We start from the raw sequence: 115,343 nt of genomic DNA, 5'->3' as shown, positions 1-115,343 counted from the left end.
GAGCCCCGTGGCACGATGGCGGGAGCCGATGACGGCGAGCCGGACGAGGGAGCAGTACCCGGCCACACGACAAGACTGACTCGCTGGAGTGGATCGTCATGTCCTGGATCGTTCTCGTCGTGTCCGGAGTCCTCGAGGCCGTCTGGGCCACCGCCCTCGGCAAGTCGGAGGGCTTCACCCGCCTCGGCCCCTCGATCGTCTTCGGCGTCGCGGTGGTCGCGAGCATGGCGGGACTCGCCTTCTCGATGCGCGAGCTGCCCACCGGCACCGCCTACGCGGTCTGGGTCGGGATCGGCGCCTCCCTCACCGTGCTCTACGGCATGTTCTTCGGCGGCGACGGCTTCTCGGTGGTGCGGACGCTGCTCGTGCTCGGCATCGTCGCCTGCGTGATCGGGCTGAAGATCCTGCACTGACCGCGCGAGCGGCATTGCGAGAGAACGCTCGTTCCCCTAGGCTCGGATCATCCGGAGAGAACGCTCGTTCTACGACGCGCGTCCTCCGTCCCGAAGGAGGAACCATGCCCACTCGTTCTGCACGCACCGCCTGGAACGGCTCGCTCGAGACCGGCGAGGGCCAGGTCGAGCTCTCGAGCTCGAAGCTCGGCACCTACGACGTCTCGTTCCCCAAGCGCGCCGCTGACGACGCCAACGGGGCCACCAGCCCCGAGGAGCTCCTCGGCGCCGCCCACTCCGCCTGCTACGCCATGCAGTTCTCGGCCGTCCTCGGCCAGGCCGGCGGCACCGTCGAGGCGCTCGACGTGCGCGCCGACGTCTCGCTCGGCCCGGACTCGGCCGGAGGCTTCAAGCTGACCGGCATCAAGCTCGTCGTCAGCGGCGAGGTCAGCGGCATCGACGAGGCGGCCTTCCTGAAGGCGGCCGAAGAGGCCAAGGCCACCTGCCCCGTCAGCAAGGCGCTGACCGGAGTCGAGATCACCCTCGACGCGACTTTCGAGAGCTGACCCTGCGGTTCTCGGACATACAGAGGCACCCCGTCGCGCACTGCGGCGGGGTGCCTCTGTGTTCGGGGTCAGTCCTGCGCGCGGTAGCGGAACCCGGCGCCCAGGTGCTCCTCCGGGAGCCTGTCGCCGCGGCCGTGCAGCTTGTGGCGGAGGCTGCCCTCGACGTACTCCTCGGGGTACGCGCCGCGGCGGCGCAGCTCGGGGACGATGTACTCGACCACGTCCTCGAAGGTGCCCGGAGTGATCGCGTAGGCGAGGTTGAAGCCGTCGACGTCGGTGTCCTCGACCCACTCCTGCAGGTGGTCGGCCACCTCCGACGGTGAGCCGACGATGAACGGCCCGAGCCCGCCGATGGCGCCGAGCTTGGCGATGTCGCGCACCTTCCACTCCGAGCCGTCCTCGTTCGCCTCCTGGAAGTTCGCGACCGTCGACTGGATCGCGTTGCTCTTCACGTTGCCGATCGGCTCGTCGAGGTCGTACTGCGACAGGTCGATGCCCATCCAGCCCGACATGAAGACCAGGGCGCCCTCCTCGCTCGCGTACGAGAGGTAGTCGCGGTGCTTGGCGTGCGCCTTCTCGCTGGTCTCGTCGGTGATGATCGTGAGCAGCGTGTAGATCTTCGCCGAGTACCGGTCTCGGCCCGCGGCCTCCAGGGCGTCGCGGATGCGCGAGACGGTGGCCGCGAGGCCCGCCTTCGTCGAGGAGGCGACGAAGATCGCCTCGGCGTTGCCCGCCGCGAAGCGGATGCCGCGGGGCGACGCGCCGGCCTGGTAGATCACGGGTGTGCGCTGCACCGACGGCTCAGAGAGGTGGATGCCGGGCACCGTGAAGTTCTTGCCGCTGTGGCCGATCTCGTGCACCTTCGCCGGGTCGGTGAAGACGCCGGAGTCGCGGTCGCGGATCACGGCGTCGTCCTCCCACGACCCCTCCCACAGCTTGTAGAGCACCTCGAGGTACTCGTCGGCGACGTCGTAGCGGTCATCGTGCTCGAGCTGGTCCTCGTGGCCCATGTTGCGGGCGGCGCTCGGCAGGTAGCCGGTGACCACGTTCCAGCCGACGCGCCCCTTCGTCAGGTGGTCGAGCGTCGACATCCGGCGGGCGAAGGGGTACGGGTGCTCGTAGGCGGTGCCGGCGGTGATGCCGAAGCCGAGGTTCTCGGTCGCGGCGGCCATCGCCGAGACGAGGAGGATCGGGTCGTTGACGGGGACCTGCGCGCCGTGGCGGATCGCGGCCTCGTTGGAGCCTCCGTAGACGTCGTAGGTGCCCAGCACGTCGGCGATGAAGACGCCGTCGAAGGTGCCTCGTTCGAGCAGCTTCGCGAGGTCGGTCCAGTACGAGAGGTCCTTGTAGCGCCAGGACTGGTCCTGGGGGTGGCGCCACATGCCGGAGGACTGATGGGCGACGCAGTTCATGTCGAAGGCGTTGAAGCGGATCTGGCGGGTCATGCGTCGATGGTGGCGAGTGCACCTGCGAGCCGGCGATGACGCGCGACTCGCGGCGTCACAAAGCGACGGCCGTCGTGCTGACCGCACAACCCGAATCACGACGTGCGATAATTCGGGTTGAGCCCATAACCCGAATTGACGATGCCGCTGATTCGGGTTCTCGAAAGGAGCCGCATGACCTTCGAGTGGACGGCGCACGAGTACGAGACGCGCCCGTGGAGGCAGGTGTCCCGTGCCGGCTCCCGGGCCGACCGAATGCTCAGCGAGGTCGTCGTCTCGCTGCCTCCCCTGATCGCGGCGTCCTCATGGGTGGCGCCCCCGTCCTCCCGGCCGGCCCTCGACGCCGCCGCGCGGGCGATCATCACTCTGGATGCCGGATCCGGAAGCCGGCTCGGAGCACTCGGCCGGCTCCTCATCCGGACCGAGGCCGTCTCCTCCTCGAAGATCGAGGACGAGAACGCGAGCCTCGACGACTACGCCCGCGCCACGGTCGGCATCAGGGCGAATGCGAGTGCCACGTCGATGGTCGCGGCAGCCGAGGCGCTGACCGGCATGGTCGACGCAGCCGGCAGCACGGGCCTGATCGACGAGGTCTCGATCTTCGCTGCCCATCGAGTCCTGATGGCCGACGACCCGGTGGACGACCGGTATGCCGGGGCCTACCGGTCGATGCAGAACTGGATCGGGGGAAGCGACCACTCGCCACGCGATGCAGTGCACGTCCCGCCCCCAGCAGAGATCGTCCCGGCGCTCATGGCCGATCTGATCGCATTCTCGAACCGGAGCGACCTCGACCCGATAGTGCAGGCGGCGATCGCGCACGCGCAGTTCGAGTCCATCCATCCCTTCACCGATGGCAACGGCAGGATCGGTCGAGCGCTGATCAATGCGATCCTCCGGCGCCGGGGTCTGACGACGACGACGGTGGTGCCGGTGGCGTCGGCGCTGGTCGCCGATCGCGAACGCTACTTCTCTCTCGTGAACGGCTATCGGGAGGGGGCGCTCGCGCCGTTCGTCGACGAGCTCGCCCGCGCCTGCGTCGTGGCGGCGCCGGAGGCCATGCGGACGGCCGCCTCGCTCGAGGAGCTCCCGGCCGCCTGGGCGGCTGCGGTCCGGCCCCGTGCGGGCAGTGCCGCGGACCTCCTGCTCCGGGGCCTCCTCGACCATCCGATCCTCACGACCGCCCGGGCGCTCGAGATCACCGGACGCGTGCCCTCGAGCGTCGGTGCGGCTCTGCGCCAGCTGGTCGATGCGCAGGTGCTCGCTCCTCTGACCGAGCGGAGGAGGGACCAGGTCTGGGTCGCCGCCGACATTCTGGACGAGCTGGCCGATCTGGAGGACCGCATCGGCACCGCGATGCTCGCGGCATCGGACGCCTGACCGAGACCGACGCCGGCACCTCCGGCTCGTCGGATCACCTTCGGCTCGTCGAAGTCGTCCGATCCTGCGAGCCGAACGCGATTCTGCGAGCCGGAGGTCGGCCGGGCGCGCGCTACGCCAGCGCGCGCGCCAGGAAGCGCACGTGCTCGGCCGACTGGAACGCCTCGCCGTTCTCGTGCCCGTTGAAGGGGTAGACGCGGATCTCGCGCGGCCCGGAGTAGCGGTTGTAGGACGCGTACACCGTCGACGGCGGGCAGATGTCGTCGAGCAGTCCGACCGAGAACATCGCCGGCACCTCGGCGTACGGGGCGAACGAGGTCCCGTCGAAGTAGGCGAGGGTGTCGAACACGAACGACTCGGAGCCGCGGTGGGTGCGCAGGTAGCGCCCGACCTCGCCGTAGGGCATCGTGTCGATGATCCGCACCGCGTGGCTCATGTGGCTGAGGAACGGCACATCGATGATCGCCGCCCGCGCCGACGACGACTCGCCCAGCAGCCCGAGGATGCCGGCGACGGCGAGGCAGATCCCGCCGCCCTGGCTGCCGCCCGAGATCGCGACGCGCGAGGGATCGACGGCCGGGTGCGCGCGGAGCACGTCTAGCGCGCGGACCGCGTCGGTGAAGACGCGGCGGTAGTAGTAGTCGTCGGGCGACTCGATGCCCTGCGTCATGAACCCGGTGGCCCGCGGACCGCTGCCGACCGGGTCGGGCGTGACTCCGGTGCGGTGGCCGGAGCCCTGACCGCGGGTGTCCATCACGAGGTGCGCGTAGCCCGCGGCGCTCAGGGCCGTCCACTCGTCGAGGAGGCCGCGCCCGCCGCCGTAGCCGATGTAGGTGACCACGGCGGGGAGGGGGCCCTCGATGCCGCGCGGCAGGATCAGCCAGCCGCGGATCGGGTGGCCGCCGAACCCGGAGTAGGTCACGTCGTAGGTGTCGAGCAGTGCGTAGCCCGCGTCGACCGCTTCGAAGCGCGGCTCGGTCGCGCTCGCGCGCGCCTCGGCGACCGTCGACCGCCAGAACTCGGCGAAGCCCTCGGGCGCGGGCAGGTCCGGGACGTACTGCTCGAGGAGCTCGAGGGGGAGGTCGAACTGCGGCATCAGGTCTCCTTCTGGCGGGGCGGCGACGGTGCGCGCCCTCTGTCGACGTCGAACGCTCGAAACTACCGCAGAAAGCGCTATCCCGGATCGCCGCAGCGGGCGAGCCTGGACGCGCCGTGGGAAAAGGCGGGGAGCCGGAATGCCTCGCCGGCACACGCGTTGGCCTCGGTATGACGACGTACGGAATCATCGGAGCAGGACACATCGGCAGCCAGATCGCGCGCGCGGTCATCGGCCTCGGGGACGAGGTCGTGATCGCCAACTCGCGCGGTCCCGAGACGCTCGCCGACCTCATCGCGGAGCTCGGCCCGAAGGCGCGCGCGGCGACGGCGCAGGAGGCGGCGGAGGCCGCCGAGATCGCGGTCGTGACGGTGCCGCTGAAGGCGCTCGACGCGATCCCGGTCGAGCCGCTCGCCGGCAAGATCGTGCTCGACACGAACAACTACTACTTCGAGCGGGACGGGCGGATCGAGGCGCTCGACAAGGGCGAGACCACCGTCAACGAGATGCTGCAGGAGCGGCTCCCCGAGTCGAAGGTGGTGAAGGCCTTCAACCACATCACGGCGGCCGACATCACGACCACCGGGACGCCGGCGGGCACCCCCGACCGCCGCGCGCTGGCGACCTCCAGCGACTACCCCGAGGCGATCCACTTCGTGACCGACCTCTACGACCGCCTCGGCTTCGACACCGTCGCGATCACTCCGCTGAACGAGTCGTGGCGCGTCGAGCGCGACCGCCCGGCCTACGGGGTGCGCCAGAACCACGACGAGCTCGTCGCGAACCTCGCGAAGGCTCCGCGCACGGTCTGACGAACGACGACGAGGGGGCGGTGCCGGGAGGCGCCGCCCCCTCTCTCGTGCCGGGCTCGGGGCATCGCTGTCGGAGGCGGCTGCGATAGTGGAGGGAGACCACCGAACACCGCGAGCCCGCCGGCTCCGAGAGGAGAGGTCTGCTCCATGGCTTCAGAATCCCGCTCCACCGCGTCACGACGCGCACCATCACGCCCGGCCCTGTCCCGACGCAGTGTCGTCGTGGGGCTGTCGGTCCTGCCGCTGCTGAGCGGCTGCACCTTCGACGCGCCCGAGCCTGCGGCGTCGTCGGACGCGCCGCGCACCCGCACCGCCGCGCCGGGCGGGCCCGTGGCGCTCGCCGCCGATTCCGTCGCCGCGAGCGCACTGCTCTTCACCGAGGCGCCGCTCGTCGTGGTCGTCGAGGACGTGCCCGCGTCGGTGCTCCTCGCCGCGCAGCTCGGGATCGCGTGGGGCGTGCCGCTGCTCGTCGAGACCGCGGGCCCGACCCTCGCCGATGAGCTCGCGCGGCTCGGAACGCGCCGCATCGTCGCGGTCGGGGCCGTCGCCGACCCGGGCGAGGGCGTCGAGGTCGTGCGCTCGGCCGCCGATCCCGCGGCCCTCGAGGAGGCGACCGGCATCGTCGTCGCCGATCTCGACCTCGACGCCCTCGCCTCCTTCTCGCCGGGAACGCCCGGCGAGCCGCCGTTCGGCGAGCTGCCCGGCCGGGCCGACGCGCTCGTGGGAGTGGCGGCTCTCGCGCAGCCCGTCGACTCGGATGTCGCCGCTCTCGCCACTGCGCGGGCCGCGGGCGTGCCCGTGACGCTCGTCGAGGCCGCCGACCTGCTCGCCTCGGGAGCCGCGGTGACCGCGATCGCCGGCGCGCGCGCCTCCTGCACCCTGCTGCTCGGCCCGGGGCTCGCGACGCAGCCCGCGCCCGAGTGGTCGGTGCGCGCCGCCGCGACCGGCTGGCAGCTGCCGGGCGGCGGTCAGCGCCTCTTCGGCGGCCACCTGTTCGTCGCGATCTACGGCACCCCGGGCGCTCCGGTGCTCGGGGTCCTCGGTGAGCAGGGACTCGCCGCGACGATCGAGCGCGCCGCCGCCGTCGCCGAGCCGTACCGGTCGCTCACCGAGCTGCAGGTGGTGCCGAGCCTCGAGATCATCACCACGGTGGCGGCGGGCAGCGCGGGCGACGACGGCGACTACTCCAACGAGCTCTCCGCGGACGGGATCCGCCCCTACATCGACGCCGCGGCCGAGGCCGGGATGTACGTGGTGCTCGATCTGCAGCCGGGTCGCTCCGACTTCCTGACCCAGGCGAAGGCCTACGAGGAGCTGCTGCGACTGCCGAACGTCGGGCTCGCGCTCGATCCCGAGTGGCGACTGCTGCCCGACCAGGTTCCGCTCGCGCAGATCGGCCGGGTCGAGGCCGCCGAGGTCGACAGCGTGTCGGAGTGGCTCGCCGACCTCGTGCAGGCCGAGGGGCTGCCGCCGAAGATGTTCGTGCTGCACCAGTTCCGCTCGTCGATGCTGCAGGACCGCGCGAGCATCCGCCGCGACCGGCCGGAGCTCGAGTTCCTGATCCACGTCGACGGGCAGGGCGGGCAGCCCGACAAGCAGGCGACGTGGGAGGCGCTGCACGAGGGGGCTCCGGAGGGCATCGCCTGGGGATGGAAGAACTTCTACGACGAGGACCTGCCGATGCTGACCCCGGCCGAGACGATGGCCGAGGTCGCACCGCTGCCGGATCTGATCACCTACCAGTAGCGGTCGTCAGCCCCGGACGACCAGGGCGTCGAGGAGGAGGGTCTTCCCTCTCGCCGCGGGGTTGCGGTCGGCGGTGCCCCGGAGTGAGACGGTGTGCACTCCGGCGGGCAGCACGCCGCTGCTCCACACCGTCTGGGCGTACCGGGTGCTGCTGCTGTACCGGTCGATCCGGGCGACCCGGACGCCGTCGAGGTACACCTCGTTGATGCCGCCGGACGGCGAGAGCCGGCTGATCCACTCCACCGAGGTGCCGGTGAACGTCAGCGTCGCGGAGGCGGTGGCGTTCGAGCTGTAGGTCGAACCGCCTCCGTCGTCGGACTTGGCCGCCACGGAGGTCCAGGTGCCGGAGAGCGTGACGGCGGGGGAGCCGTCCTGGTACCGACCGGCTCCGACAGCGGCGGGCGTCGGCGAGGTGCTGGGCCGCGGGGTCGCGGTGGGGGTCGGGGTCCTGGTGGGAGTCGGGGTCGCGGTGGGAGTCGGGGTCCGGGTCGGCGTCGGCGTCGCGGTGGGTCGCGGGGTCGCGGTCGGGGTCGTCACCGGACCCGAGTTGTCGATGGTGATGCTGTAGGTCCGGCTGACTCCGGTGTTGCGGGCGGGGTCCTTCGCCTTCGCGGTCACCTGGTAGGCGCCGTCGGCGTACGCCGACGAGTCGAAGGCGTACGTGTAGGTGTCGTCCGGCCCAGGGACGCCGCGTCCCAGCACCGAGGATCCCAGGTAGAAGTTCATGCTGTAGATGCCCGAGGCGTCCGCGGCCGTCGCGACGAAGGTGATGGTTCCCGAGACCCTCGCGTTCGCGGTCGGGGTGAGCAGGACGACCTTCGGCTTGACGGTGTCCGGCACGGTGGGCGTCGGGGTGACGGTCGGGGTGGCGGAGGCCGTCGGGGTGCGTGTCGGAGTGGCGGTGGGAGTCGCGGTCGGCGTGCGCGTGGGCGTCGGTGTCGCGGTGGGCGTCGGCGTCGGTGTCCCGGGCGAGCTCAGCGCCGCGATCGCGCTCCCCGCGAGCAGGAACGCGCCGACGCAGAACGGCGGCGAATCGGCGATCAGCGTGCCGGCCGACGACGCCGTCGGCGCCGTCCGGGGCGCCGCGGCGGTGTAGCTCTTGGCGGGCTGGAAGCCGACCGCCTGGCATCCGGTCACGAAACCGCTCGGCTGGAGCGACACGGAGGCGAGCCCGTCCCACGCTCGGCTGACCGAGGGCAGGTAGGTCGCGCGGTCGAGAGTGCCCGACGAGATCCCGGAGGCGAGTGCGTACGCGATCAGGGCGGTGGCGCTCGTCTCGGGCGCGGGGAAGAGGCTGCTGTTCAGGAGGCTCGAGCGCCAGAATCCGTCGGAGCCCTGCAGCTCGACCAGTCGGGCGGCCATCGTCCGCAGCATGTCCCGGTAAGGGACGGCGCGCGCGTCTCCGGCCGGCAGCGCGGTGACGACATCGGCCATCGCCGCGATCGCCCAGCCGTTGCCGCGCCCCCAGAAGATCTTGTTCCCGCCGGCGTCCGTCGTCCCGACGTAGCGGCAGTCGCGGTACCACAGCCCCTCGGCGGCGTCGAAGAGACCGGACTGGGGCTTCGCCGCTCCCGCGCACCGGTCGCTCAGGGCACCCTCGTCGCGGGACCACTCGTACAGGGCGTCCATCTTTGCGAGGTAGGCGGTGTCGCCGGTGCGCTCCGACCACGAGGCCCAGTTGGGAAGCCCCATGAAGAGCGCGTCCGACCAGTCGTACTGGTCGAGCGGGAGGGTCGCCAGTCCCTGCGCCATCCGGGCGTCCATCGATGTCAGGGAGGCTCGCGGGTCGGACTCGTTCAGCGAGTGGTAGACCTGCCCGGCCTTGAGGTCGTCGGGGTCGAGGCCTGACGTCGAGACCTTCCACGAGGTCAGGCCTCCCCATGTCATCCCGTCGGCGAGGTAGGCGGGGTCGCCCGATTCGGCGAAGAGCGCGTTCTCGCCCTGGGCGAAGGTCGCCCAGGACCAGCCGTTGAGCGACGGCTGCGGTGCGAGCGGGATCATCGGCCGGTAGTAGTCGGCCGCCAGGGACGTCTTCGACAGGATCGCCGAGGACGACGGCAGCGCCGAGGGTGCCGCGGAGTCGGTCGCGGAGACGGTGCCCGCCGTCAGGAGGGGGACGAGGACGAGGGCGAGAGCCGCTCGGACAGCTGACATGGTCGCTCCAGACGTCGCGCGCACAGAAGGGGAGGATCGGTGAAGGATTCGCCCGGACACAGGAGCTGCATGTGTGTGGATCCCCGGTTCAGCGCGCGATGGTCAGCGGCAGCGAGGCCGACACTAGACCTCGGCCGCTCGCGCCCGCGTCCCAGTTCCGGTGATATTCGCGAACTCGTCCGGCGCCGTCCGTGCGGTGCGCCGAGGCTCAGTAGTGGTAGCGCGCCTGGAGGATCGTGACCCGCTCGGCGTCGGCGACGGAGACCAGCCGGCGCCGAGTCACGGCTCCAGGAGGTCCCGCTCGACATCAGGATCGCGGAGCCGCGCCCGTCAGCGGGCGTCCGCGCCCTCGCGCAGGCCCTCCTCGCGGGCCTGGGCGACCAGCTGCGCGATGCGGCGGCGCGAGCGCGAGCGGCCGGCGAGCAGGGCGGCCAGGATCAGCGCGACTCCGAGCAGCACGAGCAGCTGGGGGAGCGGCACCGCGAGCACGGTGGCGGAGGCGGTCACCGGCGCGATCGACGCGGGGTCGACTCCGTCGGGCGTCACCACGGTCGGCGAGACGGTCACGTCGGTGCCGATCGCGAACAGCGGCCAGACGCCGTCGAGGGCGACCGAGATCGTGCGGCGGTCGCCGGGCAGCAGCTCCTGGGCCGCGGCGTCCTCGGCCACCAGGGGAGTGTCGGCGCCCTGCGCGGTGACCGCCCCGTCGAGCAGCAGGCGCACGTTGCCGGTGTTGACGATCTCGGCGTCGACCGAGAGCGATCCCGGCGCGAAGGGGTTCCACGAGAGGCGGTAGTCGGTGTCGATGCTCTCGACGGCGAGGGAGGGGGCGACGTCGCCGGTCACGCGGGTCATCACGCGGAAGCCGATGCGGCTCTCGACCCCGACCGACGAGCCGCCGGCATCGGCGCCGACCGAGACGAGGGAGGCGGCGAGACCGGCCGCGTGGTCGCCGGGCTCGGCGTTGTCGGGGACGGTCACCGTGAACGGGACGACGGCGACCGCTCCCGGCTCGACGGTCACGGTCTCGGGGGCCTGGATCCAGGTGCCGGCGTCGACCGACTCCTGGTCCGAGGGGAGCATGTTGAAGCGGCCCTTGTCGGTGAAGTAGCCGTCGGCGGCGTCGATCCGGAAGGTGACGGTCTGGTCGCTGAGGTTGGTGACGGCGGCCTCCTCCGAGGCCACGGCGCCGGGATCGAGGTCGAGCTCGATCCAGGAGCGGTTGTCGGGAGCGCCGTCGGTGGCGGGGCTCACCGCCCACGAGATCCGGTCGGCTGCGGCGGCCGGGGGAGCGGCACTGAGCGCCAGCACGCCGACGAGGAGCGCGAGCAGGGCGCTGACGGGACGGACGGGGGATCGACGCTGATCGGTCATGGCACCCTCAGGATCTCACGGAGGACGCACGATGCGGCCGGGCGGAGGGCTCGGCCGCATCGTGCGCGGAGGGGGGCGTTCCCGCCCGGGGGGTCACTCGAAGAGCGACAGGGTGAGCGTCGAGCTGTACTGGCCGGCGTCGACGGTGGGCTCGGTGCGGAGGAACAGCTCGGCGTCCGCGGTCCAGGAGCCCTCCTGGGCGATCGCCGCGGAGTCGTTGGTGATCGCGAGGAGCTCCTGGTCGACGAGGCCGACGTTGTCCGGCCCGGGGTCGACGGCGGTGTCGACGACATCGCCCTCGGCGACGAGGCCGCTGTCGCCGCCGTCGATCAGGTTCGGGGCCCAGCCGAAGTTCTCGGCGCCGATGACGCCGCCGTCGGTGGAGGTGAAGTCGCTGGCGGTGCCGAGCACGTACCAGCCGGCGCCGGCGGGGATGTCGGCGGGGTCGCGGGTGTCGGTGACCGTCACCGTGGGCAGGGTGCCGGTGAACTGGCGGATGACGCTGGTGGAGCCCTCCTCGGTCAGGGCGGTGGAGGTGCCGGCGACCGACATCGAGAGGGAGCCGGGGGTGGTCAGCGGCGCGATGTCGACATTGACGTCGACGTCATCGTTGCCGACCTCGATCTCGGCGGCCATGGCGGTCCCGGCGACGCCGAGCAGGAGGAGTCCTCCGGCGAGGCCTGCGGCTCCGCGGGTCATGAGGGAGCGAGTGTTCATTGCGGGTGTTCTCCGTTCTCCGGCCGGCTGCGTCGCCGGCTCGATGGTGGGGTGTTCCGGGTCGGGGCCGTCGTCAGCCGCAGCTGGCAGCGGAGTAGGGGGCGGTGGCCGAGGCCGTGGCCGGCTTCCCCGCGACGAACGCGGTCGCCGTCGCGGTCGCCTGGCCGGCGGGGATGCTCGCCTCACGCGTGGTGAAGGAGTGCGTGGCCGACTTGCCCGCGGCGACCTCGGCGATCGTCTTCGAGCCGTACGTCGATCCGATGACCACCTTCACGGGGAAGGCGTTCGGGTTCGTGACGAGGACCGAGAGGACGACCTTGCCCGAGATGCAGCGGGTGCTCGCCGAGGCGGTCACCGCGATCGCGGGGGCGGCCACCGGGACCTTCTGCGGGGCGACGCTCTCGAGGGTCGGGATGACCTTCTGCATCAGACCGGTCGTCTCGTCGAGGGAGTAGCGGAGGATCAGATCGTCGGCCGGCGCCGCCGCCGCAGACTGCGCCGTGAGCAGCGGGACAGCGAGCGCGAGTGTCGTCGCGAGGACGAGCGGTCGCAGGAAGGGCTTCATCGCACTTGCTCCTAGTTCGGCACCATTGCTGAAGTGAGGGGGTCCGACACGAGTCGGCAATGTTCACGGTAACACGATGTTGACGTCAACGCGACGGGTGATCCGAGACCTTCTTCAGGCCACGGGCAGGCTGCTCACGCCTCAGGAGGCGAGCTGCTGGACGCGCTGCTTCGACAGTCCGAGGACGACGCCGGCTTCGGCCTGGCTCATGTGCGTCTGGCTGAGGAGGCCTCGAACCGCCTCTCGACGCAGCAGCGCCGCGCGGGATTCGGCCTCCTCCGCCTGCGTACGGAGCGACTCGGCCTCGCGCCAGGCGGCGGCCACCTCGGCGGGCAGCTCGTAGGCGAGGTGGATGGTCAGGTCGTCCTCATCGACATCGAGGAGTGCGGAAACGACTCCCGTCGCCGTCGCGGGAACGTCGCGGAGGGATCGCGCCTGGGTCACTGCGTCGAGCGCGTCGACGCGAATCATCCACCAGCGCCCTTCCCGGGTCACCACTGCCTCGAAGGTCCGCTCTGTCGTGCTGAGTCGCTCCGTGCTCGTCACGATGTCCTCCTCCTTCGATGCTCCGCGGTGGTAATCGCCACCTCGCGGGGCTCCCCGGCTGTGCCTTGATGACCTGTCTCACGACTCCTGGTGACACGGTGCCGTGGCGCGGGATCGCGATCACCTGCGTGCCGTCCGGAGAGCCCCAGACGTTGTGCGGGCCCTTCTCGCGCAGCGGGCGCCATCCGGACGCCTCGAGGAACCGCTCGACCTCGCGCTGCTTCACTTCTTTGACCACGGTAGTGGACAATGCCCCCTTGTCAACTAAGACAAGGGGGCATTGTCGCCCTCTGCGACGCAGATGGCGCGGGGCGTCGTCAGGTCTTGTTGCGGGCCATCACCGCGCGCTGCAGGAGCACGAAGACGAGCAGGATGCCGCCGGTGATGATGGTCGTCGCCTCGGGCGGGATGCCGCCGTCGCGGGTGATCAGGACGTTCATCAGACCCAGCACCAGCGCGCCGATGACCGAGCCGAGGACGAAGCCGACGCCGCCGGTGAGCAGCGTGCCTCCGATGACGGTCGCCGCGATCGCGTCGAGCTCCCAGCCGTTGCCCGTGATGTTCTGGGCGCTGCCGAGCCGGGCGGTGTAGACGACGCCGGCCAGGCCCGCCAGGGTGCCGCTGATCACGTAGATGAGCAGCTTGGTCCGCAGCACCGGGAGGCCCATCAGGGCCGCCGACTGCTCGGATCCGCCCATCGCGTAGACCGTACGGCCGAGGCGCGTGCGGTGCAGCACGAAGAACGCTGCAGCGACGACCAGCAGCGCGATGATCACGCCGGGGCTGATCACGAAGTCGTTGACCTTCGGGCCGTCGATCAGCTTGATCGGAGTGGCGAGGCTCAGCACGGGCGAGTCCTCGGGGAGGCGCTCCGGCACGGTGCTCAGCATCGAGGCGAGACCCCGGGCGAGGAACATCATCGCCAGCGTGGCGATGAACGGCTGCACGTTGAAGTACTGGATCAGCACGCCCGACACGAGGCCGAAGCCCGAGCCGATCAGCACCATCAGCACCATCACGAGCCAGGGGTTCCAGCCCGCGTTGATGAGCAGCACGCCGCTCACGCTGCTGAAGGCGATGATCGCGCCGACCGAGAGGTCGATGCCTCCGGTCAGGATCACGAAGGTGAGCCCGACGGCCAGGATGATCAGGTGCGCGTTGTTGATCAGCAGGTTCGACACGGTGCTCGCCTGCAGGATGCGGCCGTAGGCGGCCTCTCCGTAGACGATCATCGCGAGGAAGATGATCAGCGCCGCGAGGGTCGGCAGCTTGTCGAGGTGCTGGGTCAGCCACGACCGCGCCGAGGAGCGCGCGGGGCTCGTCGGAGGGGCGGATCGGGTCATCACGGCGCTCATGCGGGGATCGCCTCTTTCTGCGGAGCGCTGCGGCGCGCCTCGCGACGTTGAGTGAAGGCCGAGCGGACGCGCTCCGACTGCAGCAGGCAGAGCGCGACGATGACGATCGCCTTGAAGGCGGGCGTCGCCGACGACGAGACGCCGAGGAAGACGACCGTCTTGTCGAGCGTGGCGATCAGGAGGGCGCCGACGGCGGCTCCGGTGATGTTGAACTTGCCGCCCGCGAGCGAGGTGCCGCCGACCACGACGGCGAGGATCGCGTCGAGCTCGAGCTGGTAGCCCGTCCGCGACACGTCCACGGTCATCACACTGGCGGTGGCGAAGACGCCGGCGACTCCGGCGAGCAGGCCGCTGCCGATGTAGGCGGTCATCAGGAGGCCGCGGCGGTTGATGCCGGCGAGCCGGGCCGCCTTCGGGTCCATGCCGATCGCCTCGATCATCAGGCCGAGGGCGGTGCGGCGCACCAGCACCCCGACGACGACGACGATCGCGATGGCGAGGAGGAAGACGACGGGGAGTCCGAGGACGTAGCCGTTCGCGATCCAGCGGAAGGGCTCGTTCGTCGCGGCGGTGTTCTGGCCGCCGGTGATCACCTTGGCGAGACCGCGGCCGGCGAGCATCACCACGAGGGTGCTGATGAAGGGCTGGAGCCCCACGACCGAGACCAGGATGCCGTTCACCGCCCCGAGGACCCCGGCGACGAGCAGCGCGACGGCGAAGGCCGCGGCGGCGGCTCCGAGCGAGTCGGGAGCGCCGTTCGCGTTGAGGAACTCCATCGACACGGCACCGGCGACGACCATGATCGAGCCGACCGAGAGGTCGATGCCCCCGGTCGCGACCACGAGGCACATGCCGACCGCGATCATCAGGATCGGCGCTGCCGCCCTCGCGATGTCGATCACGTTGCCGACCAGGTAGCCCGTGCTCGGGCTGACCGAGACGGCCAGATAGCTCGGGTCCTTGACGACGTTGACGAGCAGCAGCAGCAGGATCGCCACCGCTCCCCAGAAGTACTGACGGCGGATCAGCCCGGAGAGGAAGGAACCCCGGCCGGGTCTGGTGTCGCTGCTCATGATGCGGCCTCCTGCGTGGCGCCCTGGAGAACGACGACGTCCTCGTCGACGACTCCCTCTGCGGCGATGGTAGTGACGATCGACTCCGCGGTGACAGCCGGGCCGTTGAGGATCTCCGCGATCACGCGGTGATCCTTCAGCACGATGATGCGGTCGCTGAGCCGGACGACCTCGTCGAGCTCGGACGAGATGAACACGACGGCGACGCCCTCGCCCGCGAGAGCGACGACCTTCTCCTGGATCTCGGCCTTGGCTCCCACGTCGATGCCGCGGGTGGGCTCGTCGAGGATGAGGATCTCGGGGGCGGTCGCCAGCCAGCGTCCGAGGAGGACCTTCTGCTGGTTGCCGCCGGACAGCTTGCTGATGGGGCGGTCGGGGTCGGCCGGTCGCACGTTCAGCTCGACCAGGTACTTGCCGACGATCTCGTCCTTCTCCTTCTTGGAGAGGGGGCGGGCCCAGCCGCGCTTGGCCTGCACCGCGAGGATGAGGTTCTCGCGGACCGAGAGGTCGCGGATGATGCCCTCGTCGCGGCGGTTCTCGCTCGAGAAGGCGATCTTGTGCGCGAGGCCGGCGGTCGGCGTCGGGATGTCGGCCTTCTTGCCGTGCAGCGTGATCTCGCCGGTGTCGGGCTTGTCGACGCCGTAGACGAGGCGCGCGAGCTCGGTGCGGCCGGAGCCGAGGAGGCCGGCGAGTCCGACGACCTCTCCGCGGTGCAGGGTGAGGTTCGTCGGCTCGATCGAGCCCTTCTTGCCGATGCCCTGGGCGGAGTAGAGCGGCGCCTCGCGGTAGAGGTGGTCGCTGTTCTCGCGCTCCGAGTCGAGCGAGCGGAGGGCGGCGATGTCCTTGCCGATCATCTTCGAGATGAGCGAGGTGCGATCGAGCTCCGGAGTCAGGTACTCGCCGACGTACTGGCCGTTGCGCAGCACCGTCAGGCGGTCGCTGATCGCGTAGACCTGGTCGAGGAAGTGCGAGACGAAGAGGATCGCCACGCCCTCCGCGCGGAGGCGGCGGATGACGACGAACAGGTTCTCGACCTCGTTCGCGTCGAGGCTCGAGGTCGGCTCGTCGAGGATCAGGACCCGGGAGTCGCTGACGGTCGAGCGGCTGATGGCGACGAGCTGCTGCATCGCGATCGACAGCGAGGCGAGCGGCCGGCGCGGGTCGAGGTGGCCGAGGCCGAGCTTCTCGAGGGCGGTGCGCGCGGCCTCGTGGGTCGCGCGCCAGTTGATGCCGAAGGGGCCCCGCACCTCGTAGCCGAGCATGACGTTCTCGCCGATGCTCAGGTTGGTGCAGAGGTTGACCTCCTGGTACACGGTCGAGATGCCGGCGGCCTGCGCATCGGCCGTGCCGTTGAGGCGCCGCGTCTCGCCGCCGACGACGATGTCGCCGCTGTCGATCCGGTAGACGCCCGTGAGCGCCTTGATGAGGGTGGACTTGCCGGCGCCGTTCTCGCCCATGAGGGTGTGGACCTCGCCCGGGAACAGGCGGAAGTCGACTCCGTCGAGGGCTTTCACGCCGGGGAAGCTGATCGAGATGTTCTTCATCTCGACGATCGGAGGCGAACCTGTCATGCCGCGTCGTTCCGTTCTCGAGTGGCGCTTCGCTGCGCCGGAGGCCGGAGAGACCGGGACCCGCTGGGGCCCCGGTCGCTCCGCGTGGAGTGGTGCTGACTAGAACTTGCGGTCGGGCAGGGCGGCCGAGGCGGCCTCGGGCGAGTCGAAGGTCTCGCTCGGGACGACGATCGAGGACTCGACCGTCTCGCCGGCGAGGGTCGCCTCGACGGCCTCGAGGGCGGTCTCGCCGAACAGCGGGTTGTACTCGGCGACGAAGCTGAGCTTGCTGTCGGCGAGGGCCTGCAGGGCGTTCTTGGTGCCGTCGATCGTCGCGATCTTGACGTCGACGCCCGGGGTGAGTCCGGCCTCCTCGACGGCCTGGACCGCACCGAGACCCATCTCGTCGTTCTGGGCGAAGACCATCTGCACGTCGTTGTTGTTCGACTTCAGGACGGTCTCGAAGACGCTCTTCGCCTCTTCGGTCGACCAGTTGGCGGTCTGCGCGCCGACCTTGGTGAAGGCGGAGTCGGCGCCGATGACCTCGTCCCAGCCCTCGTTGCGCTCGTTGACGACCGAGACGCCCGCGGGGCCCTCGAGCGTGAAGTACTTGGCGCCGTCGGGGAACGCGGTCTTCGCCCAGTCGGCGACCGAGGTGCTGACCGCGATGTTGTCGGGCGCGATGCGGGTGACGTAGAGGTCGGTGTCGTCGGGCTCGATGCCGCGGTCGATCAGGATGACCGGGATCTCGGCCTCCTGAGCGCGCTCGAGCGAGTCCTCCCAGCCGGAGCCCTCGGTCGCCGACAGCAGGATCACGTCGACGCCCTCGTCCACGAAGGAGGTGAAGGAGTCGATCTGCGACTTCTGGTCTCCGTTGGTGGCGGGGGCGTACTTGAGCTCGTAGCCGGCGTCCTCGGTGAACGTCTCCTCGATGTTGGTCTCGTTGGCCTGGCGCCAGGCGCCCTCGGGGCCGACGGCGACGAAGCCGATGGTGGTCAGGTCTCCGCCGGAGCCCGCGTCGGATCCTGAGTCGGACCCGCCGGAGCAGCCGGCGAGGCCGAGCGCCAGGGCGCCGACTGCTGCGAATCCGAAGAACTGGCCGAAACGCCTCGTGTTGTACATGGATCTCCTCCTTGAGATCACGGGCGCGCAGGAGCGCCCGTGCGGGTGCGGGCCCGAGGGCCCCGATGTAGTGCGGGCCTGGCGGCCCGAGGTGCAGTGAGTGCAGGATGTGCAGTGGGCAGCGACTGAGCGCGTCCTCGTTCGGAATGTTACCGTGAACAATTCTTGTGACGCAACAGCGTCGTCGACGGGTCGTGTAACGGTTGGGTACGTCGTGCCGGGTGGTGCGTCTCAGCCCCGCGTCACCGGCTGACGGAGGATCGTCCGGAGCTTCTCGGGAGCGGCCCGTCTCGGGTCGCCGAGGTAGATCTCGTGGTGCTTCCCCGTCATCCGGAGCCCGCTGGCCGGGAGGAAGTCGTCGTGCATCGCCGCGAGGACGGGGCCCTCGGCGTCGTAAGGGCCGAGGTGGAGGGTCTGCACGGCGAGGCCCTCGTCGAGGGTGGCCGTGCGGAGGCGGTCGAGCGCGGGCACCTTGTGGCGGACGGCGCCGACCGACTCCGCGACGTGCTCGTCGGTGAGCCAATCGGGAGTCAGGATCATGGCCGTCCAGCTCCACCGGGCCTTGTCGCGGGCGCTGGTGAAAGCGCTCATGTCGTCCGACCACCACAGCGCCTCGAGCGGCATCACCGTGTAGTCGCGGCCGAGGTCGTTCTTGCTGAGGAACTTGAGCGCGTAGGCCACGGGGTAGAGCGTGGCGACGGCGTCGGAGTAGGCGGTCGCGGTGTTCGGATCGCCGTGTCCGTCGATCATGAGGAAGCGGGCGGGCACGACCTCGACGACCTCGAACCGGCCGTGCGGCGCGCGGTAGGTCGCGATCCGCTTCTTGAGGTCGAGCGTCGCCATCGTGTCCTCCGGAACACCATGATGCCGCCGCGATCGATGCGGCGTCAGACGAGGATGCCGCCCGCGGCGACGACGCGGCCGCGGTGCACCACGAGGCGGTCGGGGTCGCGGTCCATCACGGCGGCGGTCGGGGTGTCGCCGCGGAGGACGACGAGCTCGGACGGGTCGCCGACGGCGAGGCCCGGGCGGTCGTCGACGGAGGCGAGGCGGTGCAGCCCGCCGTCGATGACGGAGGCTCCTCCCCAGGTCGCGACGGCGAGCGCGTGCTCGATGTCGACGTCGTCGTCGAAGCCCTGGCCGTGCGAGAGCAGGAACGCGCGCTCGAGCATGTCGCCGTTGCCCCACGGCGACCAGTAGTCGCGCTGGCCGTCCATGCCGAGGCCGACGCGGACGCCTGCGGCGAGCAGATCGAGCAGGGGGAGCTCGGCGCCGTGGCCGGGGGCGATCGTGGTGAGCGCGACGTCGAGGGAGGCGAGCGTCTCGATCGCGGCGGCGACGCCGCGATCGGGTGAGGACAGGGCGAAGGCGTGCGAGATCGAGACGCGGCCCTGCAGGCCGTGGGCGCGGATCCGCTCGGCGATCAGGTCCATCGAGAACAGGCCGAGCGAGCCGCGCTCGTGCAGGTGGATGTCGAGACCGACGCCGTGCTTCTCGGCGAGGGCGAAGACGGCGTCGAGGTGGCGCACCGGATCGCGGTCGATCTCGCACGGGTCGATGCCGCCGATCAGGTCGCCGCCGAGCGAGAGGGCCTCGTCGAGCAGCTCGACGACTCCGGGCTCGACGAAGACGCCGACCTGGGGGAACACGACGATCTCGACGTCGGCGCGATCGCGGTGCGCCTCGCGGGCGGCGAGCACGCCCTCGAACTTCTCGAGCCCGGAGTCGGCATCGACCTGCGCGTGACTGCGGACGCGGGTCGCGCCCTTCTCGATCATGGTGCGGAGGGTCGCGGTCGCGCGGTCGGCGACCGGGGCCTCGGCGCTGCGCCAGTGCGCGCGGTCGTTCATGATGCGACCCCAGCGCCCCTCCTCTCCGGTGCGCGGACGGAAGGGCAGGCCGAGCCGGGTGGAGTCGAGGTGCACGTGGACGTCCGAGAAGGAGGGGACCAGGATGCCGCCGCGGCCGTCGACGACCGAGTCGGCGCTGCCCTCGCCGACCGGGGCGATCGCGAGGATGCCGGTCTCGTCGACAACGACGTCGCGCGCCTCGCCTCCCCAGGGGCGGACGTCGCGGAGGAGCGTGGTGTTCGGCATGGGGTGGAGCCTTTCAGATCGAGGAGGAGTCGGCGGCAAGCGGTCAGTCGGTGAACGACACGTCGCTCAGGACGTACTCGCCGTCGGCGCGGGGGGTCCACTCGATGCCGGGGGCGACCGCGTAGTCGGCGTCGGGCGTGAACAGCGGGTCGATGAAGGCGTTGTCGATGTTGGTCTGCGCGATCTCGCCGAAGACGGCGTCGCGCTCGTCGCCGGTCACGGTGCGCTGCTTCTCGACGAGGGCCGCGAGCTCGGGCGACTTCGCGTAGTCGTTCTGACCGCCCGCGAAGAGGTTCGTGGCGGGCATGTCGCCGTCCATCGTCGACGGCGCCCAGGTGTTGAGGTAGAGGCCCTCGACCGAGACGGTGCCGTAGATGATGTTCGAGAGGCTCGCCTGGTCGGTCCCCTTGAGCTCGACCGTCATGCCGGCCGCCTCGAGATAGCCGCCGATCGCCTGCGCGATCTCGGACGAGAGCGGGATGCGCCCCTCCGTCGCGTACTGGAGCGGGATGGTCTCGCCGCTGTAGCCCGCCTCGGCGAGGAGCGCCTTCGCGGCGTCGGGGTCGTACTCGGTGGCGTCGATGTCGGCGTAGCCCGTCACATCCGGAGCCACGATCTGGTCGTTCGCCACCGCGCGGCCGCTGAGCACGCCGTCGACCAGGGACTGCTTGTCGATGGCGAGCCGGATCGCCTGGCGGATGCGCGCGTCGGCGAGCACTCCGGTGCTCGAGTTCATGCCGAGGAAGGTCACGCCGTTGGCGGTGCGCGAGGCGACCTCGACGCCGCTCCCGCTCAGCGAGTCGACCTGGTTCGGCGAGATGAGGGCGATGTCGAGGCTGCCGGAGGACACTCCGTTCAGCCGCGCGTCGGAGTCGCCGACCGTCTGGAAGGTCACCTTCTCGACCTCGGGCTCCTCGCCCCAGTAATCGGGGTTCTTCTCGATGACGTACTCGACTCCGCGGGTGTAGCTGACGAAGCGGAACGGGCCGCTGCCCACGGGGGCTGCCGCGAAGCCCTCCGAGCCGAGCTCGGTGTAGACCGTCTCGGGAACGATCGAGATCGCGGTCGTGATCGAGGGCCACGGCGAGAACGGCGCGTTCAGGGTGAAGACGACGGTCGTGTCGTCGGTCGCCTCCACCGACTGCAGCACGCCCATGTAGCCGAGGTTGTCGGAGTCGGGCGAGGCCAGGATCGTGCTGTAGGTGAAGGCGACGTCGCCCGCCGTGACGGGGTCGCCGTTCGAGAAGGCCGCGTCCTCGCGCAGGGTGAACGTCCACGTCGTGAGGTCCGCGCTCGGCGTCCACTCGGTGGCGAGCGACGGCTCGATCGCGCCGTCGGCGTCGAGCTTCGTGAGCTGGTCGAACACGTTGTAGTAGTAGTTGTAGCCCGCCAGAGACCCGTCCATGATCGGATCGGGCGCGCTCTCCGGCTCCGCCACCTGGCCGATGACGATGTCGCGGTCGGCCGAGGCTCCGCTCGAGGCGCCCGAGCAGCCGGTGAGGGCCGCGATCGTGAGCGCGAGGGTCGTGAGGGCGATGACGGGCGTGGCGCGGTTCCTGGTCATGAGAGGTTCCTTCGGTCAGAGGTGAGCGGGCGCGTCGGGGCGCTGCCGGGGGTCGGAGAGGGGGATCGAGTCGAGGAGCGAGCGCGTGTAGGGGTGCGCGGGGGAGTCGAAGACCTGGTCGCGGGTGCCGGCCTCGACGAACTCGCCTCGGTTCATCACCGCGACGCGATCGGAGAGGTAGCGCACCACGGCCAGGTCGTGGGCGATGAAGAGGTACGAGAGCCCGCGGGCGGCCTGCAGGTCCTTCAGCAGGTTGATGACCTGCGCCTGCACCGACACGTCGAGGGCCGAGACCGGCTCGTCGAGCACCAGCACGTCGGGCTCGAGCGCGAGGGCGCGGGCGATGCCGATCCGCTGACGCTGGCCGCCCGAGAACTGACCGGGCCTCCGCTCGAGCGCATCCGCTCCGAGGCCGACGTCGTCGAGGAGCGAGACCACGCGCTCGCGGGAGTAGCGGCCGGCGATGCGCAGCGGCTCCGCGACGATCTCGTGCGCCGTCAGCCGGGGGTTCAGAGCCGAGTACGGATCCTGGAACACCAGCTGCATCCGGTTCTGCACGCTCCGCCGCTCGCGGCTCGAGAGGGAGTCGAGCCGGCGCCCGAGCACCTCGATGGAGCCGCTCGCGACGGGGTTGAGACCGAAGATCGTGCGGACGAGGGTCGACTTGCCGCAGCCGGACTCGCCGACGAGCCCGAGGGTCTCGCCCCGCCCGAGTTCGAACGAGACGCCCTTGACGGCCTCGATGACGCGGCGCGAGCGGAGGCCGGTCCGCTGGCGGAACCGCACGTGCAGGTCGTCGACCCTGAGCACCGGCGCGCTCACGCGGTCACCTCGGCGGCGAACCGCGGGGTCTGCTGCGCGAAGTGGCAGGCGGCCCACTGGTGGTCTCCGACGTCCTCGAGAAGCGGCTCGAGCTGAGTGCAGAGCTCCGACTTGGCCGGGAGCTCGCAGCGCGGCGCGAACGGGCAGCCGCGCGGGCGGTTCTGCGGCGACGGAGGCGACCCCGGGATCGCGTAGACCCGTTCGCCGCTGTGCTCGGCCGAGAGCAGGCTGCCCAGCAGCCCCGCCGTGTAGGGGTGCGTCGGGTGGGCGAACACGTCCCAGACCGAGCCGCGCTCGACGACGCGCCCGGAGTAGAGGATGCAGACCACGTCGGCGACCTCGGCCACGAGCCCCAGATCGTGCGTGATCAGCACCATCGCGGCGTCGGTCTTCGCGCGCACCGTGCCGAGGACCGTCATGATCTGCGCCTGGATGGTGACATCGAGGGCGGTCGTCGGCTCGTCGGCGATGAGCACCGACGGCTCGTTCGCCATCGCCATCGCGATGACGGCGCGCTGCCGCATGCCTCCCGACCACTGGTGCGGGTACGCCTTGGCACGCTGCTCCGGATCGGGGACCCCGACGTCGGTCAGGAGTCCGGTGACCTTCTCGCGCACCTCGGCCCGGCCGAGCGAGCGGTCGTGCACCTTCAGGGCGCGGCCGATCTGGCCGCCGACCCGCTTGACCGGGTTGAGCGCGGTCATCGGGTCCTGGAAGATCATCGCCAGCTCGCTGCCGCGCAGGCCCCGCAGCTCCGGCTCGGGCATCCCGAGAACGTCGCGGCCGCGGTAGTGCACGGTGCCGCCGAGCACCTCGAGCCCCGCGGGGAGCAGGCCCAGCACGGCGAGCATCGTGACGCTCTTGCCCGAGCCCGACTCGCCGACGAGGCAGAGCACCTCGCGCTCGTGCAGGGTGAACGAGACGCGGTCGACGAGGGTGACGGTGTCGCCGTGCTCGTCGGTGTAGCCGACGCTGAGGCTCTGCACATCGAGAAGGACTGCGCGGTCTGGAGTGGTCGTGTCGTCGGGGGTGGTCATCGGAGGCTCCGCTTCACGGATCGTCGAGACGTGCGTCGGACAGTGGTCGCCGAGCCCTCGGCGGTGAAGCGCTGGCTCAGCAGATTGGTGCCGGCGACCGTGAGGAAGATCGCGACGCCGGGGATGATCGCGAGGTGCGGTGCCTGGCGGACGTAGTCCTGCCCCTCGCTGATCATCAGTCCCCAGCTGGGTGTCGGCGCCTGCACGCCGAGGCCGAGGAAGTCGAAGGAGGAGGTGAGCAGCATGACCGCGCCGATGTCGCTGGAGGCGAGGATCATCATCTGCACCGCCACGTTCGGGACGATGTGGCGCCGCACCGTCCACAGCCCGCCCGCGCCCTGGATCCGCGGAGCGAGCACGAAGTCGCGGTCCCGCAGCGCCATCGCGGTGCTGCGGGCGACCCGGGCGTAGCCGACCCAGTACGTCGCGGCGAGCACGCCGATCATCAGCCAGACGCTCGGGCCGAGCGAGGCCGCGAGGGCGATCAGCACCAGGATGACGGGCATCGCGAGCTGGATGTCGGCGAGCCCCATCAGCACGTTGTCGGTCTTCCCGCCCACGTAGCCCGACCAGGTGCCGATCGCCATGCCGACGAGGCTGTTGACCACGACGATCAGCAGGACGATCCCCAGCGTGACCCGGCCGGCGAGGGCGAGGCGGCTGGCCTCGTCGCGACCCAGCGCATCCGTGCCCAGCCAGTGCTCGGCGAACGTGCCCGGTGCCGCGAGGACCTTCGAGAGGTCCTGCGCGAAGGGGTCGTAGCCGGGCAGGAGCGGGTAGACGAGCGAGAAGAGGACGATCGAGCCGACCATGACGGCGCCGAGGGCCTGCAGGGCGGGCACCCGGCGCCCGCGGGTGAAGGCGGTGGTGATGCCGGCGCGCAGGGCGCCGGTGCGGATGATCTCGGTGGTGGTCATGCGAGCCTCACTCGGGGATCGATGAGCCCGGACACGAGGTCGACGAGCAGGTTGGCGAGGATGAACAGCAGGGCGACCACGATCAGCCCCGACTGCACCACCGGGAAGTCGCGCGAGTAGACCGCGCCGAGCATCAGCTGCCCCATCCCGGGCCAGGCGAAGACGTTCTCGACGATCACGAGGCCGCCGAGGAACGAGCCGAGGCTGATGCCGGCGACGGTCAGCACGGGCAGGAACGCGTTGGGCAGCAGCTCGCCGACCACCACGCGGAGGCGGTTCTCGCCGCGGGCGAAGGCGGTGCGGGCGTAGTCCTGCGTCGACTGCTCGGTCAGCGCGTTGTCGAGCAGTCGCGTGTAGAGCACGAACTGGCCTGTCGCGATGGTGAGCGCCGGCATGATGATCGCCAGCGGATCGCGGTTGCCGAGCGAGGGCAGCAGGCCCAGCCAGACCGAGAGGATCAGCACCAGCAGCAGGCCGAAGAAGAAGTCGGGGATCGCCTGGCGGGTCGAGCCGAGGCCGAGCGAGAGGGCGCGGAGCCCGCGGGACCGGGTGAGCTGGATGACGACTCCGGCCACGAGCGCGAGCGCCAGGCCGAGCACGAGGCCGACGGCGCCGAGCGAGAGCGACGCGGGGAGCCGCTCGAGGACCAGCTGCATCGACGAGACGCCGACTTGGCGGTACGAGTCGCCGAAGTCGCCGGTGACGAGCCCGCCGAGGTACTGCAGGTACTGCTGCCAGAGCGGCAGGTCGAAGCCGAGGCGGTGGTTCAGATCGGCGATCTGCTCGGGCGACGCGTTCTCGGTGAGCAGGAGCGCGGCGGGGCTGCCGCTGAGACGACCCAGCGCGAAGGCGATCGTGACGACGGCGAAGATCGTCGCGAGACCCTGCGCGAGTCGTCTGGCGATGTAGGGGCCCATGGCGCCGCCTCCGTTCGTGTGGGTGCCGGTCGTGCTGTCGGTATACAGAATTGCGGGTTCTCTGTTTCGTGCGCATCAACGGAGGTTTCGACGGTGTAAACACTTCGGCGCCGGTTTGTATCCGAAAGTGGCCCGTGCACCCCGTAAATCCGCGTGTTCTCACGAGAGGTCGCCTCTATTGCATACCGATGAGAGTCGAGTTCGCGAGCCGAGCCGGGATGCGATCTTCCTCGTACTGCATACAGAATGAGCGAAGGAGGACGACATGTCGACACGCATCATCACGTCGGAGGAGTGCGAGGCGCTCACCGAGTGGCCCGGGCTCATCGCCGCGCTCGCCGACGCACACCGGGCGCTCGCCGAGGGAGGGGCGGTGCAGCCGGTCCCCGAGGCCCTGCGCATCCCGGGGGACTCCAGCGCCGACGGCCCCGCCGCTGTGCCCATGAGCGCCTTCGCGCCCTACCTCGGTCTCGCCTCGGTCAAGCTGCTGATCGACGCGCCGCGCAACCGCGCGAGCGGGCTGCCTCCGCAGCGCTCGACGGTCTCCCTCTACTCCGCCGAGACCGCCGAGTGCCTCGCGCTGATCGACGGACGGGCGCTGACCCGGCTGCGGACGGCCGCGGTGTCGGCCCTCGCGACGTCGGTGCTCGCCCGCCCCGACTCCCGAGTCCTCACCCTCGTCGGCGCCGGCCCGCTCGCCCGCGAGCACGCGCTCGCCGTCGGCTCGGTCCTCGAGCTCGACGAGGTGCGCGTGTGGTCGCCGTCGGGATCCTCGGCGCAGGTGCTCGCCGCCGAGCTCGTCGCGAACGGCGTCCCGGCGACGGCGCGCGGCGACCTGGAGGACGCGGTGCGCGACTCCGACGTCGTGTGCACCCTGACGCCGTCGGTCGAGCCCGTGCTCGACGCGGGATGGTTCGCCGATGGTCTGCACGTCAACGCCGTCGGGTCGCCGCCGCGGCACGGCTACCGCGAGCTCGGCGCCGACGCCCTCGCCCGGGCCGACCGGGTGGTGGTCGACACTCGTGGCATCGCCTTCTCGGAGTCGGACAACATCCGCCTCTCGGGGCTCCGGCCCGCCGACGTGGTCGAGCTCGGCGAGGTGCTGGCCGGCCGCGCGACCGGGCGCCGCTCGGCTGCCGACGTGACGGTCTTCAACTCCGTCGGCATCGGACTGCAGGATCTCGCCGCGGGCGCGTACGTGCTCGCCCGGGCCGAGCGGGCGGCGCTCGGCATCGAGGTCGAGACGCGGGCGGCGCGGTGACCGCGAGCGCGCCGACCCGCTTGAATAGGAGGAGTCGAGCGAAGGAGGCCCGCGTGACGAGCATCGCCCCCGAGGAGTCGCTGACCGCTCAGACCTATCGCACGCTCCGGCGCGAGATCATCCTCGGCCGCTACCCGCAGGGGTCGCGGCTGGTCGAGTCGACGCTGGCGAGCGAGCTGAACGTGTCACGCCTGCCGATCCGCGAGGCGGTGCCGCAGCTCGAGAACGAGGGCTTCGTGCGCACCCTGCCGCGGCGCAGCTCCCGGGTGACCGAGTGGACCGCGGCCGATGTGACGGAGCTGTTCGACGTGCGGCTGAGCCTCGAGACGCTCGCCGCCCGGCTCGCGGCCCGACGCGTCGCCGAGGGCGTCTCGCCCGATCCGCTGCACGAGGCGATCGCCGCCGAGCACCGCGCCCTCGACAGCGAGGACTGGCTGCTGGTCGCCGAGACGAGCACCGTCGTGCACGAGGCGATCGTCGACATCGCCGGCAGCGCGCTGCTCGGCTCGCTCATGCGGGCGGTGAGCGGGCGGATGACGTGGCTGTTCTACCTGACGTCCGCGCGCGACCAGCACCAGCAGTCCGACGAGCACCAGGGCCTGCTCGAGGCGATCCTCGCCGGCAACGACCGGCTCGCCGAGTCGATCGCCTTCACCCACATCGAGAAGGGGCGCGCCCCGTCGCTGCAGCTGCTCGGCGCGGGGCCGCGCGACGCCTGACGGCAGTGGGTCTCGACACGCCCCTGCGGGGCTGCTCGACCAGCAGCCAGGCGGGGGAGTCCTCTTGCCGCCTGCCTGCTGATCGAGTAGCCCGCGCAGCGGGCGTATCGAGATCCCCCTCCGTCAGCGGGTGATGCTCACGCGCCGTGGCGCAGGCGGCGACGGAGGAGCATCATCCCGCCTCCGAGCAGGAGCGCGAGAGCGCCCGCCGGGAGGAGCGACAGGTCGGCGCCCGTCGCGGCGAGGGCGTCGTGCGTGCCCGGCTTCTGAGCGACGGGCGTGGCCGTCGGAGTCGTCACGGGGACGACGACCGCGGTCGGCTCGGGCGACGGAGCGGGAGCGGGCGTCACCGCGGGCTCCGTCGGCACGGGCGTCGGCGCCGGCGTCGGCACCGTGCCCTCCTGGGCGAGCACGGGCACGGTCGACCAGTCGATGTCGCTCGCCAGGCCGTACGAGGTGTACGAGGGCTGGTTGTAGGCCGTGTTCTGGCGCGCGACCTCGACCCGGTACTGCGGGTCGTGCATCAGCGTCGTCAGCTTGCGGTCGGTGACCTCGGTGCTCGAGTAGATCCGGATCGCGCTCGAGTCGGCCGTCGGCAGCAGGAGCTCCTCGCGCCAGTCGCCGAGCACGTCGGCGACGAGCGACGGGTTGCCCTTGGTGCCGTTGTTCGTGACGGTCCCGTCGGCCGAGAGCAGCACCGTGCCGTCGCCGGTGACGATCGTCGGAGTGACGGGGGTCGCGTCCTGCATCGTGGTGCTCGCGACGATCTGCGTCGTCATGTCGGCGGCCCAGCGGATGCTCTGGTTGGTGCCGGGCTGCGTGTCCGAGATCGGCGCGCCGGCGGCCGAGAGCTCGCCGATCGCCCACACCTCCTGGCCCGGGATCGCCGGGTCGATGTCGCCGATCATCCCGCGGCCGGTGTCCTTGCCGGAGTAGGCGCCGAAGAGCACCTCGCCGGTCGCGGCGTCGCGCAGTGCGTAGCCGTAGGGGGCTCCGACGCCTCCCTCGTGCACGGTGAAGGTCTCGAGACCGGGGTTCGCCGGGTCGATGTCGGTCACGTGCATCGCGTCGCCGTGGCCGAGCTTCGCCGAGGTGCCGGGAGCCGAGCTGCCCTCGGGGAGGGTGTCGTACGAGCTGTAGAGCAGGCTGCCGTCGTCGTCGAGGGTCGCGGAGCCGTAGACGATCTCCTGGCGGCCGTCGCCGTCGACGTCCGCCGCGCTGAGCGAGTGGAAGCCCTGGGTGGTGAGCGTCGCCCACTCGGGGCTGGTCCCCTCCCGGCCGTGCGGGGTGTCGTTGAAGGGGTTCGTCATCGGGACGTGACCGCTGTCGGCCGTCCAGCGCTTCGTGAGCGAGGTGCCGTCCCAGTCGTAGGCGACGACGACCGCGCGGGTGTAGTAGCCGCGGGCGAAGACGGCCGACTGCGTCTCGCCGTCGAACGACGCGACTCCGGCGAGGAAGCGGTCGTTGCGGTTGCCCGGCTCGATCCGCGAGTAGGCGTAGTCGCCCCAGAGCAGGCCGTCGTCGCCGCGGGCGGGCTCGTAGGCGACGGTCTCGAGCTCGGCACCCGACTCGCCGTCGAAGACGGTGAGGTACTCGGGGCCGGTGAGGATGAAGCCCTCGAAGGTGGTGAGGTCGTTGCGGTCGCTGCGGCTGGGCGCGTAGACGTCGATGAAGTAGTCGACGAGCTCCTCCGCGCCCGTGCGATCGAGGGGGTACGAGTGGGTCGGAGCGGTGCCGAACGCCTCCTCGAGGGTCGCGGGCCACTGGCCGCTCGTCACCTCCTCGCGGGTGCTCCAGCCCTCGAACACCCCGATCAGGTGCTCGCGGTAGTCGGCGGCCGACATCCGGTAGTCGTCGGCGGGAGTGACGCCGGCGGCGACGTCCTCGGGGAGCAGCGTGATCGACTCCGCGCGCGAGGGGTCGCCGCCCGGGATCGTCACCGTGCCCGGGGCGGTCTTCGTCATGATCTCCGAGCGGCCGTCGCCGTCGAAGTCCGACACCATGAACTGCGTGTAGTGGGCCCCCGAGCGGATGTTCACGCCCAGGTCGATGCGGTGCAGCAGCGTGCCGTCGGCCTCGTAGGTGTCGAGGTAGGTGCTGCCGGTGTAGCCCTTCTGCGAGACGTCCTTCGCGTTCGAGGGGTACCACTTCACGACGTACTCGTAGTCGCCGTCGCCGTCCATGTCGCCGACGCTCATGTCATTGGCGCTGTAGGTGTACGCCTCGCCGGCGGGAGTGACTCCGTCGGCCGGCTTCTGCAGCGTGAGCGTCTCGAAGGCGTCGGCGGAGGCGGTGGCGGGCGCGCTGGGCTCGCCCGGCTCGCCGTCGACGACCGGCACCACGCGGTACTCGTCGCCGGGGGCGCCGGCGGGGTCGTGCAGGTTGGTGCTGTCGGTGACGACTCCGACGCGCTCCGCACCGCGGTAGACGGCGAAGTCGGCGCCGACCATCCCGGTGTCGGAGGATCCGGTGACCTCGGTCGCGAGCAGTCGCCAGCTGACGAAGACGCCGCCGTCGGGCGAGGCGAGGGCGACGACGCCGCGGTCGAGGTCCTCGAGCTGCGCGGTGAGCGCGGGGTTCGCGGAGGCGGTCGGCGCGGTGGTCTGCGCGACGGCCGGGCCTGCGGCGGCGAGCGCGACGCCCGCCACCAGCGCGAGGCCCAGTCCGGAGCGGAGGGCGGAGTGCCTCGGCGGGCGCCCGCCTCGGAGTGTCGGGGCAGGAGTGAACGGACGTGAATTCGGCATTGAATCCCTCGGCATCGATGGTGCCGGGCTGCAGGAATGCGCTTTCCCCGGCCGTGCCACCCTATGTGAAACCTTTCAAAGAGGTCAACATCCGCCGAGTCGGCCGGCTTGCGGGCTGATGACCCGCACAACTGAGGCCAGGAGGCTCAGATCAGCCGATTCTCGAGTTTCTCGTCAAGCTGGCCTTAGTTGTGCGGCTGGTCACGCGACGACGGGTGGTCGAGGCGTCGACGATCCGGGCCTCGTCGGGCAGCGCGGCCTGGGCGTCCTCGGAGAACTCGCAGCAGCTTCCCGCTCGTGCAGCCGGGTCTCGATCTGGTGCGCGAGGACGGGCCGACTCCACCCGTGAACCACGTCCTCCGCGGCGTACCACTCACGCAGATCCTGGTCGTCGAGCTTGTCGAGCAGCTCGAGGACGTGGCCCCAAGGCAGTTGTCCAACGGGTCGTTGGACTACTGCGTCCTCGTCGGGCCCTGCCGTGGCCGGCGCATGGAGAACCTGCTGGTCGAGCCCGCAGCCCCGCAGGGGCGTATCGGGACCCGCCACCATCAGCAGATCAGGGCCTTGACCCGGCATTCTGACGCTGGTGGATCTCGATACGCCCGCTGCGCGGGCTACTCGATCAGCAAGACTGAGGCGATACCGGTGAGGTGAATCCTGACTCGGCCTTCGGACGCTGGTGGATCTATTTGGAGGAGATCATCCGCAAGCCTGTTGGTCGAGTAGCCCCGGAGGGGCGTATCGAGACCCACCACCGTCAGCAGATCGGAACGCCGATCCGCAGGTCTGAAGCTGGTGGATCTCGATACGCCCGCTGCGCGGGCTACTCGATCAGCGAGGGGCGCTGCTCACCAGCCGTCGTCGGAGTCGGCCTCGTCGGAGGTGTCGGCGGCGATCATCTCGACGATGGTGTCGACGGTCAGCCACGGGCCGTTGCTGACCTCGCCGATCTTCTCGCGGTCCTTGAAGACGACGATGCGGTCGCTGAGGCGCACCACCTCCTCGAGCTCGGAGGAGATGTAGACGACCGACACGCCCTCCTTCGCGAGCTGCGCGATGTGCGCCTGGATCTCGACCTTCGACGCGACGTCGATGCCGCGCGCGGGCTCGTCGAGCACGAGCAGGCGCGGCCGGGTGGCGAGCCAGCGCGCGAGGACCACCTTCTGCTGGTTGCCTCCGGAGAGGTACTTGACCGGCAGGTCCGGGTCGGCCGGAGTGATGTTGAGCGCCTCGACGTAGGTCGCGACGAGCGTGTCCGTCTCGGCCGCCGACAGCGGGTGCGCCCAGCCGCGCAGCGCCTGCAGGCCCAGCACGAGGTTCTCGCGGAGGGAGAGGTCGCCGATGATGCCGTCCTCGCGGCGGTTCTCGCTCGAGTGGGCGATGCGGTGGCGCAGGCCCGACACCGGGTCGGTGATCTGCGCGGGCTCGCCGTCGATCAGCACCCGGCCGCTGTCGGCCTTCTCCACTCCGCTGAGGAGGGAGGCGAGCTCGGTGCGCCCGGAGCCGCGCAGCCCCGCGAAGCCCACGATCTCGCCGCGGTGCAGCTCCAGATCGGTCGGCGCGACCGCTCCGCGCCGGCCGATGCCGTACGCGCGGTAGATCGCAGGCCCGGTCGGCTGCCGGCGGTGCTCGCGGCGGTCGGAGCCGATCTGCCGCAGCGCCTCGATGTCCTCGCCGATCATCTTCGCGATCAGCTCCGCGCGGTCCATCGCGCGCGCCGGGTACTCGCCGACGGTGCGGCCGTCGCGCAGCACCGTCACCCGGTCGGACAGCGTGAGGACCTGCTCGAGGAAGTGCGACACGAACACGATCGCGACGCCCTGGTCGCGCAGCCTCCGCAGCACGGCGAACAGGCGTGCCACGTCGCCGAGGTCGAGGCTCGACGTCGGCTCGTCGAGGATCAGCACGCGGGGCCGGTCGACCATGGCGCGGCCGATGGCGACCAGCTGGCGGATGGCGGGGGAGAGGGAGCGCAGCGGCAGGTGCGAGTCGAGGTCGCCGAGGCCGAGCTCGGCGAGCATCTCGGCCGCTCTGGCGTGGGTGCGCGACCACGAGATGCCGAGGCGGCCGCGGATCTCGTGGCCGATCATCACGTTCTCGCCGATGCTGAGGTTGTCGGTCAGCCGCTCGTCCTGGAAGACGGCGGTGATGCCGGCCGCCTTCGCATCGGCGGGCCCGGAGAAGCGGCGCGCGACTCCGTCGAGCACGATCGAGCCGGCATCGGGCTGGTGGATGCCGGTGAGGGTCTTGATCAGCGTCGACTTGCCGGCGCCGTTCTCGCCCATCAGCCCGTGGATCTCGCCCGGGACCAGCCGCAGACTCGCCCCCGCGAGCGCCGGGCCCGAGGAGAAGGCGACGCTGATGCCCGACATCTCGACCACGGGGTCGGCGCATCTCGGAGTCGTCCTCGACTGGAATGCCACGTGCCGTCCTCGGTTCGTGTCGGGCGCGCCGTCGGGAACGGAACGCCAGGGTGCCGCCGATGATACGCGAGCGCGGCCCCGCGGATCACCCCCTCCCGCGTCAGGCGCGCGGGGGAGCCGTCGACTCGCGGACGACGAGCTCGGTGGGGATGCGGGTGCGCTGCGGGATCTCCTGGCCGCGGATCCGCGCGTGGATCACCTCGGCGACAGTGGTGCCGAGCCGGTCGAAGTCCTGCCGCACCGTCGTGAGGGGAGGCAGGAAGTGCCGCGCGGTCGGCAGGTCGTCGAAGCCGACGATGCTGACGTCCTCGGGCACCCGGATGCCGCGCTCGACGAGTCCGTGGATCACTCCGAGCGCCATCTCGTCGTTCGCGACGACCATGGCGGTGAAGTCGGGGACCGAGCGCAGGCTCTTCGCGAAGTCGTAGCCGGAGTCGGGGGTCCAGTCGCCGACGACGATCGGGCGCTCGTGCATCCCCCACTCCTTCGCGCGGGTGTGGAAGGCGCGCTCGCGGGCGCGCGCGTCGAGCCAGTCGAGGGGGCCCGAGAGGTGCAGCACGTCGCGGTGCCCGAGCGAGGCGAGGTGGTCGACGGCCTGGCTCATGCCGCCCTGCTGATCGACCGAGACGGTGAGGAAGCTCGGGTCCTTGTCGGACTTGACGACCAGGGTCGGCACGCCGATCTCGACGGTGCGCAGCGTCGCGACGGAGGAGGAGCGCGGCGCGATCACGCACAGCGCGTCGATCCCGAGGCCCGACAGGTGGTTGATGGCGTCGACCGGCGACATGTCCTGGTCGTCGCGGAGGGCGACGGAGGTGACCGAGTAGCCCTTCTCGCGGGCGGCCCGCTCGATCGCGCGCAGGGTGCTCGAGGGGCCGAACTCGGCTCCGCTCTCGATCATCACGCCGATGCGGTCGGTGCGCTGGGTGACGAGCGAGCGGGCGGCGATGTTGGGCCGGTAGTTGAGCTCGTCGACGGCCTCGAGGACCTTCTGCCGGGTCGACTCCTTGATGTTCGGGTGCCCGCTGAGCACCCGCGACACCGTCATGTGCGAGACGCCCGCGACCGCGGCGACATGGCGGAGGTTCGGCCGATCGGCCATGAGAGGACCTCCTCCGCTCCCCGGGCGGGTGAGCCGCGCACCCCCGGTGCGGGCGAGGTCGGGTGCCGGCGCCGTCGAGAGTGCGTCCAGCATAGTCAAGCAGGGTTGCGCGGCCGCGGCCTGCATGCTGGTCGAGTAGCCCGCAGGGGCGTATCGAGCGACGAGAAGTCGGCCCCTGTCGCCGCCCATGCTGGTCGAGCAGCCCCGCAGGGGCGTATCGAGACCCGCGAGCTTCAGGAGACCAAGCGCCTGACCGGGTCTTCTGAAGGACGTGGATCTCGATACGCCGCGTTCCGCGGCTACTCGATCAGCGAGGAGGGGCCACACGCAGGAGGCCACTCTTCTCAACAGACCCACCAGCTTCAGCGGATCATACTTCTGACCTGGACTTCTGAAGCTGGTGGATCTCGATACGCCCGCTGCGCGGGCTACTCGATCAGCGAGGAGTGGGCGGCCTCAGCTGACAGCGGGCCGCTGCGAGGGGTCAGCCGCAGCTGCGCGCGGAGTACGGCGCCGTGGTCGTCGCGGTGACGGCCTTGCCGCCGACGGTCGCCGTCGCGGTGACCGCGGCCTCGCCCGCGGCGAGCTGCGCCGCGCGGACGGTGTACGCGGCCGAGGCGCTCGAGCCCGGCTCCACGGCGGTGAACGTCTTCACGCCCTCCGCCGTCCGCACGGTCACGTCCATCGGCACGGTGTCGCCGTTCTTCGCGACGACCGTCAGCACCGGCTTGCCCGCGACGCAGCGCGAGGAGGCGGTGGCCGTGACCTTCAGCGACGCCTGCACGGTGACCGTGGCGGTCACCGGCATCCGCGACGCGTCCTGCGCGACTCCCGAGACCGTGAAGGTCCCGGCTGCGGCGTAGGAGCTCGGCGCGACGGCGTCCCACGTGACTCCGACCGACTGCCTCGCACCGGTCTTCGTCGTGATCTCGGCGCCGGGGAGCACGGGCGCGGTGCCCGCCTTGGTCGTCACCGCGATCGGAGCGACCGAGGCCACCGCGATCGAGGGCGCGAAGCCCTCGAGCACCTTCTGGTACTCGGCGCGGGTCACCGGGATGACCGTGCCGTGGCGGGGCGTCCCTCCGTCGGAGTTCTGCGGGAGGTTCGTCCGCAGCTTCGCTCCGAGCGGCTGCCACGAGTCGCCGTCCGCCAGGTCGTCGGAGCCGAACGGGATGTAGTGGTTCGGGCCGGCGTGGTAGTCGGGCTGGTCGATGAACAGGAACCAGTCGAGTCCGTTCACGTCGCCCTCGTTCGCCGGGAACACGTTGGGGCCCTCACCGCTCGTGAAGGTGCCGCCGGGCTCGCCGTTGGGCAGGCCCGAGGCGACGCGCTCCTTGACCAGGGTCCACTCGTCCGCGGGCCCCGTGGTGCCGGGCAGCGTGCCGCTCACGGTGGCGAGCAGATCCGTGCTCTTCTCCTCGCGCAGCGTCATCGACGCCTCGTCCTTGGTGAAGCGGTAGTAGGTGTCGCCGTCCTTCGCGATCGTCGAGTCGATGGTGCCGCGCCCGGTGCCGCGCTTGACGTCGATCCACGGCTTCGCCTCCGAGAAGGTGACGAAGTCGTCGGTCGTCGCGTACATCATCTGGTTGTAGGTGACCGCGGTGCGGTCGGCCGCGTTCGTCGTCGGGTACATGTTCGAGGCCCAGAACACCACGTAGGTGTCGAGCTCGTCGTCCCAGTACGCCTCCGGGGCCCAGGTGTTGCCGGCGAAGTCGGTCGAGACCTTCACGTGGCGCTGCGCCGACCAGTCGACGAGGTCGGTCGACTCCCACACCTCGATGTACTTCGAGCCCGACTTCTGGGCCGTGTCGAAGCCGCCGGCGAGGCCGTCGATCTTGAGGTCGGTGGCGAGCATGAAGAACGTGTCGCCCTCGGGGGAGCGGACGATGAACGGGTCGCGCAGGCCCTGAGTGCCCTGCGTCGAGGTGAACACCGGCTGGCCGCTGTTGAGCGTGTTCCAGCTCAGCGCGTCGTCGCCCTTCGAGGCGGCGAGGCTGACGCGCTCGGCGCCGGCGCCCTCACCGGTGAAGAAGGCCCACACGTAGGCCTCGGTGTCCTCGGTGCCGGTGGGGAGCGGCTGGAGGCGCAGCGTGAAGTCGCGCGTCTTCACGACGGATCCGCTGGTCGCCGTCGCTCGGACCACGACGTCGGTCGCCGGGGAGCCCGCCTGCGGCCGGTCGACGACGATCGTGCGGCTGTCGGCGGTGCTGCCGGCGCGCACGGTGGTGGTGCTCGATCCGACGACGCTCCACTCGATGCTGGAGCCGAGCGCGCCGCGCGCGGGCACCGAGACGTTCGTGCGGACGTCGGAGGCGTTCGGGATGCTGATCGCGTCGAGGTCGCGCTGGGCCTTGTCGGCGTCGGCGACGTCGGCGACGACCTTCACGAGGTAGTCGACCGAGCGGGTGTCGGTGCCCGAGGTGTAGGTCGCGGTGAGCACGACGGAGGCGTCGGGGGAGCCGGCCGCGGGGCGGGTGACCGCGGCGGTCGCTCCGCTCACCGCGATCGCCGGGCTGTTCGAGCGCCAGGTGATGGCGACCCCGGAGGAGCTGGCGGGCAGCGCGAAGTCGGCCGTCGCCTCCGTCGGGATCGTCACCGAGGCGACGGCGCGGTCGAGGGCCTCGGAGGAGTAGAGCGCCTTCACGGCGTCGGCGCTGAGCGCGCTGCCGTAGACGGCGAAGTCGTCCACGTCGCCGCTCCAGCCGGGGTCGTTGTAGGTGGAGCGCGCGAGGTAGGCGACGAGGGAGGTGCCGAACGAGGCGACATCGCGCGCGATCGCGTTCTGGCTGATGCGGGTGCCGTTGAGGTAGACCGACAGGGTGCCGGTGGTGCCGTCGATGACGGTCGTGTAGAGCGAGAGGCCCGACGGGGTGCGGGCTCCCGTGGTGCCGGCGTTGGTCGATCCGGGCCCGACCTCGGTGCCCCACGGCGCGCCCGCGTTCACGGAGTTCGTGACGACCGACTTCACGTAGCCCGACGGGTTGCTCGGGTTGAGCAGCCAGTAGCCGGACGAGTTCGAGGCGCCGGAGGCGACGGGCGCGCCCACGAAGGCCGCTGCGACGTTGCCGGGGCCCGAGCGGGGCGAGAGCCAGGTCGAGAAGGTCAGGTCCTTCTTGCCGACGAGGCCCGCCGTGGGGATGTCGAGGTAGGGGGCGGCCGAGGCGGAGCCGCCGGGAAGGCTGATCAGCCCGTCGCGGAACGTGGCGCCGGTGCGACGCAGCGTCGCGTCGTAGCCGTTGCCGCTCGAGTCGGCGACCGTCGTGCCGGTCGGCGCGGTGTCGAAGGTGTAGTGCAGGAGGGGCTGCTCCGTCGCTCCGGAGGCGGGAACCGTGGCGCCGAGCAGCGCCGTGGTGGCGACGGTGGCGACCGCCAGAGCGGTCCTCACCGCCGATCGTGATCGTGTCATCAAGAACGTCCTCGTGGTCGATGCGGCGACGGAGGCGCGATCCACGACGGACCTGTGCGCCCTCGCACGGATTGTTAACGTGAACACCATAGGTCCGCGGGACTCTCCTCGACCAGCCCCCGAGGGCCGCGAAGCGGGACGCCTCTCGACGATTGACCGCGTCCACGGGCGCTGTTACCGTGAACAAAATTCTGACGATGGAGTCACCATGAGCACTCGACCGACCGACCGCGCTCTCCAGCCACCGGCGGTGCGCCGGCGTTCCACGGCCTGGCTGCTGATCCTCCTGGCGGCGATCGTCGCCCTGCCGCTCGCCGCCGCGAGCCCCGCGGTCGCGCTCGGTGAGCCGACCTTCACCAACCCGATCGAGCCGGACACCGCCGACCCGACCATCGAGTTCCACGACGGCAACTACTACCTGGTCGCCACCACGTGGGACAACCGCGTGGTGATGCGGAAGGCGCCGACCCTCGCGGCGCTCGGCACCGCGACTCCGACGACCGTCTACTCCGACACGAACCCCGGCCGGAACGCCAACATGTGGGCGCCCGAGCTGCAGCGCCTCAACGGCCCGAACGGCTGGCGCTGGTACCTGATGTACACGATGGGCACGGCCGGGAACTTCGACCGCCAGCACCTCCAGGTGATCGAGAGCGCGGGCGACGACCCGATGGGTCCGTACACCTACAAGGGGCGGCCGATCCCGACCGACGACTGGAACATCGACGGCTCCTACCTCGAGCTCAACGGCGAGCTCTTCATCACCTGGTCGGCGTTCTCGGCCGGGCCGAACCGTCTGCAGAACAACTACATCGCCCGGATGTCCGACCCGTGGACCGCCACCGGGCCGCTGAACGTGCTCTCGCAGCCGGTCGAGTCGTGGGAGACCATCGGCGCACCGGTGAACGAGGGCCCGGTCCCGCTCCAGAAGGACGGCCGCACCTGGATCGTCTACTCGGCCAGCTTCTGCGGCACCGAGGACTACCAGCTCGCCACCCTCGAGTACGGCGGGGGCGACCCCGTGCTCGCCTCCTCGTGGACGAAGAGCGACGGCCCGGTCTTCTCGAAGGCCAACGGCGAGTACGGCACCGGCCACAACGACTTCTTCGACTCGCCCGACGGCACCGAGACGTGGAACCTCTACCACGCCAACGCCCGCCCCGACGGGGGCTGCGGCCGTGAGCGCTCGGCCCGCGCGCACCTCGTCGAGTGGGCCGCCGACGGCGAGCCCGAGTTCGGCACCCCGCTCGGCACCTCGGCGCAGATCCCCGTGCCCAGCGGAGAGAACGCGCCGATCACCGCCCGCATCGACGGCGCCCCGTGGCAGCTCGTCAGCCGCAGCACCGGCCTCTGCGCGACGGTCTCGTCGGCCCAGAGCGGCGACGGCGCCTCCGTGGTGCAGGGACCGTGCTCGACTCCGCGCGCGAACTGGACGCTCGACCCCACCGGCGACGGCTACCTCCGGATCGTGAACGCCAGCAGCGGCAAGTCCCTCGGACCGGTCGGCTGCTCCACCGCCTCCGGAACGGCGCTGCAGCAGTCGGCGTGGCTCGCGGGCGGCTGCCAGCAGTGGACGGTGGCGCCCGGCGCGGGCGGGTACTCGACGCTGACCAGCCGCACGGGCGGCACGGTGCTCGATGCTGTCGGAGGCGCCGTCCGGCAGTCGACCCCGACCGCCGCCGCCTCGCAGGAGTGGGCGCTGCGCCCCTCCGGAGCGGTCGCCGTGACCTCGTTCGTCACCGGCAAGTCGTTCGATCTGCCGAACTGCTCCACCGCCGACGGCGCGGTGCTGCAGCAGCAGGAGTGGCTCGGCTCGCCGTGCCAGCGCGTCACCTTCACCGCCGCGGCGAACGGCGCCGTCGAGATCCACCCGGTCTCGGCCGCCGCCAAGTGCCTGTCGGTGACCGGAGGCTCCACCGCCGACGGAGCGACCGTCACCCAGGGCGCGTGCGGCATCACCGGGAGCGCCTGGCGCCTCCAGCCGCGCACCGACGGCACGATCGAGCTGCGCGCCGTGCACAGCGGCAAGGCTCTCGACCTCTCGAACTGCTCGGCCGAGAACGGCACGCGGATCGGCCAGTGGAGCGTGCTGAACAACGACTGCCAGCGCTTCCGCGTCTCGCTCGGTGCTCCGGCGCCGACCGTCGCGCTGCAGGTCGCCGCCACCTCGACGGTGCGCTGCGTGGCGGGCAAGCCGGTCATCACGACGACGGTGAAGAACACCGACGACCTGCCGGCCGACATCACGATCACCACCGCGGCCGGCACGAAGACGTTCCCGGCGGTCGCCGGCGGCAAGAACGCCACGGCGAGCTCGACGGTGCGGCAGGCGACGCTCGTCGCGGGGTCCGCCACCGTGTCGGGCGCCGGAGTCGACGACCAGGGGCGCGCGGTCACCACGACGGCGGCGTATCCGGCGATCACCTGCGGCTGAGCTTCTGACTGACGTAGGTCTCGATACGCCGCTGCGCGGCTACTCGACCAGCAGGCACTGCCCCGCCGACAGGCACTCTGCTGAATCCGCAGGCCCCGCGTTTCTTGCTGATCGAGTAGCCCGCGCAGCGGGCGTATCGAGATCCACCAGCGTCAGACATCACCCCTCCAGCACTGTGCGAAGGAGCACCATGCCCACCACCTCCAGGCGCGCGCCCCTGCGCGCCGTCCTCGCCGCCCTCGGGATCGGGGCGGTGCTCGCCTCGGGTCTCGTCGCGCCCGCCGCCACCGCCGCCGAGGCGCAGATCCCGTCCTCCGGGCTCCTCGCCGACTACCGCTTCACGCAGACGAGCGGGGCGAGCGTCCCGAACACCGCGGGAGGCGCCGTGGGACCCGCCCGTGTCGTGAACGGGACCGACGCGCTCTGGACCGGCACGTCACTCCGTCTCACCGGCGGCGCCAAGACCAGCGCCGCGCCCTGGGTCGAGCTGCCGGACGACCTGTTGAAGGGGAAGTCCTCGGCGACGGTCACCGTCGAGACGCGCGCCGACGCGTCGATGCTCTCGACCTTCCACTTCCTCTGGAACCTCGGCAGCGACAGCACCTCGCAGTACTGGTTCGCGTCGGTGCGCGACAGGGTGCGCACCGCGATCACGACCGGCGGAGGCGGCGCCGAGAACAACGCGCGCAGCGCCTCGGGCATCGCGGCCGACCGCTGGTACAGCCTCACCTCGGTGATCGACGGCACGGCCGGCACGATCTCGTTCTTCGTCGACGGCGTGCGCGTGGCGTCGGCGCCGACCGCGCTGCGCCCCTCCTCCGTGACCGACCAGTCGCTGAACACGATCGGCCGCGCGCCCTACCCCGACCCGTTCTACAAGGGGGAGGTCTCGGCGTTCCGCGTGTACGACCGGGCGCTGAGCGCCCAGGAGATCGTCGACGTCTCGACCGTGGACGCGAAGCCCCACGCGGCGACCTTCGCGCCGCTCGTCGCAGGGGTGCTCGACTCCGTCGCGGTTCCGGTGACAGTCGACGACTCGACCACGACCCTGCCTGACTACGGTGGAGCCGTGACCTGGGCCTCGAGCGACCCGGCCCTCCGCGTGACCGACGGCCGGACCCTTCAGGCGGACCGGCCCGCCGCGGGACAGGCCGCCCGGGCCTCGACGCTCACCGCCACCGCCTCGATCCGCGGAGTCGCGCAGACCCGGCAGATCGCCGTGACGGTCGAGCCGCAGGTCGGCGTCGACACCCCCTACGGATATCTGATGGTGCACTTCATCGAGGACGCGGCGGGCTACGCCGAGAAGATCTACCTCGACGTCTCGCGCGGCGACGACCCCGAGAAGTGGGACCCGCTGAACGGCGGGAAGCCGATCCTCGCCTCCGACCTCGGCACGACCGGCGTGCGCGACCCGTACCTCACCTACAACCCCGAGACGAAGAAGTACTACATCATCGCCACCGATCTGCGGGTCTTCGGCGGCGACCAGGGCGCCGGCTCGTGCACCACGTGGTGCTACTGGACCACGCAGGGCAGCACGAGGATGAACGTCTGGGAGTCGACCGACCTGGTGTCGTGGAGCGACCTGCGCCAGTTCGACGTGGCGCTCGACGGCGCGGGCGCGAAGGCGCTCGAGGCCGGCATGATGTGGGCGCCCGAGGCGACCTGGGTGCCCGACTACTACGCGGCGGGCAGGGGCGCGTTCGTCGTCTACTGGTCCTCCACCGTCTACGGCAGCGCCGCGCACACGCCGGGCACCGGCTCGTCGCGCGTTCTCTGGGGCGTGACCACCGACTTCACCCAGGCGACGTACTCGTACGGGGGCACGTTCATCGACACCGGGGCGGATGTCATCGACACGACCCTCATCCAGGACGACGGCACGACCTACCGGATCTCGAAGGACAACGGCACCGGCCGCGGCATCTACATGGAGTCGACGACGGCTCCGAAGTGGTGGCTGCCGGCGACGACGTGGACGCCGCTGCAGGACCGCATCGGCGCGGTCTGGGCGGGAGGGAACGCCGGGGGAGTGGAAGGGCCGGCCGTGTTCAAGGATCACGACACCGACCGCTGGTACCTCTACGCCGACGTGATCCCCTCCACCGGCTACCGGCCGATGGTGACCACCGACCTCGACGCGGGCTGGACGCAGCTGAACGACCCCGGCTTCTCGATGGCGCCGTCGACCAAGCACGGCGGAATCGTCTCGCTCACCGCGGGGCAGTACGCCGAGGTGCGCGCGGCGGATGCGGCGTCGGCCGTGCGCTCCGATCTCGGCGAGGTGGGCTCGGTCGCGGCGCTGCCGTCTCGCACCGACGTGGTGCTCGCCTACGGCCGCGGCACCGCGTCGCAGCCGGTGACGTGGGACGTCTCGTCGGTGGGCGCCGCTCCCGGCCGCTACGCGGTGACCGGCGTCGTGCGCACTCTGGGCGCGAACGACAACCAGTGGGTGGGGGCCGGCGGATCGACGGCCTACAACGCTCCCGGCCGCGTGCTCTCGAGCTCGACGGCCGTCCGCGTGACCGCCACGGTCGTGGTGACCGCGACGACGGCGACGCTCACCGCGTCGACCCGGTGCGTCGCGGGCAGGGTCGTGGTGACCGGAGTCGTGAAGAACACGGGCGCCTCCGCGGTCCCGGTCGTGATCCGCTCGGCGTGGGGCTCCTCGCCGGCGCTGACCGCGCCTGCGGGCGCGAACGCGACGCACGCCTTCACGACGCGGGCGGTGTCGGTGGCGGCCGGCACCCTGACAGCGACGGCCGGCGGCGCGACGCTCACGGCGCCGTACGCGGCCCGCAGCTGCGGCTGACGGGCGGCAGCGATCCGCCTGCCTGCTGATGCTGGTGGGTCTCGATACGCCGCCTGCGGCGGCTACTCGACCAGCGGGCTGGAGGGCGGGCGTCTCGCCCCCCCCCCCCCCGTCGCTGATCGAGTAGCCCGCGCAGCGGGCGTATCGAGATCCACGTCCTCCGGAGCGCGCGGCTCAGGGTGCGCGCCACTCGCGGAGGAACTCCTCCTCGTCCACGCGGACACTGCAGCGACCGGGCTCCGTCTGCTGGACTGTGCCGCATGATCCGATCCGGCCGCGAGCCGCTCGCCGTGCTGGTGCAGCCGGTCCTGACCGGCGCCGCCGCGCTGACCATCAGCCGACGGGCGCGACCGCTCGAGAACCGGCTGTTCACGGTGGGTCCCCGCGAGCCGGCGATCCTCCGGGCGCTGGGGGTCGGACGCTTCGGGCGGATGCTCGACCGGACGGGCTGGAACCGGCGGATCACGCGCCTGCGCGCCTACGACGGCACCCGCGCGGGTCTCGCGTCGCTCGATCAGCACACCCGGCGGTCGGAGCTCGTGCACCTCGCCGGTACCGCGGGCGGTGTCGCCGTCGCCGCCGCCGTCCTCCTCCGGGGTGCGCCTCGCGGGGCGGCGGGGCTCCTGGCCTCGACGATCGTGCTGCAGCTCTACCCGGCGCTGCTGCAGCGGCACGTCCGCGCGCGCATCCAGCGGGTCCGGCGTCGGGAGCCCGCCTCCGGACACGGCAAGCTGGAGGGATGACTGTGCCGACGACACCGCCCACCAGCCTCGACCGGGTCCGCGTCAGGGGCGCCCGGGAGAACAACCTCCGGAGCGTCGACGTCGACATCCCCCGCGACGCCCTCGTGGCTTTCACCGGCGTGTCCGGCTCGGGCAAGAGCTCGCTCGCCTTCGGCACGCTCTACGCGGAGGCGCAGCGGCGCTACTTCGAGTCGGTCGCGCCCTACGCACGGCGGCTCATCGACCAGGTGGGCGTGCCCGACGTCGACGCGATCGAGGGGCTGCCGCCCGCGGTCGCCCTGCCGCAGCGGCGCTCGAGCGGATCGGCGCGGTCGACGGTCGGCAGCGCCACAACCCTCTCGAGCGTGGTGCGCATGGTGTTCTCGCGGGTCGGCCGGTATCCGGAGGGGGCGCCGATGCTCTTCGCGGAGGACTTCTCGGCCAACACCGTCCAGGGCGCGTGCCCGACCTGTCACGGCATCGGGCGCGTCTACGACGTTCCCGACGAGCTGATGGTGCCCGACGAGTCGCTCACCATCCGCGACGGCGCCCTCGCCGCCTGGCCGACCGCGTGGCACGGCAAGCAGCTGCGCGACAGCCTGATCTCGCTCGGCTACGACATCGACGTGCCCTGGCGCGATCTGCCGGCCCACGAGCGCGACTGGATCCTGCACACGCCCGAGTCGCCCCAGGTGCCCGTCTGGACCGACCGCTCGCCCGCCGAGGTGCGCGAGGCCGTCGCCGCCGGGGTCGAGCCGAGGTACATGAGCACGTTCCTCGGGGTGCGCCGCTACGTCCTCGACACCTTCGCCGGCTCGAAGAGCGCCCGGATGCGCGAGCGCGCGGCGACGTTCCTGGTGAGCGTGGCGTGCGGCACCTGCGGTGGCAGGAGGCTGAAGCCCGAGGCGCTCGCCGTCACGTTCGAGGGCCGGGACATCACCGAGCTCTCCGCCCTCCCGCTCGAGGATCTCGTGGTCGTCATGAAGCGCGTGCTGGAGCCCGACTGGGCCGCGGCCGACGGCGCACCGCAGACCCGCCTGGCCGCGCAGCGCCTCGTCGAGGACCTGGTCGGGCGCATGTCGCCGATCATCGACCTCGGGCTCGGCTACCTCTCCCTCGACCGCTCGACGCCCACGCTCTCCTCCGGCGAGCTGCAGCGGATGCGCCTCGCCACCCAGGTCCTGTCGCGCCTGTTCGGCGTCGTCTTCGTCCTCGACGAGCCGTCCACCGGTCTGCACCCGGCCGACACGGAGGCGCTCCTCGGCATCCTGCGGACGCTCAAGGAGACGGGCAACACGGTCTTCTTCGTCGAGCACTCCCTCGAGGTCATCCGCCAGGCCGACTGGATCGTCGACATCGGCCCGGGCGCGGGGTCGGGTGGCGGGACCGTCGTCTACTCGGGCGAGCTCGCCGGCCTCACGGGCGCCCGCGACTCCGTCACGCGGCGCTACCTCTTCCCCGAGGGCGATCCCGTGCCGCTGCGCACCCGGCGCACGGCCGACGCGCGGATCGAGCTCGCCGGAGTCGCGCGCAACAACCTCCGCGACCTGGCGGTCTCGTTCCCGGTCGGCGTGCTGACGGCCGTCACCGGCGTCTCCGGATCGGGCAAGTCGACGCTGGTGAACCAGGCGCTCCCGGACCTGCTGCGGGCGAGCCTGCGCGCCGACGTCGCCGAGGACGCTCCCGCCGCGGAGGAGCGCTCCTCCGACGACCCGCTGCTCGACTCGACCGCCGACGCCACGCTCGGGAGCGCCTCGGGGCCGGCCGACCGCCTCCGCCGGGTCGTGCAGGTCAGCCAGACGCCCATCGGCCGCACCTCGCGCTCGAACGTGGCGACCTACACCGGCCTGTTCGACCGGGTGCGGGCCCTGTTCGCGGCGACTCCGGAGGCGAAGCGCCGCCGCTTCGGCGCGAGCCGCTTCTCGTTCAACCTGCCGAGCGGACGCTGCCCCGTCTGCAAGGGCGAGGGGTCGATCGAGGTCGAGCTGCTGTTCCTGCCGACCGTCGAGGCGCCCTGCGCGACCTGCGGAGGGACCCGCTACAACCCCGAGACGCTCGAGGTGACGCTGAACGGGCAGACGATCGCCGACGTCCTCGCACTCAGCGTCAGCGCGGCCCGCGACGTCTTCGCCGACGAGCCCGAGGTCGTCCGGCACCTCGACGCGCTGCTCGACGTCGGGCTCGGCTACGTCTCGCTCGGCCAGCCGGCCCCCGAGCTCTCGGGAGGCGAGGCGCAGCGGGTGAAGCTCGCCTCGGAGCTGCGTCGCGCCCAGCGCGGCGACACCCTCTACCTGCTCGACGAGCCGACCTCGGGCCTGCACCCCGCCGACGCCGACCGCCTGCTCGGCCACCTGCAGCACCTGGTCGACGCGGGCAACACCGTGATCGTCGTCGAGCACGACATGCGGATCGTCGCGGACGCCGACTGGGTCATCGACCTCGGCCCCGGAGCGGGCCAGGCGGGCGGCTCGATCGTCGCGACGGGCACTCCGGAGGAGGTCGCGCGGTCCTCCGCGAGCCGCACCGCGCCCTACCTGCTGGAGGCCCTCGCTCAGCGCCGGTGAGGGCGGGGGCGGGGCTTCGCAGTCGCTCGGTTCCCGCACCGAAACCTCACCGAAACGCGTTTGTTCACGGTAACATTTCGCGAATTCGGTGAGGACGTTCCGCTCTCTCGCCGTCCCCTGACGTTCTCAATGACGAGAGGCTCCACGAATGACGACGAGACGACGGACACCGATCGCGGCGGCGGCGGTGATGGCACTGACGGCGGGACTGCTCGCGGTCGGGCCGACCGCGCAGGCCGCCCCCGCCACCTCCCTCGACAGCAGCAAGGTGCTCGAGCTGCCGTTCGACGGCAGCATCGCCGACACGAGCGGGCGCGGCACCACGGTCGGGATGCAGAAGGGCACGGCCGCCTACGGCACCGGCCTCGCCGGCCAGGCCTTCGAGTTCACCGGCTCCAACGCCGTGTCGCTCGGCACGGATGCGCGCCTGCAGCCCGCGAACCTGACCGTGTCGTTCTGGTACAGGCCGACCGCGGCGATGACCGGCGAGCAGGTCTTCACCTGGAACAAGACGGCCTACAACTCCGACGGCTGGTACCTCACCTCCGAGGGCGACGGCACGCCCCTCGCTCTCTCGATCGGCCCGTCGTCCGGCCAGCCCTACAAGGTCGCGATCGACGCCCCGCGCGCCGGCTTCTTCCCGGTCGGGGAGTGGACCCACGTGGTCGCGACCTACGACAAGACCACGAAGGACGTCGCCTTCTACCGCAACGGCGTGAAGCAGCCGAGCACGGTGAAGTACGCCGCGACCGGCGCGGCCACCGGCGTCCTCGGCTCCGAGGGCACGTCGACCAAGACCATCGGCTTCAACGGCCCCCAGTACAACGGCGCGCACCTGCGCGGCCTGCTCGACGACTACGTCCTCTACGACGCCGTCGCCACGACCTCCGACATCGTCGCGCTGACGAAGGCGCACAACGCGGCGTTCGACGCGAAGGCGGTCGCCCAGTCCGACCTCGACGCGATCACGCTCCCCGCCGGCACGAGCACCGGATTCTCGGTACCGCTGAAGGGCGCGAAGGGCTCCGACATCACCTGGTCCTCCTCCGACACCGCCACGATCGCGATCGACGGAGGCACCGCGACGGTCACCCCCGGCACCGCGGCGACGACGGTCACCGTCACCGGCTCCGCGACCTACGGAGGCAGCGCCGCCGCTACGAGGGCGTACACGATCCAGGTGCAGCCGAAGGGCGTGAAGAGCTCGGTCCACCTGCAGGAGGCGGGTCTCTCCGACGTCACCGTCCAGGATCCGTACCTCGACAACGGCGAGCAGCAGACCGTCGAGTACCTGCTCAGCCTCGACCCCGAGATGTTCCTCTACTCCTTCTACCGCGAGGCGGGCCTGACCCCGACGACCGCGGGCGGCTACGGCGGCTGGGAGCGCGCGAACGGCACGAGGTTCCAGGGCCACTTCTTCGGCCACTACCTCTCCGGCCTCTCCCAGGCCTACGCGACCGAGCAGGACGCGACCACCAAGGCCGCTCTGCTCGCGAAGCTGACCGCCTCCGTCGACGGCCTGAAGAAGGTGCAGGACGCCTACGCGGCGAAGGACCCGGCGAACGCGGGCTACGTCTCGCCGTTCCCGGTGAGCTACCTGCCGAGCGGAGCCGACGGCCTGCTCGTGCCCTTCTACAACCTGCACAAGGTGCTCGCGGGCCTGCTCGACGCGCACCAGTACGCTCCCAGCGCCGTCTCGTCGAAGGCCCTCGTGGTCGCCGACGGCTTCGGCTCCTGGATCACGAACTGGGCCGGCCGCCAGGCCAACCCGGCGCAGCTGCTGAACACCGAGTACGGCGGGATGAACGAGGCGCTCTACCGCCTCTACGAGGTCACCGAGAAGCCGGCGCACAAGCGCGCGGCCGAGTACTTCGACGAGACCGCGCTGTTCCAGCGCCTCGCGAACAACGAGGACGTCCTGAACGGCCTGCACGCGAACACGACGATCCCCAAGCTGATCGGCGCGCTCAAGCGCTACACCGTCTTCACCGACAATCCCTCGCTCTACGCCACGCTGACCGCCGCCGAGAAGGCGGACCTCGACATGTACCGCCGGGCCGCCGAGAACTTCTTCCGGATGGTCGACGAATCGCACACCTACGCGAACGGCGGCAACAGCCAGTCCGAGCACTTCCACGCCCCCGACACCCTCTACCAGTACGCCACCACGGGCCAGACCACCGGATACGGCGAGAACTCCACGTCCGAGGGCTGCAACATCTACAACATGCTCAAGCTCGCCCGGGCGCTGTTCCAGGTGACGAAGGACGTGAAGTACGCCGACTTCTACGAGGACGCGTTCATCAACGGCGTCCTGTCGGTGCAGAACCCCGAGTCCGGGATGGTGACGTACTTCCAGCCGCAGACCGCGGGCTACGCGAAGGTCTTCGGCAAGGAGCTCGACGAGTTCTGGTGCGACCACGGCACCGGCGTCGAGAGCTTCACCAAGCTGGGCGACTCGATCTACTTCGAGGGCGACAGGACGGTCTACGTGAACCAGTTCCGCTCCTCCGTGCTCAGCTCGGCGGGCAGCAACCTGAAGCTCACGCAGACGGCCGACATCCCGAACACCGACACGGCGAGCTTCACGGTCGCCGCTCTGGGTGCCGGAGCGGTCGCCGACGGAATGACGCTGCGCCTCCGCATCCCCTCGTGGGTCGACGGAGCGCCGACGCTCACCGTCAACGGCGCCGCGCGAGCCGTCACGGCCGAGGGCGGCTACGCCGTCGTCGCGGTGAAGGCGGGCGACACGCTCACCTGGAAGCTGCCCGCCGCGGTCGCCGCCGTCGCGGACACCGAGAACGCGAACTGGACGGCCTTCACGTACGGACCCGTGCTGCTCGCGACCGAGCTCAACCGGAACAACGTCGCCGCCTCGTACCCCGCGGGCGTGCTCGTCCAGATGAGCGTCGCCGACAAGTCGGTGAACTCGAACGTCGTCGTCGCGAACGCTGCCCAGTGGACCTCCGCGGTGAAGCAGAACCTGCTGCGCCTCCCCAACGGCGTGAACGCCAACGGGATGCAGACGATGCGCTTCGGCATGACGAACGTCGACGCCGCGTCCGAGGCCCGCGTGTTCCAGCCGTACTACAGCCTGTACAACGCGCGCTACGCGACGTACATGACGCTGATCGCCCCCGACTCCGCCGAGGCGCAGGCGCTGATCCTCAAGCAGAAGCAGCAGCTGCGGGTCGACGAGACGACGATCGACTCGCTCACCTCGTTCGACAACAACAACAGCGAGGCCGACAAGAACTACAAGTACAACCGGTCGGCCGTCGGGACGTGGCGCGGCGAGGGCTACCGCGACGGCGAGAGGGCGGCGGATGCGTACTTCCAGTACGACATGATCGTCGACCCGACCCTGCCTGCGAACTACCTCGGCGTCCGCTACTACGCGGGTGACGCGGGCCGCACGTTCGACGTGTACGTCAACGACGTGAAGCTCAAGACCGAGGTGATCTCGGGGGCCGCCGGCTCGACGAACTGGTACGTGCAGTACGACGAGATCCCGCGCGCGGTGCTCGACGGCATCGCCGCGAAGGACAGCTACAAGCGCAACCAGGCGGGCGCGTACGTGCTCGACGCCCAGGGGAACAGGGTGCCCAAGGTCACCGTGCGCTTCCAGGGCACCGGGACCGCGAGCAACGTCGGCGGCGTCTACGGCGTCTACACGACGGAGTCGACCGGCTACGCGACGAGCGCCGAGCTGACGAAGCTCGCCTCCGACGTCGGGACCCTGTCTCCGGCGCTGGCGACCGGCGTCCGCGACTACACGCTGACCGTGCCGGTCCCGACGACGAGCGTCGCGCTCGACCTCGACCCGGCCGTGGCGAGCGGACTGGTGAGGGTCGACGGCGTGCTGATCGACGACACCGCAGCGCGCACGGTGACCCTGGCGGCCTCGGGGACCACGGACGTCGTGATCACCTCCTCCGCTCAGGACCACACGACGATCGCGACCTACCGGCTGGCGATCGTGAAGGCGGCCCCCGCAGCGGTCGTCGACATGACGGTCACCGCCACGACGCGCTGCGTCGCGGGCAAGGTCGTGCTGACGGTGACGGCTCGCAACGACGCGACGGCGGCCGCCGCGATCACGCTCACCTCCCCCTTCGGCTCGAAGGCCTTCACCGGAGTGAAGCCGGGCGCGAGCGCGACGCACGCGTTCACGACGCGCGCGGTCTCGATCCCGGCGGCCACCGCCTCGGCGACGGCCACCGCCACGATCGACGGCAAGGCCGTCACGACGACGAAGGAGGCGCCCTACTCGGCCCGCTCCTGCGGCTGACCCGCGACCGGACCGACGGCGGCCGCCGGGGGGAGCTCCTCCGGCGGCCGCCGTCGTTACCGAACCGTTACCGAATGTCGTCGGTGCGGACCAAACCACCAGCACCCTGCGAACGGGCAGGTCAAGAGCGAATCATGACTCCCATGAAACAGACAGCAGGAGCCGCGCGCGTCCACCAGTGGCGCTTCCTCGCGCTCGCCGCCTTCGCCGGCATCGTCGTCGCCGGAGTCCTGCTCGCGGTCGCCGAGCTCGTCGCCCTCCTCGTCGCGCGGACCGCGAGCCCCGTGCTCGCGCTCGGCTCCTTCGTCATCGACATCGTGCCGCGCCCCCTCAAGGAGTTCGCGATCACGACCTTCGGTGAGAACGACAAGGTCTTCCTGCTGATCGGCGTCGGCGTCGCCGTGCTGGTGGCCGCCGCCGTCGCCGGAGTGCTGCAGCTGATCCGCCCGCCGCTCGGTCAGATCCTGCTGGTCGTCGCGGGCGGCCTCTCGATCGCCGCGATCGTCACCCGCGCCGGGGCCGGCGCGCTCTCGGCCGTGCCCACCCTGGTCGGGCTCGTCGTGGCCGTCGTCGTGATGCACCTGATCTTCTCCCGGCTGCGCCGCTGGCGCGCTGAACGGGCCTCGGAGGCGAGGGGAACAGCCTCCGAGGCTCGCGGCCTCGAGCGCCGCGGCTTCCTCCGCATCACCCTGATCGCCGCTGTCGGCGCGGCCGTGGTCGGCACCGGAGCCCGCCTGGTGAACGCCGCGACCTCGTCGCTGGCGAGCGTCCGCGAGGCGCTGCGCCTCCCGAGCCCCCGCACCACTGTCACGGTGCCCGCCGGCGCCGACCTCGGCATCGACGGACTCTCGCCGCTCTACACGCCCAACGCCGATTTCTACCGCGTCGACACCGCGCTGACGGTCCCCACCGTCGACCCGTCGACCTGGACCCTGAAGGTCTCGGGGATGGTCGACCAGGAGGTGACGCTCACCTTCCAGCAGCTGCTCGACATGGGCCTCGACGAGTACGGCGTCACCCTCACCTGCGTCTCGAACGAGGTCGGCGGCGGTCTCGTCGGCAATGCGAAGTGGCTCGGAGTCCCGATCCGCGACGTGCTCGCGATGGCCGGCGTGCAGGGCGGCGCCGACATGGTGCTCTCGACCAGCGCCGACGGCTACACCGCCAGCACCCCGCTCGGTGCGCTGACCGACGACGGTCTCGACGCGATCCTCGCCGTCGGCATGAACGGCGAGCCGCTGCCCCTCGAGCACGGGTTCCCGGTGCGGATGGTCGTGCCCGGCCTCTACGGCTACGTCTCGGCCACCAAGTGGCTGACCGAGCTGAAGGTCACCACCTTCGCGGCCGACGAGGCCTACTGGACCCCGCGCGGCTACTCCGCCGAGGCCCCGATCAAGATGTCGTCGCGCATCGACACCCCGCGCATCGACGCCGCGATCCCCGCCGGCCCGACCAAGATCGCGGGCATGGCCTGGGCGCAGTCGATCGGCATCGACAAGGTCGAGGTCAGCATCGACGACGGCGACTGGCAGGCCGCGACCCTGTCGACTCCCGTGAACCTCGACACCTGGGTGCAGTGGTACGTCGACTGGGAGGCCGAGAGCGGATCGCACTACGTCGCCGTCCGGGCCACCGACGCGAACGGCACCCTGCAGATCGAGGACCGCGCCCCCATCGCCCCGAACGGCTCGAGCGGCTGGCAGCGCACCCTCGTCCGCGTGAGCTGACGCGGGTCCACTCGACGAAGCCGCTTCGCGTCTCGATGGAGAGGTAGAAGTGGCCGCAGCCGCCAGCCCGCTGGTCGAGTAGCCGCCGCAGGCGGCGTATCGAGACCCACCTCGTTCAGCGGGCCGGGGGCGAGGGCGTGTCCTCAGGCTTCGGGAAGGTCTTCTTCGAGGCGCGGCGGAGGGCCGTGTAGTCGCCGCGCATGAGGGCTTCGCGCTTCGCGCGGCTCCAGTTCTGGATGCGCTTCTCCCACCAGAAGGCCTCGGCGATGCTCTCGAACTCCTGGTGCCAGAGCAGGGTGACCGGCAGACGTCTGCTCGTGTACTCGGCGCCCTTGCCCATCATGTGCGCGTCGACGCGTCGGTGGAGCGAGCGTGTGCTGCCGACGTAGTAGCTGCCGTCGCTGCAGCGGAGGATGTAGACGAAGGCCATGAAGACGAGCGTTGCGGTCGCAGCCGGAGGTTGCCGGTGTCGTCTCCGGTTCTGGGGAGAAGGCGGACGCCGTGGTGCCTGTTGCGGCATCGCCGCCGTTCGTCCGGCCGCCCGCCTGCTGGTCGAGTAGCCGCCGCAGGTGGCGTATCGAGACCCCCGTCCGTCAGTAGGCGAGGCGTGCAGGCCGGACGTGTTGATGAAGGTGGATCTCGATACGCCCGCTGCGCGGGCTACTCGATCAGCATGCAGGGGGGGGGGGCAGGGTCGGCGCTGGCTGGTCGAGTAGCCGCTGCAGGTGCCGTATCGAGACCACCGTCCGCCAGCAGGCGAGGCCTGCAGACCGGACCTGTCGATGGTGGTGGATCTCGATACGCCCGCTGCGCGGGCTACTCGATCAGCGAGGAGGGGGCAGCAGGCGGCGGGCAGGAGCCGATCAGTCGGCGCGAGGGCGGCGGAACGTCGCCGCGTGGTGCTCGGGGGCGATGTGCGGGCCGCCGCCGAGCATGCGCTCGCGGAACGTGCTGCCGGTCGACGGCGGGTCGAGGCGGCCGCGGCGGCGCAGCTCGGGCTGCACGAGGGCGATGAAGTCCTCGAGAGAGGCGATGCCGAAGACGGCCTCGAGCATGATGCCGTCGAGGTCTGTCTCGTCCATCATCCGCTCGAGCTCGTCGGCGACCTCGACCGGGTCGCCCGTGATCGCGAAGCCGCGGGTGCCCTTGCCCTTGAGCTCGTCGAGGATCTCGCGGACGGTGGGCGCCGTCCCGTCGGGCCGGGTCAGGAAGCGCTCGATGTTGCTCGTGCCCATCTGGCCTGCCTGGTCGTCGAGCACGAGCTGCTCGGCGAGCGTGCGGTCGAGGTCGTACTCGAGCAGGTCGACGCCCGTGTTGCCGGCGTAGTAGTGCGCGGCCAGCTCGTCGCTCTGAAGGGTGTCGAACTCGGCGCGGAGGCGGGCCGCTTCCTCCGAGGTCTCGCCGACCACGATCGTCACTCCGACCATGACCTTGATCGCGGAGCCGTCGCGCCCGTTCTCGTCGGCTCGGCGGCGGATGTCGGCGATGTCCGAGGCGACCTTCGCGTACGTCGAGCCCTGCACGAACACGCACTCGGCGTTCTTCGCCGCGAAGGCCCGGCCGACGGGCGAGGTGCCCGCCTGGAACAGCAGCGGCGAGCGCTGCGGCGACGGCGGCAGCGTGTGGTACCCGTGCGAGCGGTAGAACTCGCCCTCGTACGCGACCGGGTGGATCCTCTCGGGGTCGGCGAACACGTTCGCCTCGTGGTCGAGCACGATCGCGTCGTCGTCGTTGCCGCCCTCCCAGAACGAGAAGGCGACGTCGACGTACTCCTGCGCGGCGCGGTAGCGCTCGTCGTGCGGCACCATGGCCTGCTGCCCGAGCATGGCGGCCATCGTGTTCTGGGAGGCGCCGGTGACGATGTTCCAGCCGATCCGCCCGTTCGTCACGTGGTCGAGGGTCGAGAACTTGCGGACGGCGTGCAGCGGGTGGTCGGCCCCGGTCGTCGAGGTGACGACGAAGTTGAGCCGCTCGGTGCCGACCGCCAGCGCGGGGATCAGGTAGGCGCCGTCGAGCGAGAAGGTCATGCCGGCCTTCACCAGCACGTCCGAGAGCTCGCCGCGGCGCGAGGAGTAGCCGAATGATCCGCCCGCGAAGAAGAGGAAGTCGAAGTCGGCGGCCTCGAGCACCTGCGCCATCCGCACCCAGTAGCCGATGTCGCGGAAGTCCCCGCCGTCGCGGCTGCGCGGGTGCGACCAGCTGATCGTGCCGCCGACGTGGGCGGTGCCCGCTTCGAACACTCCGAGGACGATCTTCTTCATGCGCTGCTGCAGTCCGTTCCCGGCCCGGGCGGGCCGCTGAGGGCCCCCGCACCTTGACAGCGGTGAACCATGTGGTTCACGATAGCCCAGAAAGCCAGACAGGACGGAGCCGTCCTTCCGAGTCCCCCTCCCTGAACGACACTCCGACGAACGGCGCCCCATGACCACACTCGCCCTCACCCGCATCGAGGACGCCCTCGCGCACGTCCCCTCCGCCGTCGCCGCGGTCGCCGCGATGGTCGACGGCGCCCCCGAGGGCATGATCGCCACCTCGCTGAGCGTCGGCGCCTCCTTCGACCCGCCGCTGGTGATGTTCGCGGTCCGGGAGGCGTCCACGACCTGGCCGCTCCTGCGCACCTCCGCCCGCGTGGGCGTCTCGATGCTGTCGGCGTCGCAGGCTGCGGCGACCCACCGCCTCGCCTCCCGCACGCGCCACAGCCGGTTCGACGGCCTCGCCCAGGAGGAGCGCGAGGGCGGAGCCGTCCTCCTCGGCGGGTCGTCGCTCCGCTTCGAGTGCTCGGTGCACGCCGAGACGCCGGCGGGCGATCACCGCGTCGTCCTGCTCCGGGTGCACTCGCTCGAGGTCGATCCCGCCGTCGAGCCGCTCGTCTACCACCGCTCCGGCTTCCGCGAGCTGCGGGACGCGAGCTGACGGGCAGCTCGCGTCCCGGCTGATCAGCGGCCCGTCACTCCCGCCAGCCCGAAGCGGAAGACGAGCCGCCCGTCGCGCGGCCGCACCAGGTACTCCGGATGCGGCCGCGCGCCCCAGGAGTCGTCCCCGGCGACTCCGCGCCGCCGGAGCGCCGGACGGAGGACCGTCCGCTGCACCGGCGGCAGCTCGTTCGGGTGCTGCGCGTTCTCGATCTCGTACGGCGTCCACGGCAGTGCCGAGAACTCCATCCCGTCATCGCTGTCGAGGCGCAGCCCCCAGCCGTCGTCGTCGGTGACCTCGGCCCAGCGCACTCCCGTGCGGCTGCCCGACTCCTGAGGCTTGAGGTACGGAGGCAGCTCGCGCGCGACCTCGCTCTGCCAGACGTCGAGGCGCGCCCCGAGCCGACGGTCGGAGTAGCACTCGTCGGGTCCGTCGCCGTACCAGCGGAGCCGGTGGGCGTCGGCAGTCGTGGTGAGCTGCATGCCGAACTCGGGCAGGTCGGGCAGGGCGTCGGGGACGTCCATCGCGACCGTGACCTCGATCCGCCCGTCGCCGGTCACCCGGTAGTCGACGTCGCAGGTCGTGCGCGGGGTGGTCGGCAGCTCGTAGGTGAAGCCGACGGTGACGGCGGTGTCGTCGGAGGAGACGCGCGCGGTCCGCAGCGCGTCGCCGGCGACCCGCGCGTAGCGGCTCGCCAGCAGCCACTGGCCGTCCTCGAACGGCCCGCCCCAGCCCCGCTCGTTCGACGTCGGGGCGTGCCAGAACGACGGCATCGGGATGGACGTGAGCATCTCCCGCCCGCCCTCGGCGCCTCCGCCCCACCGGTACGACATCAGACCGCCGTGCAGGCGCGAGAAGAGGACGCTGAAGCCCTCGCCCCGCACGCCCACGTTGTGCGTGCCGTCGATGATCTCGGGGAGCGGCGCCCTGGCGACGGACGGTCGGCCCGCCACCCGGAGGACGTGCTGACCACGGGCGACGACGTGACCGGGCTCGGCCCAGCGGGTCCCGACCGCGAGCCGCAGCTCGACGTCGACGGTGTACTCGCCCGGCAGCTCCGGCACGGGCACCGGAGTCGCGCAGCGCTCCGTCGATCCGGGAGCGACCGCCGTCTCGAGCGGCCGGACGGCGAGCTCCCTGCCCTCCCGCCGCAGGGTGACGACGGCGTCGTACTCGGAGGACGGGGTCGACAGCAGCCGGTTCTCGATCACGATCCCGTCGGCCGACACCTCGACGCGGAACGGCTGGTAGAGGTGCGCCACCTCCTGCAGCTTGGGCGTAGGAGTGCGATCGGCGAAGAGGATCCCGTTGCCGCTGAAGTCGCCGTCGTGCGGCGCCTCTCCGCTGTCGCCGCCGTAGCCGAGGTAGGACCGCCCGTGCCGGTCGACCATCGGGATCGCCTGGTCGGCGAAGTCCCAGATGAACCCGCCCTGGAACAGCGGCTCGCGGTACGCCAGGTCGAGGTAGCGGTCGACCGCGCCGAACGAGTTGCCCATCGCGTGCGCGTACTCGCAGAGGATGAGCGGCTTGTCGCGGTGCTCGGCGAGGTAGCCCTCGACCTCGGCGGCCGAGGTGTACATCTGGCTGACGACGTCGGTCGTGTCGGGGTAGCGGGAGTCCCAGTGCACGCCCTCGTAGTGCACGGGCCGGTCGTCGACCTCGCGGAACCAGTCCGAGAGATCGCGCAGGACGCTGCCGCCGAACGACTCGTTGCCGAGCGACCACATCACCACGCTCGGGTGGTTCTTGTCGCGCTCGACGAGGCTCCGCGCGCGGTCGCGCAGCGCGGGGATCCAGCGGCCGTCGTCGCCGGGCACCGCCTCCGCGACGGGGGCGCCGAGGTAGCGGACGCGGTCCCACAGCCCGTGCGTCTCGAGGTTCATCTCGTCGATCACGAGGAAGCCGTACTCGTCGGCGAGCTCGTAGAAGAACGAGTTGTTGGGGTAGTGGCTGGTGCGGATGGCGTTCACGCCCGTCCGCTTGAGGATCCGCAGATCCTCCTCCGTCTGCTCGCGGGTGACGACGCGGCCCTCGAGGCCGAACTCGTGCCGGTTCACGCCGAAGAAGACGACGCGACGGCCGTTCAGGCGCAGCACTCCCTCCTCGATCGCGAAGCGGCGGAGTCCGACCGCCTGCGGGATCACCTCGGTGATCTCGCCGTCGGCGTCCTGCACGCGCACGACGAGCCGGTGCAGGTAGGGGTCCTCCGGGCTCCAGAGGCGCGGCGCGTCGAGACGGATGCTGTGCAGCCCGTCGCCGTCGCGGCGCAGCTCGCCGACCCCCTCGAGCTCGATGCTCGCCGAGCCGTCGCCGTCGAGGCGCAGCTCGACGACGATCTCGGCGGAGCCCTCCTCGACGACGGTGGTGACGCGGAGGTCCTCGACGTGCACCCGCGGTCGGCGCAGCAGCACCACGTCGCGGAAGATCCCCGAGAAGCGGAAGAAGTCCTGGTCCTCGAGCCACGAGCCGCTCGACCACTTGACCACCTGCGCGGCCAGCGTGTTGCGGCCGGGCACGAGGGCGTCGGTCAGGTCGAACTCGGCGGGCGAGAAGCTGTCGGCCGAGAAGCCGAGGTACGTGCCGTTCAGCCACAGCGCGATGGCGCTCTCGGCGCCGCGCACGTCGAGCGCGATCCGCTCGCCGGGCGCGACGGGTGCGTCGAGCTCGAACACCGTCAGGTAGGACGCGACCGGGTTGAAGCGCTCGGGGGCCTGCCCGGGCCCGATCGCCTCCCGCCCGTCCCACGGGTACTGCGTGTTCACGTACTGCGGGCGGTCGTAGCCGTGCAGCTGGATGTGCGCGGGCACGGGGATCAGGTCCCAGTCGCTCGCGTCGAACCCCGGCTGCTCGAAGCCGGGGATCGTGCCGGAGGGATCGGTCGCGTAGTGGATCCGCCACAGCCCGTTCAGCGACTGCTCGAACGAGCTGACGCCGCTCCGGGCCTCCGCCTCGGAGCGGAACCAGCGGTGGTCGGAGTGGGCGGGCCGGCGGTTCTCGGCGAAGAAGCCGGGGTCGGACAGGCGCGCGGGGTCGAATCCGGAGCCGCGTGCCGAGCCCTGCTCCGGGACCTGCGCGAGGCTCACTTGATCGCTCCGGTGATGCCCTCGGCGAACGAGCGCTGCAGGATCATGAAGACGATCACGGTGGGCACCGAGGCCAGGAACACGGCGAGCATGAGGATGCCGTAGTCGACCACGTAGCCGGCGCTGAGGTTCGAGATCAGCATCGGCATGGTCTGGAAGTCGTTGTTCACCAGGATCACCTTGGGCCAGAGGAAGTTGTTCCACGCGGTCATGAACGTGATGACCGCGGCCGCCGCGTAGGTCGACTTCATCGACGGCAGGTAGATCTTCGCGAAGATGCCCAGCTCGCTCACTCCGTCGATCCGCGCGGCCTCGATGATCTCGTGCGGGAACGACCGCGACGCCTGGCGGAACAGCAGGATGAGGAACGGCGTCGAGACGGCGGGGATGACGACCGCGGCCAGCGAGTTGATCATCCCGAGCTCGGCGAAGACCTGGAAGAGCGGGATCATGGTCGCCGCGAACGGGATCATGATGGCGATGAGGAGGACCGCCATCACGAAGTCCTTCGCCCGCGAGTGGAAGACCTCGAAGCCGTAGCCGGCGATCGAGCAGACGATGAGCGCGAGCGCCGTGGTGCCCACCGCCACCGTCAGCGAGTTCCACATCGCCGCGCCCACGTCCTGCAGCTCGAGCAGCCCCACGAGGTTGTCGATCAGCGCGGTGCCGGGGATGAGGCGGGAGTCGAGCACGTCCTGGCTGGTGTTCGTCGCCGAGACGGCCATGAAGTACAGCGGGAAGATCGAGAAGACGGCGAAGATCCCCAGGAACACGTACTTCGGCAGGCCTCGCAGTCGAGCCACGGCCGAGACGGAGCGGACCGGTGCGGTCGGCGGCCGGTTGTCGGGGGACTCCGTCTCGGGGAGGGCGAGGACGGGATCGGTCACGGGCAGGGTGCGGACGGGATCAGTCACGCTTGTCACCGACTTTCAGCTGGGCGAACGCGAGGATCGCGACGAGGATGAGGATCACGTACGACAGCGCGGACGCGTAGCCGAAGTTCGGGTTCTTCAGGAACGAGACCTCGTAGAGGTAGTGCGACATCGACATCGTCGTGTACGCCGGGCCTCCCCTGGTCAGGGCCCACGATTCATCGAAGAGCTGCAGAGTGCCGTTGGTCGACATGATCGCCGTGAGCAGGATGATCGGCTTGAGCTGCGGGATCGTGACGTGCCAGAAGGTCTGGAGCGCGTTCGCGCCGTCCATCTTCGCCGCCTCGATGCTCGAGTAGTCGACGTTCTGCAGGGCGGCCAGGTAGAAGACCATGTTGTAGCCGGTCCAGCGCCAGAGCAGCCCCAGGATGATGACGAACCGCGCGGTGTCGGGGTTGCCGAGCCAGTTGACGGGCGAGTCGAGGATGCCGATGCCCGTCAGCACGTCGTTGACGAAGCCGTCGTTGGCGAAGAGCGTGCGGAAGACGAGCGAGTAGGCGACCAGCGAGACCGCGCACGGCAGGAAGATCGCGGTGCGCCAGAAGGTCTTGTACTTCAGCGTGCGGCTGTTGAGCAGGTTGGCCAGCACCAGTGCGAGGACCAGCATCACCGGCACCTGGATGAGCAGGTAGACGAAGGTGTTCTGCAGCGTCAGGAGGAAGATCTCGTCCTGCAGCAGCCGCTCGTAGTTGAGCCAGAACGGCTCGGCGAACGAGAGGTTCGCCCCGCGCCCGGTCTGCAGGGAGAGCAGGAACGCCTGCGCCATCGGCAGGAAGCTGACCAGCAGGATCAGCAGCGACGCGGGCAGGAGGAAGGCCCAGCCGGTGAGGCTGCGCCGGCGCGCGCCGGTCATCCGGGGCGCGCGGTGCAGATCGCGCTGCCGCTGAGGGGGGACGCGCGGCTTGGGACGCGGTGGGGCGGAGGTGGTCACGGGCGACTCGCATTCTCGGAGAGAGGGAAGAGGAGGGACCGGGCCGGGGAGGTGGCGGCCTCCCCGGCCCGGAGACGCGGTCAGCTCATCGCGAACTCGACGTTGGCCTGCGCATCCTCGAGCGCCGTGGCAGGGTCGGCGCCTCCGATGATCTGCGTGATCGCCGCGCTGACGGCGTCGCGACCCTCGTAGTAGTACGCACCGGTGTTGTTGCTGGGCACCTCGGCGCCGAACTCGGCGACCTCCGCGAAGATCGGCTGGCCGGCGAAGAACTCGTTCGGCTGCTCGTAGGCCGCGGAGGAGCCGGCGGGGAGCCAGTTCGCGACGGCGCCCGACTTGGGGAGGATCGTGTCGTAGAGCTCGGTGGAGCCGGCGAAGGTCGCGGCGAGGAAGTCGGTCGCGAGCTCGGTGTCGGCGTTCGAGCTGATCGCCCACGACGATCCGCCGCTGGCCGTGTAGTTCGTCGCGCCCGAGATGCCGTCGAGCGAGGGCACGTTCGTGATCGCCCACTTGCCGGCCTGGTCCTCGGCGGTCTGGATGGAGCCGACGATCCAGATGCCCTGCATCGTGCCGCCGACGGAGCCGTTCACGAAGGTGCCGAGGTACTCGTCCCACGAGTTGACCTCGACGTAGACGCCCGACGTGACGAGCTCCTTGTAGACGTCGATCGCCGCGAGCAGCGCGTCGTTGTCGGTGATGGTGGGGTTGCCCTCGTCGTCGAAGAGGCTGGCGCCGGCGCTCTGCAGCATCATCATGATCGTGTCGGAGGATCCGGCCTGACCGGACATCAGCGGCGAACCGGTCTTCGCCAGGACGTCCTTGCCCTTGGTGATGAACTCGTCCCAGGTGATGTCGGTGAAGTCGTCGATCGTGTAGCCGGCCGCCTCGAGGACGTCGGTGCGCAGCGCCGTGACGGCGGTGCCCGAGTCGAACGGCACGCCGTAGTTGACGTCGTCGAGCGTCGAGTAGGCGGTGACCGCTTCCGGGAACTCCGAGAAGTCGACCGCGTCGGCGGACACCTCGGTGAACACCTCGGGGTAGTTGACGAGGTTCTTCTGGAACGCGTTGTTCTGCATCAGGAAGATGTCGGGCAGCTCCTCGTACTGCTGCGACTGCGCGAGCGTCGTGAGCTTGGGCTGGAGGTCGTCCCACGGCGTCTCGACGATGTCGAGCTCGAAGTCGGGGTTGTCCTTCTGGTAGATCTTCTCGGCCTCTTCGAGCGCCGCGATGTTGAACGTGGGGTCCCAGGCCCAGACGGTGAGCTTCTGGTCGCCGTCTCCCTCTCCGCCTCCGGAGGAGGACGAGCCACCGCCGCCGGCCGCGCAGGCGCTCAGGGCGAGGGTGAGGGGCAGGGCGATGGCCACGGCTGTCGTGACCTTCTTCGTGAATGTGCGCAAAGTGATCTGTTCCTTCTGTGGTTGCAGGGTGGATGGGTGCAGGTGGGGATGGGTCGGGGACGCGCCCGGTCACCGGGCGCGAGCGGGAAGGCGGGTCAGCCGAGCGGCTTCCAGGGGCCGTAGGGATCGCCGGGCGCCTGGTTGCGGGTCCACCACTTGGCCTGGAACCGCTTCCCCTGGTGGACGACGATCTCGCCGGTGTCGAAGATCCGCGAGGCCGTCCAGACGGCGGTGCCGTCGGGCGCGGTCGTGATCTGCTGCCAGGGTCCGTTGACGTCGCCCGGGGTCTGGTTCTTCGAGTACCAGGAGGCGCGCCACTCGGAGCCGGTGAAGAGGACGCTGTCGCCCTTCTGGTAGACCGCGGTGGCGCTCCAGGCGGCGAGGACCCTCACGTCCAGACGCGCCTGGACTCCCGCACTGCCGGTGGCGAGGAGGCGGGGGACGACGGCCACGGTGGCCGTCTTCCCTCCGGCGGTCCTCGTGTCGAACCCGCTGACCTGGTAGTCGGCGGCGGCCAGGACCCGCGTCGTGCCGTCGGCGAGCGTCGCGGTGACGACGATCGATGCGGGATCGAACGCCGCTCCCACCGGCGCCAGGATCGTCGACGGAGCGACGACGATCGAGCGGACCGCCGAGACCAGCGCGGCGCGAGCCGCCTCCAGCCGCGAGACGGCCTCGTCGACCGCGGCCTGAGGAGCGGGGCCGGCGAGCACCGCCTCTGCGTTCGCGCGGGCCGCGGCGAAGGGCGCCCAGCTGTCGGCCGTGACGCTGTCGGCAATGATCCCGGCCGTGTCGGCGACGAGCGCGCTCAGCGCGGCGGTGTCGACGCTCCGCTGACGCAGCGCGAGCGCATCGACGGTGACGTTCCGACCGCCGGCGCCGGTCGCGAGGATCGCGACCCGGGCCGTGCCCGCCGGGAGGGCGAACTCGCTCGAGGTGACGTCGGCCCATCCGCTGGTCGCGGGCAGGTCGGTGACGTGCTCGATCCCGTCGGCCCCGGTGACGACGATCCGCGCCGACGAGAGCCCGCCCGGGTTGTCCACCCGAGCCGAGAGGCCGTAGACGCCGGCCGGCACCTCGTTCCCCTGCTGCACGCCGCCCGAGAAGGCCTGCGCCGCACCGAGGCGGAGGGCGAAGCGCGACCCGTCCGCCCCGGGGGAGGGGTTCGAGACGAAGCCGGTGGTCGAGGAGGACGGGTCGGTGACCTGCGTCCAGCCGGTGACCGTGCTGACGGCGATCCGGTCGGCGGCGAAGTCGGGGTTCAGGATCCAGTTGTTGCCGGCTCCCACCTCCCACTCGCCGGTGCGGGCGTTCAGCTCCCACTCGCTGAGGGAGTTGAAGCGCACGTCGGCGCCCGTCCCGCTGAGCGGCACCCACTGGTTGTAGCCGAGGCCGTTCCAGGCGAAGTCGGCCCAGCGGTCGCCGGCGTAGATCACCGTGTCCTGCTCGGTGCCCTGCACGGTGAGGAAGAAGCCGCTCTGGGTGACGTGGCTGTAGTCCTTCTCGGTGCCGGGGAGCACGTACATGCTCGAGTAGGGCCCCTGGATCCGCCCCTCGAGCGAGCGCACGAGGTAGGTCTGCGAGGTGTTCCAGCCGTGCAGGTCGGAGCTGGCGACGTAGTACTGGCCGTCCAGCTTGAACATCGCGTTGCCCTCGCGGCCCGCGCCGCGGTAGACCTCGACGGCGGTCTCGACCGACAGGGAGTCGGCGTCGCTGATCTTCCCGACGTAGGTGCGGCTGCGTCCGTCGCGGTACGAGAAGACGAGGTAGTCGGAGCCGTCGTCGTCGGTGAAGACGGTCTGGTCGCCGGTGCCCTGGTTCCAGCCGGGCTTGTTCGGGTTCTCGTAGACGCCGGGGATGTGCGTCTGCAGGTTCGCGTACTCGAAGTCGGCGGTGGGCGAGTCGCCGCTGAGGAAGAGGACTCCCGCGTTGCTGACCCGGGCGGGGTCGGGGCTCTCGAACTGCGTGAGCAGCACGTAGCGTCCGGTGCTCTCGTTGTAGGCGACGCCGAGGCGGCCGATCCAGACGGCGTCGGCGAGGGTCTCCATGTCCGAGAAGTAGCTGCCGGTGACGTCCTTCGACGTCGGGATGTGCAGCGCGGTGTCCCTCGTCGCGACGTCGTTCTCGAAGGTCCAGTTCACGAGGTCGTCGGAGGAGTAGGCGGTGACCGCGACGAAGTCGACCTCGCCGGCCCGCGTGTAGGTGCGGGTGGGGTTGTCGTAGTAGAGCTGCGAGCCCGTGTACTCGACGCCGTACCAGTAGTAGCGGTCGCCGAAGCGGAAGATGCCGCCGCCCTGCGAGAAGATCGGGTCGCCCGCGGTGTCGAGCCAGAAGCGGTTGTTCTCGATGGTCTCGAGGCTGCCGTTCGACAGGGGCTCGAGCGCGGCGGCGGTGGCCTGGAGTCCGTTCTTCGCGGCGACCACGGCCGCGGCGGTGGCGCTCGGGTCGTCGAGGACCTCTCCGGCGGTCACGGTCGCCGCGGCGAACGGCGCCCACGAGGCGGCCGTGTAGGCGGAGGGGACGCGGGTCCGGTACTGGTCGAGCATCTCGCGCAGGCCCGAGATCCGCACCAGGGCGTCCTCGGCCGCCTCGAGCTCGGCCAGGGCGGCGGTCAGCTCGGCGTCGGTGGAGGCGGCGGCGTCGCGCACGGCGGTCGCGCGGGCGACGACGCTCGAGAAGCCGGCCCAGGAGTCGGCGGTGACGTCGTCGGCGCCGACGGCGCTCACCCGGTCGAGCGCCGCGGTGAGCCGTGCGCGCTCGTCGACCGGCACGGTGGCCGTGAACTCGGCGGAGGCGTGGTTGATGTAGCCGACGGTGACCACGCGGAGGACGTGGTCGCCGGGCTCGAGGCCCGTGTGGCTGAAGATCGGCACCGTCGTGGTCGACCGGGCGCCGCGGTAGTCGGCCGAGCCGACCTTGACGCCGTCGACGAAGACGTCGGCGGTGCCGTTGGTCGTGGCCTTGCGTCCCGAGAGCGAGACGGTCTCTCCCGTGAAGGGGATCTCGAACGCGGCGCCGCCCGTCGCCCACGTGTGCGTGCTGTTCTTCGCCCAGTCGCCCTCGTAGAAGGTCTTCAGGGCGGTGCCGCGCACGGTGGTCATGTCCGAGAAGGCGACCGTGGTGGTCTGCACCTCGGCGGCCGCTGCCGGCGCCGTCTGTCCGGCGAGCACGAGCAGTCCTGCGAGCAGTGCGGCCATCAGGCCGTGCAGTCGCCTCGGCGCCGTCGTGGGTCGAGTCATGGAGATCCTCCGTCATCGCAGGTTCACAGTGATACAGCGCTGTACCACGGAGGTGAATCTAGACCCGGCGACGCCGACTTGGCAAGAAGGGCTTTCCCGCCTCAGCGCGTCGTGCCGCGCGCGATGACCCGCGAGCGGGCGAACAGCGTTGTCGGCGCGGTGTCGACCCGATCGATGCGGGCGACCAGCCGCTCGAGCGCGGTGCGGGCGATCCAGTCGATCCGCGAGTCCATCGAGGTGAGCGGCGGCGTCAGGAACGCCGACTCCTCGATGTTGTCGAAGCCGACCACCTGCACGTCCTCCGGGAGGCGGAGCCCGCCCTCGCGCAGCGCCGAGACCGCGCCCGTGGCGAGGACGTCGTTGAAGCAGACCAGCCCGTCGAAGCGGACGCCGCCCTGGACGAGATCGCGGGCGACGCGGAAGCCCGAGCCGATCGTCCAGTCGTAGCCGGTGACGCCGATCAGGCGGGGATCGAGCGTCCGCCCCGCCGCCGCCAGCTCCTCGATGACTCCGCGCAGCCGCAGCTCGGCGTTCCCCTCCGTGGCCGAGCCGATCACTCGGGCGTCGAAGGGCGCGTGCGCCCCGAGCACCGCGATCGACGTGCTGCCCCGCTCGAGCAGGTGCGCGGTGGCGGCCCGCGCGTCGGCGACGTCGTCGGTCGTCACCCGGTCGGCGAGGTCGAAGGTGCTCCGCGTGCCCAGGCAGACCAGCGGGTACGCGACGTCGAGGGCCGAGCGGTCGAGGGTCTCGTGCTCCGAGAGCGAGAGCAGCAGGCCGTCGGTGAGCTGCGCGTTGAAGCGCTGCAGCAGCCGCCGCGAGCCGTCGCCGCCGTCGTCGGGGTAGGTGGTCACGTAGACGGCGAGGTCCATGTCGCGCGCGGTCTCGATGACCGCCTCCGCGAGCTCGGCCAGGTACACCGCCTTCAGCGTCGGCACCGCCAGCGAGATCGCGTCCGTCCGGCCCCGGGTCAGATTGCGCGCGGCGACGTTGACCGTGTAGCCGAGCTCGTCGACCGAGGCGCGCACCCGCGTCCGCGTCTCCTCGGCCATCCGGCCCGTGCCGTTGACGGCGTTGGAAGCGGTCTTCAGCGACACTCCGGCGTGCGCCGCCACCGATTCGAGGGTGACCTTCCTGCGCGCCTGACCCATGTCGTCCCGTCCTCGATGCGGCGGAGGCTCTCGACCGCCCTCACCCGACATGGATACACCAGGTTCGTCGAATCCCCGCGCAGCGGTTACGCTGGCGCCCGGCTCAGCAGGCCCGAGGGGACGAGGAGCATGACCACCGAACCGACGAGGCGCACGCAGCTCCTCGAGCGCATCGTCGACCACGTCCTCGAGAACGGGGTCGCGACGGTCTCCCTGCGCAGCCTCGCCCGGGCCGCCGACTCGAACAACCGGATGCTGCTCTACTACTTCGGCTCGCGCGCCGCCCTGCTGTCCGAGGCGATGGTCGTCGCGGCCCGCCGGTTCCCGGACATGCAGCGCGCTGCCGACGAGCTGCTGGTGGCCGACCGGACCCTGGGGGAGCGGCTGGACCACTCGTGGGAGGCGCTCGCCTCCTCGGCGAACCGCCCCTTCCTCCGCCTGTTCTTCCAGGTCTTCGGACTCGCGGCGTTCGAGCAGGCCGAGGAGTGGCGGGAGATGCGCGCGCGGTTCGACGAGTTCCTGCAGCCCGAGCTGCGCCGGGCGCTCGCCGAGTCGGGGGTGCCCGACGACGAGGTGCAGCTCGCCGCGCGCGAGATCGTCGCGCTGTGGCGCGGGCTCGAGATCCTGCTGATCTCGATCGAGGACGACGCGGGCGTCGACGCGGTGCGCCGGCGCGGGCACGCCGACCTGCTGGCGCGGCTGGCGGAGGCGCAGAAGTAAGGCTGAGCGGGCGGATCCGCTCGGAACTCGGGTATTCGCCCGTATCGGCCTTAGTTGCGCGGCTCCTTCGACCTCAGCTCAGCGATCGCCGCCTCGAACTCCGCGCGCAGCCGCGCCTTCTGCTCCGGCGGGCAGAACGCGGCCTCCACGCCGTTCAGCGCGATCGTGCAGGCGTCGTCGACGCTCAGCCCGAGCGCGGGCAGCGCCTCGCGGTACTCGCGCCCGATGTCGGTGCGGAAGAACACCGCGTCGTCGGTCGAGACCGTCACCCGCAGGCCCGCGCGCACCATCGCGGCGATGCGGTGCGAGGGGTCGAGCGTCCAGCCCGAGCAGATCGTGGTCGAGATCGGAGTCGTGGTGAAGCCGATCCCGGAGTCGCGGGCCCGCGCGACGAGGTCGGGGTCGTCGAGGATCCGGTAGCCGTGATCGATCCGGTCGACCCGCAGTTCGTCCAGGGCGATGCGGACGGAGTCGGGCTCGGAGCGGTCGGTCTCGCCGACGTGAGCCGTCAGCGCCAGACCCGAGCGGCGGGCGAGCGCGAACGCCTCCGCGAACCGCGCGGGATCCTCCGTGCCCTCGGGCGTCAGATCGTCCATGCCGAGCGCGAGCACCTCGCCGCGGGGGTGCGCGCGGATCTGCTCGACGAGCTCGACGGCGCTCGCCGCCGAGTCGCGGCGGTTGACGGCGACGACGATCCCGAAGCCGACGCCCAGGTCGGTCTCGGCCGCGCGCAGCCCGTCGAGGATCGGGTCGAGCAGCTCCGCGTAGCCGAGCCCGCTCCAGCCCAGGAATTGCCGGTCCGCGAAGTACTGCGGATCGATCGCGTACTCCCGGTAGCGCAGGCCCTGCGCGGCGGCCGAGCGCACGCCGTCGTAGGCGACGGTCGCGAGATCGGCCGGGGTCCGCAGCACGCGGTGCGCGGCGCGGAAGGCGACCAGGAACTCCCGCAGATCGGCGAAGTCGAACAGCGTCGCGGGGTCGGTGGAGGGGAGGGCGACGCCGTACCGCTCGGCCGCCGTGATCAGGTGCGCCGCGGACATCGTCGACGCGAAGTGGCAGTGCAGCTCGGTCTTGGGCAGCCGGAGCAGCAGCTCGTCGTCGTTCATGCGCGTCGCTCGTGCGCGAGGACCGACATCAGCACCTCGTCGTGGAACGCGCCCGCGTGGAAGACCGCCTCCCGCCGCCGCCCCTCCTCGGTGAAGCCCGCCCGCCGGTACGCGGCCCGCGCGCGGGTGTTGAACGCCGCGGTGCCGAGCTCGATCCGGTGCAGACCCAGCTCGCCGAAGCCGTAGTCGACGGTCGTCGCCACCGCGTCCGGCCCGAGTCCGCGGCCGACCGCGTGCGGCCCGAGGATGATCGCGAGGGTCGCGCAGCGCTGCGGGAGGGCGCCTCCGTAGAGCGTCACGTGACCGGCGAGCGACTCGTCGGCGAGCTCGACGATCGCGAAGCCGACCGCGCCGGCCGTCGCGTTCGCGCTCCAGCCGCGCAGCGCCTCCGCCGCGACCCCGGCCGGTCGCGGCAGCACCGTCGTGTGCTGCAGCACGGCCTGCTCGGGGTCGTTCCACCAGGCGTCGATCGCGGCGAGGTCGTGCTCGGTGGCGGGGCGGAGGCGAGTCCGCTCGCCGCGCAGCAGACCGGCCCCGTAGGCGGTCGCCGCGTCCTGGTCGGGGAAGGCGCTCATGCCCTCCAGCCTGCCAGGCTCACGCGCGCGGCGGCCCGCCGAGGTCGAGGCGGTGGCGAGGGGCGGTGAGCAGGTGCGCGGAGTCGATGCTCGCCCGGCCGGGGACGCGCCGATCGCGGACGCGGGCGTCGAGGAAGACGCCGGAGTCCTCGCGCCACGGCAGGATCCGCACCCGCACGACCGACGAGGCGAGGGCCTCGCGCCAGGGCGCCAGGTCGATCTCCCAGCTCCGGCCCGACCAGAACTGGTCGGCGACGAGCACGCCGTCGATCTCGAGGCGCGCGACGTCGCCGCTCCACTCGAGCACCAGCACCGTCGCGGCGTCCGGGTCGAGATCCGCGATCGGGATCTCGACGACGGCCGCGTCCTCGAAGTCGCTGTCCAGCGGTGCCGAGAGGCGCCCCATCGAGCCGCCCCGTCGCTCCGGAGCGGGGGAGGAGTCGGCCCGGACGACCGTGACGGGCAGCTCGCGGATCGGGTCGTATGCGGGGAGCTCGAGGGTCTCGAAGGCGAGCTCCGCCGCGCGCAGGATCGAGACCTCCGCCCAGGCGCTCCAGCGCTCGAGCACGATCCGTTGCCCGTCCACCGTCACTCCGCCTTCGAACAGCACGAGCACCGGCTCGCCGGCGACCTCGACGCGCCAGAGCCGGGAGGCGGAGGCGTCGTCGAGGATCACGAAGCGGGTGCCGCCGACGGTGACGACGCAGTCGATCCCAGGCGCGCGGTCGGGCCGCCAGCGCCCGCCCGCGGTGCTGCGGGAGGCGCCCTCGACGACCGCGGTCGTCTCGAGCTCGAGCTCGACCGGGATGCCCTCGGTCGCCGCGAGGACCACGACGGTCTGCGCGCCGTCGCCGATCTCGGTGATCGGCTGCGCGGTGGCCGAGACGGCGGCCACCGAGCCGAAGGGCCGCCGCACGGGCCAGACGAAGAACGCGCCCGCCGGCACGGCCACAGGCTCCGTGGGCAGCAGCGTCACGTCGTCGCCGATCGCGACCGGGAGGCGCACGCCCTCCGCCGTCGGCAGCGGCGCGGCGGCCGGCTGGCGGTTCGTCACGAAGACGTAGCCGCCGCGCGCGTCCGCCCGCGTCGCCCAGCGGACGCCCGTCTCCTCCGGATCGCCGACCGTCACCGGCAGGCCGGTCAGCTCGGCGCCCCAGCGCTCGAGGAACAGGTGCTGCCGCCGCAGCAGGTGGTAGTGCGGGCGCAGCGTCCCGGCCGCCCCGATCGGCGCGAAGAAGTCGTAGTCCTTGCGCGGCATGTCGTTGGGGTAGTCGCTGTCGTGCGACTCCTGGGTGCCCGCGCCGCCCGCCCCCGTGACCTGGGTGGTGCCGTGGTAGAGGTAGTAGCCCTGCCACGCCGAGCCGCTGCCCAGCTTGGTCAGCGCGAGCGCGGCGACGTCCTCGCCGTCGACCAGCGGGCGGCGGTGGTAGGCGGTCGTCATGCCGCCGCCGAGCTCGCAGGTCAGGAACGGGTAGCGGTGGTCCTCCGCGACCGGCTCGACCGGCGCCGAGTCGCCGCGGACGTCGGCGCCGACGGACAGGTCGTCGCGCACCGTCGAGTACTCGAAGTGCATCCGCCCGAAGGCGGGCCACTCCACGTCCGCCTCCTCCCAGAAGCCGTCCGAGTAGCCCGCATAGACCGGCGCGACCCGGTCCAGCGGCAGCTGCGCGCCTCCCCAGCCCGTCGCGACCCAGAGCGGGGCCGCCATGCCGACGCCCTCGGCCAGGTCGCGCAGGCGCGCGAGGTGCTCGGGCTGGTCGTAGAGCTCGTTGTCGACCTGGATGCCCACGATCGGCGCCGAGGGGTGGTCGGAGTCGCGGAACAGGCCGCTCAGCTGCTGCGCGATGCCGCGGAACCAGCCCTCGACCAGGTCGAGGTACGCGGGGTCGTTGGTGCGGTGCCGGATCGGCAGGCTCTGCAGCCAGTCGGGGAACCCGCCGTGGCGCGCCTCGCCGTGGGCCCAGGGCCCGATCCGGAGCATCACCGAGAGGCCGGCGCGCCGCGCCTCCTCGACGAATCGGCGCAGATCGAGGTGGCCGTCGAAGCGGCGCTCGCCGCGGGTCTCCTCGTGCAGCATCCAGAGCACGTAGGTCGCGACCACATCGATCCCGCCGGCGCGGATCTTCCGGAGCTCGTGCGGCCAGCGCTCGGACCGGTCGCGGCTGAAGTGGTACTCGCCCATCACGGGGAACCACGGCTGCCCGTCGCGCCTGACCGACGTCGAGTCGATGGTGATGGATCCGGAGGTCTGCTCTGCTCTCGACACCCCTCGACCGTACGGCCGGACGGCGTCGCTCCCCAGCAGGGCGACCACGGTCCTCCTGGAGGATCCTCTGGTCGTCCTGCTCCTCGGCCGGCCCGGGGCCGCGGGCGTCAGTGCTGCAGAGCCTCCTCGATCGCCGCGAGGTCCGCGTCCTCGAGGGGAGCCGCGTCGAGGGCGCCGACGTTCTGCTCGAGCTGCTGCACGCTCGACGCTCCGATGATCGCCGAGGTGACGGCCGTCGAGCGCAGGACCCAGCTCAGCGCGAGCTGGGCGATGCTCTGGCCGCGCCCGTCGGCGACGTCCTTGAGGCGCGTGATCATCCGGTGGTAGTCGCCCTCGATCGCTCCGGGCTTCAGGAAGTGCCCGACCGCGGCGCGCGAGTCCGGCGGGATGTCGCCCGAGAGGTAGCGGTCGGTGAGCAGCCCCTGCTCGAGGGGGGAGAAGACGATGGCGCCGACGCCCTCCCGCTCGACGAGGTCGAGCAGGCCCGACTCCTCGGGCCGGCGGTCGAGCATCGAGTAGCGGGGCTGGTGGATCAGGAGGGGCACCCCGTGCGCGGCCAGGGCGTCGCGCGCGGGGAGGGTCTGCTCCGGGGAGTAGTTCGAGACTCCCGCGTACAGAGCCTTCCCCTGCTGGATCGCGCTCGCGAGCGCGCCCATGGTCTCCTCGATCGGGGTCTCCGGGTCGGGACGGTGCGAGTAGAAGACGTCGACGTACTCGACGCCGAGGCGCCCGAGGCTCTGGTCGAGGGAGGAGAGCAGGTACTTCCGGGAGCCGAAGTCTCCGTAGGGGCCGGGCCACATGTCGTAGCCGGCCTTGGTCGAGATCAGGATCTCGTCGCGGTACGGCCGCAGGTCCTCGGCGAGGACGCGTCCGAAGGACGACTCGGCGGAGCCGTACGGCGGCCCGTAGTTGTTGGCGAGGTCGAAGTGCGTGATGCCGAGGTCGAACGCGCGCCGCACGATCTCCCGCTGGCCCTCGAGGGGCTTCGTGGCCCCGAAGTTGTGCCAGAGGCCGAGCGAGAGGGCGGGCAGCTTGAGACCGCTGCGGCCGGTGGGGTGGTAGGTCATGCGGTCGTAGCGGTCGGCGGAGGGGATGTAGGTCATGCGTCTTCTCCAGGTGGCGTCGTTCGGGGCAGGGACGAGGGAAGTGAGCGGCGGGGCGCCGGAGCCGTGCTCACCGGGAGACCGCGCGGCGCGTCCGGTCCAGAGCCGCTCGGACCGCCGCGACCGAGTCTGCGAGCCCGAGCTCTCCGCCCGCGATCTTCGTGATGACCCGGATGTCCGGGTCCACTCCGAGGAACCTCTCCAGCACGTCGGCCTCCAGGAGGCTCGCGCTGGAGACCGCCCGCCCGGCGCGCGCGATCCGGACGGGAGCGTGGTTGTCGCTGAACGCGGGTCCGAGAGTCGTCGCCACGTCACTGACTCCCGACACCCCGAGTACGGCGAGCGTGCCGGTCTGGCGGGCGCGACGCGCGTGCTCAGCAGGGCCGTCGAGGCTCCGCGTCTCGAGATAGGAGCGCGCCCAGTTGATCGCGGTTCCGAACCCGTGCCGCTGGGCGAGATCGATCTCGGTCGGCAGGTCGAGGAACCCCTTCACCGGGTCCGGCCCCTCGAAGGAGTCGCAGTGCTCGACGACGATCCGCACGCCGGGGAGGTCCCGTCTCGCGATCTCGGAGAGACTCCGCGCGAACGCTGCTCGGGCGGACGCGGCTGTCGCTCGCGTCGCCCGCGGGGCCGAGTGGATCAGGACGGTGTCGATCACCGCCCGCTGCTCCCGGTCGTTCAGCGCCAGTGCGGCATCGCCGGCCCGCCGCGTCAGGGCGACCGCGGCGACCCGCCGATCCTCGGCGGGATCGGCCAGGCCGATCCCGCGCTCGAGGACCGCCGGCAGCAGGGTCAGGGCGTGGGTCCCGGCGCGGCGGAGCAGCCGCAGCAGCGCCTCCTCGTCCGGGACGAAGGCGCTGCCGAAGGGGATCTCGAACCCCGAGCACCCGGTGACGAGCGCGATCCGCTCGTGGAAGGCGTCGAAGGCCGCCGCATCGAGCCGTGCCCTCTCCGGCGCCGACGGGTAGGCCCCGACGATCACCTAGCGGGCGCCGTCCACCCGCGCACTGGCGGGCAGCCCGAGGTCGCGGATGTACGCGGCGAGCTCCAGCAGCGGCGCACCCTCGTGCGCCCCGATCCCCTCCGGCTTCCAGCGGCTGATCGGCTCGATCGCCAGGCGGGAGCTGTGGCGGAGGTAGTACTTCGCCGAGGTGGGGTAGCGCGAGTTGATCGTGTGCTCGGCCACCGTCAGGAGGCGCTGCACGGCGACGGCGGTCTCGGCGGGCTGGTCGTCGTAGTGCTCGCAGAGCCAGGCGACGTGCTCCGGGTAGATGTTGGCGGCGTAGCCGCTGAGCCCGGCGGCTCCGAGGCGGAGCGAGTCCGTCAGCGACGAGATCTGCGCGTTGTAGAGCTTCATCCGCGTGCCGCGGATCGCCTCGAGCCGTTCCGACATGGTGTCGAGCGAGTGCGAGGTGTCCTTGTAGAAGACGAACCGTCCCGTCCCGGCCATCCAGGCGACGTTCTCGGTCGAGGGCAGCCGCTTGAACGGCACCGGGCACTCGTAGATCCCGAAGTCGACGCCGGGGACCGCGTCGAGGATGTGCTGGACGGTGGCGCGCCACTCCTCCTCGGTGGTGGTCAGCCCCCCGACGAGGGAGGAGATGAGCACGACCGCGTCGACCCCTGTCGCGGCCATCGCCGCGGCCGACGCCGCCTGCTCCTCCGGGCTCCCGGCGGAGACGGAGGAGGCCACGACGGGGACCCGGCCGGCCGAGCGGTCGACCACGCGGCGCGCGAGGGCGAGCCGCTCCTCCTCGGTGAGGTCGTACATCTCGCTCGAGAGCGCGACGGTGAAGATGCCGGCGGCTCCGTTGTCGATCAGCCAGTCCGTCAGCGCATCGACCTGCTCGAAGTCGAGCGACCGGTCCTGGCGGAACGGCGTGAGCATGACGGGCCAGCCGCCGTCGGGGAGGGTGGCGCCGGTCTCGATGGTCGCGGGCGCGGTGTCCGTGGTGGTCATGTCGATCCTTTTCGATGGTGGTGGCGTGCGGAGGAGGAGGGCGTCAGCCCTTGAGGGATCCGCTGACGAGGTCGAGGCGCCAGTAGCGCTGCAGGAAGAGGAAGAGCGCGATGAGCGGGATCGTCGAGACGAGGCAGCCCATGATCACGACGTTGTAGGTGTTGGGCTGGTCGTTCCCCTGGTTCATCAGCGAGTAGAAGCCGACCGTCAGAGGGAACGTCTCGGTGCGCGAGAGCATGATGAACGGCAGCAGGAAGTTGTTCCAGATGCCGACGAAGTGCAGGAGGAACACGGTGATGAGCCCGGGCACCATCGGGTACACGGCGATCCGCGAGAAGATCCGCCACTCGCTCGCCCCATCGATGCGGCCCGCCTCGAGCATCTCGGTGGGCACCACCGCCGTCGCGTAGATCCGACACAGGTAGATGCTGAACGGGCTGATCATGCACGGCAGCAGCACCGACCAGTAGGTGCCGGCGATCCCGATCGAGGACAGCAGCAGGTACTGCGGGATCGCGAGGATCACCCCGGGGATGAGCACCCCGATCAGCAGGAAGTCGAAGACGAGCTTCTTCCCGCGGAACGAGTACTTCGCGAGGCCGTAACCGGCGAGAGCCGAGACGGCGGTGCCGAGCAGCCCGCCGCCGCCGGCGAAGATCAGGCTGTTGAGGCACCACGACCAGAACGCGCCGTTGCCCACTCCGAGCAGCAGGGCGAAGTTCTCCTGGAATCCGCCGGTGAAGCTCGGCCAGAGCGAGAAGGTGGTGAACAGCTCGCCCGAGCGCTTGGTCGCGGCCGTGAAGAGCCAGAAGACGGGCAGGAGGCAGTACACGGCTCCGATGAGCAGGACCGCGGTCGGCCAGAAGGCGGCTCGCGGCCGAGTGATCGTGGGACCGCGGCGGCGGGAGCGGACCGACCGGGCGGCGCTCTGCGGGTCTTCGACGACGGGAGGCAGCTTCGTGAGGGTGTCGGTCATGGTCAGTCTTCTCCGAAGGCGCGCGACTGCAGGAACCGCAGCAGGCCGAGCGAGGCGATGAGGGTGAGGAGGGTGACCACGACCGAGGTCGCGGAGGCCGAGAACAGGTCGTTGGTCACGAAGGCGTCGCGGTAGATGAGCATCATCGGCACCCAGTCCGATCCGATCACTGTGGTGAGGGTCACGAGCGTGTTGGGCTCCGAGAAGACCTGCAGGGCGCCGATGACGGAGAAGAGCCCCGTCATGATGACGCCCGGCACGATCAGCGGGAGCTTGATGCGCAGGGCGAGCTGCCGCTCGGAGCAGCCGTCGATGCGGGCGGCGTCGTAGATCTCGGCGGGGAGGCCGCGCAGCGAGGTGTACAGGATCACCATGTTGAAGCCGACGGACCCCCAGATCGCGATGTTGGCGACCGAGAAGAAGACGGAGTCGGGGCCGAGGAAGACCGGTGCGGGCAACCCGAGAGCGGTCGCCGCATCGACGAACGGGCTCACTCCGGGCAGGTAGAGGAACCCCCACATCAGTGCGGCGATCACGCCGGGCACCGCGTACGGGACGAAGATCGCGATCCGCGAGAACCGGCCGAAGCGGGTCGACAGGTTGTCGAGCAGGAGCGCGAACACCAGCGCGAGGATCATCGTGACCGGGACCGAGAGCAGCGCGTAGGTCAGCATCCGGCCGAAGCCGGCCCAGAGCGCAGGGTCCGACAGGGTCCGCGCGTAGTTGTCGAAGCCGACGAAGGTCTCCTTCTTGACTCCCAGTCCGCTGCCGCTGACCGTGCTGCCGCGGAAGCTGAGCCAGACCGTGTACAGCAGCGGGAGGGCGAGGAGGGCGACGGCGAGGATCACCGCGGGAGCGACGAAGAACCAGGGCGCCGCTCGAGGGGCGAGAGTCGAGGGGCGCCCGGTGCGGGGCGCGGCGGTGGTCGTCATGAGAACCTCACTGTTCGAGACGGACGGACGGGGCCCCGCGGAGTGCGGGACCCCGGAGCACTACTCGGCGACGTCGTAGCCGGACTTCTCGAGGTCGGCGACGGTCGCGTCCTGGACGCTCGCGAGAGCCTCCGCGAAGCTGCCCTTCTCGTTGACGGCGGCACTGAAGGCGTTGTTGAACGCGTCGTAGGCGACCGAGACGTTCGGCCCCCAGGTCACCGATGCGGTGATCTGGTCGATCTCGTCGGCGGTCGCGTAGAAGTCGGTCTGCTCGGGCAGGAGGGCGGGAGCGGCCTGCAGCTCGGGCAGTTCGCGCCCGGCGAGGGACGCGGGCCAGATGCTGGCGTACTCGATGTAGGCCTCGAGGGCCTCGGTCGAGGTGTTCAGCCAGAGCGCGAACTCCTTCGCCTGCTCGGGGTGGTCGGAGCCCGTGGTCACGATGGTGCCGCTGCCGCCCAGCACTCCCGAGCTGGGGTCGGACGGGGTCCACTGCGGGATCGGCACGGCGGCCCACTTGCCGATGGTGTCGGGTGCGTTGTTCTGAAGCAGCGGCGGGGTCCACACCGCGCCCAGCCAGCTGGCCAGTGTGCCGTCGGCGAGGGCGGCCTGCCACTCGGGGGTGAAGGTCTTGAACGTCGCGAGGCTGCCGTCGTCGACGAGGCCCTGCCAGTAGTCGGCGACCTTCTGCGAGGCGGGGTCGTCGATGGCGACCGTCCAGGTGCCGTCCTCCTGGCTCCACCACTCGGCGCCGGCCTGCTGGCTGAGCCCGGCGAAGAGCTGGGCGTCGTTCGCGGGGAACGTCGCGAGGTACTTCGTCGGGTCGGCGGCGTGCAGGGCCCTGGCGGCGTCGGCGTACTCGTCCCAGGTGGTCGGGGCGGTGAGGCCGTTCGCCTCGAAGATGTCGGTGCGGTAGTAGAGGAACATCGGAGCCGTGCCCTGGGGGACGGCGTAGTTCACCTCGTCGAACGTCGTCAGCTCCCAGGCCGGGCCGGCCGTCTCGGCCTCCCGGTCGCCCATGATCGAGGTCACATCGGAGGCGATCTCGCTCGTGATCAGGTTGGGCAGGTTCTCGTAGGTGGTGTTCGACAGGTCCGGCAGCGTTCCGGCCTGCTTCGCCGCGCTGAGCTTCGCGACGATCTCCGCGCCGCCGGTGGATGTGTTCACCTCCACCTGGATGTCGGGGTTGGCCTGGTTCCAGACATCGACGATCTTCTCGATGTTGGGCGCCCACGACCAGTACTCGAGTGTGACCGGCCCTTCGGCGTCGACTCCGCCTCCCGATGACGAGTCGGTCGCGCCGGTGCAGCCCGCGAGGAGAGCGGCGGCGGCGAGGGCGGTCAGGGCAGCGAGAGGTCTGCGGAACTTCATCGTTCTCATCGGAGTCTTCATCCCAACGTCGATCCTCTGCGGCTCTGCAGAGGGTGATCAGTCGCCGTCCCCGGAATTCGTTACCGGTAACGATCAGTGCGACAGGATCACCGTAAGACCGACTCCGGCTCGGCGCAAGAGTGAATCGTTACCGGTCACGAAATCGTGGGCGTCTGCCGGAGCGCAGTGTCAGGCGGGCCGCGCCGTCGATGCCCGCACGACCAGCTGCGGCTCCGGGTACTCGACGCTCTCGGCCCGGCTCGAGTCCTCGACCAGCGCGATCAGCGTCAGAACGGCCGCGCGACCCATCGCGTCGAAGTCCTGCTTGATCGTGGTGAGGGGCGGATGGAAGAACTCGGCCTCCGCGATGTCGTCGAAGCCGACGACGCTGACGTCCTCCGGGATCCTCCGGTCGTTGTCGTGCAGCCAGAGCAGGAGCCCGAGCGCCATGCGGTCGTTCGCGGCGACGACGGCCGTCACCTGGGGGTCGCTGCACAGCAGCGGTGCCGCGGCGTAGCCGGATCGGGAGGACCAGTCCCCGTGCACGAGCGGGAGCGCGGGCAGCCCCGCCTCGCGCAGGGACTGCTCGTAGGCGCGCGAGCGGTCCTGCGCCGAGATCCAGAGCTCGGGTCCGGCGAGGTGCGCGATCCTGCGATGACCCAGCTCCAGGAGGTGCGAGACGGCGAGCCTGGTGCCCACCGCAGACGCGCCGCCGTCGCGCCGGCCGCCCCGGTCGATGTGGATCGGGAGGGGCAGGTCGAGCGCCTGCAGCGCCTCATGGACAGCGTCTGTCGGGGCGGTCGCCAGGACGCCCTCGAGATCGCGGCTGCCCAGCGTGGCCAGGGCGTCGTCGAGCTCGGCGCCGTCCAGGGCGTCGACGCTCACGATGTCGAGGGAGTAGCCGGCGCGGCGGGCGGCGTCGCTCGCGCCCTGCATCGTCTTGCCCGGCCCCGTGCCCGACAGCTCGTGCACGAGCGCGCCGAGGCGGTGCGTGCGGCGGGTGGCGAGGGATCGGGCCGTGGTGTTGGTCCGGTAGTTGAGCGCGCGCAGAGCCTCTTCGACCCTGACCCGGTTGGCGGGGCGGATGCCACCGGTGCCGGTGAGGAAGCGCGAGACCGTCTGGTGCGAGACGCCCGCCCTCCGCGCGACGTCGTAGATGGTCGCCGCCCGCGAGGGTCCGCTCGTCATCGATGCCTCCGCTCGCCCGCGTCTCGACGGTGTTAGCGGTAACGATAGGGCACGGGCGCGAGCAGCCCCGGGTCAGGCGGTCGCCACCGGTCCCGTCGATTCCCGGAGGACCAGGCGCGCCGAGACCGCCGTGCGCTCCTGGCGCTCGCCGGTGCGGATCCTCGCGGCGAGCATCCGCAGCGCCTTCTCGCCCAGGAACTGGTGGTCGAGGTGCATGGTCGTCAGCGGTGGCGAGAAGTACTCGGACTCGGGCATGTCGTCGACTCCGACGATCGAGTAGTCCTCGGGAGCGAACCGACCCCGCTCCGCCATCGCGCGCAGGAACCCCAGCGCGATCTGGTCGTTCGCGGCCGAGACCGCGGTGAACGACTCCGGGTCGGCGAGGCGGCCCTGCTCGGCGCCGGAGCCCGCGTCCCACTCTCGGCACCGCAGCACCTCGAGCGGCGCGACCCCCGCCTCCTCGAGTGCCGCGAGGTAGCCGCGCTCGCGGTCGACGGCCTCGTTGCGGTTGCCGGGGCCGGCGACGTGGAGGATCCGCCGGTGCCCGAGTTCCAGGAGGTGGCGGGTGCCGAGGTAGCCCGCGCCGTACGAGTCGGCGTAGGTCGAGTCCTCGGAGGGTCCCGCGTGCTCCGACCTCGTGACGACCGGCACCGAGGCGGAGATGTAGTCGACGAGCTCGTCGAGCCCTTCGTACGGCGTGCCGACGATGATGCCGTCGACCTGGAACGACAGCAGCTTGTCGACCGCGTGCAACATCTCGAGCCGCGCGCTCGGCTCGTGCGGGTCGACCTCGAGCAGCGCCGTGATCAGCGAGAGCCCCTCGGCCCGCGCGGCGCGGCTGACGCCGGTGAGCAGTTCGGAGTGGCCGTAGTTGAGCGGTCCCATCGCGAGGAACCCGACGGTGTCGGTGCTCTGGACGCGGAGGTTGCGGGCGACGCGGTTGTGCCGGTAGCCGAGATCGGCGATCGCGGCCTCGATGCGCACCCGGGTCGCCGGAGCGACGTAGCCGCCCGTGAAGAAGCGCGAGACGGTCTGCGCCGAGACCTCGGCGCGACGGCCGACGTCGGCCATGCTCGGCCGCGCGCGGGGGGAGGGGAGGCTCGTCATCGTTGCTCCTCGGTGATCGCCCGGCTCACTCTACTGAGCGCGATGGCTGTTACCCGATCGTGACCTATCAACCGGTTGGGCGCATTGCCGCCCCAATGTGTTATCGATAACGTATCCCTCATCCACCGCCGGGCTCCATGCGAATCGGCCCCGGCGGATCCGACGTCGATGTCGCGCTGCCCGCGACCTCGCGCAGCGAAAGGACGCGACGATGCGTGCTCTGACCCGAAATGCGACCCGCTCCCTGGCCTTCGCCACGGGCGCCCTCCTCCTCGCCGGTCTCGCCGGCTGCTCCTCGGCCGGCGGCGACTCCGGAGGCACGACCGAGCTCACCTGGTTCAAGCTCACCGAATCGGCCGACTCGGCCAACGCCACGATCACCGAGATCGTCAGCGACTTCGAGGCCGCCAACCCCGACATCTCCGTCAAGGTCGAGCAGCGCGCGGTCGACGCCCACAAGGACGCGCTGCGCACGACCCTCGGCACCAGCGGCGCCCCCGACATCTTCTTCTCGTGGGCCGGGCCGGGCCTCGGCGGCGAGTTCATCGACGCCGGAGCCAGCCTCGACCTGAAGGAGTACTACGACGAGTACGGCTGGGCCGATCGCTTCTCCGAGACCACGATGTCGACCGTCACCCAGTACGGCGGCTACGACGGAGTGCCCTACACCCAGCGCACCGAGGCGGTCTTCTACAATAAGGACCTCTTCGAGCAGGCCGGCATCGACGCCGCCCCCACCACTTACGACGAGCTCGTCGAGGATGCCGGGAAGCTGAAGGACGCAGGGATCACCCCGTTCGAGTTCGGCGGCACCGTCAACTGGCACCTGATGCGCCTGCTCGACAGCCTCCTCGAGACCGAGTGCGGCGCCGACGGCTACCAGGCGCTCGTCACGGGCGAGGCGAGCTGGGCCGACGAGTCGTGCGTCACCGACACCTTCACCGAGTTCGCGACCTGGACGAAGGACTACGTCAACGACGGCTTCATCTCGATCAACAACGACGAGTCGGGCTCGCTCTTCTTCAGCGGCAAGGCCGCCATGGCGATCGAGGGCGACTGGTTCAACCAGCAGATCCGCGACGCGGGCATGAGCGAGGACTCGGTCGGCATCTTCGCCTTCCCCACGGGCACCGACCGCATCTACGGCTTCAACGAGAACAACTACATCTCGGCGAACTCCGAGCACCCTGCCGAGGCCGCGAAGTTCCTCGACTACCTCACGTCTCCCGAGGCGCAGCAGAAGTTCATCGCGACCTTCGGCAGCCGCTCGGTCAACGTCGACGTCACCCCCGAGGGCCAGAGCGAGTTCGACGCGCTCTGGGGCCCGATCACGGAGGCGGCCACCGGCGTCTACATGAACAACGACCAGAACCTGTCGCAGTCGCAGACCACCGAGTACTGGCGCATCCAGAACCTCGTCGCGACCGGCGAGCTCGACCCGTCCGAGGCCGGCTCCGAGTTCCAGAAGTTCATCGACCAGCAGTAGTCGGCGACGGGCGGAGGGGCCGCGCTCCCGACCCCTCCGCCCTCGCGATGCCAGAGAGGTCCGACATGACGACATCCACCCCCGCCCGGCAGCGCCTGAAGCGACGCCGAGCCCTCGCCCGCTTCGGCGGCACCGGCTTCCTCGCCGCGCTCCCGTTCCTCGCCCCGGCGCTCGCCGCCTACCTCGTCTTCGTCGTCGGCCCCTCGCTCGAGTCGGTGCGGCTGAGCTTCTACGAGTGGACCGGCTTCCAGGGAGCGCCCCAGGTCTTCGTGGGCCTCCAGAACTACATCCGGATCTTCACGCAGGACCCGGTCTTCTGGACCGCGTTCTCGAACACGATCATCTGGGTGCTGCTGTCGCTCGTCATCCCGGTCGGCCTCGGCCTGGTGATGGCGCTGGCGCTGAACCGGCCGCTCTTCGGGCGGAACGCCTTCCGCTCCCTCTTCTACATCCCCGGGGTGCTCGCTCCGATCGCCATCGCGAACATGTGGCGCTGGATGTACAACCCGAACTACGGGATCGGCGTCAACCTCGCACAGCTCTTCAACCTGCCCTGGCTCGCCGAGGTGCAGTGGCTGGGCGACAAGAACCTCGCGCTGTACTCGATCTTCGCGGCATTCGTCTGGCAGATCGCGGGCACCAACATGGTGCTGTTCCTCGCCGGGCTCCAGAGCGTCTCGCCCGACCACGTCGAGGCCGCGAAGCTCGACGGGGCGAACGCCTGGCAGGTGTTCCGCAACGTCACCCTGCCGGCGCTGCGGCCGACCACCGTCGTCGTCGTGGTGCTGACGATCATCAACTCGATCAAGGTGTTCGACCTGATCGTCGGCATGACCGGAGGCGGCCCCGCCCAGCAGACGCAGGTGCTCGCGCTGTGGTCGTTCCAGCAGTCCTTCAACAACCACGAGTACGGCCAGGGCAACGCCATCGCGACGGTCCTGCTCGTGATCACCCTCGTCATCGTCGTCCCCTACATGGTGTGGACCGCGCGTCAGGAGAAGAACGCATGACCGTCACGAGCATCCCGACGAGCAGCCCGGGCCTGATCGATCCGCCGAAGCGCGAGCGCCGGCCCGTCGGCGGCCGCGACTTCGTCCGCCTCGGACTCTGGATCGCCCTCGTCTTCGCGGTCCTGATCTGGGCCGTCCCGCTCATCTTCATGGTCTTCACCTCGCTCAAGAGCGAGGCCGACATCTTCAGCACCCCGGCCTTCGTGCCGCCCTGGTCGCCCGACTTCGGCAACTACGTCGAGGCGCTCGACCGCGGCAACCTGCTCACCGCGGGTGGGAACAGCCTGATGATCGCGCTGATCAAGGTGCCCGTCGGGCTCTTCATCTCGGCGGCCGCGGCCTTCGCGCTGGCCCGGATGCGGTTCCGGCGCCAGCGCCTCCTGATGGGCGTCATCGCGCTCGGGGCGATGGTGCCCATCCAGGTCGCGATCGCGCCGCTCTTCCAGGTGATGAACGGGCTGAACCTGCTGAGCAGCAACGTCGGCATCATCCTGCCGTACATCGCTTTCGGCCTGCCGTACCAGACCTTCATCCTCTACGGCTTCTTCCGGCAGATCCCGGAGGAGATCGACGAGAGCGCGCGGATCGACGGCGCCGGCAACTGGCGCCTGTTCCTCACGATCATCCTGCCGCTGGCCCGCCCGGCGCTCGCCGCGCTGTTCATCCTCGACTTCGTCTCGACCTGGAACGAGTACTCCATCGCGCTCGCCCTGCTGCAGAGCCAGGAGTCGTGGACGATCCCGCTCGCCCTGCAGGGCTTCCAGTCGCAGTTCACCAGCTCGTACGGGCCGCTGAACGCCTTCACCATCATGTCCGTGTTCCCCGTGCTGATCGTCTACCTGATGTTCCAGCGCTACTTCGTCGAGGGCGCCTTCGCCGGCGCCGTGAAGGGCTGACCGTGTCGCACGTCACCGCGATCACCGAGCGCTTCTCGCGCGAGACCCGCCTGTTCGAGGTCCTCCGCGACCCCCGCGGGCACGAGATCGTCGAGCGCCACCTCCCGGGGCTCGCCCACTCCTCCATCCTGCACACGCTGCACAGCTACCCCGTCGGGCTCGTCGTCGACACCGAGGAGTCGCTCGACGCCGCTGGCCGCGAGGCGCTGCTGGGCGAGATCGCGGCGATCCCGACGGAGGAGGCTCCTCCGCTGCGCGAGCAGGAGCAGTTCGTCGCCCCCTCGGCGTCGTACGAGCCGGCGGAGGTGGACCTCGGCTCGGCCGCGGTCGTCGCGCCGTCGTCGGTGCCGGCCTACGAGCGGTTCGAGCTCGAGCTGCGCGGCCCGTCGCACGGCAACCCGTTCGTGGACGTCGCGCTGTCGGCGATCGTCGACGGGCCGGGCGGAGCCGTGCGCGTGCCGGGCTTCTACGACGGCGAAGGGGTGTTCCGCCTCCGCTGGATGCCCGAGGAGCCGGGGGAGCACGCCTGGACCACCTCGAGCACCGCGCGCTCGCTCGACGGGATCACCGGGGCCTTCACGGTGACGCCTCCCCTCGAGGGCCGGCACGGGCCGGTGCGGGTCGCCGACACGTTCCACTTCGCGCACGCGGACGGCACCCGGCACCGCCCGCTCGGCACCACCTCCTACGCCTGGACGCACCAGGGCGACGCGCTGGAGGAGCGCACCCTCGCGACGCTCGCGGAGGCGCCCTTCACGAAGATCCGGATGGGCGTGTTCCCCAAGTCGTACCTCTTCAACGAGAACGAGCCGGTGCTCTACCCGTTCGAGGGGTCGCCGGAGGAGGGGTTCGACCACCAGCGTCCGTCGCCGGTCTTCTGGGCGCACCTCGAGCACCGCATCGAGCAGCTGGGGGAGCTGGGCATCGAGGCCGACCTGATCCTCTTCCACGCCTACGACCGCTGGGGCTTCTCGACGATGGACCCCGTCGCCGACGACCGCTACGTCCGCTACGCGGTCGCGCGCCTCGCCTCCTTCGCGAACGTGTGGTGGTCGCTCGCGAACGAGTACGACCTGCTCTTCGAGAAGACGGAGGAGGACTGGGAGCGCTTCGCCGCGATCGTCGCCGAGGACGACCCCTCGCGGCACCTGCTCTCGATCCACAACTGCCGCGACTTCTACGACTACTCCCGGCCGTGGATCACGCACGCGAGCATCCAGCGGCAGGACGTCTACAAGACCGCCGAGTCGACGACGGAGTGGCGGCGCTGGGGCAAGCCGGTCGTCGTCGACGAGTGCGCGTACGAGGGTGACATCGACCAAGGCTGGGGCAACATCACCGGCGAGGAGCTGGTGCGCCGCTTCTGGGAGGGCGCGCTGCGCGGCGGCTACATCGGCCACGGCGAGACCTACGTGCACCCCGACGACGTGCTCTGGTGGTCGAAGGGCGGCGAGCTGCACGGCACGAGCCCCGCGCGCATCGCGTTCCTCGAGTCAGTGCTGGCGGCGGGGCCGGCGAACGGCCTCGAGCCGATCCCGCTCGACTGGGACGTCCCGCGCGCCGGCGTCGAGGGCGAGTACTACCTCTACTACTTCGGCTTCGACCGCCCGACCTACCGCCGCTTCCTCCTCGAGCCCGACGTGTCGTACACGGTCGACGTGCTCGACACCTGGGGCATGACCGTCGAGCGCCTGCCCGGCACCTACGCCGGCCGTTTCCGGATCGACCTGCCGGGCCGGGAGTACATCGCGGTCCGCCTGCAGCGCGCGCCCTGACCCGCGCCCTCCCGGCACCGCGTCGTCGTCGAGGGCGGTCCGCGTCCCGGTTCTGAGCCGCCTCAGCGGGATCGGACCGCGAACGACTCTCCCGGGGCGACCACTCGGATGCGGGACGGGTTGACGATCCGCGACCAGAGGGTGGCGGGGTCGCCGTTGAAGGGCGCGAACTCGGGGGAGTCGACCGAGCCCCAGTGATGGAGGACCAGGTCGGCTCGCGGGTACGCGTTCGCCATCTCGACGGCACCGTCGAAGCCGAAGTGCCATTCGCTGTCGGAGAAGTCGAAGAGGAGGACGTCGGGCTCGGGCATCGTGAGGTGGTGGTCGCGGATCAGGCGGGAGTCGCCGGGCGCCCAGACGACTCCGTCGGGAGTCCGGATCCAGAAGCCGCAGCTGTCCTCGTCGTGGAACACCCGGCCCCGGTAGTCGGGCTGCGCGTTCTGCCAGGCGTGGTCGGCGGGCAGCACGGTGACGTCGACGTGGTCGCCGACGGAGAAGGCGTCCCCGATGTCGTGGCCGGTCCCGGGGATCCCCTCCTCCGCCATCACGGAGGCGACGTACCGGGTCGAGTGGAACGCGGTCGTCGCGGGCACCAGGTCACGGCAGCTCGGGATGCTGAAGTGGTCGTTGTCCGCATGAGTGACGAGGATCGCGTCGACACGCGGCACGTCGTCGACGCCGAGCGGGACGTCGATGAGCAACGGCATGTCGAAGCCGTGCAGCACGGGGTCGATCAGGATCACGGTTCCGCGAGTGTTCACGAGGAAGCCGGCCATCCCCAGCCAGCGCAGCGTGGTGGCGGCGCTCTCCGCGAAGGCGTCCTCGCCGATCGGGACACTGGGAGGGGCGACCGCCTGGCGGTGTGGTCGTGCATCGCTCATCGGGTGCTCCTGTTCGTCGAGTCCACCCCTCGGGTCTCCCCTTCCCGGGGGCGACCGCTGGGAACTCCTTCGCCGTTCCAGGACCGACCCTAGGCCCCGCTGCTCCGCCCCGGGGTGCTCTGCCCGAACACCTCTCGAGAGAGCATCCCGCGCGGGCTGCTCGAGGTCTTCGATAGGAGGAGCGACCGAGAGGAACACGAGATCGTGATGGAGACTCCGGCGGCCGGGCGCCGTCGACTGACGCTGCTGCTCTGCTCGTCGGGCTTCTTCCTGATCACGCTCGACATCCTGATCGTGAACGTCGCCCTGACCGCCATCGGCCGGGACCTCGGCGGCGACACGGTCGCGCTGCAGTGGACCATCGACAGCTACACGCTCGTGTTCGCTGCGCTGCTGCTGCTCGCCGGGAACCTGTCCGAGCGCCTCGGCGCGAAGCGCGCCTTCCGCTCCGGGATCGTCCTGTTCGCGGTGGCGTCGATCGCGTGCGCACTGGCTCCCTCGATCGAGCTGCTGATCACGGCGCGCGCGGTCCAGGGAGCGGGCGCCGCGGTGATGCTTCCGGCGTCGATGGCGCTGATCCGCGAGGCGTACGCCGACGATCGCGAACGGACGCGGGCGCTGGGCGTCTGGGCCGTCGGCGGGGCCGTCGCGACGGCCGTCGGCCCGGTGCTGGGCGGTGCTCTCACGACCGGAGACTGGCGGCTCGTCTTCGCGATCAACCTGCCGGTGTGCGTTCTCATGCTCGTCCTGCTCCGCGCCGTCGGTCGTTCTCCGGTCGCGACCTCCCCGTTCGACTGGGCCGGTCAGCTCGCCTCCCTCGTCGGGCTCACCGCGCTGGTCTTCGGTCTCATCGAGGGCGGCGCGGTCGGATTCACGTCACCGCTCGTCCTGACGAGTCTCTCGACCGCCGTCGCGGCGATCGTCCTGTTCCTCGTGATCCAGGCACGGGTCCAGCATCCGATGATGCCGCTCGATCTGTTCCGCTCGAGCGGCATGCGGATCTCGCTCGGTGTGGGCTTCGCCTTCATGGTGAGCAACTTCGGCACGGTCTTCGTCCTGAGCCTCTTCCTCCAGCAGCAGCTCGGCCTGCCACCGCTCCTCGCCGGTCTCGTGTTCCTGCCCGGCGCGGGCTTCAGCATCCTCGGCAACATCGCCAGCGGAGCGCTGGCCAACCGCTTCGGGACCCGCGTCCCGATCGTCTCCGGGCTGCTCCTCATGGCTCTCGGTCTCGTTCTCGCGGTCGTCACCGCTCCGCTCGCCTCGCCCGTGCTGGTTGGGGCGGCGGTCTGCCTCACCGGACTCGGCGGCGCCGTCACGATGCCGCCGGTGACCTCTGTCGTGCTGAGCAGCGTCCCGCCCGCCCGAGCCGGGACGGCCAGCGCCGTGTTCAACACGTTCCGTCAGGTCGGAGGCGCGGTGGCGATCGCCGTCTTCGGCGCCTTCATCGCCGACAGGGCTTCCTTCGTCCCGGGCCTGCAGCTCAGCCTCACCGTCGCGGCCGTCCTCATCGTCGGTGCTGCCGTGGCGAGCCTCTTCCTCCGCACCGGATCGGCTTCCGTACCGACCTGAACGGGCTCTGCCGCGTAGTCGGAGGTGCCCGCGTCAGTCCGTGTCGCGGGCGAGCACGGCGAGCGACGGCGCGCGCCCCGACTCGATATGGGCGGCGGCGACCGCCTCGGCCAGGCGCGGGTTGCCGGAGCGGATGGCGTCGACCGGCCCGTGGTGCGCGTCGGACTGCTGTCCCTGGTCTCTCGCGGAGGTGAGGTACGCGAGCCAGGTCATCCGGCCCGAGATGCCGCGCATCAGCGTGCCGAGCAGTTCGCTGGCACCGATCTCGACGATCGACTCGTGCAGGAGGGTGGAGGTCTCGGAGGCGGCGAGCCAGTCGGCGTCGTCGAGGGCGCGCTGCTCCGCGTCGAGGGCGTCCAGCATCGGCTGGAGCGAGGCTCCCCTCGCGACCGCCTCCGCGGCGAGCCGGGCGGCCAGGGTCTCCAGGCTGAGCCGCGCGTCGTACAGCTCCAGCCGCGCGAGTGCTCCCGGCGACGCGACAGGGGCGGGCGACCCCCTGAGGGTCGCCCGCCCCTGCGGACTGGTGGTCAGACGATCATCGTGTCCGCGTAACCGTCACGTCCTCGGTCAGCGAGATCTCGCGACCATCGACGGTCGCTGTCAGGGTGACCGCGATCGTCCCTGTCGGGACCGAGGTGCCGGGGAGGGTGATGGTCCTCGTCACGGTCGCTCCCGCCTTGAGCGCGGGCAGCTTCACCGTGCCGTAGGGAGTCGCGAGGGCCACACCGGCCGCGACGTCCTCGTTGTTCGTCGCCGTGACGGTCACCTTCGTCGTCCGGCCCGACACCGTCGAGACGGCGGAGAGGTCGATGTCCAGGGTGCTGGTCCGCTCGTACGAGAGTCCGTGGCCGAACTCGAACAGCGCTCCGTCATCGGTCTCGTCGTATCCGGCGAGGTCGCTGTACTGGTGCTCGACCGCCGCGCGGGTCCCGGCCAGGGCGAACGGCATCCGTCCCTGCGGGTCGAACCCGCCCGAGAGCACGTCCATCAGCGCCGTCGGGCTGCTGCCGAAGCCGGCCACGATGGCACCGGCGTCGCGCAGTCCGCTGGCCTCGTCGAGGACGAACGGCTGACGGAAGTACACGTTGAGGATCACCTTGTCGGGATCGCCGACCTCGGCCATGGCCTGCTGCACCACGTCGAGCGACGGGGTCACCTGCCACGACTCCGACTCCGACATCCCCGTGAAGTCGAGGATGCTCGACTCCCACGGCAGCGAGCCGCCGAAGCGCAGACCGTTGTCGCTGCAGGTCGCCGCGGGGTCGATCACGCAGGCATCGGTCGCGCCGTAGCGGCTCTCGCCGTCGAGTCCGTCGAAGCCCTCGGCGACGATCGGGTTGATCGGCGCTGTCTCGGCTGCCACGCGGCTGTCGTACTCACCGGTGTTCACGTTGTTCGCCCGCATCGAGACGATGACGTGGTCGCTGCCCTCCGCGCTCGGGCGGTTGCCGTTCTCGTCGAGGACGTTGCCGTCGACGACCTCGTAGCCGTACTCGGCCACGACGGCCGGGTCGAGGTCGCCCAGGACGTAGACCTTCGCGCCCGCCGTCAGGGGCAGCGCGGCGGTGCCGGCCGATGTCGTCTCGTTCTGGAGCAGGACGAGTGACTTGCGCTGGAGGTCGAGAGCGGTCTCCCCGTTCTCGACCGAGCCGACGATCGCGTCGGCGGCCGCCGCATCGACGTACGGGTCCTCGAAGAGCCCCATCTGGAACAGCGGGGTCAGCAGGCGGTCGGCGGCGAGCGAGACGCGCTCCTCGGTGACCAGGCCCTGCTCCACGAGATCGGTGATGGTCTTCGTGTCGCTGAATCCCGACAGCGTGTCGGTACCGCCGTTGATCGCGGTGGCGACCCGCTCCGGGACTGTCGCGTCTTCGAGACCCCAGGCGCGGTCGTTGATGATCCCGGTGTCGGAGTTCACGTATCCGTCGAAGCCGAGGTCGTCGCGCAGCAGGCCGTTCACGATCTGGTCCGAGAAGGCCATGCCGAGCGGGTTGTACTGGACTCCCTGGTACTCGACGTCGATCGGGACGCCGTAGTAGGGCATGATCGACGACACTCCGGCGTCGATCGCGGCCTCGAACGGCTTGATGTGCTCGCCGAACGCGCCGCCCGGGTAGACCTGGGTCTTGCCGAACGAGTAGTGCGGGTCGAAGCCGAGCTCCTGCGGTCCGCCGCCCGGGAAGTGCTTGAGCGTGAGCGCGACGTCGGTGTCCTCCGAGAGCGAGACGCCCTCGCCGTCGACCGGCCCCTGCAGCTCGCGCACGAGGGTGCCCATGATCTCGGAGTTGAGGTCGGCGTTCTCGGTAAACGTCTCGTGGGTGCGGTACCAGCGCGGCTCCGTCGAGAGATCGGCCATGTAGCCGTACATCCCGCGGAGGCCGATCGCCGACCACTCATCGCCCATGACTCCGGTGAAGTCCTCGATGACGCCCATGTCGCCCAGCGACGCCGTGCCGGTGACCCGCGCCTCGCCGAGCGCCGCCGCAGCGAGTCCCGCCTCCTTGGGGAAGGCCGTCATCGCTCCGGCCGCCTCGTTGATCCCGAAGCGGACATCGGGATCGATGTGGTTGCGGGCGTTGGACTTGAACAGCGACGGGATCCCGAGGCGGCTCGACTCGGACAGCTCCTGCACTGAGTTCGTGAACGTCGCGGCCTCGCTCGCGGTCGGCGAGGTGCACGATGCCGAGGCGGCATCGGCGACGACGCTCCTGAAGACGAAGCGGCGCATGTTCTGGTCGTTCAGGAGCGCCACCCCCGAGGCAGGCACGATCCCGCGCTCGCCCGTGGTCTCGTCGCAGGAGGCGTTCATGGTGTTGATCAGCATGAGCCCCGCCTTCTCGGCGAGGGTCATCCGGCCGACGAGGTCGCCGACGCGCTCCTCGACGGAGAGGCGCCAGTCCTCGTAGGGCTCCACGGCTCCGGTGGCGTTGAGATCGCGGAACTGCAGTCCGTCGAGGGTGACGGTGTCCTTGACCCTCGACTCGATGGTCGGCTGACTGGCTGCGGCTGCGGCGGGGAGGGCCTGGGCCGTGACGGCCCCTCCCGTCAGCGCCAGCGCGGCGATGGTCGACACTGCGAGCGCCGAGCGCCTCGAGCGTCTGGTCCGGGTGGATGGCATCGATCGATCTCCTTTGATCCTCTGGCTGAACGCCCGGCTCGCGGGCACCGCCCCCAGGGGCAGTGGCCCTACTGTGTCGCCGCCCCCAGCGGCCGAGAAGCGATTGCCAGCAGTTGTCGCCGTCGCGGAGGGTCAGACCCGACCGGAGAGATCGAGCGCCACGCGATCGAACCCCGCCGCGCCGACCGCCCGGAGCACCTCGCCCCGCAGCGGGCTGTTCGCGATCAGGCTGAGGTCGCGCGCGGGCGCGGCGATGATCGCGAGATCACCGTGGTGGAGGACTCTGACCTCCGCGAGTCCCAGACGTCGCAGCTCGTACTCGGCCACATCGACCTGGGTCGCCTGCTCGGGAGTGAGGCCGCTCACGGCGGCGGAGCTCTCCGCCGTCTCGCCGGCGGTCTCGTTCTTCGACAGGTCGGTCATCCGGTCATGGTGCCGTATTCCGGCGACACCGCCACCGGTTGCTGCCTGTTGCCAGAACAACACCGATCCGGCGGCATCCCTTGGCAACTGCGCGCAGGGCTCGCCTACTATCGGGCCATGGCGAAGACGTCGAGCGGGCCGCCGGACGAGCCGGAGGTCCCCGCGGAGCCGACCGCCAGGCGTCTGACGATCTACGACGTGGCGGCCGCGGCCGGAGTCGCCCCCTCGACGGTGTCGCGCACCTTCTCGCGGCCGGGCCGGGTCAGCGCCGAGTCGGCCGCGCACATCCGCCGGGTGGCGGCCGAGCTGGGCTACCGCACTGATCCGCTCACCCGCCCGGCGCCCGCCGTCGAGTCCTCGCTGATCGCGATCGTCGTCGCGGACGTGACGAACCCCTACTTCTTCGACCTGCTCCGCGGCGCGGAGGAGCAGGCCTCCGAGGCCGACTACACGCTCCTCGTCGCCGACGTCCAGGAGTCGGCGCAGGCCGAGAAGCGGGTGCTCGACCGCACCCTGCCGATGGTCGCCGGCATCGTCCTGGCCACCTCGCGGCTGTCGGACTCGGCGATCAGGATGGCCGCGAGACAGCGGCCGACGGTACTGCTGAACCGCTCGATGAGCGACGTGACGAGCGTCACCTCCGACAACGCGGGCGGGATGGCCCGAGCCGTTGATCACCTGGCGCAGCTCGGCCACACCTCGATCACGTACGCCGGCGGGCCGGAGGCCTCCTGGGCGAACGGCATCCGGTGGCACGCTCTGCGCGGGGCGACCCAGGAGCGGGGTCTGAGGACGCGCAGGATCGGACCGTTCGAGCCGACCCAGGCCGGCGGCCTCGCCGCCGCCAACGAGCTGGCCTCGTCGCAGGCGACCTCCGTCATCGCGTACAACGACCTGATGGCCATCGGACTGCTCAGGGGTCTGCAGAGCCTCGGCGCCCGGATCCCCGAGGACGTGTCGGTGCTCGGGTTCGACAACATCTTCGGCTCCGACTTCTGCACGCCGCCCCTGACGACCGTGGCCGCACCGCTGCGGCAGCTCGGTGCCGTCGCGATCGACACCCTCCTCGCCGATCTGCGCGGCGCTGCGCCGCGGCGCCCCAGCGACGCCAGCGGCGGTCTCAAGACGGCCCTGCTCCCCACCCAGCTGATCGTCCGCGAGTCGACCGGTACCGTCCGCCCGACGCGGCGGTGGGCGAGCATGCGCCGAGCCGGTGGCCGCTGAACGCACGGCAACTGACGGCAACTCGTTGCCGCCCCGCCCAGCGCTTGGGTGAATGGACTCCATCGCGCCGACGCTGCGCAGAGCACCCGCACCAGCTCTGCCCGGGATCCCCTCGTCGCCGACACCCCCTGCATCACCCTGCGCACTGCATTCGAAGGAGAATCACATGCGGAAGAGCACTCGGCTCCTCACCACCGTCTCGATCGCCGCCGTCGCCTCGCTCGGACTGGCGGCCTGTTCGGGCGCCGGCGAAGAGGAGTCCTCCGGCGGAGGCGGCGGCGAGAGCAGGACGCTGCGCCTCGCCCTCAACCAGACCGAGGAGCACCCCTCGTACATCGCCCTCGAGGCGATGGGCGAGCGGCTCGACGAGGCGACCGACGGCCGCTGGTCGATCCAGGTCTACCCCAATGAGACCTTGGGCGCGCAGGCCGAGACCCTGCAGCTGGTGGGCGACGGCTCGGTCGACATGGCAATCGTCTCCGGTCCGCAGCTCGAGAACCTCTCGTCGGACTTCCTCGTCTACGACCTCCCGACCGTGTTCGACTCGATCGAGCACCAGATGACCGTCGTGAACGACTCTCCCGATCTCACCGACGAGCTCTACACCTCACTCGAGGAGAGCAACAACCTCACAGTGGTCGGCGGCTTCACGCAGGGCGCGCGCAGCGTCTACACGAAGGACGGACCGGCGGAGGAGCCGGCCGACCTCTCGGGCCTCAAGATCCGCGTCCAGGAGAGCCCGCTCTTCATCTCGCTGATCGAGGCGCTCGACGCCTCGCCCACTCCCCTCGCGTTCGGCGAGGTCTACACGGGCCTGCAGTCCGGCGTCATCGACGGCGCCGAGAACAACGAGGTCTCGTACTTCACCCAGAAGCACTACGAGGTGGCGCCGTACTTCTCGTACACCCGTCACCTGATCGGCCTCGACTACCTCATCGGCAACACCGGCGTGCTCGACGAGATGTCCGAGGAGGACCGCGCGGCCTTCACCGAGGCGTGGGGTGAGACCTGGCAGCAGCACACCGAGCTCTGGAACGAGGCGACCGAGTCGGCGATCACCGACGCCACGGCCGCGGGAGCCACCTTCACCGAGGTCGACAGCGAGGCGTTCGCCGACGCCATCTCACCCCTGCTGGACGAGTTCATCACCGACGAGCGCCAGGAGCAGCTCTTCGACGAGGCCCGCGCCGCCGCCGAGTGAGTGGAGGAGGCGACCGCCGCCCGCGGTCGCCTCCCACTCCCGTCCGACCGCCCCGTCGCGGCACGAACCCTTCGAGAAGGACGACGACATGTCCGAAACACCCCCGTCCGGCGGCGCCCCCGAGGGCGGCGCCGTCCCGCCACCGCGAGCCGTCCTGGTCCTCGACCGCGTGCGCCGCGGACTCGATCGAGTCCTCGGGATCGTCTGCATCGTCCTCTTCGTCGCCCTCGTGGCGATCGTGAGCTGGCAGGTCTTCACCCGACAGGTACTGCAGAACTCGGCGCCGTGGACGCAGGAGGCCGCGCTCTACACCTTCGTCGTCCTGGCGCTGATCGGCGCGGCGCTCGTCTTCTCGGAGCGCGGCCACATCGCGGTCGAGATCCTCGTCGACAAGTTCTCCCGGCCTGCGCAGCGACTCGTCGCCGTCCTCGTCCAGCTGATCATCGTCTTCTTCGCCCTGTTCGTCTTCGTGCTGGGCGGCTCGCGGATCGCCGAGAACGCCTGGGGCCAGGCGGTCTCCACCCTCCCCATCACCGTCGGCCAGGTCTATCTGGCCCTCCCCGTCGCCGGAGTCCTCATCACCGTCTACTCGCTCATCCACCTCGCCCGCATCCTCACCGGGGCAGAGGATCCGACTCCCGCGCTCGACGACACCACCGAGGCGGTCTGATCGCCGTGGACACCGCGACCGTCATCGCCACCGTCGTCCTCCTCGGCGGCATCACCCTCGGCATCACCTTCGGGCTGCCCGTGGCAGTCGCCATGGGTCTGCCCTCGGCCCTCGCGATCGTCGTCCTGCTCGGTTGGGAGGGCGCGGCCCTCACCTCCGCCCAGCGCGTCTTCGCGGGCACCAACTCGTTCGCGCTGCTGTCGATCCCGTTCTTCATCCTGGCCGGCGGCCTGATGAACACCGGAGGCATCGCCACGCGCCTCATCGATCTGGCCCTCGTGATCGCGGGTCGGCTTCCCGCCCCGCTCGCCCAGACGACGGTCGTCGCGAACGCGATGTTCGGAGCCGTCTCCGGCGCCTCCGTCGCCTCCGCCGCGGCGGTGGGGACGGTGCTCTCTCCGCGGATGCGCAAGGACGGCTACGACCCAGCGTTCTCGGCGGCGGTCAACGCCGCCGCCTCTCCCGCCGGCATGCTCATCCCGCCGAGCAACACCTTCATCGTCTACGCGCTGGTCTCGAGCACCTCGATCGCCGCGCTGTTCCTCGCCGGCGTCGGCCCGGGCCTGCTGTGGGTGGCCATCTGCGCCGTGGTGGTCGCCCTCCACGCCCGCAAGAACAAGGGACTCCCCGTCGCCGCGCGCCCCACTGCGCGCCAGGGCTTCGTCATCCTCCTCCGCGCGATCCCCGCACTGCTGATGATCGTCATCGTGATCGGAGGCATCCTGAGCGGCTTCTTCACGGCCACGGAGTCAGCGGTCATCGCGGTGATCTACTCGTTCCTCCTCGGCCTCGCGCAGCGCACCCTTCCGCTGAAGTCCCTCCCCAAGGTCGTGCTCGACGCGTCGAAGACGACGGCGATCGTCATGCTCCTGATCGGGGTGTCCAGCATCCTCGCGTGGGTCCTCTCGTACGCGCGGATCCCGCAGCTCATCACGGAGGGACTGCTCGGCGTGACCGACAACGTCACCGTGATCCTGATCCTGATCATGGTGGTGCTCCTGCTCGCGGGAACCGTCATGGACCCGACTCCGGCGATCCTGATCTTCACGCCGATCTTCCTGCCGGTCGTCACGGCGCTCGGAGTCAGCCCGATCCACTTCGGCGCGATGATGGTCTTCAACATGTGCCTCGGCAACATCTCGCCGCCGATCGGCAACAACCTCTTCGTCGCGGCGCGGGTCGCCGGCGTCCGCATCGAGCCGGTGATCAGCCGCCTGTGGCCGTTCTTCTGGGCGCTCTGCGTGGGCCTGTTCATCGTGACCTTCGTCCCGCAGCTCTCGCTGTGGCTGCCTACCGCCTTCGGCCTCATCGCGCCGTGACCCCGCGCTCGGCGCTCCCCACGCCCTACGGGTGCTCGGGAGCGCCCCGCACCCCTGTTCCCCGAGCCCGTCGGGCTCGATCCAGCAAGAGACGCCCCGAAGGGCGGAAGTGAGGAAGCCATGATCATCGACAAGGCCGAAGTGATCGTCACGAGCCCCGACCGGAACTTCGTGACCCTGAAGCTGACCACCGACGACGGGCTGACCGGCCTCGGCGACGCGACCCTGAACGGCAGGGAGATGGCGGTCGTCGCCTACCTGCGCGAGCACGTCGCTCAGCTCCTGATCGGGCGCGACGCCTCCCGCATCGAGGACACCTGGCAGTTCCTCTACCGCAGCGCCTACTGGCGGCGCGGACCGGTCACCATGGCCGCCATCGCGGCCGTCGACATGGCGCTCTGGGACATCAAGGGTAAGGCCGCCGGCATGCCCGTGTACCAGCTGCTCGGCGGAGCGTCGCGGTCTGGCCTGCTGGCCTACGGGCACGCCTCCGGCAAATCGACCGACGAACTCTTCGACTCGGTGCGCGAGCACCAGGAGGCGGGCTACCGCGCGATCCGCATCCAGACCGGGGTGCCGGGCCTGAAGTCCATCTACGGGATCGCCTCGAACGCGACCTTCGAAGCCAACAGCGGCGTCCGCTACGACCACGAGCCGGCGCAGCGCGGCGCACTGCCGAACGAGGAGGACTGGGACACCCGCAGCTACCTCCGCCACGTCCCGACCGTCTTCGAGGCCGTCCGCAACGAGTTCGGCCCCGAGCTTCCGCTCCTGCACGACGCCCACCACCGGATGACGCCGATCCAGGCCGCGCAGCTGGGCAAGTCCCTCGAGCCCTACGACCTCTTCTGGCTCGAGGACTGCACACCGGCCGAGAACCAGGAGGCGCTGCGGCTGGTGCGCCAGCACACGACGACGCCGCTCGCGATCGGTGAGATCTTCAACTCGGTCTGGGACTACCAGCAGATCATCCGCGAGCAGCTCATCGACTACGTGCGCAGCGCTGTCACCCACACCGGAGGCATCACGCACCTGAAGAAGGTGCTCGACTACGCGTCCCAGTACCAGATCAAGTCGGGCATGCACGGGCCGACCGACATCTCCCCGGTCGGAATGGCCGCGGCGATGCATCTCGGGCTCGCGATCCACAACTTCGGCATCCAGGAGTACATGAAGCACGGCGAGAAGACCGACTCGGTGTTCCAGCAGTCGTTCACCTGGAGCAACGGGATGCTGCACCCCGGCGACCAGCCGGGGCTCGGCGTCGAGCTCGACGTGGACGAGGCGGGGAGGTACCCGTACGAGCAGGCCTACCTGCCCTACAACCGTCTCGCAGACGGGACCGTCCACGACTGGTGACCGATCGTCCTCGTCCGCATCCGACAGACCGGAGCATCCCATGCCGACCAGCATCGAACCGCTGACCCTCGATCCCGACCGCCTCTTCCCGAGCGACCCCGCGACCCGGGGGGTCGCCCGCGATCTCTACGCGGCCGTCGCCGACCTCCCGATCGTCTCGCCGCACGGGCACGTCGCTCCGTCGCTCCTGCTCGAGGACGAGTCGTTCCGGGACCCGGCCGACCTCCTCATCCGCTACGACCACTACGTCACCCGCCTGCTCCACGCCGACGGCGTCGACCTGGCCGATCTCGGTGTCGGAGGGGCCGCCGCGGAGCCGCGGGAGATCTGGCGCCGCTTCGCGAGCCGCTGGCACCTGTTCGAGGGGACGGCGTCGGGGTACTGGCTGATGCACGAACTGTCGGAGCTGTTCGCGATCGCGGTGAACCCCTCGGCAGCGACCGCCGACGCGATCTACGACGCCATCGCGGAGCGCCTCGCCGAGCCGGAGTTCCGCCCTCGGGCGTTGTTCGAGCGGTTCCGGATCGACGTCCTGGCGACCACGGACGATCCGCTCGACGATCTCGCGGGGCATGCCGCGCTCGCGGCCGATCCGGGCGTCACGGGTCGCGTCCTGCCGACGTTCCGCCCCGACGCCTACCTGGATCCCGCCGCGGCGGCCTTCGGTGACAGCGTGCGCCGGCTCGCCGACCACCACGGGACGGCGCCCGACGACTTCTCGGGGTACCTCGACGCCCTGGAGGCGCGGCGGGCACACTTCATCGCGCACGGCGCGGTCTCGGCCGACCACGGAGTCGCGGACTGCCACACCGCCGATCTGTCTGACGACGCGGCGGCCTCGCTCTTCCGGCTCGCAGTGGCCGGCCGCCTCGATGCTGCCGGCGCGCGGGAGTTCCGCGGCGCGATGCTGCTGCGCATGGCGGGGATGAGCGCTCGCGACGGTCTCGTGATGACCGTGCACGCGGGCGTCGTCCGCAACCACTCCAGTGAGACGCTCCGCGCCTCCGGGCCGGACTCGGGGCACGACATCCCGGCGACCACGACCTTCACGCACGACCTGCGCCCGCTGCTCGAGCGGTACGGACTCGACAGGAATCTGCACCTCGTCCTGTTCACCGTCGATGAGACCGCCTACTCGCGCGAGATCGCGCCGCTCGCCGGCTTCTATCCGAGCGTCTTCATCGGGGCGCCGTGGTGGTTCCTCGATGCTCCCGATGCCGTGCTCAGATTCCGCTCCGCGGTGACCGAGACGGCCGGCTTCTCCCGTGGATCGGGGTTCATCGACGACACCCGCGCGTTCCTCTCGATCCCGGCCCGCCACGACATGTCCCGCCGTCTCGACGCCGTGTTCCTCGCCCGGCTGGTCATCGAGGGCCGGCTGACCCGGCACCAGGCCGAGAGGCGGGTCGTCGACCTCGTCGACGCGCAGCCGAGGAAGGTGTTCAAGCTGTGAGCGGTCACGACTCCGGCGCTCCGGCGCGGACCCGGCGGCCGCCGGTCAGGATCGCCCACCTCGGTCTCGGCGCGTTCCACCGCGCGCACCAGGCCTGGTACACCGCCGCGGCGGAGGATCCCGGCTGGGGCATAGCCGCCTTCACGGGCCGGAGCCCGCAGGCGGCGCAGGAGCTCGCCGCGCAGGACGGCCTGTACTCCCTCGTCGTGCGCTCGGCGGAGCGCGATGACGTGGTCGTCGTCGACAGCATCGTCCGCGCGGAGGAGGGCTCGCGGGTCGATCGGCTCGCCGGGATCCTGTCGTCGCCCGACACGGCGCTCGTGACCCTGACGGTCACCGAGGCCGGCTACGCGCTCGACGCGCAGGGCCGGCCCGATGAGTCGGTCGACGCCATGCGCGAGGACATCGCCCGGCTGCCCGACGCGCTGCGAGCGGGCGGCACGGACGCCGGCCGGACCCCTCTGGGGCGCCTTCTCCTCGGCATCGAAGCCCGTCGCCGCGCCGACGCGGGCCCCCTCGCCGTGGTGCCCTGCGACAACCTGCCCGACAACGGCCCCTTCGTGCGGACGGGGCTGCGCGCCCTCGCCGAGCGCGTGTCGCCTCGGACGCTCGCCTATCTCGACGAGTCCGTCTCGTTCGTGTCGACGTCGGTCGACCGGATCACCCCGAGGACCACCTCCGAGGACGCCGCGACCGTGGCGCGGCTCGCCGGCTGGCACGACCGCGCGCCCGTCGTCACCGAGCCGTTCCACGACTGGGTGCTCTCCGGGGCCTTCCCCGCGGGCCGCCCTGCCTGGGAGCGCGTCGGAGCACGCTTCGTCGACGACATCGAGCCGTTCGAGCGCCGGAAGCTGTGGCTGCTCAACGGAGCCCACTCCCTCCTCGCCTACGTCGGATCGCTCCGCGGGCACAGCACCGTGGCCGAGGCGGTCGGCGATCCGGTGACCCGCGACCTCGTGGAGCAGCTCTGGGACGAGGCGTCGCGCCACCTGCCGACGAGGGGGCTCGACCTGCCCGCCTACCGGGCCGCGCTCCTCGACCGGTTCGACAACGGCCGCATCAGGCACTCGCTCGATCAGATCGGACAGGACGCAGTCGCGAAGCTGCGCGTGCGCATCGCTCCTGTGCTGCTCGCCGAGCGGGACGCGGGCAGAGATGCGCCGAGCGCGGTCGCGGTGCTCGGTGCGTGGGTCGCCGCCGCGCGGTCCGGGAGCCTTCCCGCCGACCGCGCGGGCGCATCGATCTCCCGCGCCGCCGCCGAGACCGGCGACCGTGCTGTGCGCGCACTTCTCCTGCTGATCGACCCGGCGCTCGCGGAGGACTCCTCCATCGTCGCTGCCGTCAGCGCGGCGTCCTACCGACTCGGTCGGCGGTAGCCGTGCGACCCGACAGCGCCCCAGCTTCGCCGATCCCTCGACACCGCCCAGGAGGTCCCACCGCGATGGTCCGGACAGCGCCCGCATCAGCACAGCCCGCGAGTCCCGCCCCCGCCGTCGTCGTGATGGGTGTGGCGGGCTGCGGCAAGACGACCACGGGAGTCGGTCTCGCCGACGCTCTCGGTGGCGTCTTCATCGACGCCGACGACCTGCACCCCGAGGCCAACAAGGCCAAGATGGCGTCGGGGCGGGCTCTCACCGATGAGGACCGCTGGCCGTGGCTGCACGCGGTCGGCGCGGTCTTCCACACCGCGCCCGACGCCGGCACCGTCGTCGCCTGCTCGGCGCTGCGCCGCGTCTACCGCGATCTCCTGCGCACCAGCGCGGGGAGGCCCCTCTTCTTCGTGCACCTGACCGGCACGAGGGAGCTCCACGCCGCCCGCATCCGCGCCCGCACCGGGCACTTCATGCCGCCCGCACTGCTCGCCTCGCAGCTCGCGACACTGGAGCCCCTCGAACCGGGCGAGGACGGCGTCACCGTCGACATCGCCGGCAGCCCCGACGCGATCGTCGAGGCGGCCCTCCTGGCTCTGACGTCGATGCGACGGTGAGCCCAGCGATCTTTATCGAGGACTCGAATCAATTCGACTAGGCTCGGAGGCATGACTGAGAACACACGCGAGCTCCGGGTCGGCGTCGTCGGCCTCGGCTTCGCCGGCACCACTCACCTCGACGCCTTCCAGGCCCTCCCCGGTGCGCGCGTCGTCGCGCTCGCAGGCCAGGAGGAGGCCCGCCTCCGCGAGCTCGGCGCGACCCGCGACGTCCCCGACCTCTACGCCGACTGGGAGGACCTCGTCGCCCGCGACGACCTCGACGTCGTCTCGATCGGCGTGCCCAACCACCTCCACCACCCCATCGCCGTCGCCGCGCTCGCGAGCGGCAAGCACGTCTTCTGCGAGAAGCCGCTCGCCACGACCGCCGAGCTGGCCGCCGAGATGGTGGAGGCGGCGCGCGCGAACGACCGCGTCCTCGAGATCGCCTACAACCACCGCCGCCGCGCCGACGTCGCCTACCTCCGCCGCTACCTCGACGACGCCCCGCTCGGCGACATCTACCACGCCCGCGCCAGCTGGCAGCGGCGCACCGGCATCCCCGGCATCGGCTCCTGGTTCACCAGCAAGGAGCTCGCCGGCGGCGGTCCGCTGATCGACCTCGGCTCGCACGTGCTCGACATCGCGCTGCACCTGCTCGGCGAGCCGAGGGTGACGAGCGTCTCGGCCGTCGCCTACGGCGAGATCGGCCGCTCGGGCCGCGGCGGGCGCCCGCACGGAGTCGCCGCGTCCGGCACGCACGCCTTCGAGGTCGAGGACTTCTCGAGCGCGCTGCTGCGACTCGACACCGGCCGCAGCCTCCAGCTCGACGCCTCCTGGGCCAGCTACTCCAAGGTCTACGAGGACATCGAGGTCGAGCTGCTCGGCTCGGCCGGCGGTGCGCGCCTGCACGTCGCCGACTACGCGACGGAGGGGACCCTCAGCCTCTACTCCGAGGTCGCCGGTGCCCCCACCACCTCGTACCCCGACGTGAAGGTGCCCGCCGGGCACCACCGCTCGGTCATCGCCGAGTTCCTCGAGGCGATCGCCTCGGGGGCCGACGCACCCGCCGGCGGCCCCCGCTACTCCGGTCACTACGGCGAGTACGCGCTGCACCGCAGCCGGGTCGTCGACGCGATCTACCGCTCGGCCGCCGAGAAGAAGGAGGTGGAGGTCGCATGAGCGAGCCCCTCGAGATCCTGGTCTGGAACGAGTTCCGCCACGAGACGCGCGGCGACGAGACGGTGATGCGGCACTACCCGGAGGGGATCCACCGCGTGATCGCCGACGGCCTCGTCGAGTCGCTCGGCGACGACGTCGCGGTGCGCACCGCGACGCTCCCCGAGCCCGAGCACGGCCTGAGCGAGGAGGCGCTCGCGCGCACCGACGTCCTGCTCTGGTGGGGCCACATCGCCCACGGCGAGGTGTCGGACGAGGTGGTGCAGCGCGTTCTGCGGCACGTGCAGGAGGGGATGGGCATCCTGATCCTGCACTCCGCGCACTACTCCAAGATCTTCCGGGCGCTGATGGGCACGACGTGCTCGCTGAAGTGGCGGAACGACCACGACCGCGAGCTGGTCTGGACGATCGCGCCGACGCATCCGATCGCCGAGGGCGTGCCCAGCCCGATCGTGATCCCCGAGCAGGAGATGTACGGCGAGTACTTCGACATCCCGGTGCCGGAGGAGACGGTGTTCCTCTCGACGTTCACCGGCGGCGAGGTGTTCCGCTCCGGAGTCACGTACACGCGGGGCCTGGGCAAGGTGTTCTACTTCTCGCCCGGCGACCAGGACTACCCGGTCTACCACCACCCCGACATCAAGCGGGTGCTGGCGAACGCCGTGCGCTGGGCGCGCCCGAAGCACCCGCGCACGCCGCTGACGGCCGACCACCACCCCCGCGGCTGGTTCGAGTCCTGACCCGCGATTCCTCGAAAGTTGCGGTAGTCGAGCGCGACTACCGCAACTTCTGACTACCGCAACTTCTGAGGAGTCAGGCGCGGCGGCGCTGCAGGGCCGACAGCACGACGAAGCCGACGGCGCCCACCACGAGCGCCGTCAGCGCCGTCCGGAGCGAGACCGCCGGGATCAGCAGCGCCGTCGTGAGGACCTGCCACCCGTAGTCGAGCATCTCGAGCGGGTACGGCCCGAGGGCACGCGAGCTCGACGCGGCCGACACAGCGGTCACCAGCGTCGGCCCGACCCACAGCAGCACCAGGCTCACGACCCAGGCGAGCCCGCGGACGACCGAGGTGAGCCCGCACCACGCGAGAGCGAGCCCGGCGAGGATCCCGGGCAGCCACTGCACCGCGTTCAGCACGGCGAGTCCGGCGACGCTCCCCGCGGCGAGCGGGCCGAGGAGGGTCGACAGCCAGCTCCCCGCGGCGATCGCGGCGATCGAGATCCCGATCGCCGCGCCCGGCGCCGGCGCCCGCGCGAGGAGCAGCAGCACCAGCACGCCGACGACGATCGACGCGACGACGCCCGCGACGAGTGCGGCGAGGTAGACGGAGGAGGGGGTCCCCTCCGAGAGGCCGCCCGCCAGGGTGACCGCCGACTGCACCAGGGCGACGACCTGCACGACGAGCACCCCGAGCACCGCGCCGAGCGTGCCGCGCCCGCGGATCCGCACCGCGAGACCCGCCAGCGCCGAGCCGATCAGGAGCACGGCGGCGATCAGCACGATCGAGTACTGGCTGAACGGCAGGAGCGCGAGCGGCATCGACTGCGGCGCGACCTCCACCCGCCAGAGGTTCTGCACCGGCAGCCGCATCCCCGTCAGGAGCCAGGGGAGCAGCCCGAGCACCGCGGCGACGACCCCCACCGCGACGCCCACCAGTCGAGACCTCATGCCCCCATCCTCCCTGCTCGGTCGACCGTAGAGTTCGGGGACGGCGATCACGAGAGGAGGGGCGCCATGGCCCTCGACGAGAACACCCGCGACCTCGAGAGCGGCATCGTCACCGACCTGCGCGAGAAGATGAGCTACGGCTCGTACCTGTCGCTCGAGACGCTGCTCTCGGCGCAGAACCCGGTGAGCAGCCCCGAGCACCACGACGAGATGCTGTTCATCATCCAGCACCAGACCTCGGAGCTCTGGCTCAAGCTGCTGCTGCACGAGCTGCGCGCCGCGTGCCGGCTGATGGCCGCCGACGACCTCTCCGGGGCGCTGAAGAAGATCGCGCGCGTCAAGCACATCCAGCGGACGATGACCGATCAGTGGTCGGTCCTCGCCACGCTCACGCCGACCGAGTACGCGCAGTTCCGCGACTTCCTGGCGAACTCCTCGGGCTTCCAGTCGCACCAGTACCGGGCGGTCGAGTTCCTGCTCGGCAACAAGAACGCGAAGATGCTCGAGGTCTTCCGCGGCGACGACGCGGCACGGGCCGAGCTGCAGGAGCTGCTCGAGGCGCCGAGCCTGTACGACGAGTTCCTGCGCCTGCTCGCCCGGGCCGGCCACGACGTGCCGGTCGAGCTCCTCGAGCGCGACGTGACCCTCGCGCACGTGTTCACACCGTCGCTGGTGCCCGTCTTCACGCGGATCTACGAGAACGACGGCGAGTTCTGGGGCGCCTACGAGGCCTGCGAGGAGCTGGTCGACGTCGAGGACAACTTCCAGACCTGGCGCTTCCGCCACCTCCGCACCGTGCAGCGCACCATCGGCTTCAAGCCGGGCACCGGCGGGTCGAGCGGAGTCGGGTTCCTGCAGAAGGCGCTCGAGCTCACCTTCTTCCCCGAGCTCTTCGCGGTGCGCACCGAGATCGGGCGACGACCGGAGGACGCGTGACCGACGTCCTCGACCTGCCCGCGCGCGAGCCCGACGAGGTGCTCCGCTACGGCCCTGCGCCCGAGCAGATCGCCGACGTGTACCGCGGGGGAGGCGCCCCCGTCGTGCTCGTGCACGGCGGGTTCTGGCGCAACCGCTACGACCGGAGGCACGCGCGCCCGCTCGCCGCGGCGCTCGCCGACCGCGGGTTCGACGTGCTCCTCCCCGAGTACCGCCGCATCGGCGACCCGGGAGGCGGCCGGCCGGGCACCTTCGACGACGTCCGCTCGGTCGTCGCCGCGATCCCCCGCCTCGGTGCGGCGCGGGCGACACTCGTCGGCCACTCCGCGGGCGGGCACCTGGCCATGTGGTCGCAGGCCGTGGATCCGTCGCCGCACGTGTCGTCGGTCGTGGCGCTCGCCGGCGTGCTCGATCTGCAGGCCGCGGCCGACGCCCGCCTCAGCGCCGACGCGGTCACCGCGCTGCTCGGCCCCTCCGACGAGCACCGGGCCCGGGCGGATCCCCTCCGCCTCCCCGCGCCGCCGATGCCGGTGTCGGTCGTCCACGGCGACCGCGACGCCGAGGTACCGGTGGCGTACAGCCGCCGCTACGCGCGCCGGCACGCCTCCGCGACGCTGCACGAGCTCCCCGGAGTCGGCCACTTCGAGCTGATCGACCCGCGCGAGCCGGCCTTCGAGGTGCTGCTGGGGCTGCTGGCCGACTGACCCGCCTCCACGAGGACCCCGTCGAGCTCGAGTCGCGCATGAGCTCGAGGGGTCCCGGGGAGGTGCCGCTCAGCAGGACGTCAGTCGGGCGACGGAGTCGGAGAGCGTACCCGGACCGCCGAGGAGGACGACCTTCGAGGCCCCGAGGGCGGTGATGTCGTCGAGGACGGCCCGGGGGACGCAGTTCGGGCGGACGGCGAAGAGCGGACTGCCCGTGTAGCCCGCCGCGGTGGCGCCGGCGAGGGCGTCGGGGAAGTTCTCACCGGTCGCGAAGTAGACCGTCTCCGCGGCGGTGAAGGCGGCCTTGTTCAGCTTCTCGGACGTGTCGTAGCGGTCGCTTCCGCCGATGCGGGTGGAGGGGACGGGGAGGGAGTTCTTGATCCCCTCGCTGACCGAGAGGGCGCTTCCCGCGATCGTGAGCGAGGCGGCGCCGAGGTCGGTGACCAGCTGGCGCGTCTGCGCGGTGGTCGTGGAGAGACCGCCGTTGACGAGGATCACCGGGGCGTCGACCGCTCCTGCCGCGGCACTGGCGCTGAGGGCGTCGGGGAACTTCTCGCCCGTCGCGACCCAGGCCGTGCTCGCACCGGAGGGGAACGCGTAGTCGACGATCCTGTTCGCGGTGTCGTAGCGGTCGACGCCCCCGATGCGGACGACGTCGCCGGAGGGCACGTAGTTCCGCAGGTCGGCGAGGAGCGCATCGCTGACGCTCGCCGCAGATCCGACGACGACGATCCTGCTGGGGATGAGGCGCGTGAGCTCGGCGCGGACGGCGGGACTCATGGAGTCCCGGTCGACCAGCAGCAGCGGCCCGCCCTGGGTCGCGGCGGCGGGCGCGGCGGCCAATGCGTCGGGGAACTTGGAGCCGGTCGCGACGTAGGTGACGGGCACGCCGGGCGCGAACGTCGCCTTCGAGATCTCGACGGCGGTGCCCTGCCGGTCGGAGCCCGCGAGGCGAGTGACGTCGACGTCGGGCGCGGGGGTGTCGGTGCGGGTGACGGTGAGCTTGTACTCCTGCGCTCGGGTGACGCTGCTGCGTGGCGTGACCTCGACGTACACATTGCCGGCGGGCGCGATCACCTGGACCGAGCGCAGTGCAGCGCCGTCGCAGTCCGCTCCGCCGAGAGGTGTCCGGGTGATCCTGTTCCCGGCGTTGTCGATGGTCGACACCTCGTAGAGACTGCCCGTTCCCAGGTCGCACGAGAATCGGAAGTCGACGCTGAGCTTCGACGCCTGCGGCATCGTCAGCCGGAAGACGTCGCAATCCGAGTAGGCGCAGTTCCCGTCGAAGAGGGAACCGGCGATGGTTCTTCCTAGGGCGATGGAGTCGGCAGTCGCCGTCGAGTCGTTCCGCTCTGTCTCCACGACTCCCGGGGTGACCGTCGCCGTGAAGGAGTACTGCTCGTTAGACCAGAGCGAGGACCCTGAGGCGCTGATGGACACGTAGAAGACTCCGGAGTCGACGTACATAGCGAGCGCGCGGAGTCTGCTCCCGTCGTAGTCCGCCGAGGAGAGGGTCTGGTCGTAGATCGCGCTCCCCGCCGCGTCGTGCACGCGGATATAGAGCCGCCCGTCGGTGCCGAGGTCGTCCGCGAAGCGGAGATCGAGCTGGAGGCGTCCGGCGCTTCCCGCGGTCGTCTTGTAGGTGTCGCAGGCGAAGTAGGCGCAGCTCACATCCTCGGTGAACGATCCGGAGACTGTTGTACCGAGCGGAAGGACCTGAGCGGTGGAGGTCGTGGTGTTCGGCTCCGCCTCCAGGACCGTGTCGGCCTGCGCCGCCGGCGCGACGAGCAGTGTCGCAGTCACCGCCACGGCCGCGAGGAGCGCCTGGATCGGCCGGAGGAACGCCTGTCGTGCTGTGCGGTGCAGGGACGACATGGGTCGCCTTTCTCAGCGGGGAGCGGAATCGACCAGTCACGTCGCCATGACGGGGAGGCGGACGGTGAATACTCGGTGCCCGCGCCCGATCAGAGTAGGGGTGCGCTCGCCCCGATTCCCAGAGGGGAACTACCTAAGAGACATTGAGTGCACTGGCGCCCCTTCCGCAGCCGCACGACGCGCTTCGGGATCAGGCTGGGCGTCGACTCAGATCGCCGGCGGGTACAGGAAGAGCGGGACCTGCGCCGTCGGGAACGTGCGCGTCACGTAGCTGTGCTTGCCGCCGTAGTTGTACTCCTCGAGGAGCACGGTGCCGTCGTCGTTCACCTTCTGCACGTACGAGACGTGGTTGTAGGTCCACCAGGCGACGCAGCCCACGATCGGGGTGCTGCTGGTCGCCCAGCCCTTCGCGGCCCAGTTGTCGGGCCACTCCCACGCGCTGCCGCCGAGCGGGGTGATGTTGCCCCAGGTGTACTTCCACGGCGCGGAGGTGGCGCCGGCGTCGCGGTTCAGGCGCCACGCCACGAAGTCGACGCACTCGCGGTAGTAGTAGCCGAGAGGCGAGAGTCCGCCGCCGTCGTCGTCGATGGTCTCGTAGGGCCACGGGTAGTCGTCGCCGACCGCGCGGGTCTGCACGGTCGTGAAGGCGCCTCCGTCGGAGCTCGACAGCACGGCCGCCTGGCGGCTGGCCTCGTCGAGCTGCGCCTGGGTCGGCGCGGCGAAGGCGTCGCGGACGGCGGTCTGGCCGGCCGCCTCCGACGAGACGGTGAGGTTCTGCAGGTCGGCGCGGGCGGTTCCGGCGCCGGCGGCGGCACCGGTCGTGCTCCTCGCTCCGTAGGCGGGGATCGCGGCGGTCGCGAAGAGTCCGCCGACGACCGAGAAGGTGGCGAAGGTGAGGGCGCGGCGGCTCAGGCCGTTCGAGCGCGGGTCGGCGGGCGGCGCGGTCCGCTGCAGGGGAGCGGCGGCCGGACGGGGCGCGGGGAGCTCAGCGGCTCGGGCTTCCGCGACTCGGGCCTCCGCGGCGCGCGCCTCGCGGCGGGTGAGCGGCGCGGCGGCGGGGGAGGACGTGTCGTGACACTCCGCTGGGACGGGAATGTCAGGGTGCGACACGCGTGTGCTCTCCTCGGATCGGGGCCAGGGGGGTGCGGGCGTTGGCCCGGCGAGGAGCGAGTCTAGCTCGCAGCCCGAACATCACGAAACGGTCACGGAGGAATCGGTCGGACGACACCGAGACGCGGGCGAGCGCCGGTGGGAGGATGAACGCCACAGGAAGGGAACCGCCATGACCGATCCTCTCCCCTCCGGACCCGTGCTCGTCGGCGTCGTCGACGGCCAGCGGCCCGAGGTCGTCCGCACCGCCGCGCGCTTCGCCGCTGGGCTCGGCGCGCCGCTCCTGCTGCTCTCGGTCGAGCCCGACCCCTACCTCGTCGGGGAGTACGTCGATCCGATGACCGGCGGCATCCCGATCGGCCTGGTCCCGCGCGACGGGGGCGGGCCGGCGGCGAGTCCGTCGCTCCGCGCCCAGATCGAGGCGGCGCTCGCCGACCTCGACGTGCCGTGGACGCTGCGGGTCGCCGAGGGGGAGCCCGCGCTGGCCCTCAGCGCGGTGGCGGAGGAGACCGATGCGCGGATGATCGTGGTCGGCACGCGCGACTCCGGGGTCCTCGCGAGCATCGCGGAGTTCCTCAGCGGGAGCGTCGCCGTGCACCTGGCGCACCGTCAGCACCGCCCGGTCATGGTCGTCCCACTGCGCGACTCGTCGCGGCGGGCACCCTGGGACCTCGCGGAGTGACGCCGCTCCACCTGCGCCCGCGCGCGATCCTCCTGGTCGCGGCCGGCGGCACGGTCGGGACGGCCGCCCGGTACGGCGTGTCCCTCCTCCTCCCGCCGCTCGGCGATCTGCCCGTCGCCACGATCGTGGTGAACCTCACCGGAGCCCTCCTGCTCGGCCTGCTGCTCGAGTCGCTCGCGCGGCGCGGGCCCGACGACGGCGGGCGGCGGACGCTGCGCCTCCTGCTCGGGACGGGCGTGCTCGGCGGCTACACCACCTACAGCACCTTCTCGCTCGACACCGTGGCGCTGCTCGAGGCGGGGCGCTTCGCCGAGTCGGTCCTCTACACCGCGGTGACGCTCGTGATCGGAACGGCTGCGGCCGCGCTGGGCATCGCGATCGCGGCGCGACGCAGGAGAGTGGCCGGATGATCGGGCTCGCGCTGTTCCTCGGCGTCGCGCTGGCCGGGGGAGTCGGCGCGGCGGCCCGCCTCGTCGTCGACGGAGTCGCGCGCTCGCTGATCCCCGTGCGCTGGCCGGTGGGGACCGCGATCATCAACGTCGCCGGGTCGCTCCTGCTCGGAGTCGTCACCGGCCTCGCGCTCTCGGGTGCGGTCGGCGCCGAGTGGCGCGCCGTGCTCGGCACGGGCCTCCTGGGCGGCTTCACGACCTTCAGCACGGCGAGCGTCGACGCCGCACGGATGCTGCTCGAGGGCCGCTGGGCGGCCGGGCTCGGCTACGGCCTCGGGATGTGGGCGGCCGCGCTCGTGGCCGCCGTCCTCGGGCTCGCGATGACGGGGGCTCTCGCGCCGGTGTGACCTCGGTGTCTCAGTGACCGCACCGTTATCCGACAATGGGCGAAGATGTGCGTGTGACATCTATGGGGGGCGTTAAAGATCTGAGGGTGGCCGTCATCGACGACCAGCCGCTGTACCGGCAGATGCTGGCGTCGCTGCTGCGATCGGTGCCGGGGGTGCTGAGCGTCGTCGAGGCGTCCTCAGTGGCCGAGGCGCGCGAGCGGGTGCGGGCGGCCGACCTCGACGTCGCGGTGATCGACATCGAGCTCGGCGACGGCGACGGGATCGAGCTCGGCCGAGAGCTGCGCGCCTCCTCGCCCGAGCTCGCCGTCGTGCTGCTCTCGGCGGTCGACGCGATGCACCGCTTCCTGCGGCTCGACCGCTCGGAGGCTCGCGGCTGGAGCTACCTCTCGAAGACCTCGTCGCTCTCGGTCGCGGCGCTGCTCACGGCGATCCGGGCGACGGCCGACGGGCGGACCGTCCTCGATCCCGCGCTGGTCGCCGCCCGGACCGCGCGCAGGAACTCGCCCGTCGCCTCCCTCAGCCGCCGGCAGTACGAGGTGCTGACCGGCCTCGCGTCGGGCCTCACCAACGCGGCGATCGCCGAGCGGCTCGGCATCGCCGTCCGCTCCGTCGACAACCACGTGAACGCCCTCTACGCGGCGCTCGGCGTGCGCTCCGACGGCTCCCGCAACCCGAGGATCGAGGCGACCCTGCAGTTCCTCGAGCACACCGGATGACCCGGGGCGTCCTGCGTCCGGCTCTCAGCGACGCGGCGGAGGACAACCGGATCGTGCGCGGCACCGTCGCGCTGCTCGGCGGCGTGCTCTCGGTCCTCGCCGCGCTGCAGGCGGTGTTCGCGCTCGGGATGCTCTCGCAGGCCCTGCGCGGAGTGGAGGGCGGACCCCTCGTCGATGTCGTCGTGCGCGTGGTCGTGAACGCCGCCGCCTTCGGTCTGGCGATCGCGCTGCTCGCGCTGGTGCGCCCCGAGCGGTTCCCGCGGCGGGGCCGGGTGCTGTGGACGGCGCTGATCGCGACGAGCGCCTCCCTGGTGCGCTGCGCCCTGCAGGTGCTCACCGGCGTGTACCCGGCGACGGCGATCCACGTCCTGCTCATCGAGCTGGCCGTCGGCATCGTGGTCCTCGGGTTGATCACGGCGTTCGGGTTCCTCCTGGTGCGGGCCGCGCGCCGCGTCCGCGACAAGGAGCGCGAGCGCGCCCGCGTCGTGCTGCAGGCGGTCGAGGCCGTCCAGGCGCTCCAGCAGGAGGAGCTGCGCGTGCGTCGCGAGATCGCCCAGCGCCTCCACGGCACCCTCCAGAACATGCTCGTGGTGCTCGTCGCCGAGCTGCGCGCCGCCGCGGTCGTCAACGACCGAGAGCGCCTCGACGCGGTGGCCGCGCGCCTCGACCACCTCCGCGAGTCCGAGGTGCGCGCGGCGGGCAACGCGCTCTACCCCGTCGACATCGAGCACGGACTCGTGGCCGCCGTCCGCGATCTCTTCGCGCGCCTCCCCCTCGAGATCGCCGTCGAGCTCGACGTCGACGAGCGCTACTCCGCTCTGGAGGCGCGCAGCATCACCGTCGACCAGCGGATCCTGCTCGTGCGCCTGATCGAGGAGGCGCTCACCAACGCCTTGAAGCACGGCGGCGCCCGAGCCGTCCGGCTGCGCCTCGCGGTGGAGGCGGCGCCTGCGGAGACCGCTCCTCCCTCTGTCGTGCTGGGTCTCGACGACGACGGCCGCGGCGTCGACGCCGGCGCCCGCTGGTCGGGCCTCGAGCGCCTGTCGCGGCAGTTCGCGGTCTACGGAGGCTCGCTCGAGCTGCTCCCGTCGCCCGCGCTGGGCGGCGCCCGGCTCGCCGCGCGGCTGCCGCTGCGGTCGTAGCGCGGGCGCTCCCGCGGTGCGCCGGAACCCGACCTCCGGCTCGCGGAATCACGTTCAACTCGTGGAATCACGTTCGGCTCGTCAGAACACGTTCGGCTCGTCAGAACGGGCGAGTATCGCGAGCCAGAAGTTGTTTCGCGAGCCGGAGATCGGCTGCCGCTGCGGTCATATCGCTCGGCGCGCCGGAAACCCGACCTCCGGCTCGCGAAATCGCGCTCGGCTCGTCAGAACAGGCGAATCCTGCGAGCCGGACAATGTTTCGCGAGCCGGAGGTGTGCCCAGGCGTGGCGGAGGCTGACATGGAGGTCGTCGGTCCTCCACAGGTTCTGTCCGGGCTCGAGTTGTCCGCTTCGGGGTGCGTGGTCGGGTGGGTGTCAGTGGTCCCTGATTCAATATCTGTATGGCAGATGTGGGGCAGGTGGGTTCGGCGGAGGCGTCGCTCGAGGGGGTCCTCGAGGCGGGCGATGACGCGGGCCGTCTGGCGCGTGCTGCGTCGCCGTGGCTGCTGGCGTCGGTGGTGCGCATCTACGAGGGCTATCGGATGGCGCTGACTCTCCCTCTGGCGTTTGCGCGGGGCGGTCTGTCGGGGAGCGAGTCGAATCATCTGGTGGAGCGCTCGATCCGGGCGGAGCTCGCGCTCGCGTCCGGGGTGTCGGAGCGTGATGTGGCCCGGGATCTGGAGCGCGGGTTCCTGCTGGTCGGGGACCTGCCCCTGACCCGCGCTGCCCTCGGTGAGGCGCGGATCCTGTGGCAGGCGGGTGTGGTGATCTGCGATGTCGCGGGGAGTCTGCCGCCGCAGGCGCGTGGTGCGTTCGATGAGGAGGCGGCGCAGCTCGCCGTCTCGAAGACCCCGACCCAGTTGCGGCGCGCTCTGGCGCGATTGCGGGAGCGGCTGCATGACGAGCCCCTCGCCCAGCGGCACGTGCGCGCCCGGGAGGGCCGTGGGGTGTGGCTGACGCCCGAGGTCGACGGGATGGCGACGCTCAGCGCTTGCCTTCCGGCTGAGGCTGCGGCGGGCGCCTACAACCGTCTCGACCGCATCGCACGAACTCTCCGAGACGGGCCGGAGGGTGAAGGGACGGGGGATGAGCGGACGCTCGCGCAGTTGCGCGCCGACGCGCTCACCGATCTGCTCTGCGACGGAGACGTCACCGGGACCACACCGATCGCAGACGCGGCTGACGCGACTCCGACCTTCGTGCCCGGGATCCGCGCGGAGGTGCGGCTGACGCTCCCCGCGACCACGGCAGCCGGTCTGGACGACGCGCCTGCTGATCTCGACGGCTACGGCCCGATCCCCGCTGATGCCGCACGTGAACTCGTCGGAGTCGCCGCCTCCTTCACCCGCGTCCTCACCGACCCGGACACCGGCAGAGTGGTCTCCGTCGGTCGCACGCGCCGTGTTCCGCCGCCGCGGATGCGTCTGGCGCTGCAGTTGCGGGATCAGACCTGCCGCTTCCCGGGTTGCACCCGGCCGGCGTCCACGGCCGAGGCGGACCACACCATCGAGTGGCGCAACGGAGGCGCGACGTCCCTCGAGAACCTCGCGTCGCTGTGCACCGCCCACCACCACGTCCGCCACGGGGACCGCTGGACGTACGTCCTGCATCCCGACGGGACCGCGGAGTGGACCACCCCCACCGGCCGGCGCGTCACCTCCCACCCACCCGCCCTCCCGGGGCGACCGCTCGCGCCACCGCCGCCCCGCGCTTCGACGACGCACCACCGCCCTTCTGATGCGTCCGCCCGAACCGTCGGAGCGGTGCGCAGCGGGATCCGACGACTACACGCCCCGAGCGGCTGATCGAGCGACCTCGCTCTCGCTGACGTGTCGCCGTGCCCCCGCATCCCGCCCGGTCCCGCCTCCTCTGCGCCCGTGCTTCGTCGTCGCACCAGCCGCCCCCGATTCAGCTGCGCCCCTCTGCTCCGATCGCAGCGGTGCGGTCCTGGAGGCCACCGACCGCCCACCCTCGGGCGCTCGACCGAGCCACCCTTCTCGCCGATGTGACGCCGCACCCCCGACCCGACCATCAGCCTCCGCCTCCGCCTCCGCGATTCTGCGACAGGCCACCCGCCTCACCGCACCTCCTCCACCCCGCGCACGCACTCCCCTTCATGACCATCAAACGGGGGATACCCCGTGGTGCCACCCCGACCCGCGGATCTGCGAGAGTGGGCGCGTCCCCCGAGCGCGGGGGCGACGGGGGGCCGCGTGAGCGACGAGACTTCTGCCGCCGCCGTCTCCGGAGTCGCCTCGCCCGAGCGCGCAGCCTCCCTGGGCTCCATCCGGGCGCTCCGTCTCGGAGTCGGCGCAGCCGGCATCCTCCTGGCCGTCGTCCTGCTCGTTCCCAACGCGCCGGCCCTGCCGGGGCGCTGGCTCCCGTTCCTCGTGCTGCTCGTCGCGATGTGGTTCACGGCGTCGTTCCGCCTCGAGCTCGCCTCCGGCATCGGCACGGTCACCTTCGGCGTCGGCGTCGCCGTGCTCGGATTCCTCGCGCAGGACGTCCCCGCGGCCGAGGCGCTGCTCCTCTGGCTCCTGGCCCTCGTGATCCTCCAAGTGCTCTCGCGGCGCCCGTGGCTGGCGATCGTCTACTGGACGGGCCTCGCGTCGCTCTCGGGCGGCGCCTTCCTCCTCGTGCTCTCGCTGTTCCCGACGACAGGCTGGTGGCCCGTGCTCGCGGCGGTACCGGCGGTCCTCGCCTACGGCGTGCTGTCGATCGGGCTCGAGTACCTCCAGGCGTGGCTCTCGCTCGCCGAGGTCCCGGACGTGCCGCGCCCCGCTCTGCGCCTCGACCGCGTCGTGCTCGTGCTGGTCCTCAACGCCGGTCTGGTGGCGCTCGCCTACGGTGCGCACCTCTCCTCGGGCGTCCAGCGCATCGAGATCGGCGACGGTCTCGAGATCCGCTCGGCCAACGCCCTCGTGGTCGTCGCGCTCGTCATCGCCGTCGTGAGTCAGAACCTGCGGCGCACCCGCGTCGAGCGCAAGCTCAACGGCCTGATCGAGGCCTCCCTCGCGCTGCCCTGGGGCGACCAGGCGGCGATCCTCGAGACGCTCGAGCGGGCCGCGCGCACGGCGATCCCCTCGGCCAGCACCCGCGTCGCCGAGGAGCCGGGCCGCCGCTTCGAGCTCTCGGCGCCGGTGACCGCGCCGGGCACAGGGGTGCGGCACATCGTCCTGACGCGCCGCCCCGACTCCGACGGCTTCTCGCTGCTCGAGCACCGGACCCTGCTCGCCCTCGCGCACATCGCGACGCAGGCGCTCTACGACCGGCGCACCACGCGCACCCTGCGCGACCAGGCGACGACCGACACGCTGACCGGACTCACTAATCTGCGCGGGCTCTACGAGGAGTTCGCCGCGATCACCGACCCCGGCCAGCGCGCCATGCTCTTCATGGACCTCGACGACTTCAAGGCGGTCAACGACACGCACGGCCACTCGACGGGCAACGTCGTCCTCGAGGAGGTCGGCCGCCGGATCCGCGAGAGCGTGCGCAGCGACGACGTGGTCGCGCGCATCGGCGGGGACGAGTTCGCCGTGCTCCTCGACTCGGTCACCGCGGGAGCCGTCGCGCTGCGCATCGCCCGCGCCGTCGAGCGCCCGATCATGGTCGGCGGCGCGACCCTCCACCCCCGCATCAGCATCGGCGCCCCGGTCGCTGTCGACGGCGGCACTTTCGACCGGGTGATGCAGGAGGCGGACGCACGGATGTACGAATCGAAGAAGGATCGCAAGGGTGCGCTCCCCGAGGGGGGCGACCTCCTCGCCGAGATCCACTCCGCCGTGCTCGACGGGACCGTCCGGGTCGCGTTCCAGCCGGTGATCGACGTCGCCGAGCGGCGCATCATCGGCTTCGAGGCCCTGGCCCGGCACACGCGGCCCGACGGGACGCCGCTGAGTCCGCTCACGCTGGTCGACATCGCCCGCTCGCTCGGGCTGCTCGACCGGCTCACGATGCAGATCGTCGACCAGGCGGTGTCGTGCATGGCCGAGTTCCGCGAGATCGACGCGAGCGTCGCGTTCCTCAGCGTGAACATCGAGGCCGAGCAGCTGATGCACGACGAGGTCGTCGACCTGATCCTGTCGCACCGCACGGCGGAGCAGGGCATCCAGCTCTGCCTCGAGCTCACGGAGGGATCGATCGGCCACGTCGACGAGGCCGTCATCGAGCGAGTGCGGATGCTCACCACCGACGGCATCGCGATCGCGCTCGACGACTACGGGCAGGAGCACGCGGCGGCGGCGGCCCTGCTGACCGTGCCCCTCAGCATCGTCAAGATCGACCGGGTCTTCCTCTCGGACGAGGAGAATCCGCGGCACGCCACGATCCTTCGCTCGATCATCAACCTCGTCTCGGACCTCGACATGCACACGATCGTCGAGGGCGTCGAGACGCCGTCGGCGCACGCGCTGCTGACGAGCCTCCGGGCCGAGCGCGCGCAGGGCTACTTCTACGGGCGCCCGCTGTTCCCCGACCTCGTCAAGGAGCGCCTGCGCGCGACGGGCACGGCGGCCCTGCCCGACCAGCCCTCGGCCTGAGCGGCCGCGCTCAGCGGCTCCCCGGGGCGCTGCCGGCGGTCGGGGCGGTGGCGGTGTCGACGGGTGCCGTCAGTGAGACGGAGTAGCCCGCGTCGACGTCTCCGCTGATCGCGGCGAGCTGCAGCGCGCCGCCGTCGTCACCGAAGACGTTGTCGGAGTCGAGGGTCACCTGCTGGAGGTTCCCGGCCGAGCCGCTGTACGCGTCGAGCGCGTAGACCGCGGCGCACGCCTCCTCCGGCAGCGCGACCTGAGAGGTCGCGATCGCGTTCGAGGCGTCGGTGATCGCGTCGATCCCGGGGTAGACCTCGAAGTGGATGTGCGGCCAGCGCCCCGAGTAGCAGGCGGGGAACACCGAGGTGAAGGTCACCCTGCCGTTCGCGTCGGCGACCTGCACTCCACGGAGGTAGGTCTCGTCCTCGATGCCGCTGGAGTACATCGAGTAGTTCCCGCCCGCGTCGCAGTGCCAGACGTACACGGCGACCCCCGCGAACGGCACGCCGCCGTTCGCCAGATCGAGGACGGTCAGGCTGAGCGTCATCGGGACGCCGTCGGCCGTCGCCCCGCCGTCGATGCTCGAGCGGATGTCGCTGCGGACGACCCCCGAGTCCTCGAGCACGTCGGCACCGTTCGAGCCGTCGCCCGGGTAGGGGCCGGCGGTCTCGTCGGGGATCTCGGCTCCGGAGGCGGTCGCAGCGGCCGATGCGGTGGCGGAGGCGGTGGCGGTCGCCGACGCGCTCGTGCCGCCCGCCGTCGAGCACGCGGCGAGTCCGACCGAGGCGGCGCCGACTCCGATCAGCGAGAGCACGCGGCGCCGGCCGACGAGGGTGCCGATGTCGAAGAGCAGGCCCTGGTCGACGACCTCCTCGTCGGGGCGGTCGAGGCGGCGGCCCTCGTAGGCGAGTCCGTCGGGGGTGCGCTGGGGCTCGGGAATGCGGGTCATCGGGGTGCTCCTCGGGGGTCGTGGTGTCCGTCGGGAGCCATGCTGACCGGCGAGGCTATGCGGTTCCGATGAGCCGTCCATGAGCACCAGGCGCGTCGCGGTCGGACCCGGTGGGTATCGTGGCGCCTGTCCGCGGGCGACGTCCGCGGTCGATCGAGGGAGACCACCGTGACCCAGGGATGCCTCCGCGTCGTCGCCGCCACCCCCATCAGCGACGAGCTGATCGCGCGCGTGGTCGAGCTCGAGCCGCGGATCGACTTCGTCGCCGACCAGAGCCTCCTCCCCCCGATGCGCCACCCCG

At 71.1% G+C, this 115,343-nt stretch carries 90 protein-coding genes, 1 pseudogene and 1 riboswitch (1 of these 92 cut by a window edge); of the genes and pseudogenes, 40 read left to right on the top strand and 51 right to left on the bottom strand.

What is annotated here, in order from left to right; genetic code table 11:
- The first annotated feature begins 19 nt into the window (after positions 1 to 19).
- A riboswitch (guanidine-III (ykkC-III) riboswitch) is annotated at positions 20 to 85 on the top strand.
- Between the two features lie 13 nt (positions 86 to 98).
- Both GRS96_RS00975 and GRS96_RS00970 read left to right on the top strand, forming a co-directional pair.
- Entirely contained in the window at positions 99 to 413 is a 315-nt protein-coding gene (locus tag GRS96_RS00975) for a DMT family transporter (RefSeq protein WP_159987469.1), read from the top strand.
- 104 nt (positions 414 to 517) lie between these two features.
- Positions 518 to 958: an OsmC family peroxiredoxin gene (locus GRS96_RS00970; RefSeq protein WP_159855367.1), complete on the top strand. Its 441-nt coding sequence runs from the start codon at positions 518 to 520 to the stop codon at positions 956 to 958.
- A gap of 68 nt (positions 959 to 1,026) precedes the next feature.
- Here the strand turns inward: GRS96_RS00970 and GRS96_RS00965 are convergent, their stop codons facing one another.
- A complete protein-coding gene (locus tag GRS96_RS00965; protein WP_159987468.1) occupies positions 1,027 to 2,403 on the bottom strand; it encodes an LLM class flavin-dependent oxidoreductase in 1,377 nt (458 codons plus the stop codon).
- A gap of 174 nt (positions 2,404 to 2,577) precedes the next feature.
- Here GRS96_RS00965 and GRS96_RS00960 point away from each other — a divergent pair, with 174 nt between their 5' ends.
- On the top strand, positions 2,578 to 3,783 hold the full coding sequence (locus GRS96_RS00960) for a Fic family protein (RefSeq protein ID WP_159855371.1): 1,206 nt from the start codon (positions 2,578 to 2,580) through the stop codon (positions 3,781 to 3,783).
- Positions 3,784 to 3,895: 112 nt separating this feature from the next.
- Here GRS96_RS00960 and GRS96_RS00955 read toward each other — a convergent pair whose 3' ends face one another.
- Positions 3,896 to 4,879: an acetylxylan esterase gene (locus GRS96_RS00955; RefSeq protein WP_159987467.1), complete on the bottom strand. Its 984-nt coding sequence runs from the start codon at positions 4,877 to 4,879 to the stop codon at positions 3,896 to 3,898.
- A gap of 170 nt (positions 4,880 to 5,049) precedes the next feature.
- Here GRS96_RS00955 and GRS96_RS00950 point away from each other — a divergent pair, with 170 nt between their 5' ends.
- Both GRS96_RS00950 and GRS96_RS00945 read left to right on the top strand, forming a co-directional pair.
- Positions 5,050 to 5,691, top strand: a complete 642-nt coding sequence (locus GRS96_RS00950; RefSeq protein ID WP_159987466.1) for an NADPH-dependent F420 reductase — start codon at positions 5,050 to 5,052, stop codon at positions 5,689 to 5,691.
- Between the two features lie 222 nt (positions 5,692 to 5,913).
- Complete coding sequence (locus GRS96_RS00945; RefSeq protein ID WP_236553534.1) at positions 5,914 to 7,437, top strand: hypothetical protein; 1,524 nt, start codon at positions 5,914 to 5,916, stop codon at positions 7,435 to 7,437.
- A gap of 6 nt (positions 7,438 to 7,443) precedes the next feature.
- Here the strand turns inward: GRS96_RS00945 and GRS96_RS20775 are convergent, their stop codons facing one another.
- From GRS96_RS20775 to GRS96_RS00860, 17 genes and pseudogenes are all read right to left on the bottom strand, one after another.
- Entirely contained in the window at positions 7,444 to 9,591 is a 2,148-nt protein-coding gene (locus GRS96_RS20775) for a glycoside hydrolase family 88 protein (protein ID WP_159855382.1), read from the bottom strand.
- A gap of 330 nt (positions 9,592 to 9,921) precedes the next feature.
- The gene (locus GRS96_RS00935; protein ID WP_159855384.1) at positions 9,922 to 10,965 is read right to left on the bottom strand and encodes a WxL protein peptidoglycan domain-containing protein; all 1,044 of its coding nucleotides are present in this window, start codon (positions 10,963 to 10,965) and stop codon (positions 9,922 to 9,924) included.
- Positions 10,966 to 11,058: 93 nt separating this feature from the next.
- Positions 11,059 to 11,682: a hypothetical protein gene (locus GRS96_RS00930; RefSeq protein WP_159987464.1), complete on the bottom strand. Its 624-nt coding sequence runs from the start codon at positions 11,680 to 11,682 to the stop codon at positions 11,059 to 11,061.
- 73 nt (positions 11,683 to 11,755) lie between these two features.
- Positions 11,756 to 12,247, bottom strand: coding sequence for a hypothetical protein (locus tag GRS96_RS00925; RefSeq protein WP_159987463.1), 492 nt, complete (start codon positions 12,245 to 12,247; stop codon positions 11,756 to 11,758).
- A gap of 141 nt (positions 12,248 to 12,388) precedes the next feature.
- Positions 12,389 to 12,793 (bottom strand): antitoxin HicB, encoded by a 405-nt coding sequence (locus GRS96_RS00920; RefSeq protein WP_236553707.1) that lies wholly within the window; start codon positions 12,791 to 12,793, stop codon positions 12,389 to 12,391.
- A 76-nt stretch (positions 12,794 to 12,869) separates the two neighbouring features.
- Positions 12,870 to 13,019: pseudogene (locus GRS96_RS20535) on the bottom strand (type II toxin-antitoxin system HicA family toxin); the annotation flags it as partial.
- 91 nt (positions 13,020 to 13,110) lie between these two features.
- Positions 13,111 to 14,136: an ABC transporter permease subunit gene (locus GRS96_RS00910; RefSeq protein WP_235021892.1), complete on the bottom strand. Its 1,026-nt coding sequence runs from the start codon at positions 14,134 to 14,136 to the stop codon at positions 13,111 to 13,113.
- Positions 14,137 to 14,144: 8 nt separating this feature from the next.
- Positions 14,145 to 15,221 (bottom strand): ABC transporter permease, encoded by a 1,077-nt coding sequence (locus tag GRS96_RS00905; RefSeq protein ID WP_159987460.1) that lies wholly within the window; start codon positions 15,219 to 15,221, stop codon positions 14,145 to 14,147.
- On the bottom strand, positions 15,218 to 16,792 hold the full coding sequence (locus tag GRS96_RS00900) for a sugar ABC transporter ATP-binding protein (protein ID WP_159855396.1): 1,575 nt from the start codon (positions 16,790 to 16,792) through the stop codon (positions 15,218 to 15,220). Before GRS96_RS00900 ends, GRS96_RS00905 begins: the two co-directional genes overlap by 4 nt.
- A 99-nt stretch (positions 16,793 to 16,891) precedes the next feature.
- The gene (locus tag GRS96_RS00895; protein ID WP_159855398.1) at positions 16,892 to 17,893 is read right to left on the bottom strand and encodes an ABC transporter substrate-binding protein; all 1,002 of its coding nucleotides are present in this window, start codon (positions 17,891 to 17,893) and stop codon (positions 16,892 to 16,894) included.
- A 231-nt stretch (positions 17,894 to 18,124) separates the two neighbouring features.
- Positions 18,125 to 18,736 (bottom strand): GyrI-like domain-containing protein, encoded by a 612-nt coding sequence (locus GRS96_RS00890; protein WP_159855400.1) that lies wholly within the window; start codon positions 18,734 to 18,736, stop codon positions 18,125 to 18,127.
- Positions 18,737 to 18,780: 44 nt separating this feature from the next.
- The gene (locus tag GRS96_RS00885; RefSeq protein ID WP_159855402.1) at positions 18,781 to 19,989 is read right to left on the bottom strand and encodes an amidohydrolase family protein; all 1,209 of its coding nucleotides are present in this window, start codon (positions 19,987 to 19,989) and stop codon (positions 18,781 to 18,783) included.
- Between the two features lie 43 nt (positions 19,990 to 20,032).
- Entirely contained in the window at positions 20,033 to 21,553 is a 1,521-nt protein-coding gene (locus GRS96_RS00880; protein ID WP_159855404.1) for an ABC transporter substrate-binding protein, read from the bottom strand.
- 15 nt (positions 21,554 to 21,568) lie between these two features.
- The gene (locus tag GRS96_RS00875) at positions 21,569 to 22,375 is read right to left on the bottom strand and encodes an ATP-binding cassette domain-containing protein (protein ID WP_159987459.1); all 807 of its coding nucleotides are present in this window, start codon (positions 22,373 to 22,375) and stop codon (positions 21,569 to 21,571) included.
- A complete protein-coding gene (locus GRS96_RS00870) occupies positions 22,372 to 23,412 on the bottom strand; it encodes an ABC transporter ATP-binding protein (RefSeq protein WP_159855408.1) in 1,041 nt (346 codons plus the stop codon). Before GRS96_RS00870 ends, GRS96_RS00875 begins: the two co-directional genes overlap by 4 nt.
- A complete protein-coding gene (locus GRS96_RS00865) occupies positions 23,409 to 24,329 on the bottom strand; it encodes an ABC transporter permease (protein ID WP_159987458.1) in 921 nt (306 codons plus the stop codon). Before GRS96_RS00865 ends, GRS96_RS00870 begins: the two co-directional genes overlap by 4 nt.
- Positions 24,326 to 25,246, bottom strand: coding sequence for an ABC transporter permease (locus tag GRS96_RS00860; protein ID WP_159855412.1), 921 nt, complete (start codon positions 25,244 to 25,246; stop codon positions 24,326 to 24,328). Before GRS96_RS00860 ends, GRS96_RS00865 begins: the two co-directional genes overlap by 4 nt.
- Before the next feature lie 265 nt (positions 25,247 to 25,511).
- Between GRS96_RS00860 and GRS96_RS00855 the strand changes: the two genes are divergently transcribed.
- Together GRS96_RS00855 and GRS96_RS00850 are read left to right on the top strand one after the other, a co-directional pair.
- On the top strand, positions 25,512 to 26,507 hold the full coding sequence (locus GRS96_RS00855) for an ornithine cyclodeaminase family protein (RefSeq protein WP_159855414.1): 996 nt from the start codon (positions 25,512 to 25,514) through the stop codon (positions 26,505 to 26,507).
- A gap of 53 nt (positions 26,508 to 26,560) precedes the next feature.
- The gene (locus GRS96_RS00850) at positions 26,561 to 27,226 is read left to right on the top strand and encodes a GntR family transcriptional regulator (protein ID WP_159855416.1); all 666 of its coding nucleotides are present in this window, start codon (positions 26,561 to 26,563) and stop codon (positions 27,224 to 27,226) included.
- A 137-nt stretch (positions 27,227 to 27,363) separates the two neighbouring features.
- On the opposite strand, the gene GRS96_RS00845 is transcribed toward GRS96_RS00850, so the two are convergent.
- The 5 genes from GRS96_RS00845 to GRS96_RS00825 all read right to left on the bottom strand — a co-directional run bounded on the left by GRS96_RS00845 (position 27,364) and on the right by GRS96_RS00825 (position 36,901).
- On the bottom strand, positions 27,364 to 29,970 hold the full coding sequence (locus GRS96_RS00845) for a rhamnogalacturonan lyase (RefSeq protein WP_159987457.1): 2,607 nt from the start codon (positions 29,968 to 29,970) through the stop codon (positions 27,364 to 27,366).
- Between the two features lie 201 nt (positions 29,971 to 30,171).
- Entirely contained in the window at positions 30,172 to 30,519 is a 348-nt protein-coding gene (locus GRS96_RS20825) for a DUF1016 N-terminal domain-containing protein (protein WP_328612386.1), read from the bottom strand.
- A gap of 299 nt (positions 30,520 to 30,818) precedes the next feature.
- Positions 30,819 to 32,393: a sugar ABC transporter ATP-binding protein gene (locus GRS96_RS00835; RefSeq protein WP_328612385.1), complete on the bottom strand. Its 1,575-nt coding sequence runs from the start codon at positions 32,391 to 32,393 to the stop codon at positions 30,819 to 30,821.
- Between the two features lie 100 nt (positions 32,394 to 32,493).
- On the bottom strand, positions 32,494 to 33,495 hold the full coding sequence (locus tag GRS96_RS00830; RefSeq protein WP_159855420.1) for a LacI family DNA-binding transcriptional regulator: 1,002 nt from the start codon (positions 33,493 to 33,495) through the stop codon (positions 32,494 to 32,496).
- A gap of 484 nt (positions 33,496 to 33,979) precedes the next feature.
- Positions 33,980 to 36,901 (bottom strand): immunoglobulin-like domain-containing protein, encoded by a 2,922-nt coding sequence (locus GRS96_RS00825; protein ID WP_159987456.1) that lies wholly within the window; start codon positions 36,899 to 36,901, stop codon positions 33,980 to 33,982.
- 208 nt (positions 36,902 to 37,109) lie between these two features.
- On the opposite strand from GRS96_RS00825, the gene GRS96_RS00820 reads away from it, so the two are divergent.
- From GRS96_RS00820 to GRS96_RS00795, 6 genes are all read left to right on the top strand, one after another.
- On the top strand, positions 37,110 to 39,335 hold the full coding sequence (locus GRS96_RS00820) for an RICIN domain-containing protein (RefSeq protein WP_204162011.1): 2,226 nt from the start codon (positions 37,110 to 37,112) through the stop codon (positions 39,333 to 39,335).
- A gap of 190 nt (positions 39,336 to 39,525) precedes the next feature.
- On the top strand, positions 39,526 to 42,150 hold the full coding sequence (locus GRS96_RS00815; RefSeq protein ID WP_159987455.1) for a LamG-like jellyroll fold domain-containing protein: 2,625 nt from the start codon (positions 39,526 to 39,528) through the stop codon (positions 42,148 to 42,150).
- A 260-nt stretch (positions 42,151 to 42,410) separates the two neighbouring features.
- Positions 42,411 to 42,893 (top strand): hypothetical protein, encoded by a 483-nt coding sequence (locus GRS96_RS00810; RefSeq protein WP_159987454.1) that lies wholly within the window; start codon positions 42,411 to 42,413, stop codon positions 42,891 to 42,893.
- The gene (locus GRS96_RS00805; RefSeq protein ID WP_159987453.1) at positions 42,890 to 45,436 is read left to right on the top strand and encodes an excinuclease ABC subunit UvrA; all 2,547 of its coding nucleotides are present in this window, start codon (positions 42,890 to 42,892) and stop codon (positions 45,434 to 45,436) included. The genes GRS96_RS00810 and GRS96_RS00805 overlap by 4 nt, the downstream gene beginning before the upstream one ends.
- 148 nt (positions 45,437 to 45,584) lie before the next feature.
- Positions 45,585 to 49,727 carry a beta-L-arabinofuranosidase domain-containing protein gene (locus GRS96_RS00800; protein ID WP_159987452.1) on the top strand — a complete coding sequence of 1,381 codons (4,143 nt, stop codon included), beginning with the start codon at positions 45,585 to 45,587 and terminating at the stop codon, positions 49,725 to 49,727.
- Between the two features lie 143 nt (positions 49,728 to 49,870).
- Positions 49,871 to 51,454 carry a molybdopterin-dependent oxidoreductase gene (locus tag GRS96_RS00795; protein WP_235021894.1) on the top strand — a complete coding sequence of 528 codons (1,584 nt, stop codon included), beginning with the start codon at positions 49,871 to 49,873 and terminating at the stop codon, positions 51,452 to 51,454.
- A gap of 115 nt (positions 51,455 to 51,569) precedes the next feature.
- Here GRS96_RS00795 and GRS96_RS00790 read toward each other — a convergent pair whose 3' ends face one another.
- Both GRS96_RS00790 and GRS96_RS00785 read right to left on the bottom strand, forming a co-directional pair.
- Positions 51,570 to 51,884, bottom strand: coding sequence for a GIY-YIG nuclease family protein (locus GRS96_RS00790; RefSeq protein ID WP_159855436.1), 315 nt, complete (start codon positions 51,882 to 51,884; stop codon positions 51,570 to 51,572).
- 433 nt (positions 51,885 to 52,317) lie between these two features.
- Positions 52,318 to 53,715 (bottom strand): NtaA/DmoA family FMN-dependent monooxygenase, encoded by a 1,398-nt coding sequence (locus GRS96_RS00785; protein WP_159855438.1) that lies wholly within the window; start codon positions 53,713 to 53,715, stop codon positions 52,318 to 52,320.
- A 160-nt stretch (positions 53,716 to 53,875) separates the two neighbouring features.
- Between GRS96_RS00785 and GRS96_RS00780 the strand changes: the two genes are divergently transcribed.
- Positions 53,876 to 54,367 (top strand): flavin reductase family protein, encoded by a 492-nt coding sequence (locus GRS96_RS00780; RefSeq protein ID WP_159855440.1) that lies wholly within the window; start codon positions 53,876 to 53,878, stop codon positions 54,365 to 54,367.
- Positions 54,368 to 54,390: 23 nt separating this feature from the next.
- Here GRS96_RS00780 and GRS96_RS00775 read toward each other — a convergent pair whose 3' ends face one another.
- The 6 genes from GRS96_RS00775 to GRS96_RS00750 all read right to left on the bottom strand — a co-directional run bounded on the left by GRS96_RS00775 (position 54,391) and on the right by GRS96_RS00750 (position 65,097).
- The gene (locus GRS96_RS00775) at positions 54,391 to 57,450 is read right to left on the bottom strand and encodes a glycoside hydrolase family 2 TIM barrel-domain containing protein (protein WP_159987451.1); all 3,060 of its coding nucleotides are present in this window, start codon (positions 57,448 to 57,450) and stop codon (positions 54,391 to 54,393) included.
- Positions 57,447 to 58,364 (bottom strand): carbohydrate ABC transporter permease, encoded by a 918-nt coding sequence (locus GRS96_RS00770; RefSeq protein WP_235021895.1) that lies wholly within the window; start codon positions 58,362 to 58,364, stop codon positions 57,447 to 57,449. The genes GRS96_RS00775 and GRS96_RS00770 overlap by 4 nt, the downstream gene beginning before the upstream one ends.
- Positions 58,357 to 59,313, bottom strand: coding sequence for a carbohydrate ABC transporter permease (locus tag GRS96_RS00765; RefSeq protein WP_236553532.1), 957 nt, complete (start codon positions 59,311 to 59,313; stop codon positions 58,357 to 58,359). The genes GRS96_RS00770 and GRS96_RS00765 overlap by 8 nt, the downstream gene beginning before the upstream one ends.
- Positions 59,314 to 59,393: 80 nt before the next feature.
- The gene (locus GRS96_RS00760; protein WP_159855444.1) at positions 59,394 to 60,710 is read right to left on the bottom strand and encodes an ABC transporter substrate-binding protein; all 1,317 of its coding nucleotides are present in this window, start codon (positions 60,708 to 60,710) and stop codon (positions 59,394 to 59,396) included.
- A 95-nt stretch (positions 60,711 to 60,805) separates the two neighbouring features.
- The gene (locus tag GRS96_RS00755) at positions 60,806 to 63,949 is read right to left on the bottom strand and encodes a carbohydrate-binding protein (RefSeq protein ID WP_159987450.1); all 3,144 of its coding nucleotides are present in this window, start codon (positions 63,947 to 63,949) and stop codon (positions 60,806 to 60,808) included.
- A gap of 101 nt (positions 63,950 to 64,050) precedes the next feature.
- Positions 64,051 to 65,097: a LacI family DNA-binding transcriptional regulator gene (locus tag GRS96_RS00750; RefSeq protein WP_159987449.1), complete on the bottom strand. Its 1,047-nt coding sequence runs from the start codon at positions 65,095 to 65,097 to the stop codon at positions 64,051 to 64,053.
- A gap of 129 nt (positions 65,098 to 65,226) precedes the next feature.
- On the opposite strand from GRS96_RS00750, the gene GRS96_RS00745 reads away from it, so the two are divergent.
- Positions 65,227 to 65,817: a hypothetical protein gene (locus GRS96_RS00745; protein ID WP_159987448.1), complete on the top strand. Its 591-nt coding sequence runs from the start codon at positions 65,227 to 65,229 to the stop codon at positions 65,815 to 65,817.
- Positions 65,818 to 65,867: 50 nt separating this feature from the next.
- Here the strand turns inward: GRS96_RS00745 and add are convergent, their stop codons facing one another.
- The 11 genes from add to GRS96_RS00690 all read right to left on the bottom strand — a co-directional run bounded on the left by add (position 65,868) and on the right by GRS96_RS00690 (position 78,398).
- Entirely contained in the window at positions 65,868 to 66,923 is a 1,056-nt protein-coding gene (gene add, locus GRS96_RS00740; protein WP_159987447.1) for an adenosine deaminase, read from the bottom strand.
- Complete coding sequence (locus GRS96_RS00735) at positions 66,920 to 67,498, bottom strand: GNAT family N-acetyltransferase (RefSeq protein WP_159855454.1); 579 nt, start codon at positions 67,496 to 67,498, stop codon at positions 66,920 to 66,922. The genes add and GRS96_RS00735 overlap by 4 nt, the downstream gene beginning before the upstream one ends.
- A gap of 19 nt (positions 67,499 to 67,517) precedes the next feature.
- On the bottom strand, positions 67,518 to 69,764 hold the full coding sequence (locus tag GRS96_RS00730; protein WP_159987446.1) for a beta-galactosidase: 2,247 nt from the start codon (positions 69,762 to 69,764) through the stop codon (positions 67,518 to 67,520).
- A 107-nt stretch (positions 69,765 to 69,871) separates the two neighbouring features.
- Complete coding sequence (locus GRS96_RS00725; RefSeq protein WP_159987445.1) at positions 69,872 to 70,867, bottom strand: aldo/keto reductase; 996 nt, start codon at positions 70,865 to 70,867, stop codon at positions 69,872 to 69,874.
- 70 nt (positions 70,868 to 70,937) lie between these two features.
- Positions 70,938 to 71,849 (bottom strand): DUF4862 family protein, encoded by a 912-nt coding sequence (locus tag GRS96_RS00720; RefSeq protein WP_159987444.1) that lies wholly within the window; start codon positions 71,847 to 71,849, stop codon positions 70,938 to 70,940.
- Positions 71,850 to 72,827: a dihydrodipicolinate synthase family protein gene (locus tag GRS96_RS00715; RefSeq protein WP_159855462.1), complete on the bottom strand. Its 978-nt coding sequence runs from the start codon at positions 72,825 to 72,827 to the stop codon at positions 71,850 to 71,852.
- A 43-nt stretch (positions 72,828 to 72,870) separates the two neighbouring features.
- A complete protein-coding gene (locus GRS96_RS00710; RefSeq protein ID WP_159855464.1) occupies positions 72,871 to 73,803 on the bottom strand; it encodes a carbohydrate ABC transporter permease in 933 nt (310 codons plus the stop codon).
- Positions 73,804 to 73,805: 2 nt separating this feature from the next.
- Positions 73,806 to 74,735 (bottom strand): carbohydrate ABC transporter permease, encoded by a 930-nt coding sequence (locus GRS96_RS00705; protein ID WP_159855466.1) that lies wholly within the window; start codon positions 74,733 to 74,735, stop codon positions 73,806 to 73,808.
- Positions 74,736 to 74,795: 60 nt separating this feature from the next.
- Positions 74,796 to 76,103 (bottom strand): ABC transporter substrate-binding protein, encoded by a 1,308-nt coding sequence (locus GRS96_RS00700; protein ID WP_159855468.1) that lies wholly within the window; start codon positions 76,101 to 76,103, stop codon positions 74,796 to 74,798.
- 189 nt (positions 76,104 to 76,292) lie between these two features.
- A complete protein-coding gene (locus GRS96_RS00695) occupies positions 76,293 to 77,291 on the bottom strand; it encodes a LacI family DNA-binding transcriptional regulator (protein WP_159855470.1) in 999 nt (332 codons plus the stop codon).
- A 72-nt stretch (positions 77,292 to 77,363) separates the two neighbouring features.
- Positions 77,364 to 78,398 carry a LacI family DNA-binding transcriptional regulator gene (locus tag GRS96_RS00690; protein WP_159855472.1) on the bottom strand — a complete coding sequence of 345 codons (1,035 nt, stop codon included), beginning with the start codon at positions 78,396 to 78,398 and terminating at the stop codon, positions 77,364 to 77,366.
- Between the two features lie 211 nt (positions 78,399 to 78,609).
- Between GRS96_RS00690 and GRS96_RS00685 the strand changes: the two genes are divergently transcribed.
- The 4 genes from GRS96_RS00685 to GRS96_RS00670 all read left to right on the top strand — a co-directional run bounded on the left by GRS96_RS00685 (position 78,610) and on the right by GRS96_RS00670 (position 83,565).
- On the top strand, positions 78,610 to 79,884 hold the full coding sequence (locus GRS96_RS00685; protein WP_159855474.1) for an ABC transporter substrate-binding protein: 1,275 nt from the start codon (positions 78,610 to 78,612) through the stop codon (positions 79,882 to 79,884).
- 65 nt (positions 79,885 to 79,949) lie between these two features.
- A complete protein-coding gene (locus GRS96_RS00680; protein ID WP_159855476.1) occupies positions 79,950 to 80,894 on the top strand; it encodes a carbohydrate ABC transporter permease in 945 nt (314 codons plus the stop codon).
- Positions 80,891 to 81,790, top strand: coding sequence for a carbohydrate ABC transporter permease (locus GRS96_RS00675; protein ID WP_159855478.1), 900 nt, complete (start codon positions 80,891 to 80,893; stop codon positions 81,788 to 81,790). The genes GRS96_RS00680 and GRS96_RS00675 overlap by 4 nt, the downstream gene beginning before the upstream one ends.
- A 2-nt stretch (positions 81,791 to 81,792) precedes the next feature.
- Positions 81,793 to 83,565: a DUF5605 domain-containing protein gene (locus GRS96_RS00670; protein WP_236553531.1), complete on the top strand. Its 1,773-nt coding sequence runs from the start codon at positions 81,793 to 81,795 to the stop codon at positions 83,563 to 83,565.
- A 62-nt stretch (positions 83,566 to 83,627) separates the two neighbouring features.
- Here the strand turns inward: GRS96_RS00670 and GRS96_RS00665 are convergent, their stop codons facing one another.
- Positions 83,628 to 84,446, bottom strand: coding sequence for an MBL fold metallo-hydrolase (locus GRS96_RS00665; RefSeq protein WP_159855480.1), 819 nt, complete (start codon positions 84,444 to 84,446; stop codon positions 83,628 to 83,630).
- A gap of 207 nt (positions 84,447 to 84,653) precedes the next feature.
- On the opposite strand from GRS96_RS00665, the gene GRS96_RS00660 reads away from it, so the two are divergent.
- Positions 84,654 to 86,015, top strand: a complete 1,362-nt coding sequence (locus tag GRS96_RS00660) for a DHA2 family efflux MFS transporter permease subunit (RefSeq protein WP_159855613.1) — start codon at positions 84,654 to 84,656, stop codon at positions 86,013 to 86,015.
- A 33-nt stretch (positions 86,016 to 86,048) separates the two neighbouring features.
- Here GRS96_RS00660 and GRS96_RS00655 read toward each other — a convergent pair whose 3' ends face one another.
- The 3 genes from GRS96_RS00655 to GRS96_RS00645 all read right to left on the bottom strand — a co-directional run bounded on the left by GRS96_RS00655 (position 86,049) and on the right by GRS96_RS00645 (position 89,556).
- Complete coding sequence (locus tag GRS96_RS00655) at positions 86,049 to 86,462, bottom strand: FCD domain-containing protein (protein WP_268817142.1); 414 nt, start codon at positions 86,460 to 86,462, stop codon at positions 86,049 to 86,051.
- Between the two features lie 88 nt (positions 86,463 to 86,550).
- On the bottom strand, positions 86,551 to 89,133 hold the full coding sequence (locus GRS96_RS00650) for a glycoside hydrolase family 3 N-terminal domain-containing protein (protein ID WP_159855482.1): 2,583 nt from the start codon (positions 89,131 to 89,133) through the stop codon (positions 86,551 to 86,553).
- 132 nt (positions 89,134 to 89,265) lie between these two features.
- Positions 89,266 to 89,556, bottom strand: coding sequence for a hypothetical protein (locus GRS96_RS00645; protein ID WP_159855484.1), 291 nt, complete (start codon positions 89,554 to 89,556; stop codon positions 89,266 to 89,268).
- Positions 89,557 to 89,673: 117 nt separating this feature from the next.
- Here GRS96_RS00645 and GRS96_RS00640 point away from each other — a divergent pair, with 117 nt between their 5' ends.
- The 10 genes from GRS96_RS00640 to GRS96_RS00595 all read left to right on the top strand — a co-directional run bounded on the left by GRS96_RS00640 (position 89,674) and on the right by GRS96_RS00595 (position 100,667).
- Positions 89,674 to 90,780, top strand: a complete 1,107-nt coding sequence (locus tag GRS96_RS00640; RefSeq protein ID WP_159855486.1) for a LacI family DNA-binding transcriptional regulator — start codon at positions 89,674 to 89,676, stop codon at positions 90,778 to 90,780.
- 166 nt (positions 90,781 to 90,946) lie between these two features.
- Complete coding sequence (locus tag GRS96_RS00635; RefSeq protein WP_159855488.1) at positions 90,947 to 91,981, top strand: TRAP transporter substrate-binding protein; 1,035 nt, start codon at positions 90,947 to 90,949, stop codon at positions 91,979 to 91,981.
- 88 nt (positions 91,982 to 92,069) lie between these two features.
- Complete coding sequence (locus GRS96_RS00630) at positions 92,070 to 92,651, top strand: TRAP transporter small permease (protein WP_159855490.1); 582 nt, start codon at positions 92,070 to 92,072, stop codon at positions 92,649 to 92,651.
- Between the two features lie 5 nt (positions 92,652 to 92,656).
- Positions 92,657 to 93,970, top strand: coding sequence for a TRAP transporter large permease (locus GRS96_RS00625; protein WP_159855491.1), 1,314 nt, complete (start codon positions 92,657 to 92,659; stop codon positions 93,968 to 93,970).
- Between the two features lie 120 nt (positions 93,971 to 94,090).
- Positions 94,091 to 95,329, top strand: coding sequence for a D-mannonate dehydratase ManD (gene manD / locus GRS96_RS00620; protein ID WP_159855492.1), 1,239 nt, complete (start codon positions 94,091 to 94,093; stop codon positions 95,327 to 95,329).
- Positions 95,330 to 95,369: 40 nt separating this feature from the next.
- Positions 95,370 to 96,782, top strand: a complete 1,413-nt coding sequence (gene uxaC, locus GRS96_RS00615) for a glucuronate isomerase (RefSeq protein WP_204162009.1) — start codon at positions 95,370 to 95,372, stop codon at positions 96,780 to 96,782.
- Complete coding sequence (locus GRS96_RS00610; RefSeq protein WP_159987443.1) at positions 96,779 to 98,158, top strand: mannitol dehydrogenase family protein; 1,380 nt, start codon at positions 96,779 to 96,781, stop codon at positions 98,156 to 98,158. The genes uxaC and GRS96_RS00610 overlap by 4 nt, the downstream gene beginning before the upstream one ends.
- Before the next feature lie 65 nt (positions 98,159 to 98,223).
- Entirely contained in the window at positions 98,224 to 98,769 is a 546-nt protein-coding gene (locus GRS96_RS00605) for a gluconokinase (protein WP_159987442.1), read from the top strand.
- Positions 98,770 to 98,820: 51 nt separating this feature from the next.
- Positions 98,821 to 99,930 carry a Gfo/Idh/MocA family protein gene (locus GRS96_RS00600; protein ID WP_159855495.1) on the top strand — a complete coding sequence of 370 codons (1,110 nt, stop codon included), beginning with the start codon at positions 98,821 to 98,823 and terminating at the stop codon, positions 99,928 to 99,930.
- On the top strand, positions 99,927 to 100,667 hold the full coding sequence (locus GRS96_RS00595; protein WP_159855496.1) for a ThuA domain-containing protein: 741 nt from the start codon (positions 99,927 to 99,929) through the stop codon (positions 100,665 to 100,667). Before GRS96_RS00600 ends, GRS96_RS00595 begins: the two co-directional genes overlap by 4 nt.
- Positions 100,668 to 100,740: 73 nt before the next feature.
- On the opposite strand, the gene GRS96_RS00590 is transcribed toward GRS96_RS00595, so the two are convergent.
- Entirely contained in the window at positions 100,741 to 101,598 is an 858-nt protein-coding gene (locus tag GRS96_RS00590) for a hypothetical protein (RefSeq protein WP_159987441.1), read from the bottom strand.
- Between the two features lie 66 nt (positions 101,599 to 101,664).
- Between GRS96_RS00590 and GRS96_RS00585 the strand changes: the two genes are divergently transcribed.
- Both GRS96_RS00585 and GRS96_RS00580 read left to right on the top strand, forming a co-directional pair.
- The gene (locus tag GRS96_RS00585) at positions 101,665 to 102,534 is read left to right on the top strand and encodes a tryptophan 2,3-dioxygenase (RefSeq protein WP_159855498.1); all 870 of its coding nucleotides are present in this window, start codon (positions 101,665 to 101,667) and stop codon (positions 102,532 to 102,534) included.
- Positions 102,531 to 103,238 carry an alpha/beta fold hydrolase gene (locus GRS96_RS00580; RefSeq protein ID WP_159987440.1) on the top strand — a complete coding sequence of 236 codons (708 nt, stop codon included), beginning with the start codon at positions 102,531 to 102,533 and terminating at the stop codon, positions 103,236 to 103,238. The genes GRS96_RS00585 and GRS96_RS00580 overlap by 4 nt, the downstream gene beginning before the upstream one ends.
- 69 nt (positions 103,239 to 103,307) lie before the next feature.
- On the opposite strand, the gene GRS96_RS00575 is transcribed toward GRS96_RS00580, so the two are convergent.
- Both GRS96_RS00575 and GRS96_RS00570 read right to left on the bottom strand, forming a co-directional pair.
- On the bottom strand, positions 103,308 to 105,113 hold the full coding sequence (locus GRS96_RS00575; protein ID WP_159987439.1) for a cell wall-binding repeat-containing protein: 1,806 nt from the start codon (positions 105,111 to 105,113) through the stop codon (positions 103,308 to 103,310).
- A gap of 207 nt (positions 105,114 to 105,320) precedes the next feature.
- Positions 105,321 to 106,223 (bottom strand): CHAP domain-containing protein, encoded by a 903-nt coding sequence (locus GRS96_RS00570; RefSeq protein ID WP_159987438.1) that lies wholly within the window; start codon positions 106,221 to 106,223, stop codon positions 105,321 to 105,323.
- A gap of 172 nt (positions 106,224 to 106,395) precedes the next feature.
- On the opposite strand from GRS96_RS00570, the gene GRS96_RS00565 reads away from it, so the two are divergent.
- From GRS96_RS00565 to GRS96_RS00535, 7 genes are all read left to right on the top strand, one after another.
- Entirely contained in the window at positions 106,396 to 106,905 is a 510-nt protein-coding gene (locus GRS96_RS00565) for a universal stress protein (RefSeq protein WP_159855504.1), read from the top strand.
- The gene (crcB, locus tag GRS96_RS00560; RefSeq protein ID WP_159987437.1) at positions 106,902 to 107,315 is read left to right on the top strand and encodes a fluoride efflux transporter CrcB; all 414 of its coding nucleotides are present in this window, start codon (positions 106,902 to 106,904) and stop codon (positions 107,313 to 107,315) included. Before GRS96_RS00565 ends, crcB begins: the two co-directional genes overlap by 4 nt.
- Positions 107,312 to 107,701: a fluoride efflux transporter FluC gene (locus GRS96_RS00555; RefSeq protein WP_204162008.1), complete on the top strand. Its 390-nt coding sequence runs from the start codon at positions 107,312 to 107,314 to the stop codon at positions 107,699 to 107,701. Before crcB ends, GRS96_RS00555 begins: the two co-directional genes overlap by 4 nt.
- 86 nt (positions 107,702 to 107,787) lie before the next feature.
- Positions 107,788 to 108,420, top strand: coding sequence for a response regulator (locus tag GRS96_RS00550; RefSeq protein ID WP_235021902.1), 633 nt, complete (start codon positions 107,788 to 107,790; stop codon positions 108,418 to 108,420).
- Positions 108,417 to 109,562, top strand: coding sequence for a sensor histidine kinase (locus GRS96_RS00545; protein WP_159987436.1), 1,146 nt, complete (start codon positions 108,417 to 108,419; stop codon positions 109,560 to 109,562). The genes GRS96_RS00550 and GRS96_RS00545 overlap by 4 nt, the downstream gene beginning before the upstream one ends.
- 400 nt (positions 109,563 to 109,962) lie before the next feature.
- Positions 109,963 to 111,366, top strand: a complete 1,404-nt coding sequence (locus GRS96_RS00540) for an HNH endonuclease signature motif containing protein (RefSeq protein ID WP_159987435.1) — start codon at positions 109,963 to 109,965, stop codon at positions 111,364 to 111,366.
- A 408-nt stretch (positions 111,367 to 111,774) separates the two neighbouring features.
- A complete protein-coding gene (locus GRS96_RS00535) occupies positions 111,775 to 114,102 on the top strand; it encodes a putative bifunctional diguanylate cyclase/phosphodiesterase (protein ID WP_159855514.1) in 2,328 nt (775 codons plus the stop codon).
- A 10-nt stretch (positions 114,103 to 114,112) separates the two neighbouring features.
- Here the strand turns inward: GRS96_RS00535 and GRS96_RS00530 are convergent, their stop codons facing one another.
- Positions 114,113 to 115,042: an intradiol ring-cleavage dioxygenase gene (locus tag GRS96_RS00530; protein WP_159987434.1), complete on the bottom strand. Its 930-nt coding sequence runs from the start codon at positions 115,040 to 115,042 to the stop codon at positions 114,113 to 114,115.
- A gap of 168 nt (positions 115,043 to 115,210) precedes the next feature.
- On the opposite strand from GRS96_RS00530, the gene GRS96_RS00525 reads away from it, so the two are divergent.
- On the top strand, positions 115,211 to 115,343 hold the 5' end (the start) of the coding sequence (locus tag GRS96_RS00525) for a D-2-hydroxyacid dehydrogenase (protein ID WP_204162007.1). It continues 920 nt past the right edge of the window; 133 of the gene's 1,053 nt are visible here — the first part of the coding sequence; its start codon is at positions 115,211 to 115,213; its stop codon lies beyond the right edge, outside the window.

The organism is Rathayibacter sp. VKM Ac-2803, from assembly GCF_009807175.1.
In the GTDB taxonomy this organism is placed as follows: domain Bacteria; phylum Actinomycetota; class Actinomycetes; order Actinomycetales; family Microbacteriaceae; genus Rathayibacter.
This window is presented reverse-complemented; position numbering and strand designations above follow the sequence as displayed.

Bases quoted from the DNA above. Each gene is read 5' to 3' on its own strand.
- GRS96_RS00975 (WP_159987469.1), top strand. From the start codon at position 99: ATGTCCTGGATCGTTCTCGTCGTGTCCGGAGTCCTCGAGGCCGTCTGG.
- GRS96_RS00970 (WP_159855367.1), top strand. From the start codon at position 518: ATGCCCACTCGTTCTGCACGCACCGCCTGGAACGGCTCGCTCGAGACC.
- GRS96_RS00965 (WP_159987468.1), bottom strand. From the start codon at position 2,403: ATGACCCGCCAGATCCGCTTCAACGCCTTCGACATGAACTGCGTCGCC.
- GRS96_RS00960 (WP_159855371.1), top strand. From the start codon at position 2,578: ATGACCTTCGAGTGGACGGCGCACGAGTACGAGACGCGCCCGTGGAGG.
- GRS96_RS00955 (WP_159987467.1), bottom strand. From the start codon at position 4,879: ATGCCGCAGTTCGACCTCCCCCTCGAGCTCCTCGAGCAGTACGTCCCG.
- GRS96_RS00950 (WP_159987466.1), top strand. From the start codon at position 5,050: ATGACGACGTACGGAATCATCGGAGCAGGACACATCGGCAGCCAGATC.
- GRS96_RS20775 (WP_159855382.1), bottom strand. From the start codon at position 9,591: ATGTCAGCTGTCCGAGCGGCTCTCGCCCTCGTCCTCGTCCCCCTCCTG.
- GRS96_RS00935 (WP_159855384.1), bottom strand. From the start codon at position 10,965: ATGACCGATCAGCGTCGATCCCCCGTCCGTCCCGTCAGCGCCCTGCTC.
- GRS96_RS00930 (WP_159987464.1), bottom strand. From the start codon at position 11,682: ATGAACACTCGCTCCCTCATGACCCGCGGAGCCGCAGGCCTCGCCGGA.
- GRS96_RS00925 (WP_159987463.1), bottom strand. From the start codon at position 12,247: ATGAAGCCCTTCCTGCGACCGCTCGTCCTCGCGACGACACTCGCGCTC.
- GRS96_RS00910 (WP_235021892.1), bottom strand. From the start codon at position 14,136: ATGACCCGATCCGCCCCTCCGACGAGCCCCGCGCGCTCCTCGGCGCGG.
- GRS96_RS00905 (WP_159987460.1), bottom strand. From the start codon at position 15,221: ATGAGCAGCGACACCAGACCCGGCCGGGGTTCCTTCCTCTCCGGGCTG.
- GRS96_RS00900 (WP_159855396.1), bottom strand. From the start codon at position 16,792: ATGACAGGTTCGCCTCCGATCGTCGAGATGAAGAACATCTCGATCAGC.
- GRS96_RS00895 (WP_159855398.1), bottom strand. From the start codon at position 17,893: ATGTACAACACGAGGCGTTTCGGCCAGTTCTTCGGATTCGCAGCAGTC.
- GRS96_RS00890 (WP_159855400.1), bottom strand. From the start codon at position 18,736: ATGGCGACGCTCGACCTCAAGAAGCGGATCGCGACCTACCGCGCGCCG.
- GRS96_RS00885 (WP_159855402.1), bottom strand. From the start codon at position 19,989: ATGCCGAACACCACGCTCCTCCGCGACGTCCGCCCCTGGGGAGGCGAG.
- GRS96_RS00880 (WP_159855404.1), bottom strand. From the start codon at position 21,553: ATGACCAGGAACCGCGCCACGCCCGTCATCGCCCTCACGACCCTCGCG.
- GRS96_RS00870 (WP_159855408.1), bottom strand. From the start codon at position 23,412: ATGACCACCCCCGACGACACGACCACTCCAGACCGCGCAGTCCTTCTC.
- GRS96_RS00865 (WP_159987458.1), bottom strand. From the start codon at position 24,329: ATGACCACCACCGAGATCATCCGCACCGGCGCCCTGCGCGCCGGCATC.
- GRS96_RS00860 (WP_159855412.1), bottom strand. From the start codon at position 25,246: ATGGGCCCCTACATCGCCAGACGACTCGCGCAGGGTCTCGCGACGATC.
- GRS96_RS00855 (WP_159855414.1), top strand. From the start codon at position 25,512: ATGTCGACACGCATCATCACGTCGGAGGAGTGCGAGGCGCTCACCGAG.
- GRS96_RS00845 (WP_159987457.1), bottom strand. From the start codon at position 29,970: ATGCCGAATTCACGTCCGTTCACTCCTGCCCCGACACTCCGAGGCGGG.
- GRS96_RS20825 (WP_328612386.1), bottom strand. From the start codon at position 30,519: ATGGTGGCGGGTCCCGATACGCCCCTGCGGGGCTGCGGGCTCGACCAG.
- GRS96_RS00830 (WP_159855420.1), bottom strand. From the start codon at position 33,495: ATGGCCGATCGGCCGAACCTCCGCCATGTCGCCGCGGTCGCGGGCGTC.
- GRS96_RS00825 (WP_159987456.1), bottom strand. From the start codon at position 36,901: ATGACACGATCACGATCGGCGGTGAGGACCGCTCTGGCGGTCGCCACC.
- GRS96_RS00820 (WP_204162011.1), top strand. From the start codon at position 37,110: ATGAGCACTCGACCGACCGACCGCGCTCTCCAGCCACCGGCGGTGCGC.
- GRS96_RS00815 (WP_159987455.1), top strand. From the start codon at position 39,526: ATGCCCACCACCTCCAGGCGCGCGCCCCTGCGCGCCGTCCTCGCCGCC.
- GRS96_RS00810 (WP_159987454.1), top strand. From the start codon at position 42,411: ATGATCCGATCCGGCCGCGAGCCGCTCGCCGTGCTGGTGCAGCCGGTC.
- GRS96_RS00805 (WP_159987453.1), top strand. From the start codon at position 42,890: ATGACTGTGCCGACGACACCGCCCACCAGCCTCGACCGGGTCCGCGTC.
- GRS96_RS00800 (WP_159987452.1), top strand. From the start codon at position 45,585: ATGACGACGAGACGACGGACACCGATCGCGGCGGCGGCGGTGATGGCA.
- GRS96_RS00795 (WP_235021894.1), top strand. From the start codon at position 49,871: ATGAAACAGACAGCAGGAGCCGCGCGCGTCCACCAGTGGCGCTTCCTC.
- GRS96_RS00790 (WP_159855436.1), bottom strand. From the start codon at position 51,884: ATGGCCTTCGTCTACATCCTCCGCTGCAGCGACGGCAGCTACTACGTC.
- GRS96_RS00785 (WP_159855438.1), bottom strand. From the start codon at position 53,715: ATGAAGAAGATCGTCCTCGGAGTGTTCGAAGCGGGCACCGCCCACGTC.
- GRS96_RS00780 (WP_159855440.1), top strand. From the start codon at position 53,876: ATGACCACACTCGCCCTCACCCGCATCGAGGACGCCCTCGCGCACGTC.
- GRS96_RS00755 (WP_159987450.1), bottom strand. From the start codon at position 63,949: ATGACTCGACCCACGACGGCGCCGAGGCGACTGCACGGCCTGATGGCC.
- GRS96_RS00750 (WP_159987449.1), bottom strand. From the start codon at position 65,097: ATGGGTCAGGCGCGCAGGAAGGTCACCCTCGAATCGGTGGCGGCGCAC.
- GRS96_RS00745 (WP_159987448.1), top strand. From the start codon at position 65,227: ATGACCACCGAACCGACGAGGCGCACGCAGCTCCTCGAGCGCATCGTC.
- add (WP_159987447.1), bottom strand. From the start codon at position 66,923: ATGAACGACGACGAGCTGCTGCTCCGGCTGCCCAAGACCGAGCTGCAC.
- GRS96_RS00735 (WP_159855454.1), bottom strand. From the start codon at position 67,498: ATGAGCGCCTTCCCCGACCAGGACGCGGCGACCGCCTACGGGGCCGGT.
- GRS96_RS00725 (WP_159987445.1), bottom strand. From the start codon at position 70,867: ATGACCTACATCCCCTCCGCCGACCGCTACGACCGCATGACCTACCAC.
- GRS96_RS00715 (WP_159855462.1), bottom strand. From the start codon at position 72,827: ATGACCACCACGGACACCGCGCCCGCGACCATCGAGACCGGCGCCACC.
- GRS96_RS00710 (WP_159855464.1), bottom strand. From the start codon at position 73,803: ATGACCGACACCCTCACGAAGCTGCCTCCCGTCGTCGAAGACCCGCAG.
- GRS96_RS00705 (WP_159855466.1), bottom strand. From the start codon at position 74,735: ATGACGACCACCGCCGCGCCCCGCACCGGGCGCCCCTCGACTCTCGCC.
- GRS96_RS00700 (WP_159855468.1), bottom strand. From the start codon at position 76,103: ATGAAGTTCCGCAGACCTCTCGCTGCCCTGACCGCCCTCGCCGCCGCC.
- GRS96_RS00695 (WP_159855470.1), bottom strand. From the start codon at position 77,291: ATGACGAGCGGACCCTCGCGGGCGGCGACCATCTACGACGTCGCGCGG.
- GRS96_RS00690 (WP_159855472.1), bottom strand. From the start codon at position 78,398: ATGACGAGCCTCCCCTCCCCCCGCGCGCGGCCGAGCATGGCCGACGTC.
- GRS96_RS00685 (WP_159855474.1), top strand. From the start codon at position 78,610: ATGCGTGCTCTGACCCGAAATGCGACCCGCTCCCTGGCCTTCGCCACG.
- GRS96_RS00680 (WP_159855476.1), top strand. From the start codon at position 79,950: ATGACGACATCCACCCCCGCCCGGCAGCGCCTGAAGCGACGCCGAGCC.
- GRS96_RS00675 (WP_159855478.1), top strand. From the start codon at position 80,891: ATGACCGTCACGAGCATCCCGACGAGCAGCCCGGGCCTGATCGATCCG.
- GRS96_RS00665 (WP_159855480.1), bottom strand. From the start codon at position 84,446: ATGAGCGATGCACGACCACACCGCCAGGCGGTCGCCCCTCCCAGTGTC.
- GRS96_RS00660 (WP_159855613.1), top strand. From the start codon at position 84,654: ATGGAGACTCCGGCGGCCGGGCGCCGTCGACTGACGCTGCTGCTCTGC.
- GRS96_RS00650 (WP_159855482.1), bottom strand. From the start codon at position 89,133: ATGCCATCCACCCGGACCAGACGCTCGAGGCGCTCGGCGCTCGCAGTG.
- GRS96_RS00645 (WP_159855484.1), bottom strand. From the start codon at position 89,556: ATGACCGACCTGTCGAAGAACGAGACCGCCGGCGAGACGGCGGAGAGC.
- GRS96_RS00640 (WP_159855486.1), top strand. From the start codon at position 89,674: ATGGCGAAGACGTCGAGCGGGCCGCCGGACGAGCCGGAGGTCCCCGCG.
- GRS96_RS00635 (WP_159855488.1), top strand. From the start codon at position 90,947: ATGCGGAAGAGCACTCGGCTCCTCACCACCGTCTCGATCGCCGCCGTC.
- GRS96_RS00630 (WP_159855490.1), top strand. From the start codon at position 92,070: ATGTCCGAAACACCCCCGTCCGGCGGCGCCCCCGAGGGCGGCGCCGTC.
- manD (WP_159855492.1), top strand. From the start codon at position 94,091: ATGATCATCGACAAGGCCGAAGTGATCGTCACGAGCCCCGACCGGAAC.
- uxaC (WP_204162009.1), top strand. From the start codon at position 95,370: ATGCCGACCAGCATCGAACCGCTGACCCTCGATCCCGACCGCCTCTTC.
- GRS96_RS00605 (WP_159987442.1), top strand. From the start codon at position 98,224: ATGGTCCGGACAGCGCCCGCATCAGCACAGCCCGCGAGTCCCGCCCCC.
- GRS96_RS00600 (WP_159855495.1), top strand. From the start codon at position 98,821: ATGACTGAGAACACACGCGAGCTCCGGGTCGGCGTCGTCGGCCTCGGC.
- GRS96_RS00595 (WP_159855496.1), top strand. From the start codon at position 99,927: ATGAGCGAGCCCCTCGAGATCCTGGTCTGGAACGAGTTCCGCCACGAG.
- GRS96_RS00590 (WP_159987441.1), bottom strand. From the start codon at position 101,598: ATGAGGTCTCGACTGGTGGGCGTCGCGGTGGGGGTCGTCGCCGCGGTG.
- GRS96_RS00585 (WP_159855498.1), top strand. From the start codon at position 101,665: ATGGCCCTCGACGAGAACACCCGCGACCTCGAGAGCGGCATCGTCACC.
- GRS96_RS00575 (WP_159987439.1), bottom strand. From the start codon at position 105,113: ATGTCGTCCCTGCACCGCACAGCACGACAGGCGTTCCTCCGGCCGATC.
- GRS96_RS00565 (WP_159855504.1), top strand. From the start codon at position 106,396: ATGACCGATCCTCTCCCCTCCGGACCCGTGCTCGTCGGCGTCGTCGAC.
- GRS96_RS00555 (WP_204162008.1), top strand. From the start codon at position 107,312: ATGATCGGGCTCGCGCTGTTCCTCGGCGTCGCGCTGGCCGGGGGAGTC.
- GRS96_RS00545 (WP_159987436.1), top strand. From the start codon at position 108,417: ATGACCCGGGGCGTCCTGCGTCCGGCTCTCAGCGACGCGGCGGAGGAC.
- GRS96_RS00540 (WP_159987435.1), top strand. From the start codon at position 109,963: ATGGCAGATGTGGGGCAGGTGGGTTCGGCGGAGGCGTCGCTCGAGGGG.
- GRS96_RS00530 (WP_159987434.1), bottom strand. From the start codon at position 115,042: ATGACCCGCATTCCCGAGCCCCAGCGCACCCCCGACGGACTCGCCTAC.